The organism is Psychrobacillus sp. NPDC058041 (assembly GCF_042885655.1).
GTDB lineage: Bacteria > Bacillota > Bacilli > Bacillales_A > Planococcaceae > Psychrobacillus.
In genome coordinates, this window is the sequence record NZ_JBHVRO010000001.1 from 1 (window position 1) to 115343 (window position 115343).

Below are 115343 nucleotides of genomic sequence, written 5' to 3' on the forward strand. Positions count from 1 at the left end.
CTCATGCACCTGCCGCTTCGCTTTCGGTGCAGAAAAACATCTGCTATTCCCGCAGGAGTCGAGCACCTGCACTCCAAGCAACAATGAACACTAAACAAGGGGACCTATCAATAATCACCTTTAAAATTAATTACTTTTTTAGGATTTTCTCCTTCAAATTTGCCGTAGCGGAAATCAACAGAATTTCAAAGTTACTCTTCTTAATAGGACCGGGCGTTTTTTGGCCGGTTTTCCTTGTTGGAGAATAAATTGATCTTGGTTTTCTGAATTTGGTTGCGAGTTTGGAGAAATTGGTCTCGGTTTTGTGAAACTTGGTTGTGGCTCGGTCCAAATTGGTCTCGACTTCGAGAATTTGGTATCGAAGTGCCATTAATTGTAACTAGGTTAAAAATAATTGAACAGAAATGCCTAAAAATGAGTTATGTTTTGAGTGTTAAATGGTACAATATTGTTGACATTCATTATTGAATGAATAATGTGAAAAAAGAGGAGTGTTCCAAATGGCAGTTAATGTATATCTAAATTTTAATGGGAATTGTCGCGATGCTGCAGAGTTTTATGCAGAGGTTTTTAAGACCGAAAAACCACAAATTATGACTTTCGGTGAAGCGCCTCCAAGTCCAGATTACGTATTACCAGAGGAAGCAAAAGATTTAGTAATGCACACTCGACTTAACATAGGTGGAAGCAACATAATGTTTTCAGATGTTTTTCCGGGATCTCCTTTTATTGAAGGTAATAATGTTAGCTTAGCATTCGTTAGTGCAGATGAAAATGAAATTAGATCTGTTTTTGAAGCGCTTAAAGTAGGCGGTAAAGTAGGGGCTGAGCTTCAAGAAACGTTTTTTAGTAAATGTTATGGCAATTTAAAAGATAGATTTGGTATTGAATGGCAAGTAAGTGTTGAAACTGATCAGATGTAACAATAAAAAAATGGCTATACAACATTTAACTTTGTTGTATAGCCATTTTTTTGTGCTTATTTTTTTATTATTCTAATAATTCTCATTTACAAGCTAATTCCTGTTATATATGATAAGCGTAAGCAGTATATTATCCATTGAAAGTATAATATTTTTATAGAGGAAGAAGGATGGCTTGAAATGTCTCTAGATTTGAATCCACGTGCTAAAGTGTTAAAGGTACCAGGTATACGTCAGTTTTCTAATCAGTTAGTTCATTTTCCGAATGCGATTAATTTAACAATTGGACAGCCGGATTTTCCGACGCCTCAAGCAGTGAAAAATGCTGGCATACAAGCAGTAGAACAAAACTTAACTGGGTATTCACACAATGCTGGAATTCTTGAACTAAGAGAAGCAGTGAACACCTTTTTTACGAATAAATATGATTTTTCATATGACCCGCAAAATGAAATCGTTATTACAAATGGGGCAAGTGAGGCAATTGATACAGTCTTTCGGACAATATTAGAAGAAGGGGACGAGGTCATATTACCTGCTCCTTGCTATTCAGGATATGAACCAATCATTCATTTTTGCGGTGCAAAGATTGTTTATTTAGATACGACAGAAACAAATTTTCAACCATCTGCTGAAAAATTGGCAGAGCTGATTACTGAAAAAACAAAGGCGGTTTTCTTTAATTATCCTTCTAATCCAACAGGTGTCGTTTTGACGAAAGAAACTGTAGATGAACTCGTAAGCGTTTTAAAAGACAAAGATGTATATATTTTAACGGATGAAATCTATAGTGAAAACACTTTTTCTGGGAATCATGTTTCATTTGCAGCTTATCCAGAATTAAGAAATAAATTATTTTTTATACATGGCTTATCTAAATCACATTCGATGACTGGATGGCGCATTGGATTTTTAATGGGACCTTCAGAAGTCATGGAGCAAGTTGTTAAAGTACATGCATTTAATACCATTTGTGCTTCTGTACCTGGTCAATATGCAGCGATTGAAGCGTTAAGGAATTCAAAAGATACACCAAGCGAGATGAATGTGGAATATATAAAAAGGCGTGACTATGTATTCAAGCGATTAACTACAATGGGACTGCCTGTTGAAAAGCCAAATGGTGCGTTTTATATTTTTCCTTCTATTAAAAGATTCAACATGAATTCCTTTGATTTTGCTACGAAGCTATTACACGAAGGGGGAGTAGCAGTTGTTCCAGGGAGTACATTTACACATTATGGGGAAGGATATATTCGAATATCCTATGCCTACTCCATGGAAGTACTTGAAGAAGGATTAGATCGGTTAGAAAAGTTTATCCAAAGATGACTGGAGAGCGTGATTTGTCTTGTCCTTCATAAGGATGGCTCATTGCCAATGCAAAGAGCTCATATAGGAAGGCTAAGTGGGCCTCGTTCAGAGGAGACGCTCATAACCAAAAATCCTGTTGGCCAAATAGTCTTGATGGTTCGACCATGGAAAGAGAGTGTCTTTCCGTTTTAAAAAAATGACTGTAGGCAAACTCAATTGTTGTCGAGTTTATCTACAGTTTGGGTTCATTGCGAGTGCAAAAAGTCTCCACCTGATTCCAATTCCAAATGCTGCCTTAATTCCGAGGTGATGTTAGCCAACTCCTCTTTATCTACTATATAATACCAAATACCATCGATTCTCTTTCCTTCGCCTTTTTCGAATGCTATCGGTTCGATTTTAGTTATTGTATTTTTATAGCCTCTTTGTATGTCTATCATCTGTTCAAATGTCATATTTGTTCGGATATTTTGCTGGATGGTTGATAAGAAATCTTTGTATTTCCATAAGCTATTAATAGATGCACCTTCCTTTAAAACGGCTTGGAGAACTTGTTTCTGCCTCGCCTGTCTTCCAAAATCTCCAAGTGGATCGTCCTTTCGCATTCGAACATAATCTAATGCCTGCTCCCCGTTTAAATGGATTGTTCCATTAGAAAAAGTATATCCATTAACCTCAAAAGCTTTTGCATTTTCGATTGTAACCCCTCCAACGATATTTACAATCTCCAAGAAACTTTCCATATTTATTTGAAGAATGTAGTCAATAGGAATGTTTAGTAGATTCTCCACAGTATTTAAGGCCATATCAATGCCACCAAATGCATAGGCGTGATTAACTTTATCTAACTTATCTTTACCGATAATTTCTGTATAGGTATCCCTTGGTATACTGACCATTTTCGTTGAATCATTTGATGGGTTAACTGTTAGAACAATAATTGTATCAGATCGTCCCTTATCATTTTCACGTTCGTCGACACCAAGTATAAGAAGAGAAAAAGGTTCTTTTTTTTCTAGTTCAACTTCGGTAGTTCTTAATTCGGAAATCTTACGAATTTCTGGTTCTTGTATTGTTTGGATTGTAGTAGAAACATCATTATATAAAGTAGCTGCAAATACAACTCCACCTATTAAAAAACATGAAATAAGCGTAATCCAAATTACTTTCTTTGACATAAGGAACCTCGTTTCTATTTAGCAATAATGACTATATTTTGTTGTTTTGTTATTAAAAATATGAAAAAAAGGATTAAATTATTAATACGTTTCCACTTTAGTATGCTTTTAATCTAGTGAAATTAAACCTTAAAAACAAAACATGAATATAATTTTGAAGAATTTTGCCGAAGTATATAAGGGTGGTAGATTGTATATGGAGGAATGAGTTTTTTTATGAAAAAGATATTTAGTTTTGTATTATCAATTTTGTTTATTAATTTATTTATTGTTTCTCAAGTGTCAGCGGTAACTAATAGTAAGGGAATAATTGAAAAGATTGGTCCTTCTTTTGTTAGAACTATTGCGATGAGTGGAGCTGCCACGAGTGCCAATGGGGTACCCTATCAATACGTAATTCTTCAAGGTGAGCCTGCAGTTCTAGCTGTATATAAGTTGCCCGAAAAAGAATTAATGGATGAAGTGAAATTACCAAATTCAACTGCTGCTTGGGCTATCACAACGGATAAAAATGGACTGGCCTGGATAGGAGGAACCCCTACAGCTGCTTTATATAGTTATAATCCAACTACTAAGAAACTTACGAATCATGGTACACCAGATAACAGTCATACATCTATATTAGATTTAGAAGTTGTGGGTGATGCTATCTATGGTAGTACAGCACCAAATGGAAAAGTATTTAAATATCAAAATGGGAAATTTACAACACTGGGAACAGTAACTGGTGATCAAAAGAATGCACGAAGTCTAGCCTTTCAAACAGGGAGCAATCGATTATTTGTTGGATCTGGTTCCAAAGCATCTCTAATCGTTTGGGATTTAAAAACAAATAAAAAAGTTGAAATCTTACCTGCTGCTTATAAAAATGAAAGCGATGTATATGATTTAGATTATGTACAGGGCTTAATATTTGCAAAAGTTAGTCCAAGTAAGAAAATATTAGTATTCGATGCTAACACGAATAAGATGATTAAAGAACTTCCTGGAGGATCTCGTGGAGTTTCATCTGCCTCTCCAATGGATGGAAATGTCTACTATTCATATATGCAGAAATCTTCCACTAGTTTGTATCGATTTAATACAAAAACGAGAATTGTAGAAGATATGAAGATTAATTTAGCAGGAACAGAAGCGGTATCATTAGATTTTGTTAAATTACCTTCTGGTGAAACTATGCTAACTGGTTTATTAGGAAATACAGGCACACATCTTTTATATAATATCTCTAATAAGAATGTTGAAATTGAGAAATTAAAATTGCCGGAACAAAGTGTTCCAATTCATACAATTGGTGTTGATAATAATGGAAAAATATTTACAAGTGGCTATGTTTCTGGACAAGTATCTATTTATAATCCAATTGATAAAAAGAAAATACAAATTGCGGGAATTGGACAAGTAGAGGGAATGGTCCCTTACAATGGAGGAATGTATTTTGGTGTTTATCCAACTGCGGAAGTAATGTATTATCATCCTGAAACTAATCCCTACGGTACCTCTATTTTTTCAGTGGCACAAATGGGTCAAAAAAGACCAATTTCCTTAGCTATTGCTCCAAAAGAAAAAATAATTGCGGTAGGATCGCATCCAAGTCAAGGAACTATATCTGGAAGTCTCAGCTATTATAATTTGAGTACAAAAAAAGTATCTCATCGAAAAGTACTTTTCCAAAATCAAAGTGTTGTTTCATTAACATATTTTAATGGCTATTTTTATGGAGGAACTTCTACATTTGCAAATAGTAATGCTGAAGGCATTGGTACAGCGAAATTCTTTAGAATTCCGGCTAAAGATATTAATGCAAAACCAGAAGAGTTACCATCTCCAATTGCAAAACCGAGACTTATCTCTGCAATCGCCAATGGTCCTTCTTCTACTATTTGGGGAATAGCAGATGGGACAGTTTTTATGTACAATCCAAACACAAAAATAACAAAATCTATTCCGGTGGTAAGTCGAACAAGTGGGCAAATTAGAAATGGAACTATAATAGATGGAAAAGATGGTTTCATGTACGGAACGATAGAAAATAAATTATTTCGTATTCACTCAACCTCTTATAAAATTGAAATGCTTAGTGGAAACCAACAAGCAAATGGGGTTGCATTAGGAGGAGACGGTAATATTTATTTTACATCTGGTGGGGATGTATGGAGATATAATATTAAGTTTTAGTTAAAAGTAGGAGACTTGTTATTACTTGACCTGTTAACAAACTAGATGAAAAAGGTCAGTACATTGGATATTATCCTTTGTACTGACCTTCTTTATTCCTCTATTTTAGTTGCATTCAGTTGTAAATAGTATCGGATGATATCTCTAAAGAAAGTGTGAAGCATTTCGTTGAATAAATGAAGTGCATCAAAAGAATATAGTCGGTATGGATCTTCTTGCCCATATCCTCGTATGCTAATGCCTTCTCTTAAATGATGGAGATTACCTAAATGAGTTATCCATAGTCTGTCCAATACTTCCATATAAATGGTTTGAATATTACTCCAGATTTCATCTTCTGTACTAGCGTTACTTGAAATTTCTATAGCTTCTTTATAGACTTTATCCAATGCTTTTTTTAGTTGTTCTTTGCTCTCTTTATCGAGTGAATCATATCTATTTTCATCGTTAGAAGTTAGTAAAGAGATAATTTTAACCTCGTCAATTATTTCATTAAAGCTAGAGGATTGGTTCACATTGTCTAAATTTAACTCGGAAAGTTCCTCTACAAGAGCGCTATGACGTTCATGCATGGCATCAATGATGAGTGCTTGCATATTTTCAAGGTCTAATGCTTTCTCTCGATAATTATACATTACTTTTTGTTGGTCGTTGTTGATATCGTCCAGTTTTAAAAGATGAGAACGGCTAGAGAAGTGCATGCCTTCAATAACATTTTGTACATTGTAAACAAATTTCGTTGGATTAGGAGAAAGGATTAAACCTAACCCATCTGTTTTCACTTTGTCTTTATATTTAGCGAATTCGTCTTCATCATAGTAATAAAAAAGTTCATCTTCTAGTGAAACGATAAATTGTGTGCTACCTGGGTCTCCTTGACGACCACCACGACCGCGGAGCTGCATATCAATACGAGCGCTGCTATGGAGTTCAGTACCAATAATATGTAGCCCGCCTAACTCTGCAACGCTTTCACCTAATATGATGTCCGTTCCTCGTCCTGCCATGTTAGTAGCAAGCATAATTTTATTCAGTTGTCCCGCATTCGAAATTAATTCTGCTTCGTCTTCTACTGTCTTTGCATTTAGTATAGAATGTTCAATTCCAAGTTCTTTTAAGGTTGCAGAATATTTTTCAGATTGCTCAATGGAAGTAGTACCAATCAATACTGGGCGACCAATTTCATGGTATTTTTGTGTTTCTTCCACAATCTTTTTCATTTTATCTTCAGCTGTTAAATAAACAAGAGTTTCCAAGTCCACTCGTTTGTTTGGTTTATTCGTTGGAATCTCAGTTACTCTTAGATTATAAGTCTCCCAAAACTCTTCACGAGAAGGTACGGCACTACCTGTCATGCCGGAGACTTGTTTATAAAGTCTAAAATAATGCTGAATCATCACAGAAGCTTGTGTATTATTTTCTTCTTTAATTGTAACTTTTTCTTTTGCTTCTATTGCTTGGTGTAGTCCATCACTAAATGTGCGACCTTCCATTATACGTCCTGTGTATGGATCAACAATCATAATCATATCTTCTTTTACAATATAATCCACATCTTTACGCATTATGACTTTAGCTCGAAGTGTTTGCATAGCGATATGCATAAACTCACGGTGCTCACTATCATATACGTTGTCAATCCCAAAGGCTGATTCTAGGCGGTCTGCCCCATTATCCAACAATACAATTTGTTTCGTTTCAGGATAATAATTATAGTCTTCGTTATCTTTAAAAGAGTCAATTACAAGATGCATAATTGGAAATAGATTTAAACTTGCATTAGATTTACCTGCAATAATCAAAGGAGTTCTTGCTTCATCTATTAATATACTATCAACCTCATCGATTAAAGCATAAAAAAGAGGACGCTGAACAAGTTCACCTTCACTTTGCACCATGTGATCTCTTAAGTAGTCAAAACCAAATTCAGTTCCAGTTCCATAAGTAATATCGCAATTATATGCTGCTTGTTTTTCATCTCGTTCAATTCCAGAAATATTTAAACCTACAGTTAATCCTAAGTATTCAAAAAGAGGTTTCATCTCATCGAAATCTCTACTAGCCAAATATTCATTCGCTGTAATAATATGCATCCCTTTTCCATACAAAGCCATTACATATGCGGGAAGAGTAGCTACTAATGTTTTTCCTTCGCCTGTTTGCATTTGAGCAATCTGAGATTGTGTTAAGACAGCACCGCCCATTAACTGCGAGTCATAATGACGTTTACCAAGCACACGTTTTGAAGCTTCTCTTACGACTGCAAATGCTTCCACAATTAATTCCTCTGGAGAAACTCCATTATTTAACTGTTCACGGAAACTTTCTGAGTAAGCTTTTAACTCTTCATCTTTTTTATTTGTAAATGAATCTTCTAATGTATTTATTTTAGAAACAATTTTTTTAAGCTGTTTTAGTTCGATTACTTCTCCAGAAATCATTTTCTTAATAGAATGTAGCATGTTCATTCTCCCTACTTTTAAATTCCATATTCTATTATAACATGAAATAATCTAGCAAGCATTTTCAAGTTTTATTTCTAGTATTTCAAATATATTACAAAAAAAGTTTCAAAAGTTACCAATTGATGTTAATATTAGTATAAATAATAAGGGGGTTTTATTTTGAAGAAAATTTATATTCCTATGATTGCTGCAATGTTAGCAACACCCATAGGAAGTACTGCGAATGCAGAAGAAAATTTAAACCTAAATATCGGTAGTGGAAATACGGAAGAAGTGCTAGAGGTTGAAGGTAATGTCGAAGAATGGTTGGAAGATGTTATAGAAGAGGTTCCAACTGAAGAAGTGGAATTAGAAGGTCATGAAAACTTAGGACCAATGGTTTATAAATCTTCTGCTATTTCATCAAAGATTGCTGCTAATAACAAGGGAGAATACTTTATTTATTACATCATGCACGGCTCTCCATCAGCTTTAGTAGTTGTAGATTATCAAACTAAAGAAATTGTACATAGTTTTACATTAGAAGATTCTAAAAGTGCTTGGGGATTAGATGTAGATAAGAACGGAAAGCTCTGGATCGGCGGATCTGTATCAAGCGTACTTTATAGTTACGATCCAAATACCCAGGATTTCGAAAAACATGGGGCGATTTTTTCAAACAAGAGTGATACGTCTATTCAAGATTTAATTGTTGAAGGAAATAAAATTTATGCTGGTTCTGCTTATGGGGGATCACTTGCGACATATGACATACAAACAAAAGAAATTGAAGAGTTTGGTCAAATTCGCAAAAGAAGAGAATTTGTAAAAGCTATAGCAGCCGATGAAAAAACAGATGAAATCTTTGTTTCTATTGGATCTCCAATGGATTTGCTAGTAAAGAAACCTAAATCTAAAAATTTTACTTCTTTCCTGCCAGCGAAGTATATGTCTGAAAAATATGCACAAGATCTAATTCTAACAGATAAGTATATAGTTGCGAGGCTGCATCCATCTAATAAAGCCGTAATTTTCGATAGAAAAACACTTAAAATTGAAGACGAGTTTGACTTAAATTCTAAAACTGTTTCAACATTGTCACCTGATGGAAAGTCTATCTATTATACAAAAGCGCAACAATTAATAAAATATGATTTTGACACAAAAAAGCATACTGAACTTGACTTATTTTTACCAAAAGGAACAGAAGCTGTTAACTTAGACTTTATTATGAGAGATTCAAAGACTGTTGAAGAATCACCAACTCACAATGAAGGGGTTAAAGAAAATATTCCACTTGTTACTCCATATGATAAAAATATTTCATCCAAGAAATCTACAACACCTCAAAAACTAGTTTTTGATGAATCTTACGAAAACTCATCTAAGGAATGGATATTGTCTGGAATGGTAGATAATTTAGGTCAATTGTTTGAGTACAATCCACAAACGGAAGAAATAAATTATCTTCAATTTGATTTGCCGGAGCAACCAGTAGAACTTTATACTTTAGCCTCTAGCTCAGATGGTACAAAAATCTTTGCGAATGGATACATGTCAGGAGGACTTGGCATACTTGATGTTGCAACAGGAAATAAAGAGTTATATCGAAACGTCAGTCAAATTGAAACGATGTTTGACATTAATAACAAACTGTATATTGGAGCGTATCCACTTGCTAGATTGTTAGTTTATGACCGCTCACTACCATGGAACACTGAAAATCCAAAAGAAATTATTAGAATGAGTCAATATGGTCAAGAAAGAACAACTGCTGTCACACCTTTTAACGATGGGAAAGAAATCATTTTTGGAACTTTACCAGATGCTAGTGTTGGTGGTGGAGATTTAGCATTTTATGATACTTTTACAAAAGAAGTCGAAGTATATGAGGATTATATATATAGCCAAAGCATTGTTTCATTAGTAAGCAGAGGATCTGAAGTATTCGGTGGAACATCTATTCATGCGAATCAGCAAGTCAATCCAAGAGGTGCAAGATTATTCTACTTTAATAGAAGAAATCCAGAGGATAAAATCTACATTAATTTACCTTTCGACTCAAGTATGATTACTAGTTTAATAGTAGATAATAATAAAAAAGTATGGGGTATGGCAGATGGAAAGCTATTTGTGTATACAGATAGAGAAACAGAAGTCAAATTCGTTGAGCTATTGCCATTAATCTCAGGTAGATTCCGTAATGCGCAAATTGTAGAGAGTGACGATGGGTATATTTACGGAAGTGTAGAAGGGAAACTCTTCAGAGTAACTAAAGATAACTTAACTGTAGAGTGGTTAAAAAATAAAGGTGTATATGGACTTACCAAAGATATTAATGGAGATCTTTACTATTATGATGGTGGAAGTAATTTATGGAAATACACAATTGAAAAAAATCGTAAGAAACAGCAATAACTGAAGTGTGAATTCAGAAGAATTCATTAAACTACGAAAATCTTACTCTTAGTGCATAAGCAGAGCAATGTTTTTGGGCAATGTTTGATGGGGTAGGAATAGTTGCTTGCGCATTTCTTAAAGAATAAGCAGAAAGCTTATGTCATGAACAGGTTGATGATTTTAGGTGAAGTCGGATGCTTTCAAGGAGGTGAGTATCAAGTCTCTGTTCTCTGTCCAAGGGCTTGACTTACTTGTAAATCCCTTATGAGTCACCGCCTTCCGCTCCGATCAACAATCCAAAAATGAAAGACAATATGCTTCTGCAAAATAATGGACTGGTTCTTTCTTTCGTTTACCAATAAGTGGAAGCTTTATCCAAACCAAAAACAACCTGAATTTCAAATAAATCAAGATGACGACGGACAAACATCTGCCACAAGATTACCGAAAATAATGAATCGTGAAGTGAAGTTATCACTTCACGATTCATAACTCTAACGGTTATTGTAGCAGATGTTTTGTCCAAAACACTCAGGAAATACTAGAAATAAGATGCACTTAAAGGACACTTGCACATTTCTTTTAAAAAAGGAGAATCTTAATTTAATGAAACAAAAACTGCTTTACTTTTTAGTTATTTTTGCAATTGCCACGGGTGCACTATTCCAACCGAATCAAGCGGAGGCACAAACAACTAACGTTTATTGGGACGGTATTTTAATGGTTCCTGGTCAAGTAGGTAAAATAAAAGTATTAAAACCAATTAATTTATGGAAACGTACATCGAACGGATTAGTTTTTGAGAGAGTTTTAAAAGTAGGGGAGCAATACCGAGTATATCGCTATGATAATTTATATGGTGGTCAATACGGACTTGGCGGTAATATGTATATTACTAAAATTACCGGATATGTAGACTACAAAACACCATCCAAAGCGAAATTACAAGAGTTAGCAAAAGCAACAGGAACTACGACTCCGGGAACAAGTAATCCATCTCAATTATTTCCGACTGAAGCTACACCTAACATAACTGGTGGTAAGGTTTTGAGTCAATCTATTACCCAAATAGCGCCGGGAATTCGGAAAAAGTATTTTGATATTGATGGTGAAATTGGAAAACAAAATGTATTTGTTATAGATTATGATAACAAAACTACTAATATTGAACTAAAAACAGAACTTGCTAAAGATCAATTAATTGGACTGGAAACTACATCATCCCAAGCGAACAGTGTGGAACAAAATGATTCTTATCATGTTGTTGCCGGTGTTAATGCAGATTACTTTGATAGTCAGGGACAACCAATTGATTTAATGATGATGAATGGTTCCATTGTGTCCACACCACAAACTGCAATTAATGAATTAGCTGTATTAGGTATCAAGTCAGACGGTAAAGCAATTATTGGCGCTCCTCAAGTGTCGATGAATGTAAGTGTAAATGGTCAACAATTGTATGCTATTAATTCTGTCAATAGAAAAAGATTGGCAAACCAATTAGTGGTTTACACGAGAGATTTTGCCGCAACTACTAATACGAACCAACTCGGTACAGAAGTAAGAATAAAAGTAGATTCTGGTAAATTAAATGGTAAAGAAGTATTGACTGGAACTGTTCTTGAAAATGTCACGGGTGTAGGTAATGCTACTCTAAATAGAGATGAAATTATCTTATCTGGGCATAACTTTGCTAGTCAGTTCTTGCAAACTATTCAAGTTGGAGACAGAATTGAAATTAGTACAACCTTTACTCCTGTTGAATGGAATGATGTACAAGAATCTGTAAGTGGAAGATATCATTTAGTGAAAAACGGAACGCTTCAAACGATCCAAGTTGCAGGTGTTGCTCCACGTACGGCTATAGGTATCCGAAAAGATGGAAGTATTTTTACGGCGGTTATCGATGGGAGATCAAATGATAGTAAAGGTTTGAGTTTGCAAAACACCGCTAAACTCATGAAAGATTTAGGGGCAAATTATGCAATGACATTTGATGGTGGTGGATCTTCTACTGTTGTTACAAGAGAGCTAGGCGATAATAAAGTAACTGTTATAAATAATCCTTCGGACGGATATGAACGATCCGTTTCAAACTCTTTATTATTCATTAGTAAATATAAAACAGGTGCTTTGCATACAATTGCACCAACATCAGACGTTATTGAAGTATTCCAAGGTGCTACTTATGCGGACTTGTCCGTTCCTGTTAAAGGTATCGATCAATATATGAATCCTGTACAATTGTCAGGAAACGGAAAAGTAACTTCACCTGCTTTAACGGCAAGTGGAGGTAAGCAAATTGTTTCAGCAAGTCCGGGTATTTACGGGGGAGTTGTAACATTCGATGGGAAAACAACGAATATTAAAGTAGTAGTAACGAATACTTTAGACAGTATTGTCCCATCGGAAAGCTACTTACAAGTACAAAAAGGACAGGCTATTCAAATTTCCGCAAAAGGAATGAAAAATGGACAAGCTGTTCTTACAGAATCATCGGCATTTAGTTGGTCTTCTACAGTTGGTGCAATTCAAGCGAATGGTAAATTTACTGCGCAAAATAAAGATGGATTAGGATCCATTTCAATAAAATATGGTTCTAAATCTATTACAATCCCGGTTATTGTCGGTGAAGTGGCTCCAACTATATTAGAATCTTTTAATAAAGGTATATTTAATTATGAAGCAACTGGAGATCGAGTAAATTCTGTTTCAGTCCAAGAAGCAAAGAATGATCGTGACGGAACAAAAGCGATAAAACTAGTTTATGATTTTACGAATACATCTGGTACTTCTGGAGCGTATATAAAAGCAAAAACTAACTTAACAATTAGTACTCCACCTAAAAAAATAGGTATGTGGGTAAAAGGTGATGGGAAAGGAAACTGGTTGAGAGCGCAATTAGTAGATGCATCTGGTAAAGTTGTTCAGTTGGATCTAGACAAAAATGTCAATTGGACTGACTGGAGATTTGTAGAGGCAAGTGTTCCAACAGGCTTATCTTATCCACTTAAAATGGATTTACCAATTCGATATATGCAAACTGAAAATAGCAATAAATCGAATGGTGAAATAATTATTGATGATATCCAAGCTATTTATAAAGATTAATAGTAAGTAAAAAGATCTAGTTATTGCGGTAATTTTTGAAGTGTGATAATGTAATTAGTATGGATTTTTTTGCAAACTATGGAGGGAAGTACATGACTTCAAAAGATAAAAGTAACAGGAATATTCATTCATCTAGTTCTTTTGTTGAAGACCAAGCCCCTAAAGTGATTGGTTATTATAAACGCCAAGCTTGGGCACTAAAAGTTTTTGATAAAATTGATCAAGGCAATATAGTTGCAGACGGTACTAATGTAATACTCGCTTCATCAATTATCCAATCCAAAAACGATTTGTATTTTCCTGCTTTCATGCGAATAAATACAAAAGAAAAAGGCGAAGTAGTTGGTGCTTATTTAATCATTGAGGAAGATGAGAGTTTTCAATTATTACCTCTGGAAAGAGCATTAGAAGTATTACAAATGGATGAATTATTACCTTTTAAGTATCGAACACTTGAACAAATTAATGATGACAAGTATCAGGTAAACTGGCCAGACTTCTCATAATAAACGTAATTTCTATAATAGTGAGTAAACAATGTTTTTATTCGCTTTACTTAGTGTTAAAGTTTCAAAAGTAATCTTTATCAAATTAAGTATAGAAAAGACTGTTTTTCGCTAATAATGAAGCGAAAAGTCAGTCTTTTCTTTCTTTATATTAAACTTGGTTACAACTCTATTTTTATAGTATAATCATTAATTGTAGGAAACTTTTAAATTGCTCACTCGTCTATTAATTATGGATCATACTAATTTAACAATTACGTCACGGTTTAATGGCTAGGATTTTTATTTTTATTGTCATAAGCTTTTAAAATAAGTGACATCGTCGAAGACTTTGACTTTCTTCAGCTGTTGACTGGACATCCACTGAATGGTAGATATCGCCGCTAGAAATGGGATACTTCTACTAAGTAAAGTTAAAATTAAATATAAAGACAAGGATGATATTTTTGGATATAAAATTACTTCTTGCTTTTATCATATCACTGGTAACGGCAATAGCTGTTACACCACTAGTTATTAAACTGGCACATAAAATAGGAGCTGTAGATAAACCTTCCGAGCGTAAGGTTCATCAAAATGTGATGCCGAGATTAGGTGGACTAGCAATATTTATTGCAGTTACAGTAGGTTATTTTGTAGCAGGATTATATGAAGCAAAAATTAATGGAATAATTGTTGGTGCATTGATTATCATTGTCTTGGGAATAATAGATGATAAGTATGAAATTTCTGCAAAAGTAAAGTTGGCTGGTCAAATACTTGCTGCTTGTGCAGTAATGGGTAGCGGTTTAACGATTCAAGTATTAAATATTCCCTTTCTAGGTGTGTTTGATCTTGGAATATTTTCGTATGTAGTCACATTACTATGGATTTTAGCAATAACAAATGCGATTAACTTAATTGATGGTTTGGATGGATTATCAGCGGGTATTTCTTCCATTGTATTTGCAAGTATTGCGTTTCTAGCATTTTCTGGAGACAAAATGTTGATTTTAACACTTTCCTTAATATTATTAGGTAGTACACTTGGATTTTTGTTTCATAACTTTCATCCGGCAAAGATTTTCATGGGAGATACAGGTTCCATGTTTCTAGGGTATTCAATTGCCATATTGTCGTTATTAGGTTTGTTTAAAAGTGTGACATTGTTTAGCTTTGTCGTTCCTGTAATGATTTTAGGTGTACCTATATTTGATACTTCGTTTGCGATTATTCGTAGACTTGTAAATAGAAAGCCAATATCTGTGGCTGATAAGTCGCATTTACATCACCGATTACTTGCTCTAGGGTTATCACATCGGGATACAGTATTGGTGATATATGGTTTTGGTTTAATTTTTAGTATCTCTGCGATTACATTTGAAACTCTAACATTAAGATGGGCAATTTTTATTGTGGTTTTCATTTTGATTGCATTTGAGATTGTTGCAGAAAAAATAGGTCTCGTAAATGATGAGTATCGACCAATAATATCTGTTTTTCGTAAGGTTGTTGGGTATAAGCGCAACTAGCTTTTAGGCAGATGAGAAGCGTTTCATTCAGTCTAAAAGAATTCCTAATAGGGAATTTGTGCTTTTCACATATTAATATTAATTAAATAATTCATTGAATGGTTGGTGTAAACGAAATGAAAGTACCAATGTTAGATTTATCCGAACAATATGCAAATTTAAAAAGTGAAGTATTAGAAGCACTAGATAGTGTGATGAGTAGTTCACAATTTATTTTAGGAAATAACGTAAAAAAATTGGAAGCGGATATCGCTAAGTATAGCCATGTTTCTCATGGTATCGGGTGTGGAAATGGTAGTGATGCAATTCATATTGCTCTACAAGCAGCAGGAATTGGTGCTGGAGATGAAGTAATTACAACACCATTTACATTTTTTGCGACAGGTGGAGCAATTGTAAGAGCTGGTGCAACACCAGTTTATGCGGATATTGACCCCGTGTCTTTTAATCTAGATCCTAACGAAATTGAAAAACATATAACAGATAAAACGAAAGCAATTATTCCGGTTCATTTATATGGACAAATGGCGGATATGGTTAGCATCCGTAAAATTGCTGATAAACATAACTTAATTGTTATTGAAGATGCAGCTCAAGCAATTGGTGCTAAGCAAGGAGAGTTTACAGTAGGTGAACTAGGAGATGCAGCAACATATAGTTTCTTCCCAACTAAAAACCTTGGTGCTTATGGCGATGCTGGAATGGTCATTACTAACAATGACGATATTGCGGAAAAGAGTAAAGTAATTCGAGTACACGGAAGTAAACCAAAATACTACCATCATGTACTTGGCTACAACAGTCGTTTAGATGAAATGCAAGCGGCAATATTAAATGTTAAGTTCCCTCATTTAGATAAGTGGGGTGAGCAACGTAGAAAACATGCGGACTTTTACACAAGTTTATTAAATGAAAAAGTGTCTGAGTTTGTTCAACCACCTGTAAAAGTAAAAGGTTTCTATCACGTTTTCCATCAATATACAATATTGACTGATCGTCGAGACGAATTACAAGCTTACTTAAATGAAAATGGTGTCTCTACTATGATTTATTATCCACTACCATTGCATCTTCAACCGGTTTTTGAAAGCTTAGGTTACAAAAAAGGGGATTTCCCTAAAGCTGAAAAAGCTGCAAATGAAGCACTTTCTTTACCAATGTTCCCAGAGTTAAAAGAAGAACAACAAAAATTCGTGGTAGAGAAAATTGCTGAGTTTTTTGCTAAAAAATAATGAAACGGTGAATGGGTAGAGGGAGACGTGTATACGTTTCCCTCTACCTGCCTGTATTGAAGGAGAAGTGTAATGACAGAAAATAAGAGTTATCGATTATATGATTCATTAGAATTTTTTTGGAAGAAAAAGGTTTGGTTTCTTATTATCCCAGTAATTGTGGCTATCCTAGGATTTTTAGGTTCTATGTTAATTCCTAAAGACGGAGACTACGTAGGAAAGAGCACTATCTTCACAGGATCTGTAAAGATAGAGGCATTAACAAATCCTGAACATATAATGACCAAGTATGGAAATCATTTTACAGGAAAAACAGATGTATTTGTCCCAACCAGGAGTTATATTAAAACAGAAACTTATGGGAATAATAAAGAAGAAGTAACAAAAGAGCTTAATCAGTTCAATGATCAATTATTAGGTGCTCTAATGGCGCAAAATAATAAAGTTATTGAAGGTACGGAAAAATATGCTGCTACTCAAGAATTAAGAGCTAAAAATTTGGAAGAAGCGATTGCTAGTTATAAAAAACAACTTGAAAATTCGGTGAACTTAACAGATGCAAATAATTTATCTAGTTTAATACTACAAGCTGAATCGGAATTAACAAATTCATTGGCTACAACGCAGCGTGTACGAAATGATATTATCGCATACGAACAACCTGCACTCGCTAAGGAATCAACTGTTGTAAAAACAAAATCATATGGCTTAGAAGGTACAATTGCTGGATTTATTTTTGGGATTTTATTAACACTGTTTGTGTTATCTTTATGGAAATATATTTTAGAAGCTAGAGGGAGTAAAAGAGCATGATACAATTTGCAATAGTAGGTATGGGTTTCATCGCAGATAAGCATATAGCTGCTATCCGCAATACAGAAGGCGCAAACCTATTTGCCATTTGTGATAACAACCCTGACAGATTAGTATTAGATGATGAAAATGTTTTAAAATATACAGACTTAGAAAAAATGCTTCAGGACAACCCTCAAATTGATGTTGTGAATATTTGTGTGCCATCTGGCCTTCACGCTAATTTGACAAAAATAGTTGCGAAGTATAAAAAACATATAATTACCGAAAAACCTATGGCATTAAATTCTTCAGATGCAAAAGAAATGATGGAAGTAGCAGAAGAAGAAGGCGTAAAACTTGCTATCGTACATCCGAATCGTTACCGTCCAGCAATTATGGAAGTTAGAAAATTGATGGATGCAGGAGAAATGGGTAAATTAAGCCATGCGAATGCAACAGTCCGGTGGAATAGAGGTCAAGAATATTACGACCAAGCTCCATGGAGAGGGACGAAGAAGTTTGATGGTGGCGTTTTGATGAACCAGGCGATACATAATTTAGACTTACTTCTTTGGTTTATGGGTCCGGTGAAATCTGTTCAAGGTATGGTATCGACAAGATTCCGTGATATCGAAACAGAAGATGTTGCAACTGGGCTAATCGAATTTGAAAGTGGTGCGCTTGGTGTTGTAGAAGCTGCAACAACTATCTACCCACAAAACTTAGAAGAATCTCTTTCTATCTTTGGTGAAACTGCTAGTGTGAAAATTAGCGGAAAAAATGCTTTATTCATTGAAACATGGGATGTTGAAGGATATAAAGAAGAGGAAGTAGAAGCTCTGAAAGCAAAAATCCAGAATGATCCTTGGGGTAAGAAGGGGCATGACTGTATTATTGAAGATATGGTAGCTGCGATTAATGAAAATCGAGAGCCAGCAGTGAGTGGTCTAGATGGTTATAACCCGGTTCGTTTAATCGAAGCAATTATCGAATCATCTGAAACAGGCAGACGTATTACTTTTTCGTAATTAGAAAGTGCAACACTTCTGGACAATTAATAAGATATACAATCTGATTGACAATAAAAGGAGAGACAATAATGTCTACATATTATGAAGAACTATTAGCAAAAATCGAAAATCATACTGCCGTAATTGGTGTAGTTGGACTAGGTTATGTAGGTTTACCACTTTCAGTAGAAAAAGCAAAAGCTGGTTACACTGTTATAGGTTTTGACGTACAAGAATCTAAAGTAGAACAAGTAAACAAAGGAATTAACTATATTGGTGATGTAGTCGATAACGATTTGAAAGATATGGTAGAGTCTGGTCATTTAAGAGCTTCATCGGATTATGGTTCTATAAGCGCAGTGGATGCAGTAGCAATCTGTGTTCCAACTCCATTAGATATCTATCAACAACCAGATACTTCTTATGTAGAAAGTTCTGTTCATGAAATTGCTAAATATGCAAAAAAAGGAACTTTAGTTGTTCTGGAGTCAACAACTTACCCAGGTACTACAGAAGAAATTATTCGAAAAGCTTTAGAAGATAAAGGATTTATTGTTGGAGAAGACATTTTTATCGCATATTCTCCTGAAAGAATAGATCCAGGTAATAAGAGCTTTAATACAAAAAATACTCCAAAAGTAGTTGGGGGTATTACAGAAAAATGTACGAATGTGGCAGCTGCGCTATACAGCAGTGTGCTAGATGGTGACGTGCATAAAGTTTCAAGCCCAGCGATTGCTGAAATGGAAAAGATTTTTGAAAACACGTTCCGTCATATTAATATTGCACTTGCAAACGAAATGGCAGTCCTTTGTGAAAAAATGGGAATTGACGTTTGGGAAGTAATTGATGCAGCAAAAACAAAACCATACGGCTTTATGGCGTTCTATCCAGGACCAGGTCTTGGAGGGCACTGTATTCCAATCGATCCATTCTATTTAACATGGAAAGCAAGAGAGTATAACTACCATACAAAATTAATCGAATTAGCTGGTGAAATTAATAACTCGATGCCGGATTATGTTATTACTCGTTCAATGCAAATATTAAATGATGAAGGAAAAGCTCTTCGTAATGCAAAAGTTCTTTTACTTGGTGTAGCTTACAAAAAAGACATCGACGATATGCGTGAATCTCCATCATTAAAATTAATTGAATTACTTATTCAACAAGGGGCTGATTTCAAATCAATCGATCCACATGTTGATAAATTCAGAGTAAATGGTGAGGTTCTAGAGACAACTACATTAACAGATGAGTTATTAGAAGAAGCTGATATTGTTATCTTAGCAACAGATCATAGTTCATTTGACTATGCAAATATCGCGAAAAAATCAAAAGTAATTTTTGATACGCGTAATGCATTCAAAGGAATCGAAACTCCAAATCGTTATATCAAACTTTAAGGGGGCTGTGAACATGAACTTTATACATGAAACTGCTAAACTTGGCGAAAATACAACTGTTGGTTATTTCTCAGTCATTGAAGAAGGCGCGGAAATTGGTAACAATGTTCGTGTAGGTAATCGTGTAACGATTCATGCCGGCTCAATTATCGGTGATGGTACAACAATAGATGATGGAGCAGTTGTTGGAAAACAACCTAAACCTGCTAAAACAAGTACGATGCAAATTACAAAAGAAATTCCTCCGCTTAAACTTGGAAGAGAATGTACGGTTGGAGCGAATACGATTATATATAGAGGAGCAATTATTGGTGAAAGTACATTAATCGCTGATTTGGCAACTGTACGAGAAGACGTGGAAGTTGGATCATTTGTTATTATTGGCCGTAATGTTACAGTAGAAAACTTTGTAACTATTGGCGATAGAACAAAAATTCAATCGAACTCTTATATTACAGCCCACTCTACATTAGAAGATCGAGTATTTATCGCACCATGTGTGACAACAACAAACGATAACTTTATGGGTAGAACAGAAGCACGTTTCGATAAAATTAAGGGTGCAATTGTAAAAAGAGGAGCTCGAGTTGGTGGTGCTTCTATTATTCTTCCTGGTATTACAATTGCGGAAGAAACCTTTGTAGCAGCCGGAGCAATCGTTACTAAAGATACGGAAGAGAAAACAGTCATTAAAGGGTTCCCAGCTAAATTCTTAAAAAATGTACCTGAGGAGGAACTACTCTAAGTGTTTTCTCAGCTAAAACGTTTAGGAGCGGATTCGCTCCTTTACGCATTTATGAATGTAGGAACGAAACTGATCGCTTTTGTTTTGTTTCCATTCTATACTTATTATCTATCTGGTCTTGCTGAATACGGTATGTTAGATTATATTGATCGACTTGTTTCTATGCTGACTTTTTTAGTTATCTTTGGGACTGATTCGGCATTAGCATACTATTATTTTGAGTATAAGGATAAAGAAACAAGAGAAAAATATGTTCGATCCGTTATGACATTCCGTTTAATGATTGTGGTTATTTTGTTTCTAGTCTTTTTTCTTGGTGGAGATTGGTTATCGAAGTTACTTTTAGACTCAGAGGGTTATAGTAATTTATTTTATATCGCTTTTGCCACTTTATTTTTAGATACAATTATTACTTTAGTTTTAACAATACTTCGTTATGAATTTAAAACAAAGAAAGTCGTTATTACTACAGTAACAAAAATGCTATTATTTGCAGTTTTATCAATTGTTTTCCTGATATATATTTGGACATCAGTGGAAGGTGTATTAATCGCCCGTCTAATAAGTGTTGGATTGATTATTTTAGTATTGATAAAACCTTCAATGCCATATTTGCGTCCTATATTTGATTGGACAATTTTAAAGAAAATATTAATATATGCAACTCCTCTTGTACCAGCGTCACTTGCATTTTGGTTAATTATCAACTCAAATGTTTTTTTCCTAAAAGAGTTCACTTCTTTTGAAGAATCAGGAATATATGGCACTGCTGTAAAATTTGCAACTTTTATTACTTTGTTAACTAGCGGTGTCCAGTTAGCATGGCGCCCGTTCTCTATGTCTTTAAAGGATAAAGAATCCAGTCCACAATTATTTGCGACTTTATATGCTGCTATTTTAATAATAGGAAGTTTTGGGGTATTGCTACTCGCTACGATTATGCCTTTAATTATTTTAATATTGGCGGAACCGTATCAGATTGCTTATCCATACGTAGCACCAATAGCTATTGCAACATTTATAAACTTCTTTTATATGATTGTTTCAACAGGAATCTTTTATTCCAAACAAACGAAGCATGTTTCCATTGCTTTTGGTATAGCTGCGATAGTTTGCGTTATCTTAAGCATACTGTTTATACCAATGTATGGAATATGGGGAGCTGTAATTTCATACGTCACTTCTTACTGTGTTGCATTGTTTTTAGTGTTCCGTAAAAGTCAAAAGCTTTATTATGTTCCGTTTTCAGGGTTTAAAATGGCTTGGACAATCTTATGCTTAATTGTAGCAACTGCAAGTATTGTATATATTCAAGTAAAAGACTTAAATAGTTGGTTAATTGCAGGGGTATGGATAGGATTTATCATCCTAATTCTTGTGATACGAATGGATAAATATTTTGTGAAAAGAAAGTAATGGTGATAAGACATGGCGAAGAAATGTATAACTAACCTTAGGCATAAAGATTTTTATCCTATTAAAGGTGAGGGCTATGAAGGTTTTTTTAGAGGTTATTTTTACTATGAAAATCAATATGTCACCCATGAAAACTTAGCAAGTCTATTTGATGGTGAAGTGCTTTCTTTCATGAATTTTGCAAGTTGGAATGGCGAGTTTGCGCTCATATTGCAAACTAACAACGAGATAATATTAGTTACAGACAAAAAAAGGTCTATTCCATTGTTTTACAAGTTAGACGAATCAGATGCTTGGATTGTACAGGATCATCTTGAACCTAATTCTACTATGACGATTCGAAAAGATGCAGAAGAAGAGCTTTTATTGACAGGCTTTGTAGTTGGTGAGAAAACATTATTTCAAGATTGGTCTCAACTTGAAGTGGCTTCTATAGTTCGATTAACAGAACAAGCATCGAAGCATCAATATTATTCCTATGTAGTAGAAAAAGAACCTGACTCAATTGATAGTTTTGCTGAGGAGCTTTCTCATATTTTAAATACAGTATTCGATGACTTGGTAGTAAGATTGGCTGACAGAAAAATTGTCCTTCCCCTCAGTGGAGGATATGATTCACGAATCATTGCCTTATTATTAAAAGATAGAGGACTCACTGATTCTATTATTACTTTTACGTACGGTAGACCAGGTAATGGGGAAGCTACTATAAGTAAAGAAATTGCCGGTCGTTTAGGATTGAAATGGAAGTATTTCGCATATGACAAAGCTATGTGGGAAAAACTTTATAAATCAAAACTGTGGAAAGATTATGTTTTATTTGCAAGTAATGGAACATCTGCAGCGCATCTACAAGACTTCCCGAGTACTAAATTATTGGTGGAAGAAGAATCTTTACAGAATGCTGTTTTTATCCCCGGACATTCACTAGACTTCTTAGGGGGAAGTCATTTACCATATGAAGCTATTATTGATAAAGAATTTACTGAAAAGGATATAGTAGATTTTATTGTTCCAAAGCATTTCAGATTATGGCAAAAACAAGGTGGAATAGATCATATAAGTAGTAATATAGGTAAAACTCTTACTAAAGATGTGTCCGATTATAAAAATTATACTAATGAGCTGGTTACTTCGATTATTGATGAATGGAACTGGAAAGAAAGACAAGCAAAATTTATTATTAATTCCGTTCGAGTCTATGAATTTTTTGATCAGGATTGGTCTATGCCATTATGGGATGACCGTTTGATTTATTTCTTCAGCAAAGTTCCGGCGGATTTAAAATATAAAAAGTATTTATATGACTATACTTTGCATAAAATGTATCCTGAATTTTTCCCATTACCTCAAAAGCCAGGCCCAGAAAATTCATTGAAAAATAAATATGGATTACTCTATCCTTTATTGCGCAAAATATATCGTAAGAAAAATCTTTACAGAAAATATTTTGATGAACCAATGGAATGGTTTGGTATTTATCCAACGTACAAGCAATATGTAAAATCGCTAACGTTTAAAAAAGACGGGCAAAAATATGAGCACCCATATAATATCAATTCATTTATCACAAAAGATATGATTCAACTGATGAAGGAGATAACAAAATGAAAGTTCTTACCATATTAGGTGCAAGACCACAATTTATTAAAGCAGCACCTGTTTCACGCGTTTTACGCCAAGAGATAACTGAGTTAATCATCCATACAGGACAACATTATGATGCAAATATGTCTGATATCTTTTTCGATGAGCTAAACATTCCTAAGCCTGATTATAACTTAGGAATTGGTTCAGGAAACCACGGTAAACAAACTGGTGAAATGCTTGCTAAAATCGAAGAGATTATTTTAAAAGAGTCTCCGAATTTTGTTCTTGTTTACGGAGATACTAATTCTACACTTGCAGGTGCACTTGCTGCAGCAAAACTTCATGTTCCAATTGTACATATTGAAGCTGGTCTTAGAAGTTTTAATAAGAGAATGCCAGAAGAGGTAAACCGCATTTTAACAGATAATGTGTCAAGTTTACTTCTTTGTCCAACGGAAACAGCTATTCAAAACTTAACGAACGAAAATATTAAGGATGGCGTTTATAATATTGGGGATGTTATGTATGATGCTGTTTTGTACAATAAAACACTTGCTGAATCTACATCTACTATATTAGAACGGGAAGAATTACAATCAAAAGATTATTTATTAATCACAATACATCGTGCAGAAAATACGGATGATGTTGATCGGATGAAGTCAATTTTAGATGCATTTAGTCAAATTGCTGACAAAAAAGTATGGCCAATTCACCCACGTACGAAGAAAAAATTAGAGGACTATGGATTCCAATTGGATCAAATCCCTAATTTACAAGTAATCGAACCTGTTGGCTATTTAGATATGCTTTCATTAGAAATGAATGCCAAAAAAATTGTTACAGATTCTGGTGGGGTTCAAAAAGAAGCTTACTTTGCAGAAGTTCCTTGTGTAACTGTTCGCGATCAAACTGAGTGGGTAGAAACATTAATAGAGGATGCAAATATCTTAACAGGAACGGATACAACTAAAATTGTTGAAGCAGTACAAAAGCAAGTTTCACCTTCGTATACTCCAGTATTTGGAGATGGAAAAACCGCTGAAAAAGTATTAGCTTTACTGAAAGAATACGAAAATTAATTCAGTAAATGTTTTTGCAACAAGTTAGCGCAGGAGCAGGGGGGGCTACCCCTTACTGAATTAAGTTAGCCTTTGGGCGCATATAGTCCGAGACGTAATTGATGAAAATAAAGTAGGTGTGAGCATTGTTAATTTTTAGCATATGGCTCTTTACTGTGGTGGCTTCCACATACCTTTTTAAAAAGGTTTCTGGAAGCCTTTCTCTTGTAAGGCCAAATATGATTTCTATAATATATTATTATTCATTCCTTATCTCCAGTTATATTGGCGGATTATTGATTGCTTTAGGAATAGATGATTATTATATGATCAAAAGAATGGACCATGAGGAATATCGAATCATTGGATTTGTTTTATTGACGATATTAATGATTTTATTCCCACTTACGCAACTAGTTGTAGGAAGACTCTTTGGTTTTAATGCGCAATTAGAATTTGAACGATACCTACATGAACCTGTTCGTACAAGTGTAGATAAGAATAAGACCGTTTTTAAGCTAGCATTTCTTGCTCTTGCGGGTATTTCAGTTTTGGCTGTTGCCTACACTTTGCTGAAGACCGCTAACCTTCCAATTTTGGAACTGTTAAAAGGGAATACATCAGAACTAGCGAAAATGCGGATAGATGCATCGAGAGGAATTAGCGGAATTGCTGTTTATATTCGAAATATTTTTGGACTTGCTTTAACCCCAATATTATCGATTATTGCGTATATTTATGCTGCCAAAACGAAAGAGTTGTTTTGGAAGGCTCTATTCTTTGTATTATTTATATCGTCTGTTTTAATTTCTACATATGATTTGGCGAAATCTCCCATTTTCTTTTATTTCATCATGTTAATACTAGCTAGTGTTTACTCAAATACCTTAAAGCTTAATTGGAAGAAAATAAGTGGTTATCTAGTATGTGGTATTGGCCTTTTAGTCATCATGTATATTGCTATTCAAGGTGTGACTCAAGTCGAAAGCTTTTTAGCATATAATACAGGTCCAATAGGAAGAATATTATTAGCACAAATTGCACCTTTTTTCTTGCACTTAGATACTTTCTCACATTCAATTCCATTACTTGGGGCTAAGGGATTACCTTCATTTATCATTGGTTTTTTTGACATCGAACAAGTACGATCTGCTCGAATGGTGATGGAAAATGTTTTCCCAGGGAATGTGGATAAAGGTACTGGTGGGGTATTAAATACGATTTTCTTAGGTGAAGCTTTTGCCTCGTTTGGATATATGGGGGTTATGGCAGCAATCGTTTACATTGCCACTATAATTCAGTTCCTTTATATGCTTCTGATCCGTCTACGAAAAACACCAGTAGTTATTGCGCTATTTGTGTATTTCACGATTAATATTCCGAGAACGCTTGTCGGTGGAGTTGCTGATTTCTACTTTAATCCTATTTGGGTTATGATGACCGTTGTGTTAGCTGGTTTATTTATATTAGAACAGTACTATATGGTAATTTGGAACTTTCTTATGAGTAAAGTGAAGAAGAAAAGAGTGAAGGCATGAAGAATATAATTATTTATTATCCTTTTACAATAGCTTCCAATCCAAAAAGTGGGTCTGCTATACGGCCAGTAGAGATGCTAAAGGCGTTTAAAGTATATGCTAAAAAACATGGACTCGAGGTAATTGTCATTTCGGGAACTAGTAAGGAAAGACGAATCCTTTGGAACAAAGTAGTGGAAAAGAAAAAGTACAAGCATACATTATTTTGTTACTCAGAAAATCAGACAATTCCTCTATGGCTCACTGACCCAGGACATATACCGAAAGATTGGAAAATAGATAAAGACTTTTTTCAAACTTTAAAGAAACATCATGTGCCGGTAGGGGTATTTTACCGAGATGTATATTGGAAGTTTGATGAGTTGTATTCATTAAAAGGATTGAAAAAGTTTGTCATGCAAACTATTTATAAAATGGAAGAAAAGTTTTACGGAAAATATATGCATACCGTATTTTTACCAAGCGATGCAATGGGGAAATATGTAAATATAAACACAGCTAAAATGGCACTTCCTCCAGGAGGACGTTTTGCGGAGATATTTACGAATAGTAATGATATTCAACAACCTTTCAAAGGTATCTATGTTGGTGGTATTAATAACGATGACTACGGGCTTCCAACATTAGTAGACGCATATGAGTTGTTAAACAAAGACAATGTATTAGGAGAATTAGTCATTGTATGCCGAGAAGATGAATATACACAGTTGAGCAATATGGATAAGGAAAAACTAAATAAATCGTATATTAGTTTAAAGCATGTTAGTGGAGCAGAACTTCAACAAGTGTATGAAGAAGTAGATTTTGCATTTATTCCAAGAAAAAGGTCGGTATATAATGATTTCGCTGTTCCGATTAAGTTAGTCGAATACTTAACAGCTGGACTTCCTATTATTGCAACAGACTGTTCTGCTCAAGAAGATTTTATAAAATCAGGACCATATGGTGTTATAACAGGTGATGATGCTGTAAGTCTAGTTCAAGGAATGCAGTCGATTCAGCCGCACTTTGCAGAATTTAAAAGCAATATTCAACAATCTTTTTTACAGAAGCATGCATGGAATGAACGTGCCGAACAAGCGGCGCATGCGCTAATAGGAGGCAAAAAATGAAAATCGCATTATTAGCTCCAAGTAAATCGATACACACACATAAATGGGCATTGTTTTATCAATCCCAAGGTATTGATGTTAAAGTGTATACATTTAAAGATCATTATTCTGAGGTCAATGCAAATCAAATACCAACGGAAATTTTACCTAAAATATTGCCAGGTAAGGCTTCCTATTTAGCAGCTGCTCCAGCTTTAAAGAAGATGTTAAAAGAATGGAACCCAGATGTTTTACATTCTCATTTTGTATCTAGTTATGGCCTATTAGGAGCCATGGTGAATTATAAAAAGTATTTCGTTTCGGTATGGGGAAAAGATATTTTTGTTTTTCCTAAAAAGAGCAGACTTAACAAAAAGTTAATCGAATTTACTTTAAACAAAGCAACTGCTATTTGTTCTACCAGTCATGTTATGGCAAAAGAAACGAATCTATATACAAATCGTCCAATAGAAGTAACTCCTTTTGGTGTAGATATCGAAAAGTTTTATCCATCACCTAATATTGCAGAGGCAGATGAAAAAATTATTGTTGGAACCGTAAAAGCTTTAGAGGATAAATACGGTATTGCCGATTTAGTGAGAGGATTTGCTTTGTTTCATAAAGAGTTTCCAAATTCAGAGCTTCTCATTACGGGAGAAGGACCACAAAGGGCAGAATACGAAGAACTTGCAAAAAATATGGGGATTGAAGAGGTTACAACGTTTACAGGAAAAGTACCGAATACGGAAGTACCAGCTGTAATTCGTAAAATGTCCATTTTTGCTGTACCATCTACTGAAGATAGTGAAAGCTTTGGGGTTGCAGCAGTAGAAGCAATGGCCTGTGGTGTTCCTGTGGTAGTATCAAATGTAGGAGGCTTGCCAGAGGTAGTCGTGCAAGATGTAACTGGAATTGTAACTGACAAAAATAGTCCAGAGCAACTAGCTGCTGCTTTTAAAAAGTTAGCTAGAAATAGTGACTTAAGAGCTTCAATGGGTAAAGCTGGAGTTGCTCATGTGAAAGAGCATTATAGCTGGATAGATAATGCCCATTATATGCTTTCATTGTATAAAAAATATTAATCAGATTATATACAGCGCTGCTGAAAAAAAGTTGCTAGACAGTCTGATAAATGAAAAGGTGATTGGACATGATAAAAAAAGCGGTAATTCCTGCAGCAGGGTTTGGGACACGTTTTCTTCCTGCAACCAAAGCTTTGCCAAAAGAAATGTTACCAATTGTAGATAAGCCAAACTTACAATACATTATCGAAGAGGCAATAGCTTCCGGAATTGAAGATATTATTATTGTGACAGGACGCAATAAAAAATCAATGGAAGATCATTTTGATAAATCAATTGAATTAGAACTACTTTTGAAAAAAACAGGTAAACTAGAACTACTAGAAACCGTTGAAAATATTTCTAATCTGGTGGACATTCATTATATGCGTCAAAAAGAACCACTTGGTTTAGGACATGCTATTCTATGTACGAAAAAGTTTATTGGCAATGAACCATTTGCAGTCCTTCTTCCAGATGACATTATTGATGCAGAAGTTCCTGCATTGAAACAAATGATTGAAAAATATGAAGAAGTTCAAAGTAGCATTTTAGGAGTCAATGAAGTTCCGAACGAAGATGTTCATAAATATGGAATTGTAGACTATAGCGAAGCGGAAAACAACTTGTTTTCAGTGAAAAAATTAGTAGAAAAACCTTCTATCCAAAATGCTCCTTCTAACCAGGCAATTGTCGGCCGCTATATTTTAACACCAGGTATTTTTGATGAATTAGAAAAAGTTCAACCAGATTCAAAAGGTGAGATACAGTTAACGGATGCAATAGATTCTTTATTAATGAAAGAATCGATTTACTCCTACATATTCGAAGGAAAACGATATGACGTTGGAGATAAATTTGGATTTTTACAAGCCACTTTTGATTTTGCATTAAAGCGGGATGATTTAAAAGAACCGTTACTTGCTTATTTGAAGAATAAATTGAGAGAATAAAGCGGTGATAGCTATGCGTATTGTATATTTATGTCAACATTTCCCACCAGAAACTGGAGCGCCACAAATTCGTGTATATGAGGTTAGTAAAGAACTATTAGCCCAAGGACATGATATTCAAGTTGTGACTGCGTTTCCACATCATCCACATGGTATTATTCCGGATGAATATAAAGGGAAAAAATATGAATTTGAAAAATGGGATGGAATTCCAGTCCATCGAACATGGATTTACCCTTCGAAAAAGGGAACTTTTTGGAAGCGTCTAGTTTCTTATTTTTCTTTTACATTTAGTTCTTTTTACGGTTTGATGAAAGCTGGAAAAGTGGATGTTATTATTGTAAATTCGCCTCCTATCTTTTTGGGTTTAACTGGCTTATTAAGTGCCAAGCTAAAAGGAGCGAAGTTTGTTTTTAACGTAGCGGATGTCTGGCCAGAATCAGCAGTAAAACTTGGACTTGTAAAAAATAAGTTTTTTATTAAGCTTGCGGAGATTTTGGAGTCTTTCCTATATAAACATTCATGGAAAATAGCAACTGCAACTGAGGGAATAAAATCCTATATTATCAATCATTCTCAACCAGAGGATAAAGTTTTTGTATTGCCAAATGGGGTAAATACGACCTTTTTCCAACCGGCTGAGAAAAACGAAGAATACGTAGAAAAATTCGGTTTACAAGATAAATTTGTTTTTTCTTATGGTGGAAACCTAGGGTATGCACAAGGCTTAGAGTTTATTTTATATGCAGCAAAAAAAATGCAAGAAATTGCGCCTCAAGCTCATTTCTTAATAGCAGGAGCTGGCCCAGAAGAAGAAAAGCTTCATGAATTGGCGGAAGAGCTTGGACTTATGAATATATCGTTTTTAGGTCATCTTCCTTTAAAAGAAATGCCGAAATTGTTTTCTGTCACTGATGTCAGCATAGTACCTTTACGCGATTTAAAATTATTTGAAGGAGCAAGACCATCGAAGATTTTTCCAGCAGCATCTTCTGGTGTACCTGTCCTTTATTGTGGAAAAGGCGAAAGTGCTGAAATTATTTCAAAAAATGGAATTGGTTTAGTTGCGGTACCTGAAGACATTGACTCCATTGCACATACAATGTATGAATTCGTCGAGATGACGGAAGAAGTACGAAAGGAAATGCAAGCGAACGGAAGGAATTTAGCGATTAATGAATTTAGTTGGTCTTCCATTGTGAAAGATTTATTGCATAACCTTACGAAATAGTAATAGTCTTTTCGATATACATGTGGGTGAAATTTATGTATAATTGGTGAGATTATATTTTATAAGTAAAGTAGGTAATTAAAATGGCTACTTCGCGTCGTACAAAACGCAAATCCAAGACGAAAAGAAAAATTTTATATACAGTACTCATTGTTCTAATGGTCATGCTTTCAGGTGTTATTGTTTTTGCCACTAATTTGTCTTTACAAACGAAAAATGCAATGACAAAAATGTATGAACCACTGGAACGTGAAAAAGATAATAATTCTACTAAAAAGTTTAATAGTGCAAAAGCCGAAGACTCTGCTTTTACTATGTTGATAGCAGGAATAGACAATCAAGAAAAGGCAAAGTATGGTCGCTCAGATGTTTTAATCGTAGCTACTGTTAATCCAAAAACAGAAAAAATATCGATGGTAAGTATACCGCGTGACACCAGAGTGTATATACCCGATTTAAGATACGAGGATAAAATCAATCATGCTTATGCATTCGGTGGAATAAACTACACGATTAATACCATTGAAAAGCTTTTAGATATTCCGATTGATTATTATGTTTCAACTGATTTCCAAGGCTTTGAAGATATTGTCAACACTGTTGGAGGGATAGACGTAGATGTTCCATTTACGTTTAAAGCACAGCTTACTGGTAGTCTAAAGTGGATGACGTATACAAAAGGACCAATGTTCTTAAATGGTAATGAAGCACTTGCTTATGTTCGTATGCGTAAAAAAGATCCTCAAGGAGATTTAGGACGTAACGAACGACAAAGAAAGGTCATCCAAGAAATTATTAATAAGGGAACAAGCTTAAGTAATATTACAAAAATCGATGATATGATTAAAGACGTCGGAAACAACGTGAAAACAAACATTCCTTCATCTGAATACTTTAGCTTGATCAAAATGTATCAAAAAATAAAATCATCCCCAATCGAACAATTACAACTCGAAGGGCATGATGATATGCGCAAAGGTATCTATTACTATATTCCAAAAGATGAATCATTAGAAGAAGTTAAACGTCAACTAAAACTTAATCTAGATGATTTCGGGCAAAACGCACAAAGTGAAATCAACACAACTAATTCAGTAAATGATTTATCAATCGGAGAGTAAAACGAAAAGGTCGCAAAGACCTTTCGTTTTACTCTTTTTTTTTGAAAGATTAGAAACTATATGGAATATCGTCCTGCGAAACCGGTGTTCTACTTTAAAGAATTAGATAATTCCGCGGATTTCCGTTTCAGGTGGATGCGTTCCGCGGGGGCACCACTACGCGTTCGTTGTGATGGCACATCTGTCTCCCAGAGGAACAAAGGCTAAGAGCACCACATCGTGTGGCAACGCCTTCGTGACCAACATCCTGTTGGCCTCCGACTGGAGTCGCCACCTTTCACTACAATCCATTAAGTAAGTAGTAACTAACAAGAAAATTTAGCACTGCTTAGGGGTCCAGCGAAAATTTAGGGTCAGATAGTACCGAGATATGGGCAGATAGGCAAAGATAATGGGCACATAGCGACTGTTTAGGGGTCCAGCGAAAATTTTAGGGGCAGATAACACCGAGATATGGGCAGATGGGCAAAGTTAATGGGCACATAGCGACTGTTTAGGGGTCCCTCGAATTTAGGGGCATATAACACCGAGATATGGGCAGATAGACAAAGTTAATGGGCACATACCGACTGCTTAGGGGTCCCTCGAAAATTTAGGGGCAATTTGGTCTCGAATTGTCCCAAACTGGTCTCGTCACCGATCAATTTGGTCTCGACTTATCCCGAATTGGTCTCGCTTTTTCAAAGTTAGTCTCGAAGTGCCATAAAAGCCCAATTTATGACAAAACAACTGGTCTCGACTTGCTTCCGATCAACTGTGCCTCGAAGTGCTAAAAAAGTTCAAATTATTACATTAGCAATTACAGACAATTTGATTTTTTCATACTTTTTATTATTTAATTAGTCCAAAACAACCACTATTTGGTTATATTTTATTACCAATATTTATATTACATTCTTGTAACATTGGATATAATTACATTCGTTGGATTGTTTTATCTAATTTTGTCTATTAAAATGGAAGAAATACACGTTTCAAGGAGGAACAAATGAAAAAAGTAATTGCATCTTCTGTTTTAGCAACATCTGTCCTTTTGCCAACCAATGTTCTCGGGAGTACTCAAATGTCGACTTTTGCGGCCACTATTCAAACGGTTGCAGTAGATCAACTTGTCGGAAAAAAAGCTTTACTTACAGCCGATAATGTCAATGTGAGAAAAGGAGCTGGAACCGAGTTTAATAGTATTACTAAAGTACATACAGGTCAAATCGTCTCCGTTCTTGCTAGTGAAAAAAATAGTAAAGGCGAGGTTTGGTACAAAGTTTCCTATAATTCTACAGAAGGTTGGATTATTGGGGACTTTTTGAAAGCAGCCACTGCCGCTGTTAAAGATAGTGCTACAACTTCTGGCACTTCCTATGTTGGGACAACTCAAAAAATAGGGAAAAATGCTGCAAATATGAGAAGTGGTGCAACGACTTCTTATAAAGTAGTAGCTACACTGCCAGCTGGAACATCGTTAAAAGTTTTAAGTGCATTTACAAATGCTCAAAAAGAAGTTTGGTTTAATGTAGAATTTAATGGGAAAAAGGGTTGGGTTATTTCTGACTTATTCGTATTGAACGCTACGGCTGGTGAGACCGCAACTTCGATGAAAGTGATCAATCAAGCAACTATTCATAAAGGTGCTACGAAAAGTTATGATATTGTTGCTACTGCCAAACCTGGTACAACCCTATTAGTCCATCAAGAGTTTGTAAATGCTTCTAAGGAAAGATGGGTTCAGGTAACTTATGCAACAGGAAAAAAAGGATGGATGCTTGCGTCAGCATTTGAGGAAGCATCGATTGCAAGCAAAGTGGTGATTAAACAATCCTCCGTATACTCTGGTGCTACAAAAAGTTATAAAACGGTTGCAACCATTGCTGAAGGTACAAAGCTTTTAATTCACCAAGAATTTACAAACGCTACAAAAGAAAAATGGTACCAAGTAACTTATTCTGTTGGAAAAAAAGGATGGATACCAGCAGATGCATTTGAAAGTGTATCTTCGACTCCTGACCCGTCAGAAAAACCACCGGTAGATGACAACGCTCATGTTGTAATAGATACAAATATTAAAGTTTCAGTGCCAGTTGCAAATATGCGTTCAGGCCCAGGTATTGATTTTAATGTCGTTACACAATCAAAACAAAATGACGTATTCTTATCAACTGAGTATGCCATAGATGTAAATCAAGAAAAATGGTTTAAAGTAATTACTAGTGTAGGTGAAGCTTGGTTACATCAATCTGTCATTTCCATCATCGATAATACAGTTGAGACTCCAGACTATGATGAAACAGGGGTAATTAAACGATTCAATGCATTAATGTATACGGATAGTTCCTTTAATTCTAAAGTAATTCTAGGGTTACCAAAAAACACTTCATTTACAATGATTAATCAAGTAATCTCTGACGGAACTGCTTGGATAAATATTCGTACTTCTCAAGGTACTGAAGGTTGGATTCCAGATTTTGAGATAAACGATGACATTCCAACGAAGTTTGGTACGAAAACTTCTACTGTATATAGCGCAGCAAGTGAAACATCTAAAAAAGTGGATACAATTAATTTGAACACTCCGGTAAGAGTATTACGTACATTAAATAGTTGGGTAAATATTGAAACACAAAATGAAAAAAGAGGATGGATTCAAGCATCTGAATTATCTAATGGATCTCCAATCCAATTAATAAATGGTAGAACAGAAGTAAGAAATGGACAAAACTATCTAGTATGGTCTAAACCATCTAAATTTAAGTTAACCTATACGATGCCATCTTCGAATGTATTAAGAATTTATGGTAATCTATCACAAATTAACGAGATTAAATCAAAAATCACTGGTGTCGACAGTATGAAAGTTGAACAAGTAACAGGAGGTACATCTGTTTTATTAATCACTTTCAATGCTAATTATACGTACACAATCAGAGATGCTGATAAGGAATTAACGATTAAAATAGTTCCAAAAGGTTTAGTAGGAAAGAAAATAATTGTAGATGCAGGTCACGGTGCGAAGGATCCGGGTGCAGTAGGTCCAAATAAGACAAAAGAAAAAGATGTAACTCTTGCGACAGCTAAGGCACTAAAAGCAGAATTAGAGGCTGCAGGAGCAACTGTTCTCCTAACAAGAAGTACGGACGTATTTTTGGAATTAAATGAGCGTACAGATATTGCCAATAAATCAGATTACGATGCATTTATTAGTATTCATGCAGATTCATTTAATGCAACTTCAAAAGGAACTACCACTTATTATAATGCGACCGTGAATTTTAATGGTCCGAAAAGCTTAGCACTTGCTAATAGTATTCAATCGGATTTAGTAAAAACAATCGGTACTTATAATAAAGGGGTTAAAGAACAGGTCTTTTATGTAAACCGAATGAATGAACTTCCTTCTGTATTAATAGAGCTAGCGTATATATCAAATCCGACGGAAGAAGCACAATTAGCTTCAGTGGCTTTCCAAAAGAATGCAGCTTCAGGAATTCGTAAAGGTTTAGAAAAATATTTTAATCAATAAAGTGAGGAAGGTATTAGATGAAGAAAAAATTTCTAGGTGTATTGGCTACTATTTTCGGTCTTAGTTTAATAGTTTCAATGTTTATTCCTACTTCTACTAAAGCGGACTCCAATTTACTTTTGGCTTCTGTTGAGTGGGTACAAGCTCAATTAAACCCATTACAAACTAAAGTTACTGCTTTAGAAAAACAACTTGCAGATCAAGATGCAATGATTAAACAACTACAAAAAGCAGTAGCTGAAGGTGGAAATGTGATAGTAACACCACCAACTACAACAAATCCGCCTACTGATTTACCAAAAGTAGTTTACACTTCTGCTAGTAGTGTAACAGTGCATAGTGGTGCAACACGTGATTATAAAGTTTTAGCAACATTAGGGGCTGACAAGGCGCTAACTGTCATTGATCAATTTAAATCAGCTACCGGATTGTGGTACCGTGTTGAAGTTTCTTCTACTGTAAAAGGTTGGGTATTCTCGGGTGATATTACAACAACTAAGCCTACTACTTCTATACCCACAAATGTAATAGCTAAACAAGCAGTTAACGTAAGAAAAGGTGCAACAACAAACTATGACTCAATTGAATTGGTAGCAAAAGGAGCCAGCTTAATATACTTAGGGTCATTTAAAAATGCCAGTGGCGAAACATGGTACAATGTGCAAACCGCAAAAGGAAATAAAGGTTGGGTGCTGAGTACGCTAACTGAGGTGAAATAAGATGTTCAAAATAGGACTAACCATTTTATCAGTAGCGATACTTAGTTTCTTGTCAGCAAATACTGCATTTGCCTATACACAAGAAAGCTATCCAAAACAAGTATCGGTAGAAGTACATTCTGCTTCTTCCACATCGCTCAATTTAAATGGCGTATACAAATTAGAAAACTTAACAACAAAAGAAATGTTCTTTGCACTTCCCAATACGCCAATTACCTTCTCCCAAGTAAATGGAGAAGTTTCCATCTATCAAATTGGTGCTGCTATGTATTCAACAAATGGTTTTGCCTTACATGCATTGACTGGCAATGAAAAAATGGTTGTATTTACAAAAGACACAGATGGAAGAAAAGGTGCGACCACAGATTATCAAGTGGTAAAATCGTATAACGCATTTCAAGGTGCTTACTTTGTAAATGAATTTACGAATGTAAACGGGGAAATTTGGTACTCCATTACAGATGAACAAGGCATTTCTTCTTGGGTACCCGCTTCAAGTGCTACCGTTGGATCAGTTGTAAATCAACCACTTGGGAAAACACCGACTGGAACACAGTACCGTGGTAGTTTTAATGTCGTAAAATCCGGTGCAAATGTACAAATTGCCAACAGACTAGATTTAGAAAACTATTTAAAAGGTGTTATTCCAAATGAATCACCCGCTTCTTGGCATATTGAAGCATTAAAATCGCAGGCAGTGGCTGCGCGAAGCTATACATTAAGTAAATCTGGAATATTAAGTAGTACAACAAAAGATCAAATGTATAAAGGTTATACTTCTGAACAAAAAAGTACAAATACAGCAGTGGATGAAACAACTGGTTTAGTAGTTAAATCAGCCGGAAAGTTAGTACAAGCATATTATTACTCTACTAGTGGTGGCAGAACTGCAAATATCGGTGATGTTTGGGATACTGCTCAAGTACCACATTTTGTATCTGTTGATGATTCAATCGAAAAATCTCCTTATAGTAATTGGTCCATTAACATTCCAGCCTCAAATATTTTGACAAAGTTTGGCTTTAATCCGTCTACTGATCAATTACTAGATGTGAAGATTACAAAAGGTGGATCCAACGGCGAAGTTACATCCGTTTCGATCGTTACTTCAGCTGGTGAAAAAACAATTAAAGGTAATGAAACAGTTATGCGTGGTGTATTTTTAGATGCGAACAATGCATCTTTAAAATCAAACTGGTTTGATATCAATTTCACCAAACCAACTGGAACTACAAATCTTGCAGTGCAAAAGGCAACTGGCTCAACGGCAGTTAATTCTTTAACAAATATGCAAGTCCAAACAGCAACCGGAATTCAAACGATACCAAGTGGAGCGGTCTCCATTCAAACAAATGAAGGAATTGTCTCTTCAACAGCATCAACTCCTGGTATCCAATCCATTACCGTAAACGGTAAAGGCTATGGTCATCGAATCGGCATGAGTCAATACGGTGCCAAAGCCCGAGCAGATGCCGGCTGGACATACGACCGCATACTAAAACACTATTACCAAGGTGTAACAATAGAGAAATACTAACAAAAAGGGTGACCAACTTTACTTGGTCACCCTTTTTGATTATGGACGAAGGTAGATGGTTCGGCTACGAGAGTAATCCAGCCCCGGAAAAGAGCGAACAACCCACGAACAGAGCAACACCACTATATAAATAACTCCAACAGGAAAAATCATTCCATAAACGATACAAAAAACCGTCTCCTAATATAAGTACAACTTAAGAGACGGCTTACAAAATCAAGGCTTTATAAAGTTTTCAGTATAGTAGGGAATTGAACCATATGTCCATTTGGCAAAATGGACACCGACACCAAGTTGGGTATAGTTTGTGCTAATAATATTTTTACGGTGTCCTAGAGAGTTCATTAAAGCTTCATGCGCGAAGTATGGATTAGTATAGCCCATGGCGATATTTTCTCCTGCATTCCGGAATAGTATTCCTCCATTTTGGAGACGGTCAAAAGGTGATTCACCGCGCTGATTTTCGTGATTGAAATATTCGTTTTCGCCCATGTCGACACTATGTTTTCGAGCAACATTGGAGATGTTAGTCGAATATTGTAAGATGGAAACTCCTTGCGCTTTTCTTTCGGCGTTTGTTAATTCAAATAAAATTGATTCGTAACTTGATTCTAAGGCGTTTGATTTTACTGGGTATAGATTTGGATTTCTTTTAATCAACTGGTGATCTAATAATAGTATGGCAGATATTTTATTGTCATTATGGACATCGATAAAAAAGTTAACTTCATAGGTTGGTAAATCGTACGTAATAATTTCTATCGGATATGTATTTCCTGTTGTTACATAATTGTGTCCTAATTTGCTTTCTATTTGGCTGACTGTATTTGTTATTGAAATGCCATTAAATTGGTAGTTTTTATCTTTTGTATAAAGTGAAGCAATCTTATTGTTTAAATAACTAATTGCGTAAAAGTTACTGTAGTTTTGATGATATATTGATGTTGATGCATTAAATTCGTTCGTGACGGTTTTGTTGGCTGTTCCTAATTCTGATAAAACAGAAGAGCTTGAGTCACCAATTGTAAAGAAAGTTTTAGAATTTCTAACACAATTGAGTAGGCTCAGTTTTCCTTTGGAAGGTGTTTGGTATAGAACAGACGAATCATTTTTTATTACTAACCCTCCGCCTAGATGAAAATAAGCTCCTTTATTGACATATACTCGAAAATTTTCTCCAGTCTTTGCTTTTCGAGAAACTTCTAAAATTCCATTTTCATTTTTATAAATAGTTGTAGGTTTTTGTATTACTACTCGTCCAATTTGACCTGACTTTAATTCGACTCCATCCCAAAAGACGATACTTGGACAATCTCCTGCTGCGGTAGAAATAGATGGACCTATACTAATACTTACAAGGAAGATTATTATTACGAAAAGTTTTTTCATGTATTTACCACCCCTTGTAAAAAGTATAAATCAATTTACTTCAAATTCCAAAAACTCTTTTTCGACAATTTGTAGTTTCGCTTGTCCATTTGTTATTTCAGTTATCCAGGTTACAAAATTTGACTCATTTTCTGCTTGTATATAAATGAAAACTTCGACAGAATCTGCATATACTATTTCTTTGAGAAGATATTCAGAACTTCGAACTTCATTCTCAACTTTTCCTAACCAAGTGTAGTCAATCGATACTTTCATCAAGTGATGTAGCTTACGTTCTACAACTTTTGCAGCATCAATTCCTTCTGTGGTCGCCTTTCCGTAAGCTCGAATCAGGCCACCTCCACCAAGTTTTATACCACCAAAATATCGAGTTACCACGACAACGGTATCTTTTAATCCTTGTTTTTTGAGGACTTCTAACATTGGAAAACCGGCAGTACCACTAGGTTCACCGTCATCATTCGCCTTTTGGATGTTATCATGTTCCCCTATTATGTAGGCAGAACAGTTATGATTAGCATCTCGATGCTTTTGTTTGATAAGATTAATAAAATGAATTGCTTCTTCCTCGGTTTCGGCTCGTTCCACGTAGGTTAAGAAGCGAGATTTTTGAATAATAATCTCACTTTCTCCAAATCCTTTGACAGTTAGATAATTGTTTCTCATTTTAAATTGCCTCCTCGATTTATTTGAAACATAGTTGTAAACTAATTTTAATTTATTTTTAGTATATAAGTGCTATAATAGGGATTGTTAGTAAGAATGAATTTAGACTCATTTGCTCAACAAAGGAGAAGAACATATGACGAAAAAGATGATAGAAGCACAATCGTTAGATGTTATTTTCGAACGAATGGTTGAAGTAATGGATCATTCGAAAAAGGATATCTTCATTATAAGCGAACAAAGCCGAGAAAACTTCGAAGAAATGAAACTTGAACTAGAAATAATTCGTGGAGAAATTGAAGCAGTCATTATTGAAGGGGATTTGTTAGAAGCAAAATCGAGATTAGCTCGAAATCGTTTAGCTGAAGTATCCAAAAACTTTGAAACGTACGATGAACCACAAATTAGGAATGCATATGAAACTGCGAATGATATTCAAATCAATCTACTCATCAAAAGAACGGAAGAAAGACAACTTAGGCAGCGAAGAGATGAGTTAGAGCGCAGATTACAAGGTCTTCTCGAAATGATAGAGCGAGCAGATCAACTAGTCAATCAAGTAAATATTGTGATTAATTATTTAACTTCCGATTTAAAAGAAGTTGGCGAAGCCCTTGAAAATGCAAAAATCAAACAAGATTTTACCTTGAAAATTATTGAAGCCCAAGAAGAAGAACGCAAGAGACTTTCGCGTGAAATTCATGACGGTCCAGCTCAAATGCTTGCGAATGTGTTACTTAGAACAGATTTAATCAACCTTACATATGAGCAGCGTGGGGGAGACGAAGCAATGAAAGAAATTATCGAACTTAAAGATATGGTTCGAAATGCACTTTCAGAAGTTCGTCGAATTATTTATGATCTTCGCCCAATGGCACTCGATGATTTGGGACTTGTTCCTACGCTTAGAAAGTATTTATCGACAATAGAAGAATACAATCCTACAAGTATAATACATTTTCAATCTTATGGAGAAGAACAAAGATTGCATACTAATTTTGAAGTTGCCATCTTCCGATTAATACAGGAATCTTTAACAAACGGATTAAAACACGGGAAGTTTAAAGAGGCATGGGTAAAAGTTGAATGGTTGAAACAAAAAATAAACATTATCGTCAAAGATAATGGGGTAGGTTTTGATCCAAATGTTGCGAAAGATAAATCATTTGGTTTAATCGGTATGCGCGAACGAGTAGATTTATTGGAAGGATCGATGAAAATTATTTCATCTCCAGGTAATGGTACAACTCTTTTGTTTAGTATCCCAATAAATGAGGAATAATAAATACAGTAGTTTTTCTAGGAGGAAATGAAAATGACAAAAATAATCATTATAGATGACCACCAACTTTTTAGAGAAGGCGTTAAACGGATTTTAGATTTTGAAGATTCATTTGACGTAATTGCAGAAGGAGACGACGGCAATGATGTACTTCGTCTATATGAGCAATACATGCCTGACGTAGTCCTAATGGACATAAATATGCCAACGAAAAATGGCGTAGATGCAACAGCTGACCTAATCGAAAAATACCCGGAAGCAAAAGTAATCATGCTTTCAATCCATGACGATGAGTCTTACGTAACTCACGCATTAAAAACAGGCGCTCTAGGTTACATGCTAAAAGAAATGGATGCAAATGCTATCGTTTCAGCGATTAAAGTAGTAGCAAAAGGTGGTTCTTACCTACATCCAAAAGTAACACGCAACTTAGTTTCAGAATTCCGCCGACTAAGCGAACGTGAAAATAAAGGAAACTTCCATCAAACCGAAATTCGCCGCCCGTTCCATTTACTAACTAAGCGCGAATGCGAAGTACTCCAACTCTTAACAGATGGACAAAGTAACCGTACAATCGGCGAAACCCTATTCATCTCTGAAAAAACAGTAAAAAACCATGTATCCAGCATTCTCCAAAAAATGAACGTAAACGACCGTACCCAAGCCGTAGTAACCGGCATCAAAAACGGTTGGGTCGAAGTACGATAATAGTGAAAACCTCTTGCATGCATTTGCAAGAGGTTTTTTTATTGGCTTAAGAAAGTGCATCATGCGCTTTCTTAAGCCAAAGTATTGAAAATAACCAATAAATGTTGCGATTAACCGATATATTGCGCATAATGGTTAAAACATTGCGATTAACCAAGTAAATGTTGCAAGTAATACCATCTATATTGCGAGAAATCCCCCCGATGTTGCGAATAACCGAAACATTGCGCAAAAGCAACAAAACATTGCGAGTAAGCAAGTAAATGTTGCGAGTAATGCCATCTATATTGCGAGAAATCCCTCCGATGTTGCGAATAACCGAAACATTGCGAAAAGCAACAAAACATTGCAAGTAAGCAAGTAATTGTTGCGAGTAATACCATCTATATTGCGAGAAAGCCCTCCGATGCTGCGAATAACCGGAACATTGCGCAAAAGCACCAAAACATTGCGAGTAAGCAAGTAAATGTTGCGAGTAATACCATCTATATTGCGAGAAATCCCCTCGATGTTGCGAATAACCGAAACATTGCGCCAAAGCATCAAAACATTGCAAATAACCAAGTAAATGTTGCGAGTAACGCCATCTATATTGCGAGAAATTCCCTCGATGTTGCGAGTAACCGAAACATTGCGCAAAATCACCAAAACATTGCGAGTAAGCAAGTAAATGTTGCGAGTAATGCCATCTATATTGCGAGAAATCCCTCCGATGTTGCGAATAACCGAAACATTGCGAATAACCAAGTAAATGTTGCGATTAACGCCATCTATATTGCGAGAAATTCCCTCGATGTTGCGAATAACCGAAACATTGCGAATAACCAAGTAAGTGTTGCGAGTAACGCCATCTATATTGCGAGAAAGCCCCCCGATGTTGCGAATAACCGAAACATTGCGTAAAAGCATTAAAACATTGCAAATAACCAAGTAAATGTTGCGAGTAACGCCATCTATATTGCGAGAAATCCCCCCGATGCTGCGAGTAACCGAAACATTGCGCAAAACAACAAGACATTGCGAATAACCAAGTAAATGTTGCGAGTAATAAAAATCTTTCAATTATCCTTACGTTGTGCAAAATATCTTGCTGGACCTGATCCATATGATTCTAAATTCATACTATTCAGCATGCGAGATGCAGAGTAAATAGATTCAAGCCCACAAAATTTACGAAACTCTTTATTTGTGATCTCCATTTTTATTAATGAAAAGTAGTCATTTACAGCTGATATGTGCGCATAGCGATCATTTTTCTTACAAGCTAAGCATGTCCATGTAGTAGTAAAGCGCTTCATCCCCAACACTCCACAATGCGGGCATTCAACTCCAGGAATTAAAACTTTTGGTGAGATATGATAATGTTCACATAATGGGGGATAAGTGAACGGGGTTTGCTCCGTTTGAATTATTTGCTCAATCGTCTGCAATTGCTCAGTAGATAGCTGAAGGGAATTGGAATGGTTATACATATGAATCACTTTTTCATTCACACTTTCTAATTTATAAAATGGATAGTGGGGAGGTTTCCTCCGAATTCTACCCGATTTGGCAGTCATTAAAACTGCTCCTGTCACTTTCAAGTTAGGAACGTCTTTTCCGAAATAATCTTTAATAAAACGAATATGCTTCATAAGCTGAAAATAAGGGTTTGGTAACGAAATCTCTATTCCCTCCTCCGTAATTTTATAAAATTCTTCGGTTTCTAAATCTACATACAAATCTCCGCTATAATTTTTAGATTCCAACACAATAAAACAGCGATCCGTAACAATGAGACAATCGATTTGTACTTTCCACTCTCCAATAGCTAGACTCACATTGGGAAAAATCTTCACTGGTCCTGCTAACCGTAACTCAGCAAGCTTCTGAACAAGTCGATTCTCACCTCGCTCACCGGCCACTATTTTTCTAATCTCATCTTGTATAAATTCAACGGTTTGCACATCAGATAATCTCTTCAATAATGCATGATGCTCTTTTCTCAAAAATTCACCTCCAATCTACCTACATAATACATCCATTTAATAGAAAATTCTACCTATTTAAAATGGAACCAAATATTTGAGTTTTCGTCTTAGTTATGACAAAATAACCTCAGCAGGAGGAGAACTAGATGAAACTTATACACATATTAATACTTACAGCAACTGTATTCGCACTTGCTGCTTGCAATAGCAACGAAGAAAAAGTAACAAACTCAGGATCCGCTAATGACATTGCGCCTTCCGATGCCCAATCGGTGACAGATCACGGAGCAAAAGATAAATCAGAAGTCGGCTTCGAAATGGCTGGAGGTAATATTGAAGAAGCCACTAATGTCCCGAAAAAAGAAAAAGCAGCCATCATGGGAGCATTCAACGAATACATGGATGCTTTCAATGAAGAAAATATCGACCGCTACATGAAAACTATTTCCAAAAAACCAGAAGGCTTCAACTATGAAACCGAAAAAACGGACGTCCAAGCAGCGTTCAAAGAATATGACATTACTCGTACAGCAGAAAATACGACCATCATTAAATACGATGAAAATAATGCACAAGTATTTGCAAATCTAAAAACCAATCTCGTACAACCATCGACTGGTGCAAAACTCGAACGCAATGGACGCCAAATCACAGTATTCGTAAAAGAAGACGGAAAGTGGCTCGTTACAAGTGTTTACTTTATGATGGAAACATCCAAATAATTTCTCAAATACCCTCGACAATCATGTCGGGGGCTTTTTTACCATTTCAATTCATCGCAACATTCAGTAAACTTATCGTAAACCAATCAGTTAGGAGAATGCCCGTGAACAAACAATTACAACAATTTCTAACAGGTCGCATATGGCTTCGCGAACATACCCCATTCCCGCACGAAGTCATCGACGCTCACATCGAAAGCGGCCACATCCACCTCAAACCCGGTATTGACACAGCCATAAACAATTCTTTGTTTTGGCAATTAAAGAAGAACGTCTGTAACCGATGCCACAACACAAACCAAACTTTATTTCACACATTTCACTGTGCACGATGTAACAAAAAATGCATCTATTGCCGCCATTGCATTCGGATGGGTCGGGTGAGTAGTTGTTCAGAGCTCCTACTTTGGGACAAGCGTCCTGCTCGCGGCGCGAACGTTCATATCTTTGACTGGAGCGGACAACTAACGCCTCTTCAGCAAAAAGCAAGTGAAGAGCTTCTCACAAGCGTCCAACAAAACAAATCCCATTTATTGCACGCAGTTTGCGGAGCAGGAAAAACCGAGCTACTTTTTCCTTCCATTTTTGCCTCCCTCCAAGAAGGAAAAAGAGTTTGCGTAGCAGCTCCTAGAACCGATGTCATCCTAGAACTATTCCCACGCTTTCAAAAAGTATTCCCAAAAACAATCATTCACGCATTATACGGTGGTGCGCCTGACCAAGAAGGCTTTGCAGATTTAGTGCTGGCAACAACACATCAGCTCTACCGTTTTGAAAATGCATTCGATGTCGTATTTGTCGACGAAGCAGATGCATTCCCGTATTACGCTGACGAAACGTTGCAACGAGCTGTAAAAAAAGCTGCAAAAAAAGATGCTGCCATCCATTATGTAACAGCCACTCCTACCAAATCATTGAAAACAACTAACCAATCTATCCTTTCACGTAGATATCACGGCTATGACTTACCAGTCCCAAGATATTGCGCATTATGGGGATACACTAGACAATTGAAAAAGGGGAAAGTTCCAATTAAACTCCAGCAATGGATTATAGAAAAAACAAAAAGTAACATCCCGTTTCTCGTTTTCTTACCTACTATTGAAATGCTTGAAAACTTCCCGGGAGATTTACCAAGAGTTCACGCAGAACATCCGGAACGAAAAGAAATTGTTATGCAGCTTCGTGAAAAGAAAGTACCAGGTCTACTCACAACAACCATCTTAGAACGAGGCATAACGATTGAGAATGTCCACGTAGCGGTCGTTGGAGCAGAACAAAAAATCTTCACATCAAGCGCACTCATCCAAATTAGTGGACGAGTAGGACGCTCATTCAAATACCCGAGCGGTGATATCGTATTCTTCCACCACGGCATTACTCACGAAATGGACAAAGCAAAAGCCGCAATCGAAGGGTGGAATAAAGAATGAATTGTCTAATTTGTGGAAGCATTTTTCAATCGCCACCAACTTGGAGAAAGTTATTTATATATGAAATAGAACCTACCGCCTGCAACCGATGTCTAAGTAAATTTGAAAATTCCAACCCTGAAATTGATTTCACGGATTTCAAAGGAACTCACTACGAAGGAGCGGTAGAATCAGTCAAAACACTCTATTCCTACAACGAAGCAATGAAAAGTTATTTACATCAATATAAGTTTTTGCAAGATGTGGCACTCGCTCAAGTATTCGCAGAAGAGGTTCGTCATGCATTTGAAGCAGGTGAAGGAACAGTCGTACCAATTCCAATGCATCCAGAAAGGCTACTTCAAAGAACATTTGGTCAAGTCGACGAACTGCTAAATTATGCAGGAATCTCTTTCAAACAACTACTCGCTAAAACTGCAACAAGTGAACAAGGGAAAAAGACGAAAAAAGAGCGGTTACAAGCTAGTCCTTTATTTGAAGTGAAAGAGAAAATAGAGGCACAAAACTATATTTTATTCGATGATATTTACACAACAGGTACTACCATTCACCATGCCGCAAAAGTATTAAAGGAAGCCGGAGCTAAAAGAGTTGATGCGATCACTTTAATTAAAGGATAGATTGCCGATATAAAAGTAAAGCTACTTGAACTTGGAGGGATCCACCATGGGAGAATTGAAAAATTGCCCGACCTGCGGCGAATTTTTTAACTATACGGGAATAAGAGAAGTATGCAACAAATGCTCGATGAATGAAGAAAAACTATACGAGATCGTCTACCGCTTCTTACGTAAACGTGAAAATCGGGCTGCAACTGTCGAACGAATCGTCGAAGTAACAGGTGTAGAAGAATCCCTTCTACATAAATGGGTTCGAAAAGGCAGATTACAACCAGCCATGTTCCCAAACCTTGGCTACCCATGTGATAACTGTGGAAAACTAACAACGCAAGGAAAGTTATGCAAAGACTGTACGGAAGATATAAAATCTGGACTTCGTCAATTAGACGCAGCATTAGAATTCAGAGAAAAAGTTAATACCCACGAAAATACCTATCATAAACAAAAATAAATCCTATCGATCGTAGCATTTTCAGACAGTAGACAAACTCGATAAAAATCGAGCTTGTCTACTGTCTCTTTTATTATTTTCCCGCTCCTGCGTCCATGTGTAAAACTGTATAACAGAAAATACGACCGGATAGTAATATTTATGACTGTATAACAGAAAATACGACCGGATAGAAATATTTATGACCGTATAACAGAAAATACAACCGGATAGAAATATTTATGACCACATAACAGAAAATGTGACCGGACAAAAATATCCTAGGTATAGAAAGTCAGTTCTTCCTCAAATTCTCACATTTTATCCTCTAACTATTAATCAAGGAGTGTAGTTTTATGGTGTCACAGCATCTACAGAATGGCTCCAGTGTCACTGTGACAGGGATGAAGATTACCGCATTCCATATATTTCATCTAAATTAATCTAAACACTTCAAATTTCTAACCGAAATAAGTTATAGACACTAAAAGGAGAAGGGAGGACATAGAAACATGAAAATTTCAAATATAGCATTAAACCAAGTAAATCCATATAAACGCAACCAACTACAAACGGAAAAAGCACAAAACACAACAAGACCAACAGCCGATCAACTAGAAATCTCATCAGCTGCAAAGAGCATGCAAACAAAATCTCCAATTGAGGTAGAACAAGCAGAACGAGTTGCTGCTATCAAAGCAGATATTGATGCAGGAACATACAAAGTAGATGCAAAACAATTAGCATCGAATATTCTCACTTATTACCGTATGTAGAAGGAGCTCAAAACCATGTCCATTGAAAAGATTTTGCAAGCTCTAACAAAACTTGAAATGCTTCACAAAAGTTTACTAGAAATTGCATACAAAAAAACAGAAGCCATCAAAACTGGAGACATGGACAGTCTAAACCAACTGCTCAAGGACGAGCAGGCACACGTAGCAGGCATTTCTCAGCTTGAACAACAGCGTCAATTAGAGGTAACGGATTACCTTCGAGCAAAAGGAATTGCTCCTACTGACAACCCAACTGTTGCGCTTGTTATAGATGCCGCTGAAACATTAGAGGACAAAGAATTATTAAAAGAAGCACGAAATAAGCTACTTTTAACGTTGGAAACATTAAAGCATCAGAACGATCTGAACCAAAAGCTAACATTTCAATCTCTTCAATTTGTCAACATGACACTAGATATGTTACGACCAAAACCAGACCAAATAAACTACTCGAAAACCGAAGTAAAAGGTCCCTCAAAAGACAAAACCTACTTCGATTCACAAGCTTAAGGAGGCGAACCCATGGGCTCTACATTTATGGGATTAGAAACAAGCAAACGAGGACTCTTCACGCAACAATCAGCTCTATATACAACAGGGCATAATATCTCAAACGCCAACACACTTGGATTCTCACGTCAACGTGTAAATATGGAAGCAACTCTAGGCTATCCAGGCACAGGCTTAAATGCTCCTAAAATAGCGGGTCATCTAGGAACAGGAGTACAAGCCCAATCTGTTCAACGTATTCGCGACGAATTTATAGACCGTCAATATCGCCAAGAAACAACAAAACTTGGGTATTGGGAATCGAGAGCAAATGCGATTAGCCAAATAGAGGATATAGTAACAGAGCCTTCTGACTATGGTTTGAATGCTGCTCTCGATCAATTTTGGAGCTCTTTACATGACTTAAGTGCGAGTCCTGAGAATGCTGCAACACGTAAAGTTGTAATACAACGTGCACTTCATCTAGCAGATTCGTTTAACTACACACATAAACAATTATCTGATATTCAAGGGAATGTCGGGAATGAAATTAAAGTATCCACAGATGATATAAATTCCATATTAAAACAAATTGCATCTATTAATGAACAAATTCAAGCCATTGAACCTAATGGATATATGCCAAATGATTTGTATGATGCACGTGATGTGCTAATAGATGAGTTATCGCAATACTTCCCGATAGAAACAGAACGTGTTAAGTCTGGTGGAAATGCCCTTGCAATTGCAGAAGGTAGTCTGAATGTAAGCATTAAGCTAGCTGACGGTTCTAAAATAGACTTAGTAAAAGGGAAAGACTTTGCCCAACTTGATATTATGGACACATCTAATAACAAATTGGATGGAACAGATCTGACTGCGGGATTCAATGAAATTAAAATTACCGGCTTAGGAGGAGGATCAATCAGTTACAATCAACTAGCTCCGTCTAAAGGAAAACTAGTATCATTAATAGATTCATTCGGTCATGGAAACCCTCCAACTGGATATTTCACAGATACATTAGCAAAATTAGATACAATGGCTAATGCATTCATTAAGGAATTCAATGATCTCCATAAAATGGGCTTTACACTAGCGGACGGAACGACTGCAAGTACAGCTGGCCAAGATTTTTTTGAGGGGACAGGAGCCTCTGGAATAAAGGTACTTGATGATATTATTAAGAATCCAAATCTAATCGCTGTTTCTGACGTTCAAGGAGAAGCAGGTAACGGAAAAAATGCAATCAAACTTGCAAACATGAAATTTAATAAGTTAACTGATTTAAATGGTGCAACGATTCAGTCTTTCTATCAAGGAATTATCGGACAACTTGGCGTTGATGGGGAGCAGGCGAATCGTCTTCAAACAAATTCAGGAACGATTCTACTTACTGTAGCAAATAATCGTGCATCAGTAAGCTCTGTTTCTTTAGACGAAGAAATGACAAATATGATTACATTCCAACAAGCATACAATGCAAATGCACGTATGATTACAGTTATAGATGAAACTTTAGATAAAATAATTAACGGCATGGGTCGAGTTGGCTTATAGGAAGGGGATAAATAAATGCGTGTAACACAATCAATGCTTTCCAGCAATATGCTTCGTAACCTATCAAATAGCTACTCCAAAATGGGAAAGCTACAAAACCAAATAAACTCGGGTTCGAAAATTACTCGTCCTTCAGATGACCCAGTTGTCGCTGTAAAAGGGATTGGCTATCGTACAAATTTAAATAAAGTAGAACAATACAAACGGAATATGGGAGAAGTGGAAAACTGGCTAGATACTTCGGATGATACACTTGATCATGTAGGGATAGCACTTCGCCGTGTGCAAGAATTGGTTACAAATGCAGCGAGCGATACGAATACGGATGAAGATCGTGAGAAAATGAAAAAAGAAATAGATCAAATTAAATTACAAATCCGTGATTTAGCAAATACTAAAGTTGGAGAAAAGTATTTGTTTAGTGGGACTAATACGTTGAGTCCGGTATTTTCAAATGATGGTACAAACGATACTTTTGCTGGGGTAATTATAGATCCTACACTTGGAATAGGAGGTTCCATAGCAGCTACTCCTCCTTCAAGCGGATATACAAATTCAGTTGAGGTAGAAGTATATGATGGTGTTAATTTAAATATAAACACAGACGCGGTTAAAATGTTTGCTCAAATTGACGATATGCTTACTAACATCCAAAAGGATTTGTCTACTGGAGCAGATGGAACAACAATTGGAAATCGTTTGAGTGAGATTAGCTCTGCTCAAAACACGGTATTAGAGAATAGAGCAGATATTGGGGCTCGACAAAATCGTGTAGAAATGATGATTAATCGACTTGCAACGCAAGAAGTAGTTGTAACGAAGCAATTATCTGACAATGAGGATATTGATTATGAGCGTGTTATAACTGAAATGATCACACAAGAGTCTATTCACCAAGCTGCCCTTTCGGTAGGTGCTAAAATAATCCAATCAACATTAGTAGACTTTATTCGATAATAAAAAGGCGTTTGGACAATTTGTTCAAACGCTTTATTTAGAGGTGAGATTAAATGGATTTTCCACAAATACAAATTCGAACAACCGATGCTAAATTAGGTCTGAACATTGAAGACGCTAAACAGATAATTCGTCAGCCAAAAGCAACTCAACATATTGAACAACCTGCTGCAATTATTGACATTGAAACTAAGCAAGGATTTATGAGAATTGATTCTTCCCAAGCCCGTAGAGATGTAGGGATGATTGGCCCTTTAGAATCTTCTGCAAAATATGCACAAGCAGGACGGCAAAAAGTAATGGAAGGAATTGCAAGACGTGCGAGCGAAGGTAACCAAATGATGGACATTGCGCATAATAAGAATGCAATTCCTGCGATTGCGAAGAAAAATTCATTCCCTGTGCCAGCGAAACTAGGAATAGATTTTATTCCTTCTGTAGATTCTGTTAAACTGGACTACACTCCTGCAAAATTAGATATTAATGTCCAAACCCAAAAAGCGAAAATTAGTGCCCAAGTAAATAAACCAATTCACGTGTACACACCAGGTATAGTGTCAGGTTATATGTTACAAAACCCATCGATAGAAATAGACGTAATTGTCTAAAAGGAGCAAATTATGAATATCGAAACAAAATTTTTAGGAGAAGTTATAATAGAGGAAAAAGAAATCATCCAATTTCCCAACGGACTTCCAGGATTCGAACAAATAAAAGAATTTATCATACTACCATTAGAAAAAGACTCAGCATTTGCTGTATTACAGTCAATAAAAGAGCAAGAAATAGGCTTCGTAATTGCTCTGCCATTTATCTTTAAAAAAGACTATGCATTTGATTTAGCTGAGGAAGACAAAGAAGAACTTCAAATTAAAGCGTCAGAGGATTTAATCACATACTCAATAGTAACTTTAAAAGAACCTTTTAATAGTTCAACTTTAAACTTGCAAGCACCAGTTATCATTAACCACAAACAAAAGATTGCGAAACAACTTGTCTTACAAGACGCAAACACATATCCATTAAGATTCCCTATCGAAGGGAGTTACGCCTAATGCTCGTACTCTCTCGAAAAAAAGACGAATCTATCATGATTGGCGATCAAATTGAATTGAAGATACTTAGCGTGGAGGGTGACCAAGTAAAACTAGGAATTATTGCTCCGAAAAACGTAAAAGTCTATCGTTCTGAAGTATACGAAAGTATCCAACAACAAAATAAAGAAGCTTTAAATGTTTCTAAATCGTTAATTGAAAAACTTTCGAAAAAAAATATTTAAAAACTATTAAACATTTAAAGATTAGTACGATACTATTTATGTAAGGCAAAAATGGGGCGGCCGACCTTGTAATGCCAAACAAATTCCACAAGGACGTGGACCTAAATAAACCAAAATTCAAGGAGGAATCTCACAATGAGAATTCAACACAATATTTCAGCTTTAAACACACACAGAAACTTAACAGCTAATCAAGGTTCATCTGCTAAAAACTTAGAAAAACTTTCTTCAGGATTCAAAATCAACCGCGCTGGAGACGATGCAGCTGGTCTTGCTATTTCTGAAAAAATGCGTGGACAAATCCGCGGTTTAGATATGGCTACTAAAAACGCTCAAGATGGTATTTCTTTAATCCAAACAGCTGAGGGAGCTCTTAACGAAACTCATGCAATTTTACAACGTATGCGTGAATTATCAGTACAATCTGCAAATGATACAAATACTGATGATGACCGTAAAGAACTTCAAAAAGAAATTTCAGCATTGACTACTGAAATCACACGTATCTCTACTGACACTGAGTTCAACACTCAATCATTATTAGATGGAACATTCACAGGTAAACTAATTCATATCGGTGCTAACACAGGACAAACTTTATCAGTTTCAGTTGCTACAATGGGCGCTAAAGCATTAGGTATCGACGCTGTTAGTGTTGCAACACAATCAGGTGCAAACAGTGCAATTGCTTTACTTGATTCTGCAATCAAAACTGTTTCATCTCAACGTTCTGATCTTGGTGCTATCCAAAATCGTTTGGAACATACAATCAATAACCTTGGTGCAACTTCTGAAAACTTAACTGCTGCTGAATCACGTATTCGTGACGTTGATATGGCTAAAGAAATGATGGAGTTCACTAAGAACAATATCTTGACTCAAGCTGCACAATCTATGTTAGCTCAAGCTAACCAACAACCACAAGGCGTACTTCAATTACTACAATAATAATTAGTAATTAAAAAAAGCTGAAGCTTATAGCTTCAGCTTTTTTTATAAAGTATATTACATAGAAGAACTAAACTAGCTGCTATATTAAAAAAATATTAGGTGAATTTTATTTTCCTTAGAAGAACGAATGAGGGATTGTATGTATAAAGTTACAAAAGAACTAAATAAAAGAGAAATTGAAGTAATAAAAATATTTGATAATGAAACGAACAAAATCATACCACTAAATTCAGAAATATCTCCACTAAAAGAGATTGAACGTTTTTGCCAACCAATCAATAATAATATGTTCTATTTTATTATTGGAAGTGGAAATGGGACAATTTTAGAATATCTATTAAATAAAAAATATAAATCAAAGTTTTATATTTTAGAAGTTTTTGATGAAATTAATTACTCTGATGAGTACATAGAAACTTTAAAGGAACAGAATATTAATCTCTTTTATAATTCCAAATTAAATTATTTAGAGTTAAGTGGTGCAATAAGAAACTCTATGGGAATGGATTGTGAAGTATTAATACATCCAAACTATGATAGGGTAAATGCAGGGCTACTTTCCCCAATAGTTGAAAAAATAAAAATGGGTATAGTAACTGCTACAATTAATAAAAATACAGAAAACTATTTTAAATTTGAGTGGATAACCGAGCCTATATTAAATCTTTCCATAACTAAAGAAGCAAGATCTATTTTGGAAATTAGGGATAATTTTATCGATAAAGATGTAATTCTTGTTTCCTCGGGCCCTTCCATGTCGGATCATATTGATTTTATGAAGAAGAATATTGATTCAGCTTATATCATTGCTTCAGGTTCAGCGGTAAATGGTTTAATCAACAATAATATTATGCCCGACTTTGTTACAATTATGGATGGCTCCTTAATTAACTATACAGCACATTTTGAGAAAACACAGTATACTGGCCCTATTATTACTACAGGAACTACAAATCACTCAATCTTAAAGAATCACAAAGGAGAAATTTTTGTTACAAATTTTGCTCAAGACTCCATAACGGCTACCGAACGTAAGGATCTACTAAATGTTCCAAATGTGCCGTCTGTAGCATTATACTCATTATTATTATCTCATTTTCTTGGTGCCAAGAATGTATATATGGTCGGACAGGATTTAGCTTTGGCAAATGGACAGTACTATGCATCAGGTGTTAGTGAACATGCTAATATGAAAAAACTTGGAGAAACGATTGAAGTAGAGTCAAATAATGGTAGTGTGACTCATACTACATTTGGTTTAGCCTCAACTTTAGAGAGTTTTAATAATGTTGTTTCTATTATCACTAAAACTAATTCAAAGCTTCAGATTTATAATTTAGCAAAAGATGGGGCAAAAATTAAAGATGTACCTTATATTAATTCAGAAGATATCGAATTGGGTAATAAGATTGAAAAAAGTTGGATTAATCGATCTGAAGATAAAGTTAATCTAAATTACACCTATTCAGCAGATTTTTTGAGCAAAATTGAAGCGTGTAAGAAGGATGTTGATTATGCTGTTCGCAAAATAAATCAAATGAATTTGTCTGCAGTATCATTAAAAGACTTAAAAAAAGTATTGCTTTTAATAAAATCTTTGAGAGAAAATGAGGTATTAGAAACTCATATTTTAAATATGCTTTATTCTACTACTAAATCTATCAATAATATGTTTGAATATGGTTTTGAGGATAACTTTGAAACAAACCAAGAGCGTGTCGAAATGATAAAAAAGTTTAAGATTTACATTGAATATATTCAAAAGTATCTTTTGGGATTATTAGAATCTCCGGTATGGATACAACTTGATAAGGAGAGATTATGATGGAACTAGACATTGAAAAAGAATTAAAAGAATTAATTGAAAGCTTAAATCAATACATATCTAAAATTCCACAAGGATGTATTAAAATAGCAGAATATTTAAGGCTTAACAAACGGGATGAAGCTTACTGTTCTATTGGAGATTTTGTGGAAGGAATGGAATGGATAAATGATTCTATAAATGTTCTCGAAAGAAATGATTACTTAATTTTATTGAATAGCCAAAAAATGAAAGAACTATTAAAGGAAATTAATATTGTTTTAGAGCAACAAGATGAGAATTTATTAGCAGATTTATTTGAATATGAAGCGGCAAGTTTTTTTGAAGAGGCTATTCAATTAGGAATTGTAGCTTTTAAGACGGAAAAATAAGAAATGAAGAAGGGTGAAATGATGAAAATTCTTGTAACTGGTGCTGACGGCTTCATTGGTTCTCATTTAACAGAAGCTCTTGTTACACAAGGCTATGATGTACGAGCATTTGTATATTATAATTCTTTCAATTCGTGGGGATGGCTTGATAAATCTCCATCGAAAATAAAAAACAATTTAGATGTTTTTGCTGGGGATATTCGGGACCCCTATGGAGTAAAGGAAGCAATGAGAGGCTGTACACACGTTTTACACTTAGCTTCACTCATTGCGATACCTTACTCTTATCACTCGCCAGATACCTATGTAGATACAAATATTAAGGGTACGCTTAATATTGTTCAAGCAGCAAGAGAACTAGAAATAGAGAAAGTAGTGCACACTTCTACTAGTGAAGTTTATGGAACAGCTTTATATGTTCCAATTGATGAGAAGCATCCACTTCAAGGACAATCACCGTATTCTGCATCTAAAATTGGTGCGGATCAAATGGCGTTGTCTTTTTATCGTTCTTTTAATACTCCTATAACTATAATTCGTCCATTTAATACATATGGCCCTAGACAATCAGCAAGAGCAGTAATTCCTACTATTATTGGACAGCTTGCTTCAGGAAAATCAACAATAAAATTAGGAGCTATCAGCCCTACTCGTGATTTTAATTATGTCAAAGATACAGTAAGTGGTTTTATTTCGGTAATGAATAGTGAGAAATCTATTGGTGAAGTGATTAATATTGGCTCAAATTATGAGGTTACTATAGGTGAGACAGCTGAAATGATTGCTAATATTATGAATGTGAATTTGAAAATTGAAACAGATGATGAACGTTTAAGACCAGAAAAAAGTGAAGTTGAGCGTTTATGGGCAGAAAATAAAAAAGCAAAAGAATTACTTGGTTGGGAGCCCTCTTTTGGAGGAAAAGAAGGTTTTAGAAGAGGGTTGGAAGAGACGATTGAATGGTTTACCAAGTCTGAAAATCTAGCATCATATAAAACGGATGTGTATAACATATGAGAAACGAATGGTTAACCTTTACTTCTGAAGTAAAAAAGATGTATGAAAAAGATTTTGTAGCACTTCACGAACCTACTTTTACAGATGTAGAAGTAGATTATGTGACAGATTGTGTCAAATCAGGTTGGGTATCATCAGTTGGTAAATATGTAGAGCGTTTTGAAAAAGAATTAGCAGAATTTACTGGTGTTAAACGAGCTATTGCAGTCGTTAACGGTACTGCAGCTCTTCATGTATCATTAAAAGTAGCGGGTGTAAAGGCAGGCGATGAAGTGTTTATGCCTGCATTAACTTTTGTTGCTACTGCTAATGCAGCTTCTTACTTAGGCGCAGTTCCACATTTTGTAGATGTTTCTGAAAATACGTTAGGGATTGATCCTGGAAAGTTAGAAGACCATATTTTACAGATTGGTGACTATAAAGGAGATCATCTTATTAATAAGGAAACTGGTAGAATAATTCGTGCAGTTGTACCAATGCATACCTTTGGGCATCCAGTGGAGTTAGATGAGCTACAGGCAATTTGTAAAAAATATAATTTGATACTAGTGGAAGATGCAGCAGAATCCCTTGGATCGTATTATAAAGGGAAACATACAGGAAGTTTCGGAAAAGTGAGTGCTCTTAGCTTCAATGGTAATAAAATTATTACAACCGGTGGTGGAGGAGCAATCTTGACGAATGATGAGGACATTGCTGATTATGCAAAACACATAACTACAACAGCAAAAATTCCCCATCGGTGGGTATATAACCATGATGAAGTAGGTTACAACTATCGTTTACCAAATATTAATGCTGCATTAGGATGTGCACAACTTGAAAAAATGCAATTATTTATTGAGCAAAAAAGAAAGATTACATTTGTCTATGAAAAACTTGTTGATGATCTTACAGGAGTTCGATTATTTAAGGAACCTGAACATACTAAAAGCAATTATTGGTTGCAAACATTAATACTAGACCATACCTATAATAGAGATGAAGTTCTAGATTTTTTAAATGATCAAGGTGTAATGAGTCGACCTATTTGGACACCACTACATGAGCTGAAACCATATTCATATATGCCTAAAGCAGACTTATCAACAACGGATAATTTAAAGAACTTAATAATAAATATTCCAAGCACACCAGTAAGTGAGGGATAAGGAATGAAGCGTAAAATTTGTGTAGTAACAGGTACACGAGCTGAATATGGTTTATTATATTCATTGATGAATAAAATTAAGAAAGACGATGAACTAGAATTACAACTAATTGTGACAGGCATGCATTTATCACCTGAATTCGGATTAACCTTTCGTCAAATAGAGAACGATGGTTTTGTAATTGATAAAAAAATTGACATGTTATTATCAGGGGATACACCAGCTGCGATCACAAAATCAATTGGTTTAGGTGTAATAGGATTTGCTGATGCCTATCAAGCGTTAAGACCAGATATTATTGTTGTATTAGGCGATCGTTTTGAAATATTAGCAGCTACTCAAGCGGCGATGGTATCAAGAATTCCTATCTCTCATATACACGGCGGGGAGTTAACAGAAGGGTTAATTGATGATCCTATTCGCCATTCAATTACGAAAATGTCTCATATTCATTTTGCAGCTTCAGAAGAATATCGAAAAAGAATAATACAAATGGGTGAGCAGCCCGATACGGTATTTAATGTAGGAACTTTAGGGATAGAGGGAATAAAAAATACCTCATTATTAACAAAAGATGCTTTAAATGCATCTCTCCAATTTAAAACAGATAAATTTTTCTTGGTGACATTACATCCTACAACCCTTGAAGATAGTACTGCTGAGAATCAGATAAAGATACTTCTTTCTGTATTAGATGAATTTCAAGATTATAAAGTGATCTTTACTAAAACCAATGCGGATACCGATGGACGTATAATAAATGCACATATTGAGAGTTATGTCCAACAAAACAAAGAACGCAGTATTGTCTTTGACTCTTTGGGGCAGCTTCGATATTTAAGTGCGATAAAGCATTGTAAAGCTGTAATTGGTAATTCTTCAAGTGGATTAGTGGAAGTACCTATATTTTTGAAACCAACAATCAATATAGGGGATCGTCAAAGGGGAAGACTTAAAGCAGATTCTGTAATTGATTGTAATTTCGAAAAGAATGAGATTCTCCGTGCAATAAAAAAAGGAATTAGCGATGATTTTTTAATTAAAATTCAAACAATGAATCAAGTTTATGGCTCAGGTAGCACATCTGAAGAAATGATTCATGTCTTAAAACAATTCACTTTGGATACAATTCTGAAGAAGAAGTTTTATGATATCGTGTAGAGGTGAATTATGAAAATTATATTCATTGGCTGTGTTCAATCAAGCGAGTATTTCCTAAAAGCTGTTTATAGAAATACAGAGGCAAAAATAGCAGGTATAGTAACGAAAACGCAATCTAATTTTAATGCAGATCATGTTTCTTTAGAAAAATTCGCAATTAAACATGGTATCGATTGGTTAGATTATAAAGATAATAATACTCTTTTAAGTTGGATACACGAAAAGAGTCCAGATGTGATCTATTGCTTTGGATGGTCACACCTTTTACCAAGAGAGGTATATAGCATAGCTAAAAAAGGTGCAGTTGGATACCATCCAGCACTATTACCACAAAATCGCGGGAGACATCCTATTATTTGGGCTTTAGCGTTAGGATTAAAAGAAACAGGTTCTACTTTTTTTTATTTATCAGATCGAGCAGATTCAGGGGATATATTAAACCAAAAAGTGGTTTCGATTAGTGAAAGTGATGATGCAGGAAAACTTTATCAAAAGTTATTAAAAATTGGAGAAAAACAAGTAATTCAATTGACAGATGATCTGATAAATAATCGAATTATACCTATCCCGCAAGTCGAGCGTAAAGCAAATTATTGGAGAAAGCGTTCGAAGAAAGATGGAGAAATTGATTGGAGAATGGGTAGTCAAAACATTTTACAGTTGGTTAAAGCATTGACAAAGCCATATGTAGGTGCACATTTTGTTTATCAAGATCACGAGTATAAAGTATGGTCAGCAAAAGAGGTACTGCTGGATGATTGGAATTATAAAAATATCGAACCCGGTAAAATACTGGCAGTAAGTTCGGATTCATTCATAGTAAAAACTGGTGATGGATTAATAGAAATTACGGAGTGTGAATTAAAAGATATTCCTAAAATAGGAGATTATATATGAACAAAAAAATAATTGTAGTTACACCTCATCCAGACGATGAGACATTAGGATGTGGGGGTACTTTATTAAAATATAAGAAACAGAATCAGCAACTTTATTGGCTTATCGTGACAAGAATGGGGAACACTTTTTCAGATGAAAGAAAACAACAGCGTCAAAAAGAGATTTGCGACGTAGCGAGTTGTTATCAATTTGATGAAGTATTTCAATTAGAATTTCCAACATCAGAGCTTGATAGAATACCAATGGGTGATTTAGTCAAAAACATTAGTAACGTATTTACAAAGGTTCAACCACATATTGTTTTTGTACCATATCCAGGGGATATACATAGTGACCACAAGGCTGTTTTTGACGCAACTATGGCTTGTTCGAAATGGTTCCGATATCCATCTGTAGAAAAAGTTCTAGTCTATGAAACCTTATCGGAAACTGATTTTTCAATTGATCCAGATACAAATGGTTTTAAACCAAATATATATGTAAATATTAGTGGTCTTTTGGAGAAAAAGGTAGAGATTATGAGTATTTTCACTTCTGAAATAAACGATTTTCCTTTTCCGAGAAGTGAAAAAGCAATTCGTTCTCTAGCTTATTTAAGAGGGGCAGCAAGCGGATTTGAAGAAGCGGAGGCATTTATGTTGCTTAAGGAGCGGATGGAGTGAATACATATATTATTGCTGAAGCAGGTGTAAATCATAACGGTTCTTTTGAAATTGCAAAGGAATTAGTAAAAAAAGCAAAAGAATCTGGTGCAGATGCTGTTAAATTTCAAACGTTTAAAGCGGAGAATCTAGTTACAAGAGACGCAAAGCAAGCAGCATATCAAGTTGAAAATCTAGGGAGAGCAACTACTCAATACGATATGTTGAAGTCTCTTGAACTTTCATTTGAAGAATTTAAAAGTTTAAAAGAATACTGCGACACATTAGATATCGAATTTTTATCGACACCTTTTGATGTAGAAAGTGTCGATTTTTTACTAGACGATCTGCTAATGAAGATAGTTAAAGTTCCTTCAGGTGAATTAACAAATACACCATTTTTACATTATATTGCTACAAAACAAAAGAAGATGATAATCTCTACTGGGATGGCAACAATGGATGAGATACATGAGGCTCTTTCATTTATAGCTTTTGGATTATCAAAACCAAATGAAGAAGTAAAGGTCGACAAAGTACACGCTTTCTATAAAACTAAGAAAGCAAAGGAGATATTACAGCAATTTGTAACTGTTCTTCACTGTACAACAGAGTACCCTGCACCATTTAATACAATTAACCTAAACGCAATGAAACAATTAGAAAATGAACTTCAATTACCGATTGGTTTTTCAGATCACTCCGAAGGGATTGCAGTTCCTATTGCAGCAGTTGGAGCAGGTGCAAAGTTAATAGAAAAGCATTTTACTCTAGACAGACAATTACCAGGACCAGACCATTTAGCTTCATTGGAGCCAAATGAATTACTTGAGATGGTAACAAGTATTCGAAATGTCGAGATTGCTTTAGGTAGTGGAGTAAAGGCTCCAACAAGTATTGAATTAAGTAATCGAAATGCTGCAAGAAAAAGCGTAGTTGCAAGTAAAGATATAAATGAAGATGATTTTATTACAAATGAAAATATCATGGTAAAGAGACCAGGGACAGGTTTAGCTCCTTCCTTTTATTGGTCACTTTTAGGAACTAAAGCGAAGAAGAGCTATAAAAAGGATGATTTCATTGTTAAATAAACCTATTATTTTAATAGGAAATGGTGGCCATGCTTCTGTACTAACAGAAATTTTGTTAACCCAAAACCGGACTATATTAGGTTATACAGCACCTTCGCAAGAGAGCAATACTTTTGGATTACAATATATTGGTCCAGATATGGCAATTCAAAATTATAATCCAAATGAAATAGAACTAATCTTAGGAATAGGTACAGTAAACGTCTCAAATATTCGAAAGTCCTTGTTTGAAAGAATGAAACAACTAGGTTTTCAATTTGCAAAAGTAATTCATGGGCAGACCATTCTTTCCCCATCGGTAACTCTAGGCGAAGGTGTTCAAATAATGGCAGGGGCTATTATTCAAACAAATGTCAAAGTTGGAAATAATACAATTATTAATACTGGCGCTTGTATAGATCATGATAGCAATATTGGTGAGCATGTACATATCGCACCTCGTGTAACGATATCTGGTGGAGTTAAAATTAAAAATGGATGTCATGTTGGAACCGGTGCTACCCTTATTCAAGGAATAACTCTCGGAAATGATAGCTTAATAGGTGCAGGTGCTGTTGTTATACATAATATAGCTGCAGGAAAAAAAGCTATTGGAGTTCCCGCAAAGGAAGTGTAATAGGTGAAACAATGGAAAGACATTCTAGTAAGAGAATCTACTTCTCTTTTTAATACGATGAAAATAATTGATGATTCCTCTCTCCAATTCGCTCTGGTTGTTGATGAAAATCAGCGACTACTCGGTACAGTAACGGATGGGGATATTCGAAGAGGGATTTTACGTGGTGAAGGATTAGAGGTTGAAATTCAACATGTAATGAATAAAACTCCTTTAACAGCTTCTTCTGGAAGGACACGTTCAAATTATTTAAAAATATTAAAGAAAAACAAGGTGAAGCAGTTACCAATAATTGATGAATTAGGCAAAATTGTTGATATTATTTTTACTGATCAGTCTGTAAGCGAAAAAGAGTCAAACAATACTGTTATTCTAATGGTAGGTGGACTGGGGTCTCGATTACGCCCATTGACCAATAATATACCAAAACCTATGCTTCATGTAGGAAATAAACCAATTTTAGAAACTATTATTGAAGGCTTTAAACAGAATGGATTTACAAATTTCATTTTATCCGTTAATTATAAAAAAGAAATAATCCAGGATTATTTTCAAGATGGAGATGCTTTTGGAGTATCAATTTCCTACATAGAAGAAGAAAAAAGAATGGGTACAGCTGGCGCGCTATCTTTATTAAAAGAAAAACCGTCAAATCCAGTTTTTGTGATGAATGGAGATTTATTAACACAAGTAAATTTTGAGCAACTTTTACAGTTTCATAAAGAATCTAAAGCAGTTGCAACAATGTGTGTTAGAGAATATGAATATCAAATACCTTATGGTGTAATTGAAACAGAGGGTCAACTTTTAAAAAACATTACTGAAAAACCAATACATCGTAGTTTTGTAAATGCGGGGATATATGTACTAAGCCCTGAGGCTTTTAATCTTATTCCGGAAAGCAAGTTTTATGATATGCCAGATTTATTTAATCAATTAATGGAAAATAATATGTTAGTATCAGCTTTTCCGATTCGTGAATATTGGCTAGATATAGGTCGAGTAGATGATTTTGAACGGGCTAATTATGAGTATAGGGAGCGATCTCAATGAAGCCAAATTTTTTAGCGGTTATACCCGCACGAGGGGGCTCTAAAGGTGTCCCAAGAAAAAATGTTAGGGATTTAAACGGTAAACCTTTAATTGCATGGACTATTGAAGAAGCGAAAAAATCTCAATACATTTCCAAAATAATATTGTCATCTGAGGATTCGGAAATAATAAAAGAAGCTAAAAAGTATGGATGCGAAGTACCATTTATTCGACCGATGAAACTAGCACAAGACGATACTCCTGGAATCGATCCAGTCTTACATGCAATCAATCAATGTCCGGGTTATGATTATGTAGTGTTATTACAACCTACCTCACCACTTAGAAAAGCGGAAGATATAGATGGTGCTATACAGATGCTCCTAGATAAAGGAGTGGACTATTGTGTTAGTGTAACAGTACCAGATAAATCTCCATATTGGATGTATAAAGTTGACGAAAATGGGAACATGGAGCAAATTATTGAGCAAGATAATTATGCAGTTAGACGTCAGGATTTACCGAAAGTGTATTCTTTAAATGGTGCTGTATACGTAGCACGAATAGAAAGCTTAACACATACAAAGTCTTTTTTGAACGAGGAGACAGTGGCGTTTGAAATGCCCAGAAGTAGATCCTTGGATATTGATACGGAAGAAGACTTTTTATGGTGTGAATGGTTAATTTCAAAAAGCTTTTAGGTTATAAATATATCTAATATAACTAAGCAGACTATATTAATTGCATTCTGTTACTTAAGTATTAAAAAATTTAATAGAAAAATAGTTATTTTTATTTTTTTTTTACTCATGCTAAATCACTGAATGTCATTGGAAATTTTATGAAGTTAAAAAACACCGGATTACAAAGCTAATGCTAGTAATCTGGTGTTTTGTTTATCTAAATAATTTTAATACATTACTAACATTTTGGTTTGTTTGTTTAATTAGTAACTCATCACCTTTTTGACGGATGCCTTGTTTAACAAACTCCATCATTTCAAAAGCCATATCTGGGTCACGAATAAGAGATTCCGTTTTTTGTAAACTTAATTCCATATTAGAAACATTATCTTTATGGTGAGAAAGAGCTTCATAATCTGAACCTGTGTTAGCTAAGTGATTAGATATCGTTGATAATGCATTATCAACTTTTGCAATTAAATCTTTTGCCTGATCTCTAGTAGAAAGTTTAGCAATTTCTAACCCTAATGAAGCAGTACTAACGTTCACGGTATCAATACGCAATGTTTGACCAGCATTTGCACCAACATGTATGTATAGCGGCCGTACATCTCCAAGAATATTTTGTGTGTTAAATTCCATTTTCTCAGAGGTGTCATCAATAGAGCTAAGCAATTGGTCTAATTCCTTTTGTGCTGCTGCACGATCATCATCTGTTACAGTATCAGTAGAAGTTTGAACAGCAAGTTCTCGTATTCTTTGCAGCACACTACTTACGTGCTGAAGTCCTGCGTCAGTGGACTCTAAAACAGAAATGCCATCCTGCATATTCTGCTGTGCCTTACCTAGACCTCGAATTTGTCCACGTAATGTTTCAGAGATAGATAATCCGGAAGCATTATTAGCAGCACGAGTTAATTTATCCCCGCCGGAAAGTTTTTCAAGTGTTCTTGTTATTGCATTATCGTTTTTTTGATATCTGTTGGTGGAGAAGGCTATCCATGCCTGGTTTTGTATTTGCAATTCATTCACCTCCATGTGAATTTATTTTATTTACATACTTATTATCGACAGATTATATGAAAATTTTGCTAGAAAGTGAAAATTTCTAAAAAAATGCCGATAGTGTAAATAAGAACATTGTAAGCATAGGGGGAGAGCCTAGAATGCGTATATCAGCACAGGCACAAACAAAGGATGTTGCAGTTGTTACACAGCCTAGACAAGAGACTGTAGTGGAAACAACAAAAACAATTGTGGTGGAAGATTCTCTGAAACAAATCATGCAAGAAGAACAAAAAGCAAACGAAAAAGAAAGTATTCCGAAAGATAAAGTGCAAAAGGCAGTGGATGCATTAAATGAATTTATGACAATTCAAAATCACAATTCCAAATTTGTACTGCATGACGGCTTAGACCGTTATTATGTAGAAGTTGTGGATGCAGATACGGACGAGGTTATTCGAGAAGTACCTCCTCGTAAATTATTAGATGCATTTTACTCGATGCAAAAATTTGTAGGTATGATTGTAGACGAGAAGATATAATATTAGGAGGTTTTATAAATGGCAGGTCCAATGAGAATAGGCGGATTAGCATCAGGAATGGATATCGATCAAATCGTTAAGGATTTGATGAAAGCAGAGCGTATTCCGCTCGATAAATTATTTCAAAAGAAGACAACATTCGAATGGCAGCGCGATACTTATCGTTCAATTAATACAAAATTAAAAACGTTTGATACGTATTTGTTTGATAACTTTTCGTTATCTAGTAATTTTAATAAAAAAACAGTAACAAGCTCTAATTCAAATTTAGTGAGTGCAAAAGCCTCCTCTTCAGCAACTGGCGCGTTATCACTCGAAGGTGTATCCCAATTAGCAACTGCAGCAAGACAGGTTGGTAATATAATTTCTACTACAACAGGAGGAACCGTAACTGGCAGTACAAAGATGAGTGAACTTGCTGGTTTTAGTGGGGATACAACTATTTCATTAAAAGCTATTCAAGCAGATGGTACTTTAGCAAAAGAAGCTACAAATATTGAAATTAAGGGATCTGACACTGTTAGTCAGGTTATATCGAAAATAAATAATAGTAATGCAGGTGTTTCCGCATTATTTGAAAATGGTAAACTATCTATTACTGCTAAAAACACTGGGGATATAAAAGGAGGAGCGGAAGTACAAGTTACAGCAGGAAATAATGTTTTTTCTGCGTTAGGAATGACGGACTCCACAAATTTGGCTACTGGTGGTACGAATGCAATTTTTAAAGTAAATGGTATTACATCGGAGCGTTCGTCAAACACTTTTACTATTTCAGGATACACTGTAACGTTAAATTCTACCTTTAACGTTAAAAATACGTTAGAAGAACAAGTTGCCCGATTAGCAACGGCTAAGACACAGGCTGAAAATGATGTCACTGCTGCAGAAACAGCAATGAATAATGCTATTACGAATCAAAATACAAAGCAAGATGCATACAATAATGCTTTGGAATATGACTTAACAGATGATCAGCGCAATATTTATACAAATGAGGTTAGTAGTAATAATTCACTTAAAAACGCTTTGGCTAATTTAAGTGAAAGTGACATGGCAGATTTTCGAGCACTTGAAACAATGGAAAACGCTGATATAGATTCATTAGATATATCTAGTGAATCCAAAGCGTTGTTAAAAGGCTTAAAGGTAGAAGACCGTGCAACTCTGCAAAGTATGGATGAAGCTGATTTTAGTGCGCTAAATTCTATAGCTAAAAAACATGTCGAGCTTGACATTGCAAACACAAATGTTACGAGAACCACAAACGATTTAGCTGCAAAACAAGCTAGAAGTATTCAACTTTCCAATGAATACGATGCAACAGTTATTCAAAACGATAATATGCCCCAGGATGCAGCAACTGCACCAGTTCAGTTAAAAGCAGATACAGATATTGATTTTATGGTCGACAAAGTAAAAGAATTTGTTACTAAATACAACGAACTAATTGCAGGTATGAACGACCAGTTAAAAGAAAAAGTATACCGCGATTTTCCACCTTTGACAGATGAGCAACGTAAAGATATGTCAGAAAGCGAGCAAAAGCTTTGGGATGAAAAAGCAAAAAGTGGTCTTTTACGAAGCGATTCAATCGTAAGCAATGGTTTAAATAGTATGCGTGATGCTATTTATGGTCGAGTGGGGAGCGAACCTGGTATAATCAATACACTTGCTCAAATGGGAATTACTACTTCTAGTAATTATTCAGATGGTGGTAAACTAGTAATAGATGAAGATAAATTACGAAAAGCTTTAACAGACAACCCAGATCAAGTTGTAAAAACGATATCTCAATCAGGAGAAAAAACCTCTACTGAAGACTCTCGTGGTATTGTTCAACGATTACGCGATTCCATGAAAGAATTTACAAGAAAAATTGAAATAAAAGCTGGTAAAGTATCTTCTACGGATCAGCAGTACGCAATGGGTAAAAGCCTGATTGATATGAATAGTCGAATTACAAGCTTTCAAAATCGTTTAAAAGATGTAGAAGCTCGTTACTGGAAACAATTTACCGCGATGGAGAAAGCAATTAGCAAAGCTAACAACCAATCTTCATACCTTTCCCAATTTGGTAATAATCAATAAGTGATTAGTTTTTGAGTTACATTAAAGGAGTTGTATCTTATTGGCAGCACAATCGGTTCACCAAGCTTATAAAAATAATAGTGTGAGCACTGCATCACCTGGAGAATTAACGTTGATGCTTTATAATGGATGCTTAAAGTTTTTAGGTAAAGCGAAGATTGCAATTACTGAAAAAAATGTCCAGGAAAAAAACATTAACTTGCAAAAGGCTCAAAAAATTATACAAGAGCTCATGGTGACCCTGAACATGAATATTGAAGTTTCAAAGTCTATGATGCAAATGTATGAATATATAAACCATCGTCTAATTGAAGCGAATATAAAAAATGATGTGAACATTATTGAAGAAGTAGAAGGGTATGTACTCGAGTTTCGAGATACATGGAAACAAGTAATTCAGATAAATCGACAAAAGCAATTTACTGGAGACCAGGCATAATGGGTGAGGTAGAACAGTTTCTAGTTGCATCTGAAAAGCTTTTTTCTCACTTAACAAATATTCCTTCTGAAGATGAACGAACAGCTTATATTGAGCAAATTAATCATTTACTTGACGTACGTGAGCATTCGATTCAAGTTTTAGGAAACACCGACCTTTCCACCCATTCTTTATACGATCATTTACTAGAATTGGATCGTGGTATTAACAAGAGCTTGAAAAAAGTGATGGATATGGTAAAAGGAGATCTAAAAGATCTCCAACAAAAGAAACGTCATGAAAGTTCTTACTCGAACCCTTACGCAGCTACACAAGCTATTGATGGCATGTATTTTGACAATAAAAAATGAAAAAACACCGACTTTGTACTTGAAAGTCGGTGTTTTTGTTAATGTTAGGAAAGTAGCTGAAATGTTTCTCATTAGACCAGTACTTAAGCTTATTTGACAGAAGACTTCATTTTCCAACAAATTTTTACAAATAGATTTACTATTCTAATAATTATATGATATATTTATAGTAATATTTTCCTCAAAAAGAAAGGAGGAATTTCGTATGATAAATACTTTACTAAACTCAATAGATGATAGCGGGAATAAAAATGATAAGAATATTCTTCATCAACTTTTGGATATGAGTCATTCGTACAATCTGTCTCAAAAAGATGCTTTGGTGGAAATTTGCCGCAAATCGTTGAGTCTTCTAGATGTAGATCAAGTTTTTATTTGGTCTCTTTCGAGTGATAACTCTACTCTTAGTAATATTGCATCTTCTATTCAGAGTGAAGATGGGGTTTTAGAAGTACATCAAAAAGATCATCCACACTACTTCGATTTGATGAAAGAAAAGCAATTTTGGACAGAGAAGCAAATGGAAGAGAGTATTCTTCAGATGTCTCCATTCCCTTATCGATTAGAGTTTCGGTTTGGTAATGGGAATGACTCTAAAGGAATACTAAGTATTCGTAGTTCAACCAAGAGAGAATGGTCGAAAAATGAATTATTAGTATTACCATCGATTGTTCATTCGATTATGCTTCTAATTGAAAGAGAATCATATAAAAAGCTTGCTACTATAGATACTTTGACAGGGCTTAGTAAACTGACTTCCTTTTTAGAAGAAACAACAGAAAGAATGACAAAAGTTGATGAAACGATGGATACATACTTTATCTACCTTAAAATCGATCTTTTTCAAGATATTCAAGACGTATTAGGAATTGATGGGGCAGATGAGGTCTTAAAAGAAGTGGGATTACGAATTCAAATGTTATTTCCTGAGCCTTATTTAACAGCAAGGATTGGGTTTGATCATTTTGCAATTTATTTTGATACTGCGAATAAGCCACAAATGGGTGAGCGATATTATGAGAGAGTTGACGATGCACTTGCCAAGAAAATTATGGTAAGTGGTCAAGAAGTTTATTTAACCTACTCGATTGGTTTCAGCCAATTTCCGCAGCATGGAGAAAATGCAAAAGCTTGTTTAAATGCAGCGCAAATTGCTTTAAATAACGGAAGAAAGAAATTTTCAAGAAATGCACAAACCTTTTATACACCGGAAATGTACACTTCAAAGTCGAAGGATTTACTTACGGAAATGAATCTTCGAAAAGGGATAGAAGCCAATGAGTTCGAATTATACTATCAGCCAAAAGTGAATTGCAATGACGGATCGGTTACTGGTTTTGAAGCACTCATCAGGTGGAATCATCCAGAACTTGGTATTAGGGGTCCTATGGAATTTATCCCAATTGCTGAATCGACTGGTTTAATAATTCCGCTCGGTGAGTGGGTGATTACAGAAGCAGTGAAGCAATTATCTCTCTGGAATGAAGGACATCGCATTAATTATACAATTTCTATTAATATTTCCTCTCGGCATTTTTTGCATAGTGACTTTCCAAAATACTTGTTGAAGCAACTAAACTATTATAAAGTTTCTCCAGCACGGTTAGTTATTGAGGTTACGGAAAGTGTGGCTATGATAGAATACGATACTGTTAAGGAACGAATTGATTATTTAAATGATTTAGGTTTCTCAGTTAGTATTGACGACTTTGGTACTGGTTTTTCTGCGTTTGTATATTTGCAGCATTTTCCTGTAAAAGAAATAAAAATAGATCGTCAGTTTATTCAAAGAATCGATTGTGATGAAAAAAGTTTAGGAATTACAAAAACCATTATCGACCTAGCAAAACAACTATCACTAAAAGTAGTTAGCGAGGGAGTAGAAACTAAGGAACAATGGGAAAAGCTAAAGAGTTTAGGTTGTGATGAAATTCAAGGATTCTATTTTTCAAAGCCATTGAATATCGAAAGGATTGAAGAATTATATTAACTCTTTTTGAATCTACTTTGGTTATTGAAGGCACTGAATAATCTAAACTAAAGCAGCTAGTCACTGAAACCTCACTAGTATTTAGTATTAAGAGCACACCCACAGAAAGCGAATTTCAAAACCGAGGAGCAATTTCTTGTTCGACGTGTAAGTAAATTTAACTACTACTTATTAGGGAGTTTATTGAGACTTACAATTTTTGGTGCCATCCTAGTGAATAGTCTCGAAAGCCATAAAAAGAGATATTTCCTTTGCAATATCTTTACAAAATTAATAGTGAGATATTAATAGTTTAATGTTATGATTAACATACTAGTAAAAAAGAAGGATGATAAATATGGTGAAAAAAGTGCTATTAGTAACGGTATTATTATTTTCATTTTCAGCGACAGCAAATGCTAGTTCTAGTCCTTTGTATGAAGTGAAAAAAGGAGATTCCTTAACGAAGATTGCTAAGGCTTATAAGGTATCAGTGAATGACCTAATAATTTGGAACAAACTGACGAAAGATAGTATTTTTGTAAAGCAAAAGCTAATCGTTCAAAAGCCGACCGTTGCAAACTCAAAAACTAAACCGTCACCAACAGTTGCAGCAACTAAACCATCACAAACTGTAGCAACAACTAAACCTACAGTTCCTGTTAAAACGGAACCGATTGTGCAACCGGTTCAAGTGAAGGCTGAAGAACTTATTACGAGTCCTACTCCTCTAAATGATGAAGCAAAACAACTTTCTTCGAATGGACAAGCAATTTATAGTTTAGCAGTAAATTTTGCAAGCAGGTTGGAAGGTATTCCGTATTTGTATGGTGGGAATACGATGGCTGGTTTCGATTGTAGTGGATTTATTTATTTTGTTTATTCGCAAGCAGGATTGAAGATTAGTCGTCAAAGTAGCGAAAGTTATTTTGCTGGTAGTGCAAGTGTTACGAATCCGGTTGTTGGAGACGTAGTGTTTTTTGAAAATACATATGGCATCGGCATTTCTCATATGGGAATTTACATAGGTAATAATGAATTTATTCATGCAGGTACTAAAGGTGTTGAGAAGGCGAAATTAGATTCTACTTATTGGAAAGAACATTTTGTAGGGTTTAAACGGTTTAACTCGGTTATTGAAAATTAAAGAATGGGGGGCTATATATGAAATGGTCAATAGGTAAAAAAATGTGGATGGGGTTTTCCTCTATTTTAATTATAATGATTATCATGGTATTTTTAGCCCTTTCATCAATGTCAGATAGTAGTGATAAGTATAATTTTTTATTGGATGATCGAGTAGTGAAATTAAACCAATTGAAGGAAATTGAGATCTCTCAAAAAGAGATGACTCAAAATTCACTGGAGTATTTATTGTTTACTACAGATGCTTCGAAAAAAGCGATAAAAGAGAATTTGCAAATTACGGAGAATCTTGCAAAAGAACTGAGAGGAAAACTTTTCTCGCCAGAAACAATAGATTTGATGAATAGTTTCGATAAAAAATTAGCTTCTTTTGCAGCTATTAATCAAGAAATTATTTTAGCAAAAGAGAAGAATGACACAGCAGGTATTATTAAACTGTCTTCAGAAGCGAAAACTATTAGTAATGAAGAGTTGCAAATTTTAGGAGAAATAGAGCAATTTCTTAACGATGATATAGTTCAAACTAGAGAAGAAATTAATAGTTATGCGAAAGCTGCAACCATTTTTTTTATTGGTGTAACTTTATTCGCTATTCTATTAGGAATTGTTTTAGCATATTTCATTAATAAAAGTATTTCTCGTCCAGTCAAGAGAGTTACCGCAGGATTGTCAGAAATTGCGAATGGGAATTTGTTAGTTGAACAAATTATCATTAAAAATAAAGATGAAGTTGGTGAAATGGCAACTGCGTTCAATAGGATGTCCAATGATCTTCGAGAGATTGTGGTAAGTGTAAGAGATTCATCCATGCAGCTTGCATCGAATGCAGAGGAACTGTCTGCTAGTTCAGAGGAAAGTTTAGCTTCTTCACAAATGGTAGCGAAATCTGCTGAGGAGCAAATGGTAACAAGTGAACAACAAGTTCGTCATATGGATTCTTCTGTTCAAGCTATGACTGAACTGACTCAAGGAGTTGGACAAATTTCTTTAAGCAATGAAGAAATGTTACATGCCGCAGATGATGTCCAAAAGTTAGTGAAAAAAGGTTCAGGAGTAGTGCTAGAAGTGGCAACTCAAATGAATACAATTCATAAAACATTTGTAGATACGACAATTATCATGAATAATATGGCAAAGCATTCAGATGAAATTCAAAGTATTACTTCGCTCATTACAGATATATCTGAGCAAACGAACTTGCTTGCTTTAAATGCAGCTATCGAAGCAGCTCGAGCAGGTGAATACGGTAAAGGTTTTGCTGTTGTGGCTGAAGAAGTGCGTAAACTTGCTGAGCAATCGAAAAACTCTGCAACGGAAATCGCTTCTATGGTACAAGTCATTCAGTCAGCTTCTAGTGATGCAACAAAAGCTATCACAGAAGGCGAAGTGATAGTAGATGAGGGACTTTCCAAAACAAATGAATCAATGAACGTATTTAAAGAAATTGAAACGGCTGTTGGAGAGGTCGGAATCAAAGTGGAATCCGTTTCCGCAGCGATTGAACAAATTCAAGCAATGTCAGAGTCTGTTTCTGAAGGTTCACTTGAAGTTCAGCGTCTTGCGGCAATTGCTGCAGACGGGGCAAATGATACAAGTGCTGCTACCGAAGAACAACTGGCTGCTAATGAAGAAATAACTGCAAACGCGCAATCGCTAACAGATTTAGCAGAAATTCTTCAAAACAATGTTAGTCATTTTAAAATATAAACTATTAATAAGAAACAACCCCAATGCGTATTGGGGTTGTTTTTATGTAAAATTAATTACTGCACATTCGTGAGTATATATTGAGAGTTTGAACAATAATATTGCGAATAAAAGTTGGAATGTTGGGAGTAACCACTCCAATGTTGCGCATACTCATCCAAATGTTGCGAGTAAAAGATTTTATCCGAATCAAACATTTTTCTATTCGACACATTCTGTGCCAATTTTATAACGTATAATATATTTAGGTGATAAATCTATGTATAAATTTATATTATTCATTCATATTATAAGTGCAATTCTATCTATTGGTCCTTTTATTGTATTATTTCCCGTATTAAATAGAATGATAGGGAAAAGTGGAGATGTACTTGATTCTCTAATAGAAATTTTTCAAGCAACGATTCGAATTGTGAAGCATGCGGGACATGTTTTAGTTGTCTCAGGTATCCTACTTATGTGGCAAGGAAACTGGCCCTGGTTAACATCTTGGGTAATTATGACAATTGTTGTCATGTTCAGCTCGATAGTATTTCTTGCAAAAGCATTTAAACCGAAGATCCGTCAGTTCTATGCAGGAACAATAAATTCGACTGTTCTCATTCAAAAGTTGCGTTTTTCTGTATGGCAGTATATTTTCATTTTATTAATTATGCTCTGGTTTATGGTTGCAAAACCAAATATTTGGTAACGGACTCTTTCTCGAATCTGAGAAAGGGTCTTTTTTATATTTTTGTCAGATAGATAGTTGAATTTGTGATTGTCAAAAAGATTTTGCGAATAGCAAGATAGAGAATCACTTCTCAACTTCTCCTCAATATTTCTTCTCCATATGCTTCATCTCGTCTATTTATTCGCATTTATTTTAACAAAATGTTCACAAAATTTTTTCGACATACAAAATGCGATATATCGCAGATGTAAGCGGTTGCATGATTTATGAATATTCAAAACTAACTGATAATTTTAAAAAAGAGTATTGACTAGGTATTTTAAAGGCGATATGATAGCAACAATATATAAAAGATTGTGAAAAAAATCACAATATAAAAAATTACAATACGAAAAGTAAATTAAGAAGTATGTATAGGGGCGATTGAAATTGAGAAGTGACATGATTAAAAAAGGTGTTGATCGAGCTCCTCATCGTAGTTTACTTTATGCTACTGGAGTGAAGACGAAAGATTTAGATAAACCATTTATTGGTGTTTGTAACTCCTATATTGATATTATTCCTGGTCATATGCATTTAAATAAATTTGCAGAGGTAGTAAAAGAGGCAATACGTGAAGCTGGTGGAATTCCATTTGAGTTCAACACAATTGGTGTAGATGATGGGATTGCAATGGGACATATCGGAATGAGGTACTCTCTACCGAGTCGTGAATTGATTGCTGATTCTGCGGAAACGGTTATTAACGCACATTGGTTTGATGGGGTGTTTTATATTCCAAACTGTGACAAAATCACACCTGGAATGTTAATGGCAGCGGTGAGAACGAATGTCCCTTCTGTTTTTGTTTCGGGTGGACCGATGGAAGCTGGTACATCAGCTGATGGAAAACAACTTTCCTTAACATCTGTTTTCGAAGGTGTCGGTTCTTATAAATCAGGAGCTATGTCAGCGGAACAACTTCTCGATATTGAACAAAATGCATGTCCTACATGTGGATCGTGTTCAGGGATGTTCACAGCGAACTCGATGAACTCATTAATGGAAATGCTCGGGGTGACTTTGCCGGGTAACGGTACAATCGTTGCAACTTCGGATGAACGCCATAAACTTATAAAAGTGGCAGCTAAGCATCTTGTTCGAATGATTAAAGAAGATGTGAAGCCAAGAGATTTGATTACAAAAGAAACGATTGATGATGCATTTGCACTTGATATGGCAATGGGTGGTTCAACTAATACAGTTCTACATACACTGGCAATTGCGCATGAAGCAGAAATTAAATACGACGTGAAAGAAATAAATGAAGTAGCAAAGCGTATTCCTTATTTATCCAAAATAATGCCGGCTTCTGATTACTCCATGCACGATGTACATCTTGCGGGAGGAGTTAGTGCCATTATTAAAGAACTTTGTGAGATTCCAGGAGCAGTTCATCCTGATCGTATGACGATTACTGGTAAAACACTCTATGAAAATGTGAAAGAATCAGAGATTACAAATGAACAAGTCATACGCCGAAAAGAAAATCCATTTAGTCCTGTAGGCGGCTTGTCCGTCCTTTTCGGAAATATTGCTCCTGAAGGTGGAGTCATTAAAGTGGGGGCAGTAGATCCTTCTATCAAAGAATTTACAGGCAAAGCAATTGTGTTTGACTCACAAGAAGCTTCCCAGGAAGCCATTGATAACGGAACTGTGCAAGAAGGTCATGTAGTAGTCATTCGCTATGAAGGTCCAAAAGGTGGTCCAGGGATGCCAGAAATGCTTGCTCCAACTTCTGCGATACAAGGTCGGGGATTAGGAACGAAAGTGGCACTCATTACAGACGGTCGTTTCTCAGGAGCATCTAGAGGAATTTCTATCGGACATATTTCACCAGAAGCTGCAGATGGTGGACCGATAGCTTTAGTTGAGAACGGTGATATTATCGCTATTGATTTAACAAATAGAACAATTGAATTGCAAGTTAGCGAAGAAGAATTAGCTGCAAGAAGAGAAAACTTACAACCATTTGAACCAAAAATTAAAAAAGGCTATTTAGCAAGATATTCAAAACTAGTAACATCTGCAAGCACAGGTGGAGTAATGAAAATCTAGACGCAAATACGCCAAGGCGAATTTGATTAACAAACCAATTTAAATTTTATAATCCAAATCATTGATGAGGCAAAAGCTAGAGGAAACTTGTATTTACAGAGAGCTGGTATAGCTGGGAACCGGCAGTACAACCTTTAGCGACATCCCCTCGGAGTGAAGTGTTGAACGGGAAACCTTTTAGATACTTCCGGGTGTAGTAAATAGCTACTCTCGTTATAAATGGATGGCTGGCATTTGTTGGTTGTCTGCGAGGTAGCGGTTGCGCTGCGAACTAGGGTGGTACCATGAAAAGAATTTCATCCCTATACAAAAGAACGATGGTTTCTTTGTGTGGGGAGAAATTCTTTTCTTTGTTTCTATATTCAATAAGGAAGTAGGAAGTAATACTATTCTATTCAGTTACTGTCTAGACTCCAGCGCCTTGCCCCTCGGGGTCAAATGTGAAAAAGCTGTGGTGGCTGGGGAGCTGCCTCCTCGCTTTTCCCCATTTGCCTGTCGGGGCAGACATAGGCGCTTACGCTTTTCTTTAAAACTGGACGATTTGAATAAAAGGAGGAAATGATGATGAAGTTAACCGTTGAAGAAACATTTGAAATGTATGAAGAGCCTGAAGCGGCGGAAGCTCCTAAACAATTGAATGGGGCAGATGTTTTTATTGAAACATTGAAACAGCATCAAGTTGAGGTAGTTTTTGGGTATCCAGGTGGTGCAGTGTTACCGATTTACGATGCACTCCATAAAAATCCGATTCGACATATCTTAGCCCGTCATGAACAGGGAGCAATCCACGCGGCAGAAGGGTATGCACGTGTTTCTGGAAAGGTAGGGGTCGTTATTGCAACGTCTGGTCCAGGAGCTACGAATGTCGTAACTGGAATTGCGGATGCGATGATGGATTCGATTCCACTTGTTGTGTTCACTGGGCAAGTTGCAACTACCGTTATAGGAACAGATGCTTTTCAGGAAGCGGATATTATCGGAATTACGCAACCAATAACAAAACATAATTATCAAGTAAAAGATGTAGCTGATTTTCCTAGAATTATTAACGAAGCTTTTCATATTGCTTCCACAGGTCGTCCAGGACCAGTCGTTGTAGATATTCCAAAAAACATGGCAACAAGCATTTTTGTTCCAAGTGAAGAGGAAACGAATGAAGTGAATCTTCCTGGTTATCAACCTACGACAACACCGAACTTTTTACAAATACAAAAAGCAGCGAAAGCTATTTCAAAAGCGAACCAACCGCTTATTCTTGCTGGTGCAGGAGTATTGTTTGCGAAAGCATCCGATCAACTAGCGGAATTTGCAGAGAAATATCAAATTCCTATAACAAATACGCTTTTAGGACTTGGAAGTATTGAAGGAGATCATCCATTATTCTTAGGGATGGCAGGGATGCATGGAACATATACAGCAAATATGGCGATTCAAACTTGTGATTTACTGATAAATGTCGGAGCAAGGTTTGATGACCGTTTAACTGGTAACTTAGCTCACTTTGCACCGAATGCAAAAGTAATTCACATTGATATAGATCCTGCTGAAATTGGCAAGAACGTTCATACTGAAATACCGATTGTAGCAGATGCGAAAGAAGCATTAACTGCACTACTTGAACAGGATGCACCAAATGGGAATACAGCTGCATGGTTAGAAAGTTTGCATGTCAATCAAGGACAGTTTCCTTTATTCTATGAAGCTAGTGAAGAAAGAGGTTTACTTCCGCAGCAAGTATTGGAACTGGTGCTTGAATATACACATGGAAATGCAGTTGTTACGACTGATGTGGGGCAGCATCAAATGTGGACGGCACAATATTATAAATTCAACCAGCCACATAACTGGGTAACTTCTGGTGGGCTAGGCACTATGGGATTTGGTTTCCCAGCAGCTATTGGTGCACAAATTGCAAAACCAAATGCAAAAGTAGTGTCAATTGTTGGGGATGCAGGTTTTCAGATGACACTACAGGAATTGTCTTTGCTTCAGGAAATGCGCATTCCAGTAAAAGTAATTATTTTAAACAATCAAGCACTTGGAATGGTTCGTCAGTGGCAAGAAACCTTCCATGAAGAGCGTTTCTCGCAATCACTCATGCCGATTCAACCAGATTTTGTGAAACTTGCTGCAGCTTATGATGTTAAAGGTTACAAAATCGAAACATATGAAGATGCAAAAGTACAAATAAAAGAAGCACTTGAATCAGATGAGCCGGTATTAATTGATTGTAGAGTCGTGCAAAAAGAAAAAGTCTTTCCGATGGTTGCCCCAGGTAAAGGACTACATGAAATGATTGGAGTGAAGCCAGAATGAAACGGATTATAACAGTAACCGTGTTAAACCAAAGCGGAGTATTAAACCGAGTAACTGGCCTACTCATGAAGCGTCAGTTCAATATTGAAAGTATAACAGTAGGACATACGGAACAACCGCAAATTTCAAAAATGACGTTTGTCGTAAATGTGCAAGATGAACAAAAACTTGAACAGTTATTAAAACAGCTTCAGAAACAAGTAGATGTGTTGAAAGTAAATGACATTTCAGAGAAATCGATTGTTGTAAGGGAGTTGGCACTCGTGAAAGTCGTGTCGCCACCAGCTGTGAGAGCGGAGATCAATAGTATTGTAGAACCGTTCCGCGCTGCTACCATCGACACCGGAAAAAATGTCGTGACATTCCAGGTGACAGGTCACCCTGAAAAGATAGATGCATTTATTGATTTGCTCAAGCCTTATGGCATTAAAGAGCTAACTAGAACTGGCGTTACCGCATTTGTTCGCGAAACGCAGAAAGTTAACACGCCACAGTTATCTATTTTGCAATAAGATAAAAACCCAAATTTGAGGAGGAAATTACAATGGCTAAAATGTATTACAACGGAGATATCAACGAAGGACTTTTAAAGGATAAAACAATCGCAATCATCGGTTACGGATCACAAGGTCATGCACATGCACAAAACTTGAAGGATTCAGGATTTAATGTAGTAGTTGGTATTCGTGCTGGGAAATCATTTGATCAAGCGAAAGAGGATGGATTGGAAGTTTATTCTGTAAAAGAAGCTGCAGAAAAAGCAGAGGTTATTATGATTTTATTACCGGATGAAAGACAAAAAGCAGTATATGAAGCAGAAATTGAACCCGCTTTAACTGCAGGGAAATCTTTAGTATTTGCACATGGTTTCAACGTACATTTTGGTCAAATTGTACCTCCAACAGATGTGGATGTATTCTTAGTAGCACCAAAAGGTCCTGGACATTTAGTACGTAGAACATTTGAGGCGGGTGCAGGGGTACCAGGTTTATTCGCGGTATATCAAGATGCTTCTGGCCAAGCAAAAAACGTAGCTTTAGCATACGCAAAAGGTATTGGAGCTGCTCGTGCAGGAGTTCTTGAAACAACATTCAAAGAAGAAACAGAAACAGATCTTTTCGGAGAACAAGCGGTACTTTGTGGTAGTACGACTGCAATCGTCAAAGCTGGTTTCGAAACGTTAGTAGAAGCTGGATACCAACCAGAGCTTGCATACTTCGAAACGCTACACGAATTAAAACTAATCGTAGACCTAATGTACGAGGGAGGAATGGCTACAATGCGTTCTTCTATCTCAGATACTGCTGAGTGGGGAGATTTTGTATCAGGTCCACGTATCATCGATTCTTCCGTTAAAGATCGTATGAAAGACGTATTAACAGACATACAAGATGGAACATTTGCAAGAGAATGGATTAAAGAAAACGAAACAGATCGTCCAAAATATAATGCGATCAAAAAAGCTGAATCTGAACATCAAATCGAGGTTGTTGGTGCAAAGCTTCGTGAAATGATGCCATTTATCAATGAAGGGAAAAAACAAGTCAAGAAAGAAGTGGTGACGAGTGCAAAAAATTGATATTTTCGACACAACGCTACGTGATGGGGAACAATCAGCGGGTATAAACCTAAACACCCAAGAAAAATTAGAAATTGCTCGTCAGCTTGAAAAGTATGGAGTTTCCATAATAGAGGCAGGATTTCCTGCTTCTTCTCCTGGAGACTTTGATGCTGTTAAGCAAATTGCTGGGACAGTGAAAAACTCCATTGTTACAGGATTGGCTCGTTCGATTAAAAGTGATATAGAAACTTCTTGGGAAGCTTTAAGAGGTGGAGTGCAGCCGCACCTTCACACATTTATAGCGACTTCCCCAATCCATATGCAATATAAGCTGAACAAAACACCGGAACAAGTCATTGAAATTGCAGTGGAATCGGTTAAATTAGCAAGAAAGTATTTTCCACTTGTCCAGTGGTCAGCAGAAGATGCAACACGTTCCGATCGTGATTTTCTAGTACGTATTATGAATGAAGTAATCAAGGCCGGAGCTACGACGATTAATATTCCAGATACAGTTGGTTATGCATCTCCAATTGAATATGGTGCTTTATTCAGATACTTAAGTGAAAATGTAACGGGTATTGAAAAAGTGAAGCTATCTGCGCACTGTCATGATGATTTAGGTTTAGCAACAGCTAATACACTTGCAGCAATTGAAAATGGTGCAACACAAATAGAAGGAACGATTAATGGAATTGGTGAACGTGCTGGAAACGTAGCATTAGAAGAAATTGCAGTTGCATTACATATTCGAAAAGATTATTACCAAGCAGAATCAGGCATTGTGTTAAAAGAAACTAAACGCACAAGTCAGCTTGTGAGCAAGTTAACGGGAGTTGTCATTCAACCAAACAAAGCAGTTGTTGGGAAAAATGCATTCGCACATGAATCTGGTATTCACCAAGATGGTATGTTGAAAAACCCTGAAACGTATGAAATTATTACACCTGATTTAATAGGTGATGTAACAACAGAACTAGTTCTTGGAAAACATTCTGGTCGCCATGCATTCTTTGATCGTGCGGAACAAATGGGCTTTCATTTAAGTGATGAAAAGTTAAATGCTGCATTTGTAGCTTTTAAAAAGCTAGCAGATCGTAAGAAAGAGATTACCGAGGAAGATTTATTTGTTTTATTAACAGATCAACAAGTAAAAACTTCTGAGGTGGAAGTGTATGAATTAGAAAGCGTACAAGTTCAATATGGAACTTCAAATATTCCTACTGCTACAGTCCAAGCTAAAACACCAACAGGGGAAGTGGAAGTCGTATCTTCTACAGGCGCGGGTTCAGTAGAAGCCATTTTCAATACACTTGAAAAGCTAGTGAACGGGAAAGTTCATATTATTGATTATCGTGTATCTTCCGTATCAAAAGGAAGAGACGCACTAGGAGAAGCGGTTATTAATTTAAGTTTTAATGATGTTATTTCCACGGGTCGCAATGCTTCACAAGACGTACTAGAAGCATCTGCTAAAGCGTATTTGAACGCGATTAATCGTCAATTGGTCAAGGAGCATTATCAACAAAAAGTAGCAGTAACACAATAATATGGAAAAGCGGAAGGCGTCCGATTAGCCGCGACAAGCAAATGGGGAAAGAGGTAGGTCTGCAAAATGCGCCACATCCTGTGGCAAAGCAGACATGACCCACTTCGTGTGGGCCCAGGAGGCAGCTCTTAAGCCACCGCAGTAATTTCACATTTGACCTCGAGCGGCTAGCGCCTGGAGACTAGACAAAATAAAGGGAGTGAGTGGGATGGAAAAAACGATAGCGGTATTACCGGGAGATGGAATCGGCCCAGAAGTAACGGAAGCAGCAGTCAAGGTACTTCAAGCAATTGAAAAACACTATAACCACACGTTTCATCTGCACTATGCACTGATCGGTGGGGCAGCAATTGATGACTGTGAAGATCCACTTCCAGCAGAAACAATTAGCAAATGTAGTCAAAGTGATGCCATCCTTTTAGGTGCAGTCGGTGGGCCAAAATGGGATCAAAATCCATCTCATTTACGCCCGGAAAAAGGATTATTGGCAATTCGTAAACATTTTGGGCTCTATGCGAATATTCGTCCAGTCAAAGCTATACCTGCATTACTAGATGCTTCTCCTCTAAAAAGGGAAGTAGCGGAAAATGTTGATTTGGTTATTGTTCGTGAACTTACCGGAGGTTTATACTTCAGCGAACCACGTAAGAAAACAAAGGATAGTGCGTTAGACACACTTGTTTACACGAGAAAAGAAATTGAGCGAATTGTGGATACTGCTTTCCAAATTGCAAGAAATCGTAGAGGAAAACTTGCTTCTGTTGATAAAGCAAATGTTTTAGATACGAGTAAATTATGGCGAGAAATTGTAGAAGAGAAAAAACAAGGTTATCCAGATGTTGAAGTGGAACATATGCTAGTTGATTCCACTGCGATGAAATTAATTACAAAACCAGCTGATTTTGATGTCATCGTAACGGAAAATATGTTTGGTGATATTTTAAGTGATGAAGCATCTGTTATTACTGGTTCTCTAGGAATGCTGCCATCTGCAAGTACACGGGAAGATGGCTTTGGTTTATATGAACCAGTCCATGGTTCTGCTCCGGATATTGCAGGACAGAACAAAGCGAATCCAGCGGCAACTATTCTTTCTGTAGCTATGATGCTTCGTGAAGCTTTCCAAATGGAGACGGAAGCTTCTGCAGTGGAAGAAGCTGTATTTAATGTATTAAATGACGGCTATTTGACAGGTGATTTACAAGTTAAAGGAAAACGTGCACTTTCCACAACAGAATGGACGGCAAAAGTATTAGAAGAGTTAGACTCAGAATTTGTATCAGATAGCATTATGTTTTCTTATGTCTAACCAAAGGGAGAGGAACTAAATGGCAAAAACGATTATTGAGAAAATTTGGGATGAACATATTGTATACGAGGAAGAAGGAAAACCAGACCTTCTCTATATCGATTTACACTTACTCCATGAAGTAACATCTCCGCAGGCTTTTGAAGGGTTACGACTAAACAATCGAAAGGTTCGTCGTCCAGATCTTTGTTTTGCAACAATGGATCACAATGTACCGACTCGAAATAGAGAACAGATTAAAGATGTAATTGCCCGTAAACAAATCAGTACACTTCAGGAAAGCTGTGAAGAATTTGGTGTTCCTCTTGCGAATATGGATCATCCCGATCAAGGGATTGTCCATATTATAGGACCAGAGTTAGGGCTTACACAACCTGGAAAAACGATTGTTTGTGGCGATAGTCACACATCTACTCATGGTGCGTTTGGAGCAATCGCTTTTGGTATAGGAACAAGCGAAGTGGAACATGTGCTTTCTACTCAAACTTTATGGCAATCTAAACCTAAAACAATGGAAATCAAAGTAACAGGTGAGCTTGGTTATGGAGTAGCAGCAAAAGATATCATTTTAGCTATTATAGCGAAATTTGGCATTGATATGGGTACTGGTTATATCGTGGAATATACTGGTGAAGCAATTCGTCATTTAACAATGGAAGAACGCATGACTATTTGTAATATGTCAATCGAGGCAGGAGCTCGCGCTGGTTTGATTAGCCCGGACGGGACGACGATTGAATTCCTAAGAGGACGTGAGCATGTTCCAACTGGGGAAGCGTTTGAGAAAGAGGCAGCTCGTTGGTTAGCTTTAGCTACCGATGAAGGAGCAACTTACGATAAAATAGTCGAGATTTCCGCTGATGAAATCGAGCCATTTGTTACTTGGGGTACTAACCCTTCGATGGGATCTGGCGTTTCAAATCATATTCCATATACAAACGACTTTTCAAAAACAAGCGATAAACAAGCGCATGAAAAAGCACTTGCTTATATGGGGCTTCAAGAAGGAATGCCTTTAACAGATATCCAGATTAGTAATGTATTTATTGGTTCATGTACAAATGCCCGTTTAAGTGACTTACGTGCCGCGGCAAAAGTAGTGGAAGGTCGCAAAGTTAACCCAAATGTAACAGCGATTGTTGTACCAGGTTCACAAACCGTTAAAAAACAAGCAGAACAAGAAGGCATCGACAAAGTATTCCTTAATGCAGGATTTGAATGGCGTGAATCTGGATGCAGTATGTGCCTAGCGATGAATGATGATATTGTTCCAGCTGGTGAACATTGCGCATCTACATCAAACCGTAACTTTGAAGGACGTCAAGGTGCTGGATCTAGAACACATCTGATGAGCCCGGCAATGGCTGCAGCTGCAGCAATTGAAGGTCATATTGTTGACGTTCGCAAATTTCAACTTTATTCCGCAGGGGTTTAAGTCATGTTCGATTAGAGAAACTCTGGCTAAGATCGCCGCGTTCTGCGGTAACCTGAGTGTACAACATTCTGTTGGCCTGTAGCTCCGATGGATTGCACAGATTTTAAATTGAAATTGAATTAGCGAATGCGTAGGGAGGAATTTCAGTGGAGTCTATTAATGAAATAAAAAGTGTCATTACACCTTTGAATCAAAAAAATGTTGATACCGATCAAATTATCTCAAAAGAATTTCTAAAGAGAATTGAACGCACAGGATTCGGTAAATACTTATTTTATCACTGGCGGTTCGATGCTGAAGGAAATCCAAATAAAGATTTTGTATTAAATGATGAACGCTATAAAGATTCTACTATATTAGTAGCACATGATAATTTCGGATGTGGATCGTCACGTGAACATGCCCCATGGTCAATTTTAGACTATGGATTTCGAGTAGTAATTGCTCCAAGTTTCGCAGATATTTTCTATAATAACTGTATGAAAAACGGAATTCTACCTATTAAATTGTCGGTTGAAGAAGTAGAAGTAATTTTGAATAAAGAAGAGTATGTCATGAAAGTCAATTTAGAGGAACAAAAAGTAACTGGAGAAGACGGTGTTGTTTATACATTTGACATCGACCCATACCAAAAGAAAATGCTTCTAAATGGATGGGATGAAATTTCATTGACCTTCCAATACGAAGAACAAATTAAAGCATATGAATTAAGAAATGCATAAGGTGCTTGGAATCTAGGCATAAAAGTTAATCTTATCTATTGAAATGCTATGTAATATGTAATTGTTGATTTTAAAATCAATTATTTAATTGTAGTGGAAGGTGGTGACTCCAGCGGGAAAAGCGAGTTCAGGTGAGACACCGCAGGAGTGAACATAGGAACGAAGGCTAAAGACGCTCACGGACCGACCGTGGAAAGCGTCCGACTGTAACGGAAATAACAGTATAGGTTAACATAGATGATTGAAAAAAAGAATTAGGAGATGGTTTTGTTGGGAATTCATATGACACTGTAGGTTTATATCGAGCATCTGAAAAAGTAGCGGAGTTCATTCATCGTACACCGTTTAAAAAGTCATCTACATTGAATGAAATCACTGGAATGCAAGTATTTCTGAAAATGGAAAACTTACAAAAGACGGGTTCATTTAAAATTAGAGGTGCAATGAATAAAGTATCACAGCTAACCGATGGAGAATGTATGCGAGGCTTAATCGCCGCTTCCGCAGGCAATCACGCACAAGGAGTTGCTTATGCTGGAAGAGTGCGCAATGTACCAGTCACTATTTTCATGCCAATCGGAACACCAGTTACGAAAGTAAATGCAACAAAAGGCTATGGCGCAACCGTAAAACTTGTGGGTCAAAACTTTGATGAAACATATGTAGCAGCAAGAGAAGAACAACTCCGAACAGGTGCGAACTTTATTCATCCTTTTGATGACCTAGATGTAATTGAAGGTCAGGCGACTGTTGCATTAGAAATGCTTCAGCAACGTCCAGAGATTGATACGATTATTGTACCAGCTGGTGGAGGTGGCTTACTCGCAGGTACACTACTTGCAGTAAAATCCATTCGACCTGATATCCAAGTAATTGGAGTTCAGTCGATAAACGCTTCCGCCATTGCAATTGCCTGTAAGGGAATTGCCGATGGATTAATTCCATTTCAAGGTAAAACAATTGCCGAAGGAATAAACGTGAAAATCCCTGGTAAGCTGACCATGAGCATTATTCAATCCCACGTGGACGACATGATAACAGTGACCGAGCAAGAAATCGCAACAGCCATTCTCTTTATGCTCGAACGAGAAAAAACACTTATCGAAGGTGCAGGTGCCGCAGCAGTAGCAGCAGTGTTGAATCACCACATTCCATCTACCGCCAAAAACGTAGGAATCATCGTAAGCGGAGGAAACTTCGACATCAGCAAACTAGCTGATTGCCAGCAAATGTCCATCCAAGTACCATTAGCAAAATAAACGTTGTTGAAACCACTAGTTCAAAGGTGACTGGTGGTTTTTTCACGTGAATTGAGAGAGAAGTTTAACTCATATGTAATAAATGTTGCGAGTAGAGGAGAAAATATTGTGAATAAAAGAGGAGATGTTGCGAGTAGCGTACGAAACATTGCGAATCCAGCGTATAAAGTTGCGACTATCCTTTTTCTTGCGATTCTGAGAATAGACCTTGCGATTCGCAGCACGCATTTGCGATTTCACTGTTGGATCTTGCGATTCACAAAAAATAAGACAAATTAGAGCTTATAAATGTTTCGAAAACGTGGAGAATAATGTATGAAAGTCTGAATTTGCGATAATATCTAATCTCACATCCTTGACTTTATTAGGTAACTAAAATATAATAACTTACTATAAGTAACTAATAATAAATGGAGGTATCATAAATGAAATATCAAAATAAGCCATATACGTTCGTAGAATTAGTTGAACTAAAAGTAACGGATTTAGAACGATCACTTAAGTATTACCAAGAAATAATTGGATTTAAAGTGCTAAAAAAAATGGACAATAAAGTTTTGTTAACTGCGGATGGAAAAACTGCACTTTTATCTATCGAGCAACCAGCAAATATTATGCCAAAATCACAACAAACTACAGGCTTATACCACTTTGCATTGTTGTTGCCAAGTCGAGCAGATTTAGGAGCAATATTAAAGCATTTCATAGAAATTAATGAGCGAATTGGAGCGGGAGACCATTTAGTAAGCGAAGCGTTATATTTAAATGATCCCGATGGAAATGGTATTGAAATTTATAGTGACCGACCTGACTCGGAGTGGACATGGAATGGGGAGTACGTTGAAATGGCTACTCTACAAATCGATGCCCAAAGTATTTTAACAGAAGGTGCGAATACAAAATGGGCTGGATTACCTGAAGGAACTGTAATGGGCCATATTCATCTACAAGTTGCGGATTTATCAAAATCGGAGACATTTTATAAATTATTAGGATTTGAAGTTGTGACGCCAAATTATCCAGGTGCTTTGTTCATGGCAACCGGTAAATATCATCACCACATTGGCTTAAATACTTGGGCTGGTGTTGGAGCACCACCAGCTGCAGAAAACGTTATAGGTCTTGAGGCATTTACATTAGTATTTCCAAGTTATGAATTATTAAATACTGCGGTAGAAAACTTGCAGGCAAACGGAACAACTGTCAATGAAGAAAGCGGAGTTTACATCACCAAAGATCCATCACAAAATAAAATTAAACTAATTGTAAAATAACCAAAAGAGAGCGACCTCAGATTCATGAAGTCGCTCTCTTCTAATGCCGATAGAAACCCAGTAAATGGCACAACGAGACTAATTCACTTGAAGCCGAGACCAAACTTCTCCAGTGCGAGACCAATTCATCTGTACTCGAGACCAACTTACACAAAGCCGAGACCAATTCAATCCAAAAAGACCCAAAACATAAAGTTTCGGGTCTTCTCCCTCTATAGAGCCTTTAACATGCCGCCATCTACGACTAAGTTTTGTCCTGTCATATATGTATTTGCTTCTGAGCATAAAAATACAATTATATTTGCGAATTCTTCGGGAGCGCCATATCTTCCGGCTGGTATTACTCGTTTAAATCCTTCTCTAACTTCATCAAGTGTTATGTTATTCTTTTCAGCCGCAATTTGGTCGAGCTCGGTGACACGATCTGTCTGTATTCGACCTGGTCCGACTGTGTTAATTAGTATATTTTGACCTGCGTACTCACGCGCGATACTTTTTGATAGTCCAACCATTCCTAGCCGGAAGGTATTCGACAAAATGAGACCGTCTAACACTTCTTTTGTTGAGGAAGAGGAAATGTTGACGATTCGGCCGAAGTTTTGTTTTTTCATGAATGGAAGGGCTAATCGAATCGTGCGAATGTAGCTGAGTAAATTTTTTTCGAATGCCGCATTCCAATCTTCGTCCGTCACTTGTTCGAAGCCGCCAGGAGTAGGGCCACCAGCGTTATTTACTAAAATGTCGACGCCGCCAAGTTTCTTGGTTGCTGTCTCAAAAAGTAGTTTAATGTCGTTTTCCTTTGTCACATCACATACTGCATAATATACTTCTTGATTGTTACTAACTATCTTTAATTCATCGGCAGTTTTTTTCAATTCTTCTTCGTTTCGACTCGAAATGAGTATTTTCGCACCTTCTTTTGCAAATTGTAATGCCGTTGCTTTTCCCAGTCCTTTACTCGATGCTAGAACGATGACACGTTTGTTCGTAATTCCTAAATTCATAGTCGATCTTCCTCTCTTAATGGTTTATTTTTATCCTACATTGAATTTTCAGATTTGTCTTTTATTAATATACTGTAAATTTATTGTTAAGACTTTGAAAATTCGCTTTCCGAGAATAATAAACATGCTATATTTCGACTAAGGAGGTCTTAATATCTATGAAAAAATGGTCTAGTATTCCACTTCGAAAGAAATATTCAATTACCATTTTCAGTTCTTTTTTCTTATTTGGAATGATGGGAGCTTTGTTAGTTATTCAAGTTATTCATAATCAAAAATTATCAGATGAACTAGAAATTTCTTTTCGAAATGTCGAAAAAATGGATGTTATGCGTTCGGAAGTAGCAAGTTTGTATATTGCCATTTCACATTATGCTGGGGATCCATTGCCGGAATTTGAAAAAGATTATGAAGTGAAAAAAGCGAATCTTAAAGAGTTAATAGAAACTTCTAGTGAAAGAATTGATAATTTAGATTGGGATGCCTTCACACAATCGTTAAATGGCATGTATGTGACATTTGAAAAAAATTTAAAAGAATCTGTAGAAAAGAAGGAAAACGTAGCAAAGCGAAGACAATTACAAGCAATTAATAAAAAGCAAATTCAACTTACACAAATACTCGATAAAACAAGACAAGAAGAATCGAACAATCGAGAATTAATCATACAAAAAATGAATAAAAGTCAGCAAGATACAATCTTAGTAGTCATTACATCCTTCATCTTTGCTGGCCTAATATCACTAGCCTTATTGTTCTTAACGAATAGACAAATAAAAAATCAGCTAAGAGAAGTGGCATCTTCCGCGAAGGAAATTGCAACAGGTAATTTACTGATCGAACCACTTCATATTTGGACAAAAGACGAAATTGGTGAAGTTACTAGTGCGATGAATGAAATGCAAGAAAACTTAACTACAATGGTTTATACAATTAAACAAACCGCTGAAAAATTGAGTAAGGATAGCAGCACATTAAAAGGTCATTCGAAAGAAACAGTTGAAAGTTCGGATGTAGTTCAAGTTGCGATAAACGAAATCAGTCATAATATGCTTGAGCAGAAAGAATCATCGATTGGAATCAGAGCATTTTTAGAAGAATTTTCTCGTACTTTTCAAGAAGTTACAGAGAAAGCAGTGCGATTAAATAATCAGGCTACAATTGCTGTACAAATCGCTGATGAAAGTGCGGTTGCAATGAAGACAGCTGCTAGCGAAACGAAGAGACTGCGCACATTATTTAAAGAGGCGGATAAGGAACGTCAATTATTACAAGAAAGAACAGAAGAAATTGCTCGAATGACAGCAATAGTCCAAGCTATATCTAAACAAACCAATTTACTTGCTTTAAATGCTGGCATCGAAGCAGCACGTTCAGGTATTCATGGAAAAGGGTTTGCAGTCGTTGCAGAAGAAGTGAAAAAGCTTGCAGATGAAGTATCTACTACTGCAGAAACGATTTATGGAGTTTCTAATTCTATTACATTACAAGGAAATGTAATGGAAAAAGTGTTTGCAGAAGGGTTATCTACGTCGAAAAAAAGCGCAACAACTTTTCAATTATTACATGAAAAAATGGATGATATTATAAGTTTTATTCATGATTCTAAAAATCAAAATGATCATATTACTAATTCAATTATTACAATTGAACAAGAAAAGAATACCTCTGAAAAGCTTATATTTGCCTTAACAGAATCTATAGAAGTAAATACCGTTCAAATGGAAGAAACCGTGCAGTTACTGTTATCGAACGTTCAAACGATTGAATCTCTTTCATATCTTATAAACGGAGTAAGCGAGCAAGCGGATATTTTAGAAGCATCCACATCACGATTTAAAATGTGACAAAAGCCCCGGAAGTCATTTGTTTGACTTTTTGGGGCTTATTTTTTTGTTAAACTTAGATTACATAAGGGTTTATACTCTTTTGGAACATATTATCTATGAAATAGTTAATGAATTTTGTAACACAATTGTTACACAACTGTAAAATTAAAATGGAATATTCCGTGGTAAGATGATTTTAGTTAATATTTCAGAAAACTTTAGTCCTTCGGAGGAAAACCATGAGCCTAAGACTTACGTCACGAAAAATCATAACTATATTATTATTTACTATTATTTTAGTCACAGCTCCTTTCGGAGAAAATACTGAAGCTTCCACTTTAGTAAATTCGAATGATTTAGTAGCTACAGCTAAAAATTTAATAGGTACCAAATATCGTAGTGGTGGAACAACGAAAGCTGGTTTTGATTGTTCTGGGTTTGTGAACTACGTGTTTGATGATGTAGGTATTGATCTTCCAAGAACTTCAGCAGGCATGCACGGTACAGGTACTAAAGTAGAAAGAGATAACTTATCAACTGGAGATTTAGTTTTCTTTAATACTACTGGTAGTGGAATATCTCATGTAGGTATATACATAGGAGATGGAAAGTTTATTCATTCTTCTTCTTCCCAAGGAGTTAAAATTGATAAATTAAGTGATCCATATTATTGGGCTAAACACTATGTTGGAGCTAAAAGAGTAGCAGATGTCTCTGTAGCTTCGATTAAATAAATCATATAGATAACTGCTCTATCGTATAATTAGCGATAGAGCTTTTTATTTTTTGAGTCATTTGAATCGTACAAAGATATTGAAAGTTTTGTTACCCTTCGTCATAATGGAGGAAAGTCAGACTGTAAATTTGTTCGTTCTGAAAGGATGGATAGAAATGCTCTATAAGCGAAACGAATACTTTAGATATACATTCGATGACCCGTGTGAAGCAACTTTTCGACTAATAAAAGATGCAAGCGAATCCTCTCCAGTAGAAATCTCAAAAAAGGGTAAGTGTACAATAATCGACATAAGTCCACATGGAATGAAAATGTATTCAGAGCTATTTATTTCAATTGAGAAATTGAATCATGTGGAATTGCAATTTAAATTAGATGAAACACTTATTTCATTAATCGGTGAATTTGTATGGTCACATCGTAAAATTTCAGGTTATGAGTATGGTGTAAGGTTTATGGATGATGAAAAAGGGGAAAGCTTAATTATCAGTGAACTTAAAAATAGACGCAAAAAAGAAATCGAAAGGAAGAAGTGATTTATACTACAAAGTTCGACAAAAAATAAAAATATTCTTTTAAGAAAGAAGGATATTTTAAAGAGGATGTAGAAATATACTATTAGAGTTATATTAAAGGAGGAGTTTTCATGTTAAACTTTAACATTCGTGGAGAAAATATTGAGGTGACTCCTGCAATTCGAGATCACGTTGAGGGGAAGATAGAAAAAGTTGCCCGTTATTTCAACGAAGAAATCCAAGCTACAGCCAATGTAAATCTAAAAGTGTATAATGACAAACAGACAAAAGTAGAAGTTACAATTCCTATGAAAAATTTAACTTTACGTGCAGAAGAACGAAATGCCGATATGTATGCAGCCGTTGACTTAATCGTTGATAAGTTAGAACGTCAAATACGTAAGTATAAAACAAAAGTAAATCGTAAGTTCCGTGAGCGTGAAGGTGTTAGTGCTTACTTTGCTACAATTGAGGCTCCTGATGCGCCGGTAGTTCAATCAGATGAAGATGAATATAATATTGTTCGAACAAAACAATTTGACTTAAAACCAATGGATCAAGAAGAAGCAGTACTACAAATGAATATGTTAGGCCATAACTTCTATATCTTTACAGATGCAGATTCAAACGGCACTCACATTGTATACAAACGAAAAGATGGGAAATACGGTTTAATCGAAACAAATTAATTTGACTGTAGACAATAGTTCTCCGTCAAGCTATATCTAAAAGTCCCACTCTCCTCCATGCAAGAGGAGAGTTTTTTATTATTAAAAAGTCAAGAAAGTATATAAAGTTTTAGACCATGAACAGAAGCCATGTGCGAAAAGCGTCCGCCATAGAGGAAATCTACTTTGCCAGTTTTTCTTAGAATGGTGCAAAAATTTAATATCGGTTAAATATTTATTTTATTTTGTTACAAACTCTTTACAAACAACATGCTAGTAAACTGACATGTTGTTTGCACGGCTTGGTATCCAATGTTAAAATGGAGAGTAAGACTAAATGGGAAGTGAAAATAGATGCTTGGTGTATTAAATAAAGTATTCGATTTAAATAAACGTGACTTAAAGCGATTAGAAAAAGTTGCTGATAAAGTGGATTCATTTGCGAGTGAAATGAATTCCAAAACAGATGAAGAATTACGTGCCAAAACAGATGAGTTTCGTACCCGATACGCAAATGGAGAGACATTAGATCAATTATTGCCGGAAGCATTTGCAGTTGTTCGTGAAGGTGCAAAGCGAGTGTTAGGTATGTACCCTTTCCACGTCCAAGTGATGGGTTCTGTAGCACTACATGAAGGAAATATTGCGGAAATGAAAACAGGGGAAGGTAAAACTCTTACCTCTACTATGTCCGTGTATTTAAATGCAATTCCTGGTCTAGGTTCACACGTTGTAACAGTAAATGAATATTTATCAAGCCGTGATGCAACTGAAATGGGACAACTATATGAATTTTTAGGGATGACAGTTGGCTTAAACTTGAATTCCTTATCTAAAGAAGAAAAACGTGAAGCTTATGCTGCAGATATTACGTATTCTACGAATAACGAATTAGGTTTTGATTATCTTCGAGATAATATGGTGTTGTACAAGGAAGATAAAGTACAACGTCCTCTTCACTATGCTGTTATTGATGAAGTTGACTCCATTTTAATCGATGAAGCAAGAACTCCATTAATTATTTCAGGGCAAGCGAATAAAGCGGCACTTCTTTATAAACAAGCGAATGCATTTGTTCGCACATTATCAAAAGATGATGATTATACGTATGAAGAATCAACAAAAGGAGTTACGTTAACCGATACTGGAGTTGAAAAAGTAGAAAAAGCCTTTGGAATTGAAAACCTATTTGATTTAACACATGTTCGTCTGAATCATGCAGTCAATCAATCCTTAAAAGCGCATGTGTCTATGCATTTAGATGTGGATTATGTTGTTCAAGATGGAGAAGTTGTAATCGTTGACTCGTTCACTGGACGTTTGATGAAAGGCCGACGTTATAGCGATGGTCTACATCAAGCTATCGAGGCAAAAGAAGCGTTAGAAATTCAAAATGAATCGATGACGATGGCTACAATTACATTCCAAAACTTTTTCCGCATGTATGATAAGTTATCAGGTATGACAGGTACTGCGAAAACAGAAGAAGAGGAATTCCGTAATATTTATAACATGAACGTTATTGCGATTCCAACTAATCGTCCTATTACAAGGGATGACCGTGCAGATTTAATTTATGCTTCGATGAATGGAAAGTTTGAAGCGGTTGCTGCGGATATTGCTGAAAGACATAAAAATGGTCAGCCTGTTTTGATTGGAACGGTTGCTATTGAAACTTCTGAAATTATTTCTAATTTGTTAACCAAACATGGTATTAAGCATAATGTATTAAACGCGAAAAATCATGAACATGAGGCAGAAATTATTGCTACAGCTGGTCATATGGGATCTGTTACTATTGCGACTAATATGGCTGGACGTGGTACGGATATTAAGCTTGGTGACGGGGTAATTGAAGTTGGCGGACTTGCTGTAATTGGTACAGAACGTCATGAGTCTAGACGTATCGATAATCAATTACGTGGACGCTCTGGTCGTCAAGGCGATCCTGGTATCACGCAGTTTTATCTTTCTATGGAAGATGAATTAATGCGTCGTTTTGGTTCTGATAATATGCGAAATATGATGACGAAACTTGGCATGGATGATTCCCAACCAATTCAATCGAAAATGGTTTCCCGTGCAGTCGAATCAGCACAAAAACGAGTTGAAGGAAATAACTTTGACTCTCGTAAACGTTTGCTACAGTATGATGATGTGTTACGTCAACAACGTGAAATTATTTACAAAGAACGAAACGAAGTGTTAGAAACCGAAAATATGCGTGCCCTAGTGGAATCAATGATTTTCGGTGCAATCGAACGTTTAGTAGCATCCCATACAAGCTCTGACAATAAAGCAGAGTGGGGTTTAAAAGGTATCGAAGATAATATTCATGCAAATTTATTGCCTGAAGGAATTATTACGCAAGAAATTTTAGAAGACTTATCTTCTGAAGAAATCGAAGCAAAAATTAAAGAAGAAGTAATTCGTTTTTATGACGCTAAAGAAGAAGATTTAACATCTGAACGTATGCGTGAATTCGAAAAAGTAGTATTACTTCGCTCTATTGATTCTAAGTGGATTGATCATATCGATGCGATGGATCAGCTTCGCCAAGGGATTCATTTACGTGCATATGGACAAAATGATCCGCTTCGTGAGTATCAAAGTGAAGGTTTTGCAATGTTTGAAGCAATGGTAGAATCCATTCAAGAGGATGTAGCAAAATATGCAATGAAAGCGGAAATTCGTAACAACCTAGAACGTGAAGAAGTCGCAAAAGGCCAAGCAGTAAATCCAAAAGAAGATGGAGAAGCTGTAAAGAAAAAACCGGTGCGAAATGACGCCCCAATAGGAAGAAATGACTTATGTCCTTGCGGAAGTGGAAAAAAATATAAAAACTGTCACGGTGTAGTGCAATAAACGAGAAAGTCGGAGGAACAAATAATATGGTTGAAATAGCAGTAGTACGAAATGAATTGGATCGAACAGCAGGAAAATTAAAAGACTTCAGGGGGTCTCTTTGACTTAGAAAACAAAGAAGTCCGTATACAAGAGCTAGAAGAACTGATGACTTTCCCAGACTTTTGGGATGATTCACAAGGCGCTCAAAAAGTAATTAATGAGTTAAATGGGTTAAAGGGAATAGTAGAACAATACAATGATCTTGTTTCCACACAAGAAAATTTAGAAATGACTCTTGAACTCATTAAAGAAGAGCCAGACGAGGAATTACAAGAAGAGCTTGGGAACGAATTAAAAGAATTCAGTAGCAAACTATCCGACTTTGAATTGCAATTACTTTTAAGTGAAGAATATGATAAGCATAATGCTATCTTAGAATTGCATCCGGGTGCAGGTGGTACAGAATCACAGGATTGGGGTTCTATATTACTTCGTATGTATCAACGTTGGGCAGATAAACATGGCTTTAAGGTGGAGACAATCGACTATCTACCTGGTGATGAAGCAGGTATCAAATCGGTGACACTGTTGATAAAAGGGCATAATGCTTATGGTTACTTAAAAGCGGAGAAAGGTGTACATCGCCTTGTACGTATTTCGCCATTTGACTCTTCTGGACGTCGACATACTTCGTTCGTTTCTTGTGAAGTTATGCCAGAATTCACAGACGAAATTGAAATCGAAATCCGAACAGAAGATTTAAAAATAGACACATACCGAGCAACTGGAGCAGGTGGTCAGCATATTAATACAACCGATTCAGCAGTTCGTATTACGCATTTACCAACCAATTCAGTTGTTACTTGTCAAACCGAACGTTCACAGATTAAAAACCGTGAGCAAGCTATGAAACTATTAAAATCTAAATTGTATCAATTGAAAATAGAAGAACAAGAAGCGCAACTTGCAGAAATCCGTGGAGAACAGAAAGAAATTGGATGGGGAAGTCAAATTCGTTCTTACGTTTTCCACCCATATTCTATGGTAAAAGATCATCGTACAAGTGAAGAAAGCGGAAATGTTCATGCAGTTGTCGACGGTGAGTTAGACCAATTTATACACGCATATTTACGTTCAAGAATAAATTAATAGAAGAATGGTACCCTAATGTTAATAGTAAATAACATTAGGGTATTTTTTTTTAAAAGTTAACAAACGAGATGCCAAGAAAGACGAGGCATCTCGTTTTATTTAAAAGATAGGAATATATATCAATTGATGCCAGGAACAGATTGATTTCCGCTGCAGACGGACGCTTGCAAGTCTGGCAAGCATCAAGCCGCTTCCTTCGCTCCTGCGCAAAGCTAGTGGGATTTCCGTTTCAGGTGGACGTATTCTACGGGGTGAGTAATGAGCTATCGCCGCCGCTACGCGTTCGTTGTGATGGCTCATCTGTCTCACTCATCTAGCTGGAGTCGTCACCTTTCACTACAATCCATTAAGTAAGTATTGTCTAAAAAGGCCGGTCGTCTTTTTGCCCGGTTTTTCTAAAAGATATGAAAGAATATGGATTATCGTCCTGCGAAACCAGTGTTCCTGTACTTTAAAGAATTAAATAATACTGCGGATTTCCGTTTCAGGTGGACGCGTTCCGCGGGGTGAGCGATGAGCCCTCACCGCCGCTACGCGTTCGTTGTGATGGCTAATCTGACTCACAGAGGAACAAAGGCTAAGAGCGTCACATCGTGTGGCAAAGCCTTCGTGACCAACATCCTGTTGGCCTCCGGCTGGAGTCGCCACCTTTCACTACAATCCATTAAGTAAGTAGTGTCTAAAAGGCCGGTCGTCTTTTTGCCCGGTTTTTATTATAAAAGAAAGAATCGGTCGAATACTTATTATAATCGATCGAATATATACAACAATCGGTCGAAAAAATTTGAATCTACGGTTCTTTATTCCTTCAATACTCCGCTTTACTGAAGTTCACAAACTCCCATTCTGTTGTTATACTAGTTCGGGTATCAAATAGAATTAATAAAAGAAAGAGGAAAAAATATGACTACCAATCAAAGAGTACACAAAGAACTTCCCCCATTGTTGGAGCAAGGAAGAGACTATATATATATCATTTTGGGAGCTGCAATTATTGCAATTGGTTTTAATGTATTTTTATTACCAAATCAAGTTGCTTCAGGTGGGGTAAGTGGAATTAGTACAATATTAAATGGTGTTCTTGGATGGAAACCAGGGATTGTTCAATATGCCTTTAATATCCCTTTATTTATAGCGGGTTTATTTTTTTTAGGTGCGAAGTTTGGTATAAAATCATTTGTAGGTACCCTTACATTACCAGCTGTTGTTTTGTTTACTTCAAGTTGGGAGCCTTGGACAACAAATCCACTACTTGGTGCTTTGTTTGGTGGTATTACGATAGGACTTGGTTTAGGTATCGTTTTCCGCGGTGGAGCCTCAACTGGGGGAACGGATTTAGCAGCACAAATTATAGCGAAATATACAGGTTTTTCTCTAGGTAAGAGCGTTTTACTAATTGATGGATTAATTGTACTCAGTGCAGCTATCGTTTTTGATATTGAAAAAGCACTTTATGCTTTGATTGCTTTATTTGTAACGACAAAAACAATTGACATCATCCAACTTGGATTTAGTCAATCAAAGATGATCTATATTATTACGAATAAACAAGAAGAAATAAGGAATGCTATATATAAAGAAATAGATAGAGGGGTGACGAAATTACCAGCAATAGGTGGATATACGGATCAAGAACGACCAATATTAATGGTTGTAGCATATCAAACCGAATTCACAAAGTTGAAACAATTAGTCAAAACGCTTGATCCCTCTGCATTTGTAATAGTTTCAGATGCATATGAAGTTCTTGGGGAAGGTTTTAAAAAGTACTAATATTGGTATAATAAGAATGCAAAGCAATTATTGTTAAGGGAGGATTAACATGAACAAGAAACTATTAGCAGTAATTTTTGGAACAGTATTAATGTTAGCTGCATGCGGTGGAGCAAAAACAGAAAAAACAACAACAAACACTACGACAACAGGTACTACAACAACTGAAACTGCCGCGGTAGATCCCGAAAAAATTGTAAAAGCAAAATGTACTACTTGTCACGGAGGAAACTTACAAGGTCAAGGAAACTTCCCAAATCTTATGAATGTAGGTTCTCGACTATCTAAAGATGAAATCTTAAAAGTACTTGAAAATGGTAGAGGCGGTATGCCAGCTGGACTAGTTACAGGAGCAGATGCAGATGCTGTAGCTCAGTGGTTATCAGAGAAAAAATAACCTTTTTAGACCGTTGAAAACAAATAGCACACATTTTCATTCAAACCACTTGTAGTGCAGACGGAGTGCATTCGACAAAAATGGCAAAGGTATTTTTTAGTTTAAACGATTTAATTAATTTTATGTTTATTAAACAAAAACAGTTGCTTAATCCAAGCAACTGTTTTTTTTGTTACTAAAGAAGGAATATAGAGGATTTATGTAGAATATAAGAGCAATTAGGTAGTTTGTATGTAATAAAATACTCCTAATTATTCAAAGTATCTTGGGTGAGTCACCTAATATTACCTACAAATTGAAATGTAATTGTAATAATAGAAGAGAGTTCTAATGTTATAATAGGCATGTCGAAATTTATTACGCGAGATAAATAGGTGGTTTAAAAATGATAGAGATGGTAAATGTTTACAAAAAGTATCCGAATGGAATTGTTGCTGCCAATGGAATTGACGTAGAAATTAAACAAGGTGAATTCGTATATGTAGTTGGACCAAGTGGTGCAGGAAAATCGACATTCATTAAAATGATGTATAGAGAAGAGAAACCTACTTCAGGTGATATTTTTATTAATGGTGTCAATTTGGCAACTTTGAAACCCTCAAAGGTTCCGTATTTAAGAAGACAAATCGGAGTAGTTTTTCAAGACTTCAAATTGCTTCCTCGTTTGAATGTGTACGAAAACATTGCCTTTGCATTAGAAGTAATAGAAGAAACTCCAAAAGTCATTCGCAAACGCGTAATGGATGTTTTAGAGCTTGTAGGTCTCAAACATAAAGCTAGAATGTTTCCAACAGAACTTTCTGGTGGGGAACAGCAGCGTGTATCAATTGCTCGTTCTATTGTGAACACTCCGAAATTAGTTATTGCAGATGAGCCAACAGGGAATTTAGATCCAGATACGTCATGGGAAATTATGAATATTTTCGAAGAAATTAATTCACGTGGAACTACTATTATAATGGCAACTCATAATAAAGAAATTGTCAATACAATAAGACACCGTGTTATCGCAGTAGAGGGTGGATTAATCACTCGGGATGAATACGGAGGGGAATACGGTTATGAAAACTAGAACAGCAGGAAGACATTTTAGAGATAGTCTTAAGAGCATTAGTCGCAATGGTTGGATGACTTTTGCTTCGGTAAGTGCAGTGACGGTTACATTATTACTTGTAGGTGTATTCGTCATGATTATGATGAACTTAAATAAAGTAGCAGATAATCTTGAAAAAGATGTAGAAATAAAAGTTATTGTAGAATTAACAGCAGATGAGGATTCTATTACAAAATTAGCAGATGAAATTAAGAAGACACCAGGAGTTGCTGAAGTTCAATATTCGACAAAAGAAGATGAATTAAATAAATTAGTATTAGATTTCGGTGAAGACTTACGTTTATTTGAACAACAAAACCCATTACATAATGTGTTTGTTGTAAAAGCTAAAAATCCACAAGATACAGAAGTAGTTGCGAAAAAAATTGATCGCTTAGATAATACCTTCGAAGTTAAATACGGAGAAGGAAAAATTGAGAGATTATTCTCGTTCTTAAATACAAGTAGAAATGTAGGTTTAGTACTAATACTAGCTCTATTGTTCACTGCTATGTTTTTAATTTCAAATACTATTCGTATTACTATCGTTGCGAGAAGAAGAGATATTGAAATTATGAAGCTCGTTGGTGCAACTAATTGGTTTATAAGAATTCCATTTATTTTAGAAGGAATGTGGCTTGGGATTTTAGGTTCTATTCTTCCAATCACATTAGTTTCCGTACTCTACTACAATATTTATAAAATGCTAGAGCCGAAACTAGCACAAGGAAAATTATTTGAACTCCTCGACTTTTCTCCTTTTATTTATCAAGTTGATGCTTTGATATTACTAATGGGTGTACTAATTGGAGTATGGGGAAGTTTTATGTCGGTACGCAAATTTTTGCGTGTTTAAAAAGATGAGGGGAGCAATACGTTTTGAGAAAACAGTCTAAATGGAAGCTGCGCTTTTTAGTCGTAGCAACTTCAACAGCACTTTTATTCACAGGACCGAGTGCGCTAGCGAATTCTTTAAGTGATTTAAAAAATGAAAAGAAACAATTGGAACAAAAGAAAGATTCGATTCACTCGAATATTAAAGAAACAGAAAGTAAAATAGATCAAAATGGGTCGAAAATTGACCAAATCAATGCACAAATTCAAGCGTTAGATACAGAGATATTAAAAACGGAAGACAATATTTCTAAAGTTTTGAATGAAATAAAATTAACAACGGACCAAATTGAAAAATTACATGTTTCCATTGCCGAATTAGAACGTAAAATTGAAGAGCGCGATGAACTTTTAAAAGAACGTATTCGTGCCGTCCAAGTAAGCGGAGGTTCTGTTAGTTACTTAGATGTTTTGCTTGGAGCAAATAGTTTTATCGATTTTATAGACCGTTTTTCAGCAGTTAGTACTTTAATGGAAGCTGATAGAACTATTTTAAAAGAACAAGCTGATGATAAAAAACAGTTAGAAGAACAAAAATTGAGTTTAGAGAAAAAGCTAAATGATCAAGAAGAAAGAAAAAGTAAGTTGGGGAACTTGAAGGCATCTTTAGATAAACAAAAAAAATCAAAAGGAACCCTTATCGATCAATTAGAGGCTGAGCAAGCCAAGTTACATACTCAGAAGCAAGAGTTGGAAACAGAATATGACGATATTTTAGAATTAAGTGAAGATGTTCAAAATAAAATTATTGCGGAACAAAAACGTATTGCGGAAATTGCTAGAAAAGCAGCCGAAGAGAAAAAGCGTAAAGCAGAAGAAGAGAGAAAACGCCAGCAAGCTGCTAGTGGCTCTTCCGTAGCTGTTCCAGATGTATCTCCAGGTGCATGGACGAAACCTGCAAATGGTCGTTTGACTTCTGGATATGGTGGAAGAGTGCATCCGATTTATGGATCAGAAAAATTCCATTATGGTGTTGATTTTGCGAATAGTATCGGTACACCAGTTATCTCAGCTGCCGATGGAGTAGTTTCATATGCGTCGCCTTTAAGTACTTACGGAAATGTTATTATGGTGACTCATTCAATCGATGGTCAGATTTTCACTTCTTTATATGCACATTTAAGTAGTATCAAAGTTAGTGTTGGACAAGTTGTTTCGAAAGGACAAATTATTGGAGCAATCGGAACAACTGGTAACTCAACCGGTCCTCACTTACATTTTGAAATTCATATCGGCACATGGGAAGGTATGGCGAAAAACTCTGTTAATCCACTGAGATATATATCTTTATAAAATAAACGCGGCAAATTCCGCCTTTCATTCGGTAGGCAAACTCAATAAAAATGAGTTTGCCTACCGTTATTTTTACAGGGAAATATTTAATACCGCGGTTTTCCGTTTTAGGTAGACGCGTTCGTTGTGATGGCTCATCTGTCTCACAGAGGAACAAAGGCTAAGAGCGCCACATCGTGTGGCAACGCCTTCGTGACCAACATCCTGTTGGCCTCCGACTGGAGTCGCCTCCTTTTTACAATCCATTAAGTATGTAGTAGCTAACAGATTTAGCCTAGCTATCGCTAAGAGGATAGAATTAGTTTAGGCGTCTTTTTGTCCGTTTTTTCTTATTAAGGCAACAAGTTAGTATTCTCCTACCGTTTATGCATATAATAGGAGCGGTAGATTATTATTATTAATGACTCTTGAAATATAAAGTACATAATTTTAGGGGGAAAATGTGTGAAGAAAAAAATAATTGGTTTAGGAATTATTGCTTGTTTAGTTGCAATTGCGACCATTTCGTTTGTAAAAAATAATGTTGATAAAACAGATGCAATGTCCAATATTGAATTGGGAACAGATTTAGCTACAAATCCAGCTAGTGAAGGTATTACAAAAGGTGATAATGCTCCAAACTTTACACTCACAACACTGGATGGAAAAGAAGTATCATTAGCAGATTATAAAGGAAAAAAAGTAGTCTTAAACTTTTGGGCAACATGGTGTCCTCCTTGTAAAGCGGAAATGCCGGATATGCAGAACTATTACGAAGACGTGGCAGAGAAAGAAAATGTAGAAATTTTAGCGGTTAATTTGGATTCGGGAATTGATAAAGTGAAAGGTTTTCAAGAAGATTATGCATTAAGTTTTCCAATTCTATTAGATGAAGAAGGAACAGTAGGAAAAACATATCAAGCGATTACTATTCCGACTACATATATGATTAACACAGATGGAACGATTCAAAATAAGATAGTTGGTCCAATGGATGAACAAATGCTTAGCGATTTAGTTAAGAGTCTTAATTAATTTCCGATTTTTGTGCGAGTATTAAACTCTCCTTCTTTCACATATATTAGTGGAAAAATAGGAGGTATAGCTTGCGCAAAAGTCGGATTTTTTTATATGTATCTTTGTTTATTATTTTGCTCGGTGTGATGTACTTATGGTTCGGAAAATCATCACCTAAACAACAAACAACGGCTATAAGTAATAATCAAGTAATTGATGAGGCATTTCAATTAATTAAAAAGGAAGCGGTATTTTCAAAAAATGATAAACAAATCGTGGAAGGTGCAATACGGGGAATGGCACAGGCATTAGAAGATCCGCATAGCACGTATTTAACAAAAGAGGAAGCGACTGCACATGATGCATCTCTTGCAGAAGAACGAGTAGGAATCGGTGCAGAAATTATGATTTCAGGTGGGAAATTTATTGTAGTAGCACCTCTTAAAGACTCTCCCGCTTTTAAAGCAGGATTAAAACCTCAAGATGAAATTGTGAGAGTAAATGGAGAAAGACTCGATGGAAAATCATTGTCCGAGCTTGTCAAAATGCTCAGTGGTGAAAAAGGAACGAGTCTTAAAATGACAGTTTATCGTTCAAGCGAGGGACGCCATATTGAGTTACATATGAAACGGGAAACGATTGCTCTGCATTCAGTTTCAAGTGAAGTATATGAAGTAAATGGATATTCGATTGGACTTGTTACCATTTCTATATTTGGAGAAAATACAGGTGAGGAATGGAAAAAACAAACAAAATCATTAGTGGACAGAGGAATTGATGGCCTACTTATTGATGTGAGAGGTAATCCTGGTGGCTACTTATTTAGTGTCGCCTCCATTGTTAGTACTTTACTTGAAAATGGAAAAACTTTCGCTTACATGCAAGATCCAGATGGGGTTCTTGAGATGTTAAACACTGAAAGTAAGGAAAAACCTTATTTAAATAAAATTCCTACAGTGTTATTACAAAATGGTGGCAGTGCTTCTGCGAGTGAAGTATTAGCCGGTGCATTAAAAGATAACAACCGTGCGATGATAGTTGGTGAAACAAGTTTTGGAAAAGGAACTGTTCAAGAAACGCATCCACTTTCTAATGGGGGCAAGCTGAAAATCTCTACTCATAAATGGCTAACACCAAAACAAGAATGGATTCACCATAAAGGCATTGAAGCAGATCTAAAAGTTGAGCCAGAGGAATTGTTCACAATGGATGTTAAATATCCTCACGGTGAATTTAGAGTAGGGGATTATGGAGAAGAAATAAAATACGCTCAAAATATATTAGCAGCATTAGATTACAATATTGTGCGAAAAGATGGTTATTTTGATGAAGATACAATGAAAGCAGTAGAAAAATACCGTCAAGATAGTAAACTTGAGGCTAATAATGAAATAGATGATCTCCTTTTCCAATCACTTTCTAAGACACTTACGGACTATAAAGCTAGAAAAGAGAACGATAAGCAATTACAAATGGGGATAAGTTATTTAATTCACAATTTGAAAAAATAAGATTATCCTAAAAATCTATACGCAAAGCCCTCCTCGTTTGTTACAATAATAGGACGGATAGTTGTAAGAGAGGGGTTTGCGTATAATGGAAGATATTTTTATCGAATTGGCTAAAGGAATTGGACTTTTTTTCCTAAATCCTGTAGTGTATATTACGCTTCTTTTCTCCATATTAATTGGTTATTTTCGTGTGAAGAGAGAAAGAAAGCATTTCCGCACTAGAATTTTATGGGGTTGGACAGAGATAAAGCATTTATTGGATGGGTATGTTTGGGCAATTGTTCTTTCGGTCATCAGTGTCTTAGTAGGACTGGTCGTTCCATCTTCCTGGTTATTTATCTATAGTGCATGGATGATTGTATTTATATTGTTTTTTGTTTACCAACTTGGTTCTGCTATTTATGCAATGGCATTAGGCGCACTTACGCTGTATTTTATGAATATGTATGATTGGTCTTTTCATATTTTTTCTCGGAATATTGCTGGCTTTAATATAATGCAGGAAGCAATTGTTCCAATAGTTATTTTAGCTGGTTTGTTATTATTTGTTGAAGGAATTCTTATTCAAAAACACGGGGCAGCAAATGCTTCTCCAAGACTAGTAAAAACAGCTAGAGGTAGTGAAGCAATTGAATATGTAACGAAACGCTTGTGGTTATTACCCGTTTTAATGGTTATACCCGGAGATGTGATTTCTACCTATCTACCTTATTGGCCGCAATTTACACTTGGAGACTCAACATTTTCTCTAATATTATTTCCATTTGTCATTGGATTCCAACAAAAAAGTAGAAAGCAACTTGCATTGGAGTTTTTCCCTAACTTAGGGAAACAAGTTTGGCAATTAGGAATTGTAATTGTGATCATTGCCTCAATAGGTTTTGTAATGCCAATTATAAGTGTAATTGCATTGATTATTGGAATAATTGCTAGATTAGCTATTTCATATATTGCTTATAAAAAAGAAATGGCTGGAACATTCGCAGTATCTCCTCAGTCGAATGGTGTTATGATAGCCGCGGTATTAGAAGATTCACCAGCAGAGAAAATGGGACTTCTCATCGGTGAATCTATTGTGAAAGTAAATGGTCGAAAAGTGACAAATGAGAGCGAACTATATGAAGCCGTTCAAATTAATGCCGCTCACTGCCGTTTGGAAGTATTAGATGCGGGGGGAGAGCTCCGTCTACGGCAGCATATATTGTTCAAACACGATCATTATCGTTTAGGCTTAATATTAGTTAGGTAGGAGGAATTATGGAAACACTATCTTTATCAACACAAATAATATTAGCCATTTTTGTTCCGGCACTGCTAGTTATATTATTTACTCGTATAACATTTAATCATTATGTATCTTTAGTATTAACGGTTGCCCTATTTGCCGCCTCGGTGTATGCTGGCTACACGCATAGATGGTGGATTTATATTATAGATGCCGCCTCTTTAACAAGTGGATTTTGGTATGCGACACATATGAAAAATCGAGACAAAAATAAAACATCCTCCACTTAAAAAAAGTGGAGGATGTTTTTTTAAAGGTTGATTTCCGCTGCAGGCGAACGCTTTCCTGGGGGCAAGCATCAAGCCGCTTCCTTCGCTGCGCTTCGTCCAGGGTCTTGATTTGCTTGCTAATCCCCTAGGAGTCGCCGCCTTCCGCTTCAATCAATCCGCAAATAAGAAAGAAAATATGCTTCGTCGAAATATTGAACTGGTACTTTCCTTTGTTATCAATAGGGCAAGTGGAAGTAGCATCCACGAAAAATGAAGCGGAGATCAAACATCGGAAATTATTTCCTTTTTAACAGTTGTTTTATCTCTTCTGACCAATCTATCCACCTCCATTAGTGACAAGTTGATTGAAGCGGAGGCGGCGACTTCTGCGGGAATAGCATGAGCGGAAGGCCCCGCAGGAACGCAGTGACGAGGAGACTGAAGCCATGCCCGCGAAAAGCGTCCGCCATAGCGGAAATCACCGATTTCTAAGTTTCACTTCTTAAAAGGACTGGGCACTCTTGCCCAGTTTTTCTTAGTTGTAAATTTTGAGCGATGAACAAGTTCCTGTAGGCAACGTTTTCAGTGGGCAAGCATAAAGCCGTTTCCTCCGAATCGTAAAATTATTTACTTAAGCCTTATTTCACGCCTTTTCTTATTCCGCTTCTTTTCGGACTAAGGAAGCTTCGAATTCTTTGCGGATTTTATGCAGTAATTCTGCATCTGTTAAAAGGCGATAGCCAGTTGTTGCGAGTGCTTTTGCTCCTTTAATAAGCGCTTCGTTTCCTGTTTCTGATTTGGCTGCTTCTCTAAATTCAATCGTGTGTGCAATCAAGTCGTCGGGTCCAATTTTTATATGTGGATGCGCGGTAGGTACTGCGTAACTAATGTTTCCAGCATCAGTTGATCCTTTTCCTTTTCGTTTTTCAAGATGAACGAATTCTCCGATGGCCTCTAGTTCAGTATGAATTACTTCATCTAATACGGAATTTAATACGAAGTCTTGTACCTCATTTTGAAAACGTTCGATTTTTACAGAAGCTCCCGTTGCTAGGGCTGCTCCGTTTGCGATCGCACGAACCTTTTCTGCGACCTCCTCTGTTTTTTTCCAAGTTTCAGCACGAATGTAGAAGCGAGCAGACGCATAGTCAGGGATAATGTTTGGGGCATCGCCACCATGAGTGATGATACCGTGAATACGAACGTCCGATGGTAATTGTTGACGTAGTGCATTTATTCCATTGAATAGCTGAATGACCGCATCTAATGCGTTTATGCCTTGTTCAGGTGAACCGGATGCATGCGCAGCTTTTCCATAAAAATGAAAATCTAATGGATCTACCGCAAGCGTTTCACTAGTTAAAGAAGTTTTTCCAGCAGGATGAATCATTAAAGCAACATCGATATCTTTCAAATAACCATGCTTCACAAAGCTTCCTTTTGCACTTCCATTAGGTCCACCTTCTTCTGCAGGGGTACCAAGAACGATGACACGTCCACCAGTTTCAGATAGTGTTTCTGCTAATGCAATCGCTGCAGCTACGCTCGTTGTTCCAATAATATTATGACCGCAAGCGTGACCAATACCAGGAAGGGCATCGTATTCGGCTAAATAAGCGATAGAAGGACCTTCCTTGTCACTATCTTTTACCGCAAAGAAAGATGTTTCATGTCCTGCAACTGCGGTAGTTACTTCAAAACCTGCATTTTTAAGTATCTCTACATGTTTTGCACTTGCATAAAATTCTTTGTTTCCAATTTCGGGATTTGCATGGATTTCTTGACTGGTTTGAATGTACAGTTCCCGATTTTGCTCAATTGAATTAGTGATTATATCTCTTTTTTCTATTGCGATACTCATGTTATTTTCCTCCTTTATTTTAATAGTTTTTCAAATGTTTTATTTAATTCTTCTTGCGAAAGAACCACTAGTAAGGAACCGCCTTTTGTATCTTCTGTAACGGCATTTTTAATATCATCTTCTTGATATAATTCCAGAATGCGTTTAAATGCTTTATTATCTTTATCTTTCGCTCGTGCTGCGATTATGTTTACATATGGATACGTGGATTCGTTATCTCCTGATTCTTTAAAGATTGGATCTTCCCCCGGTGAAAAGCCAGCTTGACCTGCAACACCGTTATTAATAATTGCCGCAGTTACATCTGGTAGTACTCGAGGTGTCTGCTGCGCAACCATTGGAATAATATCTAGATTTAATGGATTTTCTGCAATTTTTGAAGGATCTCCGAATAGACCAAAATCATCTGTTAATGTAATAAGTTTAGCTGCTTCTAATAAACGAAGTGCACGTGCTTGGTTAGATGGATCGTCTGGAATTGCAATTTTATCACCTTTTTTAATATCAGAGATATCTTTAATTTTTTCGGAATAAACGCCAAGTGGTGCGAACATAGTAGAACCAATTGGGACGATATCATTACCGCTTTCGTTTACATACTGCGCTAAGAAAGCCATATGTTGAAATGCGTTTAAATCTATATCTCCATTGGCAAGCGCATTGTTTGGTAAAGTGTAATCGGCAAATTCAACTAACTCAATCTCAATGCCCTCTTTAGCTGCTTTTTCTTTCAGAATCGGCCACTGTACGCCATCTGAACCATTTACACCAATTTTCACTTTTACTTTTTCTTTTGTATTTGAATCTCCGCTTTTTTCATTTCCACAAGCCGCAAGTAAAATTGCAGCAATAATTGCTAATAAAAATAAACTAAACTTTTTCATATCAAAACTCCTCTTTCTATCGTCTCATAAATTTTTTAGATAAAGTATTTCCTAGCCATTGTGCGAGTTGCACTAGAACAATTAAAATAATGACAGTTACGAGCATGACACTACCATCAAAGCGTTGGTATCCGTAAGTCATGGCAAGATGTCCTAAACCGCCACCACCAACTGTACCTGCTACGGCAGAAAAATCGATTAAACTAACGCTAATAAATGTAAGTCCTAAAATCAGTGGTCCAAGCGCTTCGGGAATCAATACGGTAAATATGATTCGAATAGGGCTAGCACCCATTGCTTGAGCAGCTTCAATTACCCCTGGTTCAATACTGACTAAATTATTTTCCACGACACGGGCTATCGAAAAACAAGCAACGATTGTCATTGGGAAGATGGCAGCTGCCGTTCCGATTGTTGTACCAATTACTAATCTCGTTAATTGTGAAATGGCAACTAAGAAAATAATAAATGGAATAGGTCGAATAATATTAATTAGAATATTTAACACTTGAAATATGACCTTATTTTCCAAAATATTTTTCTCTCGTGTAACAAAAAGTAATAAACCAATGGCGATTCCAAGAATAGAGCCGAATATCAATGTAGTGATGACCATGACGATAGTTTCCCCGGTTGATTCTAAAATTCGTGGCCAAAATGTTGTCCAATCAACTTTCATGGTGCGCAACCTCCTCAATGTCAACGATTGTTTCTAGGTCACGTAGTGTTTTTTGAATCGCTTCGGAATTACCTTCAAAAGAGATTAGTAAATTCCCAAAAAGCTTTTCTTGTAGTTCTCGAACGGAGCCATAGACGATATTAAAGTGAACTTGATGCTTTTGAGTTACTTGCGACAGTACTGCATCATTTGTAATATCCCCTTTAAAAATAACGCGATATAATTTCTTACCGCCTCTAGAACGCCACTCTTTTAAAATGGTTTCAGAAGGTAAATCTTGTTGAACAGATTGGATAAACCGTTGCGTCGTTAAATGTTGCGGATTGGTGAATACATCAAATACATCTCCAGATTCTATTACTTCGCCATTTTCCATTACTGCTACACGATGGCAAATAGATTGAATGACGTGCATTTCATGTGTAATTAGTAAAACTGTTATGCCAAGATCTTGATTTACCTTTTTTAATAAACGTAATATTTCCGCTGTTGTTTCTGGATCTAATGCTGAAGTAGCTTCATCACATATGAGCACATCTGGAGAGGTGGCCAATGCCCGAGCAATTCCTACCCGTTGCTTTTGTCCTCCAGATAATTGGTCCGGATAATCCTTCGATTTATCGGATAAACCGACAAATTGTAATAGTTCTTCTACTCGCTGATTAATTTCTTGTTTTGATAAACCTCCAAGTTTAAGTGGGTATGCAATATTTCCTGCAACCGTGCGAGAGTTAAATAAATTAAAGTTTTGAAAAATCATTCCGATATTGCGACGTCTTTCTCGTAGCTCTTTGGGAGATAGTGCGTTGACATCAATATTCTGAATCATAACGGTTCCAGTGGATGGACGCTCTAGCATATTGACAAGTCTCAATAAAGTGCTTTTGCCAGCACCACTAAAGCCGATAATGCCAAATATTTCACCTTCGTTCACGGTTAATGAAACATTTCTTACTGCATGCACCTCCCTTTTGCCAAGAAGAAATGTCTTGGAAACATTTTTAAATTCAATCATTTAATAACCTCCTGAAAAGTTAGTTGATTCTTTACAAACAATAAATTACAGCTATCTAACTTTCTGACAGGGGAACGAAAAAGAGCTTCCTTTCTCTTATCTGTTAGCAGATAAGAAAAAGAAAGCTCTTCGAAAAATTGAAAAACAATCTCGTTCTCATCTTCCGAGCATTAACTGCTCGTAGGAATTGGCACAGTGTTCAAAAGTGAATCTGCTGCCGAAACGTCATAGGGCCTGTCCCTCGGTTTCTCTTGATAAGAAAGTGATGTGCTATGTAATTGTTGTAAGAATTGATACCAACATTAAACAATAAAAACAAAAACGTCAAGCATACTTTTAAAATAAAATAATTCCGAATTATTAAAATACTAAACTATATATTGCCAAAACACTGATAGTTCCTAATACTACGACCATGACATTCGCAGAGATAATAGCAAGGGTAAATGCGACAACTGCTCCAATAATTCCGAATACTATATTCCCTTGTTGTACATATAAAATTGCTGGAAAAATTAATGCTCCTAGCACTGCAAATGGAATATTACTTAATACACCCGAGATAACAGGAGGTAATTTTCTTCCTTCTAAAAAAGTCAGTGGAAAAACCCTCGGAATATATGTGACAATAGCCATTCCAAGTAGTGTCCACCAATACCAAGTACCCATTCGTTTAAGCTCCTTCCGGCAAATTAATAATACGTCTTGCATAAATAATTTCAACCAATATAGAAGATGCAAGTGTAGCTACTAAAATAGCCCAACCTGTTGATAATAATTCTGTCCAATAAAAGAATCCATTAATAATGGCAGCGATTAAAGCTAGCATTACTACTTTTCGATTCCCACGCATAGATGGTACTAATAACCCGACAAACATAGCATATAAGGCTATAGACATAGCTGCTTGCAAAAAAGTAGGTAGATTTGCGCCTATGACATGTCCGATAGCTGTGAATAAAACCCAACTACTATAACCAATCAGGGCTACCCCAAATGCAAAAGAAGTACGTACTTTATCCTCTTTTTGAGTAGCTAGCACAGAAAAGGATTCATCAGTTATACCAAAAGCATATATTCCTTTAATCCATCTTTTTTCACTTTGCATCTTTTCATTCAACGCAGCCGTCATTAAGAAGTGACGAATATTAACGACAAACGTATTTAATACAATTAAAATAGGATCAACTCCATTTGAAAAAAGCGTTAATGACATATATTGGGACGCACCAGCGAAAACAAATATACTCATTGCTGTTGCTTCCATAATGGAGAGACCAGTAGTTTTTGCCAATAAACCAAACGTTAATGCTACTGGGAAATAGCCAATTGCAATACTAATTCCTGCTTTTAATCCTTTTAGAAATGAATTATTATTCATAATAAGCTTTAACCCCCTTTTAAAAATAGAATGAACAAATTATACTATATATCAAAAGTTTTATACATACGAAAATTGGGAATATTATAAATATACATAGTTAGTAACCCAATTTCTGTTTCTCCTAGTGGAGGTACTTATTTATTTCGTAGAGGAGAGTAATCATGCCTAGCTGGTTTTCATTTGAAACATTGACTAATTTAACACACGATTACCGAGCACTAGGACCATTGATAGGAATTTTCCTGCCTTTCTTAGAAGCTTTTCTACCATTTTTACCTTTAGTTGTATTTATTGTAGCGAATGTCAATGCATACGGAATGTTATTCGGATTTTTATTATCTTGGGTGGGTTCTGCTGCAGGGGCTTACACAGTTTTTTTAGTCATCCGAAAGTATGGACGTGCTAGAGTTTTAGGCTTTATAACCAGACATGAAAAAATCCAAAAGTTAATATTATGGGTTGAGAGAAATGGTTTTGGACCATTATTTTTACTCATTTGTTTTCCTTTTACTCCATCTGCACTTGTGAATATAGTTGCGGGTTTGTCTAACATAAAAAAGAAAACGTACTTATGGACGGTCACATTAGGTAAAATGATCATGATATTAGTAGTAAGCTTCATTGGATCTGATATAAAAGCACTTGTAACGCAGCCTGTAAGAACAATAATAGTAGTTCTAATTGTTGTTATGTTATGGTTTGTTGGAAAAAGTGTGGAAAAAAGAATAAATAATAACTTGGAAGCGGACTATAAATTAATACGAAATGAGCGACGAAATACAAAGGTGAAAAAATTTGAGTAACTGATAATGTTTCGAATAATTTCCCTCTCTACTGTATGTTTTGTACAATAGAGAGAGGAAATTATTCGTTTTTTTTATAAGCTAATTATATGGAATATCGTCAGGCAAAACTTTTGCTCCTATTGCTTGAAAGAATTAAATAATTCCGCGGATTTCCGTTTCAGGTGGACGCGTTCCGCGGGGGCGCCGCTTACTCGTTCGTTGTAATGTTTCATCTGTCCATACTCATCCCGCTGGAGTCGCCACTTTTTACTCCAATCAATTAAGTAAGCAGTACCTAAGTAAGAGATGCTATTTCATTAAATAAAATTTTGTGTATCGGTTAGAATACTTTACTAATGTTCATAGGATATAAATGACGTTTATCTTACGAAGCAATTAGAAATCGTCCTATACACACGAGTTGATTGAAGCGGAAGGCGGCGACTCCTAGGGGATTAGCAAGTAAATCAAGACACTGGGCGGAGCGTTCAATTGTTCAAAGGCTAAGAGCGCCACATCGTGTGGCAACGGCTTTGTGACCAACGTCGTGTTGGCCCGAATCGGCTTGATGCTTGCCCCCTGAAAAGCGTCCGCTTGCAGCGGAAATCAGGCGGTTTTTCTACTGTTACCCATCTAAAAGGACAGGGCGTCTTTTTGTCCGGTTTTTCTTATCATCTAAAATCAAGGAAGTAGGTGCAAAATTGTCATTAAGAATAGTAAGTGGGCGGTCAGGTTCAGGTAAAACAAAGTTTATGCAACAAGAAATAATCGATACATTACAGGAAACTCCTATTGGAGATCCTATATTTTATATTGTACCCGACCAAATGTCGTTCACTAGTGAGTATACCCTTGCGGCAGATTCTGGACTTGCTGGTTTAATACGAGCACAAGTAACGACATTTAAACGGTTAGCTTGGAGGATACTACAAGAAACAGGGGGCATAGCGAAAGAGGAAATTAGTGGATTCGGTTATCGAATGCTTATCCGAAGTTTGCTTGAAGATAATAAAGATCAATTTAAATTATTTAAACGAGCAGCAACTAAGCGAGGATTTACAGATCAAATCGAAGTACTTTTGAAGGAATTCAATCGCTACTGTTTGGATCATGAAGCTATGTCACATGTGCTAAATGATTTAGAACATGTGCAGGCACCGAAAACATTAATTGATAAATCATCTGATTTAGTTATGATGCTCGATTTGATGGAGCAAAAATTAGGGACGAGTTATATAGACGGAGAAGGGTATTTAACATTACTTGCACAGAAAATTAAAGATTCTTCATTACTTGCAAAAGCAGAGATTTATATAGATGGATTCACTTCATTTACGACAAGAGAGTTGGAAATAATCCAGGAGCTAATGAAGAAAGTAAAACGTTTGACGATTGCTCTACCTATGGAATCCATTGAGAATGCATTTGATGAGCAGTCTTTATTTTATCAACCTGCGTCCACATGTAATAGATTGCTAGAAATTGCAAGCAATGAAAAAGTGGATGTGGAATCGACTGTGCATCAAACAAAGCAGAAGCGTTATGTGTCTAAGGAATTAGCTCATATTGAAGCAAACTTCGATCAGCTTCCTCCTCAAGAAATCCCAACTGAAGGCAATCTTCATATATTAGAAGCTTCAAATAGACGAGCGGAAGTGCATTCAGTAGCAAGGAATGTTCGGGAGTTAATGCAACAAAAAGATGTTCGATTTAAAGAAATGGCTATTTTACATCGAGAAGCTGAAGCATACGAAGGTTTAATCGAAACTATTTTTGCGCAATATGATATTCCTGTGTTTATTAGCCAGAAAAAAACAATGCTTCATCATCCATTAATTGAGTTAAGTCGTTCTGTTTTGGAGATTATCCGGATGGATTGGAAATATGAGCCGGTGTTTCGTGCCATTAAAACGGATTTGTTTTTCCCTGTGAATGCTGCAAAGGGAGATTGGAGAGAACGTGCGGATCGATTAGAAAATTTCGTACTGTCGTTTGGTATTTATGGAGATAGATGGTTTGATGATAGACGTTGGATATATAAAAAGTATCGTGGCCTTGAATTTTATTCGAAAGTTCAAACAGACGAGGAGTTAAGTATTCAAGCGGATATTCATGCAGTTAGAGATTTAGTTGTAAATCCTTTAAAAACATTGGCTGAACAACTAGAAGCGAGTAAGACGGGACTAGAAATTGCGACAGCAATATTTACATTTATCGATAATTTACAAGTTTACGATAAACTACAATTATTAAAGCAATCGGAAGAGGAAGAAGGACAATTATTACTTGCGACCGAACATGAACAAGCATGGAATGAATGGATCAATGTTTTAGACCAATTCGTTTTAATGTTTGGAGAGAAAGAAATGACATTGGAGGAAGCTTCGAAAATTTTAGATGAAGGATATGACCAACTAGAATTTTCTCGCATACCACCGACAGTCGACCAAGTAGTTGTAGCAAATGTAGATATCGCAAGAATTACGAATATAAAAGCTATTTTTGTTTTAGGTGTAAATGATGGTGTTTTTCCAAAAAGAATGGATCATGAGGGATTATTGTCGGACACAGAACGTGAATGGTTCACCCAAATTGGATTTGAGCTTGCTCCGACATCTAAAATGCGATTACTCGATGAAAACTATTTGGTCTATAAAGCATTTACTGCTTCATCGGATTATTTATTTGTGTCGTACCCTATTGCAGATAGTGAGGGGAAAGCATTGCTTCCTTCCATGTATATAAAAAAGCTTCAGCAAATGGTAGGGAACATACAAGTTGAACTAGCAATGATGGATCCAAGTGATTTCACAGAAGGTACGTTTGATTTATCAGCGATTAGTCATCCTCGAACCACATTGCCTTATGTCGTTATGCAATTGAGGAAAGCACTGGAGACTGGAGAACTATCTGAAGTTTGGCAGTCCGTTTATCACTACTATATGGAGGATCCGTATTGGTCAAAGCTGTTAAAAAGAGTGATAAAACCACTTATACATGGCAATCAAACCGAAAGACTTACACAAGACATGACATCTGCTCTTTATGGGGAAACGATAATTTCTAGTGTTTCTAGAGTAGAAAAATATTATAGTTGTCCTTTTGCTCATTTTGCAGCTTATGGATTAAAGTTAGAGGAACGTGCAGAATACCGTTTGGAAGCACCAGCAATGGGCGATTTATTCCATGCTGCTTTAAAATGGATTTCAGATGAAACAAATCGTTTGAATCTAATATGGGGTGAACTTTCGAAGGCACAGTGTGTTCAGCTTGCAAAACAAGCAGTCGATCATATTGTACCGATATTTGTCCATCAGCTGTTATTAAGTACAAATCGTTATCGTTATATTCAGAGAAAATTAGAACAAATTGTAGCATCCACATTAATAGCTTTAAGTAAGCATTCTAACGTTTCTAGTTTTGTTCCGATTGCGATTGAAGCGGGATTTGGTCCTGGGGAAGCTCTACCTTCTTTAGAAATTCCACTTAAGCATCAAAGAAAAATGCAATTGCGCGGGAGAATTGACCGAGTAGACGCAGCAAATGTGAACGGCAATATGTTTGTACGAATTGTGGATTATAAATCTTCTAAAAAAGGCATTGATTTGAATGAAGTGTATTATGGTTTATCGCTTCAAATGCTGACCTATTTAGATGTAGCGATAGAGAATGCTTCGATTTGGTTGCATGAGGATGCAGATCCCGCAGGGGTTTTGTATGTCCATCTTCATAATCCTTTTATTCAATCAAAAAAAGAAATGGCAGATGCAGAGCTAGAAGATGC

The 115343-nt window shown here is 36.0% G+C and carries 100 protein-coding genes and 1 riboswitch (1 of these 101 running past the window's edge); of the genes, 85 read left to right on the forward strand and 15 right to left on the reverse strand.

The features are described 5' to 3' along the window. From ACFVR1_RS00005 to ACFVR1_RS00015, 3 genes are all read left to right on the forward strand, one after another. Positions 1–248 (forward strand): hypothetical protein (locus ACFVR1_RS00005; protein ID WP_387578759.1); only part of this gene is annotated, 248 nt, incomplete at its 5' end. A 252-nt stretch (positions 249–500) separates the two neighbouring features. Continuing rightward, positions 501–923 (forward strand): VOC family protein, encoded by a 423-nt coding sequence (locus ACFVR1_RS00010; protein ID WP_387578762.1) that lies wholly within the window; start codon positions 501–503, stop codon positions 921–923. Between the two features lie 180 nt (positions 924–1103). Then, the gene (locus ACFVR1_RS00015) at positions 1104–2255 is read left to right on the forward strand and encodes an aminotransferase class I/II-fold pyridoxal phosphate-dependent enzyme (RefSeq protein ID WP_387578764.1); all 1152 of its coding nucleotides are present in this window, start codon (positions 1104–1106) and stop codon (positions 2253–2255) included. Positions 2256–2482: 227 nt separating this feature from the next. On the opposite strand, the gene ACFVR1_RS00020 is transcribed toward ACFVR1_RS00015, so the two are convergent. Beyond that, entirely contained in the window at positions 2483–3415 is a 933-nt protein-coding gene (locus ACFVR1_RS00020) for an LCP family glycopolymer transferase (protein WP_387578766.1), read from the reverse strand. A gap of 216 nt (positions 3416–3631) precedes the next feature. On the opposite strand from ACFVR1_RS00020, the gene ACFVR1_RS00025 reads away from it, so the two are divergent. Beyond that, positions 3632–5593, forward strand: a complete 1962-nt coding sequence (locus tag ACFVR1_RS00025) for a DUF5074 domain-containing protein (protein ID WP_387578768.1) — start codon at positions 3632–3634, stop codon at positions 5591–5593. A 92-nt stretch (positions 5594–5685) separates the two neighbouring features. On the opposite strand, the gene secA (ACFVR1_RS00030) is transcribed toward ACFVR1_RS00025, so the two are convergent. Beyond that, positions 5686–8055: a preprotein translocase subunit SecA gene (gene secA, locus ACFVR1_RS00030; RefSeq protein WP_387578770.1), complete on the reverse strand. Its 2370-nt coding sequence runs from the start codon at positions 8053–8055 to the stop codon at positions 5686–5688. 162 nt (positions 8056–8217) lie between these two features. Here secA (ACFVR1_RS00030) and ACFVR1_RS00035 point away from each other — a divergent pair, with 162 nt between their 5' ends. The 21 genes from ACFVR1_RS00035 to ACFVR1_RS00135 all read left to right on the forward strand — a co-directional run bounded on the left by ACFVR1_RS00035 (position 8218) and on the right by ACFVR1_RS00135 (position 37585). Beyond that, the gene (locus ACFVR1_RS00035) at positions 8218–10455 is read left to right on the forward strand and encodes a ligand-binding sensor domain-containing protein (RefSeq protein WP_387578772.1); all 2238 of its coding nucleotides are present in this window, start codon (positions 8218–8220) and stop codon (positions 10453–10455) included. Positions 10456–11043: 588 nt separating this feature from the next. After that, positions 11044–13548 carry a phosphodiester glycosidase family protein gene (locus ACFVR1_RS00040; protein WP_387578774.1) on the forward strand — a complete coding sequence of 835 codons (2505 nt, stop codon included), beginning with the start codon at positions 11044–11046 and terminating at the stop codon, positions 13546–13548. Positions 13549–13640: 92 nt separating this feature from the next. After that, positions 13641–14054 (forward strand): hypothetical protein, encoded by a 414-nt coding sequence (locus ACFVR1_RS00045; RefSeq protein ID WP_387578776.1) that lies wholly within the window; start codon positions 13641–13643, stop codon positions 14052–14054. Between the two features lie 446 nt (positions 14055–14500). Continuing rightward, a complete protein-coding gene (locus ACFVR1_RS00050; RefSeq protein WP_387578778.1) occupies positions 14501–15565 on the forward strand; it encodes a glycosyltransferase family 4 protein in 1065 nt (354 codons plus the stop codon). Positions 15566–15681: 116 nt separating this feature from the next. Continuing rightward, the gene (locus ACFVR1_RS00055; protein ID WP_387578780.1) at positions 15682–16797 is read left to right on the forward strand and encodes a DegT/DnrJ/EryC1/StrS family aminotransferase; all 1116 of its coding nucleotides are present in this window, start codon (positions 15682–15684) and stop codon (positions 16795–16797) included. 72 nt (positions 16798–16869) lie between these two features. Beyond that, positions 16870–17610, forward strand: a complete 741-nt coding sequence (locus ACFVR1_RS00060; RefSeq protein WP_387578782.1) for a hypothetical protein — start codon at positions 16870–16872, stop codon at positions 17608–17610. Continuing rightward, the gene (locus tag ACFVR1_RS00065; RefSeq protein ID WP_387578784.1) at positions 17607–18620 is read left to right on the forward strand and encodes a Gfo/Idh/MocA family protein; all 1014 of its coding nucleotides are present in this window, start codon (positions 17607–17609) and stop codon (positions 18618–18620) included. Before ACFVR1_RS00060 ends, ACFVR1_RS00065 begins: the two co-directional genes overlap by 4 nt. A gap of 71 nt (positions 18621–18691) precedes the next feature. Continuing rightward, positions 18692–20008 (forward strand): nucleotide sugar dehydrogenase, encoded by a 1317-nt coding sequence (locus ACFVR1_RS00070; RefSeq protein WP_387578786.1) that lies wholly within the window; start codon positions 18692–18694, stop codon positions 20006–20008. A gap of 13 nt (positions 20009–20021) precedes the next feature. Beyond that, positions 20022–20753, forward strand: a complete 732-nt coding sequence (locus ACFVR1_RS00075; protein ID WP_387578788.1) for an acyltransferase — start codon at positions 20022–20024, stop codon at positions 20751–20753. Continuing rightward, positions 20754–22169 carry a lipopolysaccharide biosynthesis protein gene (locus ACFVR1_RS00080; protein ID WP_387578790.1) on the forward strand — a complete coding sequence of 472 codons (1416 nt, stop codon included), beginning with the start codon at positions 20754–20756 and terminating at the stop codon, positions 22167–22169. 12 nt (positions 22170–22181) lie between these two features. Further along, positions 22182–23780 (forward strand): 7-cyano-7-deazaguanine synthase, encoded by a 1599-nt coding sequence (locus ACFVR1_RS00085; protein ID WP_387578792.1) that lies wholly within the window; start codon positions 22182–22184, stop codon positions 23778–23780. Further along, a complete protein-coding gene (gene wecB / locus ACFVR1_RS00090) occupies positions 23777–24841 on the forward strand; it encodes a non-hydrolyzing UDP-N-acetylglucosamine 2-epimerase (protein WP_387578794.1) in 1065 nt (354 codons plus the stop codon). The genes ACFVR1_RS00085 and wecB overlap by 4 nt, the downstream gene beginning before the upstream one ends. Before the next feature lie 218 nt (positions 24842–25059). After that, positions 25060–26358, forward strand: a complete 1299-nt coding sequence (locus ACFVR1_RS00095; RefSeq protein ID WP_387578796.1) for an O-antigen polymerase — start codon at positions 25060–25062, stop codon at positions 26356–26358. Next, a complete protein-coding gene (locus ACFVR1_RS00100) occupies positions 26355–27470 on the forward strand; it encodes a glycosyltransferase (protein WP_387578798.1) in 1116 nt (371 codons plus the stop codon). The genes ACFVR1_RS00095 and ACFVR1_RS00100 overlap by 4 nt, the downstream gene beginning before the upstream one ends. Then, positions 27467–28531, forward strand: coding sequence for a glycosyltransferase (locus ACFVR1_RS00105; protein WP_387578800.1), 1065 nt, complete (start codon positions 27467–27469; stop codon positions 28529–28531). The genes ACFVR1_RS00100 and ACFVR1_RS00105 overlap by 4 nt, the downstream gene beginning before the upstream one ends. 68 nt (positions 28532–28599) lie before the next feature. After that, a complete protein-coding gene (galU, locus tag ACFVR1_RS00110) occupies positions 28600–29463 on the forward strand; it encodes a UTP--glucose-1-phosphate uridylyltransferase GalU (RefSeq protein WP_387578802.1) in 864 nt (287 codons plus the stop codon). A gap of 13 nt (positions 29464–29476) precedes the next feature. Next, positions 29477–30694: a glycosyltransferase family 4 protein gene (locus ACFVR1_RS00115; RefSeq protein ID WP_387578804.1), complete on the forward strand. Its 1218-nt coding sequence runs from the start codon at positions 29477–29479 to the stop codon at positions 30692–30694. Between the two features lie 83 nt (positions 30695–30777). Then, complete coding sequence (locus tag ACFVR1_RS00120; protein ID WP_387578806.1) at positions 30778–31815, forward strand: LCP family protein; 1038 nt, start codon at positions 30778–30780, stop codon at positions 31813–31815. A gap of 988 nt (positions 31816–32803) precedes the next feature. Further along, complete coding sequence (locus ACFVR1_RS00125) at positions 32804–35329, forward strand: N-acetylmuramoyl-L-alanine amidase family protein (protein ID WP_387578808.1); 2526 nt, start codon at positions 32804–32806, stop codon at positions 35327–35329. Positions 35330–35346: 17 nt separating this feature from the next. Then, positions 35347–36048 carry an SH3 domain-containing protein gene (locus tag ACFVR1_RS00130; RefSeq protein ID WP_387578810.1) on the forward strand — a complete coding sequence of 234 codons (702 nt, stop codon included), beginning with the start codon at positions 35347–35349 and terminating at the stop codon, positions 36046–36048. Position 36049: 1 nt separating this feature from the next. Further along, entirely contained in the window at positions 36050–37585 is a 1536-nt protein-coding gene (locus tag ACFVR1_RS00135; RefSeq protein WP_387578812.1) for a SpoIID/LytB domain-containing protein, read from the forward strand. Positions 37586–37801: 216 nt separating this feature from the next. Here ACFVR1_RS00135 and ACFVR1_RS00140 read toward each other — a convergent pair whose 3' ends face one another. Next, positions 37802–38974 (reverse strand): CAP domain-containing protein, encoded by a 1173-nt coding sequence (locus tag ACFVR1_RS00140; RefSeq protein ID WP_387578814.1) that lies wholly within the window; start codon positions 38972–38974, stop codon positions 37802–37804. A 30-nt stretch (positions 38975–39004) separates the two neighbouring features. After that, positions 39005–39640: a YigZ family protein gene (locus tag ACFVR1_RS00145; RefSeq protein ID WP_387578816.1), complete on the reverse strand. Its 636-nt coding sequence runs from the start codon at positions 39638–39640 to the stop codon at positions 39005–39007. Between the two features lie 136 nt (positions 39641–39776). Between ACFVR1_RS00145 and ACFVR1_RS00150 the strand changes: the two genes are divergently transcribed. Both ACFVR1_RS00150 and ACFVR1_RS00155 read left to right on the forward strand, forming a co-directional pair. Beyond that, a complete protein-coding gene (locus ACFVR1_RS00150; RefSeq protein WP_387578818.1) occupies positions 39777–40922 on the forward strand; it encodes a sensor histidine kinase in 1146 nt (381 codons plus the stop codon). A 33-nt stretch (positions 40923–40955) separates the two neighbouring features. After that, positions 40956–41630, forward strand: coding sequence for a response regulator (locus ACFVR1_RS00155; protein WP_387578820.1), 675 nt, complete (start codon positions 40956–40958; stop codon positions 41628–41630). A gap of 282 nt (positions 41631–41912) precedes the next feature. Here the strand turns inward: ACFVR1_RS00155 and ACFVR1_RS00160 are convergent, their stop codons facing one another. Together ACFVR1_RS00160 and ACFVR1_RS00165 are read right to left on the reverse strand one after the other, a co-directional pair. Then, the gene (locus ACFVR1_RS00160; protein ID WP_387578822.1) at positions 41913–42692 is read right to left on the reverse strand and encodes a hypothetical protein; all 780 of its coding nucleotides are present in this window, start codon (positions 42690–42692) and stop codon (positions 41913–41915) included. Beyond that, positions 42689–43618, reverse strand: a complete 930-nt coding sequence (locus ACFVR1_RS00165; protein ID WP_387578825.1) for a nuclease-related domain-containing protein — start codon at positions 43616–43618, stop codon at positions 42689–42691. Before ACFVR1_RS00165 ends, ACFVR1_RS00160 begins: the two co-directional genes overlap by 4 nt. A gap of 128 nt (positions 43619–43746) precedes the next feature. Between ACFVR1_RS00165 and ACFVR1_RS00170 the strand changes: the two genes are divergently transcribed. The 23 genes from ACFVR1_RS00170 (at position 43747) to ACFVR1_RS00280 (ending at position 63323) form a co-directional block, all read left to right on the forward strand. Then, positions 43747–44322, forward strand: a complete 576-nt coding sequence (locus ACFVR1_RS00170; protein ID WP_387578827.1) for a nuclear transport factor 2 family protein — start codon at positions 43747–43749, stop codon at positions 44320–44322. Between the two features lie 380 nt (positions 44323–44702). Next, positions 44703–45755, forward strand: a complete 1053-nt coding sequence (locus ACFVR1_RS00175) for a DEAD/DEAH box helicase family protein (RefSeq protein ID WP_387578829.1) — start codon at positions 44703–44705, stop codon at positions 45753–45755. Beyond that, a complete protein-coding gene (locus tag ACFVR1_RS00180; RefSeq protein WP_387578830.1) occupies positions 45752–46375 on the forward strand; it encodes a ComF family protein in 624 nt (207 codons plus the stop codon). The genes ACFVR1_RS00175 and ACFVR1_RS00180 overlap by 4 nt, the downstream gene beginning before the upstream one ends. A gap of 46 nt (positions 46376–46421) precedes the next feature. Continuing rightward, positions 46422–46826, forward strand: a complete 405-nt coding sequence (locus tag ACFVR1_RS00185) for a TIGR03826 family flagellar region protein (RefSeq protein WP_387578832.1) — start codon at positions 46422–46424, stop codon at positions 46824–46826. Positions 46827–47317: 491 nt separating this feature from the next. Beyond that, positions 47318–47581 (forward strand): flagellar biosynthesis anti-sigma factor FlgM, encoded by a 264-nt coding sequence (flgM, locus tag ACFVR1_RS00190; protein WP_387578834.1) that lies wholly within the window; start codon positions 47318–47320, stop codon positions 47579–47581. Positions 47582–47596: 15 nt separating this feature from the next. Beyond that, positions 47597–48091 (forward strand): flagellar protein FlgN, encoded by a 495-nt coding sequence (locus ACFVR1_RS00195; RefSeq protein ID WP_387578836.1) that lies wholly within the window; start codon positions 47597–47599, stop codon positions 48089–48091. A 12-nt stretch (positions 48092–48103) separates the two neighbouring features. After that, entirely contained in the window at positions 48104–49630 is a 1527-nt protein-coding gene (gene flgK, locus ACFVR1_RS00200) for a flagellar hook-associated protein FlgK (protein WP_387578838.1), read from the forward strand. Between the two features lie 15 nt (positions 49631–49645). Next, a complete protein-coding gene (flgL, locus tag ACFVR1_RS00205; RefSeq protein WP_387578840.1) occupies positions 49646–50587 on the forward strand; it encodes a flagellar hook-associated protein FlgL in 942 nt (313 codons plus the stop codon). Between the two features lie 53 nt (positions 50588–50640). Beyond that, positions 50641–51195, forward strand: a complete 555-nt coding sequence (locus tag ACFVR1_RS00210) for a DUF6470 family protein (RefSeq protein WP_387578841.1) — start codon at positions 50641–50643, stop codon at positions 51193–51195. A 12-nt stretch (positions 51196–51207) separates the two neighbouring features. After that, positions 51208–51642, forward strand: coding sequence for a flagellar assembly protein FliW (fliW, locus tag ACFVR1_RS00215; protein WP_387578843.1), 435 nt, complete (start codon positions 51208–51210; stop codon positions 51640–51642). After that, positions 51642–51866: a carbon storage regulator CsrA gene (gene csrA / locus ACFVR1_RS00220; RefSeq protein ID WP_387578845.1), complete on the forward strand. Its 225-nt coding sequence runs from the start codon at positions 51642–51644 to the stop codon at positions 51864–51866. The genes fliW and csrA overlap by 1 nt, the downstream gene beginning before the upstream one ends. A 135-nt stretch (positions 51867–52001) precedes the next feature. Then, positions 52002–52814, forward strand: coding sequence for a flagellin N-terminal helical domain-containing protein (locus tag ACFVR1_RS00225; protein WP_387578847.1), 813 nt, complete (start codon positions 52002–52004; stop codon positions 52812–52814). Positions 52815–52956: 142 nt separating this feature from the next. After that, a complete protein-coding gene (locus ACFVR1_RS00230) occupies positions 52957–54642 on the forward strand; it encodes a motility associated factor glycosyltransferase family protein (RefSeq protein WP_387578849.1) in 1686 nt (561 codons plus the stop codon). Further along, positions 54642–55013: a hypothetical protein gene (locus ACFVR1_RS00235; RefSeq protein ID WP_387578851.1), complete on the forward strand. Its 372-nt coding sequence runs from the start codon at positions 54642–54644 to the stop codon at positions 55011–55013. The genes ACFVR1_RS00230 and ACFVR1_RS00235 overlap by 1 nt, the downstream gene beginning before the upstream one ends. Positions 55014–55034: 21 nt before the next feature. Further along, complete coding sequence (locus tag ACFVR1_RS00240) at positions 55035–56030, forward strand: NAD-dependent 4,6-dehydratase LegB (RefSeq protein WP_387579922.1); 996 nt, start codon at positions 55035–55037, stop codon at positions 56028–56030. Continuing rightward, positions 56027–57181, forward strand: coding sequence for a LegC family aminotransferase (locus ACFVR1_RS00245; RefSeq protein ID WP_387578853.1), 1155 nt, complete (start codon positions 56027–56029; stop codon positions 57179–57181). The genes ACFVR1_RS00240 and ACFVR1_RS00245 overlap by 4 nt, the downstream gene beginning before the upstream one ends. A gap of 3 nt (positions 57182–57184) precedes the next feature. Next, positions 57185–58342, forward strand: a complete 1158-nt coding sequence (neuC, locus tag ACFVR1_RS00250) for a UDP-N-acetylglucosamine 2-epimerase (RefSeq protein ID WP_387578855.1) — start codon at positions 57185–57187, stop codon at positions 58340–58342. 9 nt (positions 58343–58351) lie between these two features. Further along, a complete protein-coding gene (locus ACFVR1_RS00255) occupies positions 58352–59239 on the forward strand; it encodes a methionyl-tRNA formyltransferase (protein WP_387578857.1) in 888 nt (295 codons plus the stop codon). After that, on the forward strand, positions 59236–59904 hold the full coding sequence (locus ACFVR1_RS00260; protein ID WP_387578859.1) for a PIG-L deacetylase family protein: 669 nt from the start codon (positions 59236–59238) through the stop codon (positions 59902–59904). Before ACFVR1_RS00255 ends, ACFVR1_RS00260 begins: the two co-directional genes overlap by 4 nt. Then, a complete protein-coding gene (neuB, locus tag ACFVR1_RS00265) occupies positions 59901–60974 on the forward strand; it encodes an N-acetylneuraminate synthase (protein WP_387578861.1) in 1074 nt (357 codons plus the stop codon). The genes ACFVR1_RS00260 and neuB overlap by 4 nt, the downstream gene beginning before the upstream one ends. After that, positions 60964–61590 (forward strand): acetyltransferase, encoded by a 627-nt coding sequence (locus ACFVR1_RS00270; RefSeq protein WP_387578863.1) that lies wholly within the window; start codon positions 60964–60966, stop codon positions 61588–61590. The genes neuB and ACFVR1_RS00270 overlap by 11 nt, the downstream gene beginning before the upstream one ends. A gap of 3 nt (positions 61591–61593) precedes the next feature. Further along, entirely contained in the window at positions 61594–62643 is a 1050-nt protein-coding gene (locus ACFVR1_RS00275) for a nucleotidyltransferase family protein (RefSeq protein WP_387578866.1), read from the forward strand. Then, the gene (locus ACFVR1_RS00280; protein WP_387578868.1) at positions 62640–63323 is read left to right on the forward strand and encodes an acylneuraminate cytidylyltransferase family protein; all 684 of its coding nucleotides are present in this window, start codon (positions 62640–62642) and stop codon (positions 63321–63323) included. The genes ACFVR1_RS00275 and ACFVR1_RS00280 overlap by 4 nt, the downstream gene beginning before the upstream one ends. Before the next feature lie 195 nt (positions 63324–63518). Here ACFVR1_RS00280 and ACFVR1_RS00285 read toward each other — a convergent pair whose 3' ends face one another. Further along, positions 63519–64328: a flagellin N-terminal helical domain-containing protein gene (locus tag ACFVR1_RS00285; RefSeq protein WP_387578871.1), complete on the reverse strand. Its 810-nt coding sequence runs from the start codon at positions 64326–64328 to the stop codon at positions 63519–63521. A gap of 143 nt (positions 64329–64471) precedes the next feature. On the opposite strand from ACFVR1_RS00285, the gene ACFVR1_RS00290 reads away from it, so the two are divergent. From ACFVR1_RS00290 to leuD, 16 genes are all read left to right on the forward strand, one after another. Continuing rightward, positions 64472–64852, forward strand: coding sequence for a flagellar protein FlaG (locus tag ACFVR1_RS00290; protein WP_387578874.1), 381 nt, complete (start codon positions 64472–64474; stop codon positions 64850–64852). 18 nt (positions 64853–64870) lie between these two features. Continuing rightward, positions 64871–66943, forward strand: a complete 2073-nt coding sequence (gene fliD, locus ACFVR1_RS00295) for a flagellar filament capping protein FliD (RefSeq protein ID WP_387578876.1) — start codon at positions 64871–64873, stop codon at positions 66941–66943. A 40-nt stretch (positions 66944–66983) separates the two neighbouring features. After that, entirely contained in the window at positions 66984–67382 is a 399-nt protein-coding gene (fliS, locus tag ACFVR1_RS00300) for a flagellar export chaperone FliS (protein WP_387578879.1), read from the forward strand. Continuing rightward, entirely contained in the window at positions 67382–67732 is a 351-nt protein-coding gene (fliT, locus tag ACFVR1_RS00305; RefSeq protein WP_387578882.1) for a flagellar protein FliT, read from the forward strand. The genes fliS and fliT overlap by 1 nt, the downstream gene beginning before the upstream one ends. A 205-nt stretch (positions 67733–67937) precedes the next feature. After that, entirely contained in the window at positions 67938–69722 is a 1785-nt protein-coding gene (locus tag ACFVR1_RS00310) for a putative bifunctional diguanylate cyclase/phosphodiesterase (RefSeq protein WP_387578884.1), read from the forward strand. A 337-nt stretch (positions 69723–70059) separates the two neighbouring features. After that, entirely contained in the window at positions 70060–70848 is a 789-nt protein-coding gene (locus tag ACFVR1_RS00315) for a C40 family peptidase (protein WP_387578886.1), read from the forward strand. A gap of 17 nt (positions 70849–70865) precedes the next feature. Continuing rightward, positions 70866–72554: a methyl-accepting chemotaxis protein gene (locus ACFVR1_RS00320; RefSeq protein ID WP_387578888.1), complete on the forward strand. Its 1689-nt coding sequence runs from the start codon at positions 70866–70868 to the stop codon at positions 72552–72554. Between the two features lie 259 nt (positions 72555–72813). Beyond that, a complete protein-coding gene (locus tag ACFVR1_RS00325) occupies positions 72814–73245 on the forward strand; it encodes a hypothetical protein (protein WP_387578890.1) in 432 nt (143 codons plus the stop codon). Positions 73246–73656: 411 nt separating this feature from the next. Beyond that, entirely contained in the window at positions 73657–75324 is a 1668-nt protein-coding gene (gene ilvD, locus ACFVR1_RS00330) for a dihydroxy-acid dehydratase (protein ID WP_387578892.1), read from the forward strand. Positions 75325–75918: 594 nt separating this feature from the next. Then, on the forward strand, positions 75919–77640 hold the full coding sequence (ilvB, locus tag ACFVR1_RS00335; protein ID WP_387579924.1) for an acetolactate synthase large subunit: 1722 nt from the start codon (positions 75919–75921) through the stop codon (positions 77638–77640). Beyond that, entirely contained in the window at positions 77637–78152 is a 516-nt protein-coding gene (gene ilvN, locus ACFVR1_RS00340; protein WP_387578894.1) for an acetolactate synthase small subunit, read from the forward strand. The genes ilvB and ilvN overlap by 4 nt, the downstream gene beginning before the upstream one ends. A 32-nt stretch (positions 78153–78184) precedes the next feature. Further along, positions 78185–79219 (forward strand): ketol-acid reductoisomerase, encoded by a 1035-nt coding sequence (gene ilvC / locus ACFVR1_RS00345; protein WP_387578897.1) that lies wholly within the window; start codon positions 78185–78187, stop codon positions 79217–79219. Next, complete coding sequence (locus ACFVR1_RS00350) at positions 79206–80750, forward strand: 2-isopropylmalate synthase (protein WP_387578899.1); 1545 nt, start codon at positions 79206–79208, stop codon at positions 80748–80750. The genes ilvC and ACFVR1_RS00350 overlap by 14 nt, the downstream gene beginning before the upstream one ends. 208 nt (positions 80751–80958) lie before the next feature. Beyond that, positions 80959–82059 carry a 3-isopropylmalate dehydrogenase gene (gene leuB / locus ACFVR1_RS00355; RefSeq protein ID WP_387578902.1) on the forward strand — a complete coding sequence of 367 codons (1101 nt, stop codon included), beginning with the start codon at positions 80959–80961 and terminating at the stop codon, positions 82057–82059. Between the two features lie 19 nt (positions 82060–82078). Further along, the gene (gene leuC, locus ACFVR1_RS00360; protein ID WP_387578904.1) at positions 82079–83494 is read left to right on the forward strand and encodes a 3-isopropylmalate dehydratase large subunit; all 1416 of its coding nucleotides are present in this window, start codon (positions 82079–82081) and stop codon (positions 83492–83494) included. 146 nt (positions 83495–83640) lie between these two features. Then, entirely contained in the window at positions 83641–84216 is a 576-nt protein-coding gene (leuD, locus tag ACFVR1_RS00365) for a 3-isopropylmalate dehydratase small subunit (RefSeq protein ID WP_387578906.1), read from the forward strand. A 166-nt stretch (positions 84217–84382) separates the two neighbouring features. On the opposite strand, the gene ACFVR1_RS00370 is transcribed toward leuD, so the two are convergent. Next, positions 84383–84547, reverse strand: a complete 165-nt coding sequence (locus ACFVR1_RS00370) for a hypothetical protein (protein ID WP_387578909.1) — start codon at positions 84545–84547, stop codon at positions 84383–84385. Positions 84548–84596: 49 nt separating this feature from the next. Between ACFVR1_RS00370 and ACFVR1_RS00375 the strand changes: the two genes are divergently transcribed. Both ACFVR1_RS00375 and ACFVR1_RS00380 read left to right on the forward strand, forming a co-directional pair. Next, positions 84597–85475 carry a threonine ammonia-lyase gene (locus ACFVR1_RS00375; RefSeq protein WP_387579926.1) on the forward strand — a complete coding sequence of 293 codons (879 nt, stop codon included), beginning with the start codon at positions 84597–84599 and terminating at the stop codon, positions 85473–85475. 425 nt (positions 85476–85900) lie between these two features. After that, positions 85901–86749 carry a VOC family protein gene (locus ACFVR1_RS00380; RefSeq protein WP_387578912.1) on the forward strand — a complete coding sequence of 283 codons (849 nt, stop codon included), beginning with the start codon at positions 85901–85903 and terminating at the stop codon, positions 86747–86749. A 212-nt stretch (positions 86750–86961) separates the two neighbouring features. Here ACFVR1_RS00380 and ACFVR1_RS00385 read toward each other — a convergent pair whose 3' ends face one another. After that, a complete protein-coding gene (locus tag ACFVR1_RS00385; protein ID WP_387578914.1) occupies positions 86962–87753 on the reverse strand; it encodes an SDR family oxidoreductase in 792 nt (263 codons plus the stop codon). Positions 87754–87911: 158 nt separating this feature from the next. Here ACFVR1_RS00385 and ACFVR1_RS00390 point away from each other — a divergent pair, with 158 nt between their 5' ends. From ACFVR1_RS00390 to ACFVR1_RS00460, 15 genes are all read left to right on the forward strand, one after another. Next, complete coding sequence (locus ACFVR1_RS00390) at positions 87912–89600, forward strand: methyl-accepting chemotaxis protein (RefSeq protein WP_387578917.1); 1689 nt, start codon at positions 87912–87914, stop codon at positions 89598–89600. Between the two features lie 221 nt (positions 89601–89821). Next, on the forward strand, positions 89822–90316 hold the full coding sequence (locus tag ACFVR1_RS00395) for a C40 family peptidase (RefSeq protein WP_387578920.1): 495 nt from the start codon (positions 89822–89824) through the stop codon (positions 90314–90316). 157 nt (positions 90317–90473) lie between these two features. Further along, positions 90474–90854: a PilZ domain-containing protein gene (locus ACFVR1_RS00400; protein ID WP_387578923.1), complete on the forward strand. Its 381-nt coding sequence runs from the start codon at positions 90474–90476 to the stop codon at positions 90852–90854. 110 nt (positions 90855–90964) lie between these two features. Further along, positions 90965–91522: a ribosome hibernation-promoting factor, HPF/YfiA family gene (hpf, locus tag ACFVR1_RS00405; RefSeq protein WP_387578925.1), complete on the forward strand. Its 558-nt coding sequence runs from the start codon at positions 90965–90967 to the stop codon at positions 91520–91522. A gap of 333 nt (positions 91523–91855) precedes the next feature. Beyond that, entirely contained in the window at positions 91856–94366 is a 2511-nt protein-coding gene (gene secA, locus ACFVR1_RS00410; RefSeq protein WP_387578928.1) for a preprotein translocase subunit SecA, read from the forward strand. A 26-nt stretch (positions 94367–94392) separates the two neighbouring features. Beyond that, a protein-coding gene (gene prfB, locus ACFVR1_RS00415) for a peptide chain release factor 2 (protein WP_387578931.1) occupies positions 94393–95497 on the forward strand; the annotation gives its coding sequence in 2 pieces (ribosomal slippage) (positions 94393–94467 and positions 94469–95497; 1104 coding nt in all). Positions 95498–96403: 906 nt separating this feature from the next. After that, positions 96404–97273 carry a YitT family protein gene (locus ACFVR1_RS00420; RefSeq protein WP_387578934.1) on the forward strand — a complete coding sequence of 290 codons (870 nt, stop codon included), beginning with the start codon at positions 96404–96406 and terminating at the stop codon, positions 97271–97273. A 49-nt stretch (positions 97274–97322) separates the two neighbouring features. Then, positions 97323–97670 (forward strand): cytochrome c551, encoded by a 348-nt coding sequence (gene cccB, locus ACFVR1_RS00425; protein ID WP_387578936.1) that lies wholly within the window; start codon positions 97323–97325, stop codon positions 97668–97670. 385 nt (positions 97671–98055) lie between these two features. Continuing rightward, positions 98056–98742 carry a cell division ATP-binding protein FtsE gene (ftsE, locus tag ACFVR1_RS00430; RefSeq protein WP_387578939.1) on the forward strand — a complete coding sequence of 229 codons (687 nt, stop codon included), beginning with the start codon at positions 98056–98058 and terminating at the stop codon, positions 98740–98742. Continuing rightward, a complete protein-coding gene (gene ftsX, locus ACFVR1_RS00435) occupies positions 98732–99619 on the forward strand; it encodes a permease-like cell division protein FtsX (RefSeq protein ID WP_387578942.1) in 888 nt (295 codons plus the stop codon). Before ftsE ends, ftsX begins: the two co-directional genes overlap by 11 nt. A gap of 23 nt (positions 99620–99642) precedes the next feature. Next, complete coding sequence (locus ACFVR1_RS00440) at positions 99643–100950, forward strand: murein hydrolase activator EnvC family protein (protein WP_387578944.1); 1308 nt, start codon at positions 99643–99645, stop codon at positions 100948–100950. 444 nt (positions 100951–101394) lie between these two features. After that, entirely contained in the window at positions 101395–101964 is a 570-nt protein-coding gene (locus ACFVR1_RS00445) for a peroxiredoxin family protein (protein WP_387578946.1), read from the forward strand. Positions 101965–102035: 71 nt separating this feature from the next. Next, on the forward strand, positions 102036–103457 hold the full coding sequence (locus ACFVR1_RS00450) for a S41 family peptidase (protein ID WP_387578949.1): 1422 nt from the start codon (positions 102036–102038) through the stop codon (positions 103455–103457). An 85-nt stretch (positions 103458–103542) separates the two neighbouring features. After that, positions 103543–104706, forward strand: coding sequence for a PDZ domain-containing protein (locus tag ACFVR1_RS00455; protein WP_387578952.1), 1164 nt, complete (start codon positions 103543–103545; stop codon positions 104704–104706). 8 nt (positions 104707–104714) lie between these two features. After that, on the forward strand, positions 104715–104972 hold the full coding sequence (locus ACFVR1_RS00460; RefSeq protein WP_387578955.1) for a CsbA family protein: 258 nt from the start codon (positions 104715–104717) through the stop codon (positions 104970–104972). Positions 104973–105606: 634 nt separating this feature from the next. On the opposite strand, the gene ACFVR1_RS00465 is transcribed toward ACFVR1_RS00460, so the two are convergent. From ACFVR1_RS00465 to ACFVR1_RS00490, 6 genes are all read right to left on the reverse strand, one after another. Next, positions 105607–106812: a M20 family metallopeptidase gene (locus ACFVR1_RS00465; RefSeq protein WP_387578957.1), complete on the reverse strand. Its 1206-nt coding sequence runs from the start codon at positions 106810–106812 to the stop codon at positions 105607–105609. Positions 106813–106826: 14 nt separating this feature from the next. Continuing rightward, complete coding sequence (locus ACFVR1_RS00470) at positions 106827–107696, reverse strand: MetQ/NlpA family ABC transporter substrate-binding protein (RefSeq protein WP_387578959.1); 870 nt, start codon at positions 107694–107696, stop codon at positions 106827–106829. A gap of 16 nt (positions 107697–107712) precedes the next feature. After that, complete coding sequence (locus tag ACFVR1_RS00475) at positions 107713–108375, reverse strand: methionine ABC transporter permease (protein ID WP_387578961.1); 663 nt, start codon at positions 108373–108375, stop codon at positions 107713–107715. Beyond that, positions 108365–109390, reverse strand: a complete 1026-nt coding sequence (locus ACFVR1_RS00480; protein WP_387578964.1) for a methionine ABC transporter ATP-binding protein — start codon at positions 109388–109390, stop codon at positions 108365–108367. The genes ACFVR1_RS00475 and ACFVR1_RS00480 overlap by 11 nt, the downstream gene beginning before the upstream one ends. 153 nt (positions 109391–109543) lie before the next feature. Beyond that, positions 109544–109651, reverse strand: a riboswitch (SAM riboswitch). A gap of 99 nt (positions 109652–109750) precedes the next feature. Beyond that, on the reverse strand, positions 109751–110059 hold the full coding sequence (locus tag ACFVR1_RS00485; protein WP_387578966.1) for an AzlD domain-containing protein: 309 nt from the start codon (positions 110057–110059) through the stop codon (positions 109751–109753). Between the two features lie 4 nt (positions 110060–110063). Continuing rightward, positions 110064–110771 carry an AzlC family ABC transporter permease gene (locus ACFVR1_RS00490; protein ID WP_387578968.1) on the reverse strand — a complete coding sequence of 236 codons (708 nt, stop codon included), beginning with the start codon at positions 110769–110771 and terminating at the stop codon, positions 110064–110066. Between the two features lie 164 nt (positions 110772–110935). On the opposite strand from ACFVR1_RS00490, the gene ACFVR1_RS00495 reads away from it, so the two are divergent. Together ACFVR1_RS00495 and addB are read left to right on the forward strand one after the other, a co-directional pair. Beyond that, entirely contained in the window at positions 110936–111577 is a 642-nt protein-coding gene (locus ACFVR1_RS00495) for a TVP38/TMEM64 family protein (protein WP_387578971.1), read from the forward strand. 683 nt (positions 111578–112260) lie between these two features. Then, positions 112261–115343, forward strand: partial view of a helicase-exonuclease AddAB subunit AddB gene (addB, locus tag ACFVR1_RS00500; protein WP_387578974.1) — the 5' portion only. The gene runs 412 nt beyond the window's last position; 3083 of the gene's 3495 nt are visible here — the first part of the coding sequence; it begins with the start codon at positions 112261–112263; the stop codon falls past the right edge of the window.

Bases quoted from the DNA above. Each gene is read 5' to 3' on its own strand.
- ACFVR1_RS00010 (WP_387578762.1), top strand. From the start codon at position 501: ATGGCAGTTAATGTATATCTAAATTTTAATGGGAATTGTCGCGATGCT.
- ACFVR1_RS00015 (WP_387578764.1), top strand. From the start codon at position 1,104: ATGTCTCTAGATTTGAATCCACGTGCTAAAGTGTTAAAGGTACCAGGT.
- ACFVR1_RS00020 (WP_387578766.1), bottom strand. From the start codon at position 3,415: ATGTCAAAGAAAGTAATTTGGATTACGCTTATTTCATGTTTTTTAATA.
- ACFVR1_RS00025 (WP_387578768.1), top strand. From the start codon at position 3,632: ATGAAAAAGATATTTAGTTTTGTATTATCAATTTTGTTTATTAATTTA.
- secA (WP_387578770.1), bottom strand. From the start codon at position 8,055: ATGCTACATTCTATTAAGAAAATGATTTCTGGAGAAGTAATCGAACTA.
- ACFVR1_RS00040 (WP_387578774.1), top strand. From the start codon at position 11,044: ATGAAACAAAAACTGCTTTACTTTTTAGTTATTTTTGCAATTGCCACG.
- ACFVR1_RS00045 (WP_387578776.1), top strand. From the start codon at position 13,641: ATGACTTCAAAAGATAAAAGTAACAGGAATATTCATTCATCTAGTTCT.
- ACFVR1_RS00055 (WP_387578780.1), top strand. From the start codon at position 15,682: ATGAAAGTACCAATGTTAGATTTATCCGAACAATATGCAAATTTAAAA.
- ACFVR1_RS00060 (WP_387578782.1), top strand. From the start codon at position 16,870: ATGACAGAAAATAAGAGTTATCGATTATATGATTCATTAGAATTTTTT.
- ACFVR1_RS00065 (WP_387578784.1), top strand. From the start codon at position 17,607: ATGATACAATTTGCAATAGTAGGTATGGGTTTCATCGCAGATAAGCAT.
- ACFVR1_RS00070 (WP_387578786.1), top strand. From the start codon at position 18,692: ATGTCTACATATTATGAAGAACTATTAGCAAAAATCGAAAATCATACT.
- ACFVR1_RS00075 (WP_387578788.1), top strand. From the start codon at position 20,022: ATGAACTTTATACATGAAACTGCTAAACTTGGCGAAAATACAACTGTT.
- ACFVR1_RS00085 (WP_387578792.1), top strand. From the start codon at position 22,182: ATGGCGAAGAAATGTATAACTAACCTTAGGCATAAAGATTTTTATCCT.
- wecB (WP_387578794.1), top strand. From the start codon at position 23,777: ATGAAAGTTCTTACCATATTAGGTGCAAGACCACAATTTATTAAAGCA.
- ACFVR1_RS00095 (WP_387578796.1), top strand. From the start codon at position 25,060: ATGATTTCTATAATATATTATTATTCATTCCTTATCTCCAGTTATATT.
- ACFVR1_RS00100 (WP_387578798.1), top strand. From the start codon at position 26,355: ATGAAGAATATAATTATTTATTATCCTTTTACAATAGCTTCCAATCCA.
- ACFVR1_RS00105 (WP_387578800.1), top strand. From the start codon at position 27,467: ATGAAAATCGCATTATTAGCTCCAAGTAAATCGATACACACACATAAA.
- galU (WP_387578802.1), top strand. From the start codon at position 28,600: ATGATAAAAAAAGCGGTAATTCCTGCAGCAGGGTTTGGGACACGTTTT.
- ACFVR1_RS00115 (WP_387578804.1), top strand. From the start codon at position 29,477: ATGCGTATTGTATATTTATGTCAACATTTCCCACCAGAAACTGGAGCG.
- ACFVR1_RS00120 (WP_387578806.1), top strand. From the start codon at position 30,778: ATGGCTACTTCGCGTCGTACAAAACGCAAATCCAAGACGAAAAGAAAA.
- ACFVR1_RS00125 (WP_387578808.1), top strand. From the start codon at position 32,804: ATGAAAAAAGTAATTGCATCTTCTGTTTTAGCAACATCTGTCCTTTTG.
- ACFVR1_RS00130 (WP_387578810.1), top strand. From the start codon at position 35,347: ATGAAGAAAAAATTTCTAGGTGTATTGGCTACTATTTTCGGTCTTAGT.
- ACFVR1_RS00135 (WP_387578812.1), top strand. From the start codon at position 36,050: ATGTTCAAAATAGGACTAACCATTTTATCAGTAGCGATACTTAGTTTC.
- ACFVR1_RS00140 (WP_387578814.1), bottom strand. From the start codon at position 38,974: ATGAAAAAACTTTTCGTAATAATAATCTTCCTTGTAAGTATTAGTATA.
- ACFVR1_RS00145 (WP_387578816.1), bottom strand. From the start codon at position 39,640: ATGAGAAACAATTATCTAACTGTCAAAGGATTTGGAGAAAGTGAGATT.
- ACFVR1_RS00150 (WP_387578818.1), top strand. From the start codon at position 39,777: ATGACGAAAAAGATGATAGAAGCACAATCGTTAGATGTTATTTTCGAA.
- ACFVR1_RS00155 (WP_387578820.1), top strand. From the start codon at position 40,956: ATGACAAAAATAATCATTATAGATGACCACCAACTTTTTAGAGAAGGC.
- ACFVR1_RS00170 (WP_387578827.1), top strand. From the start codon at position 43,747: ATGAAACTTATACACATATTAATACTTACAGCAACTGTATTCGCACTT.
- ACFVR1_RS00180 (WP_387578830.1), top strand. From the start codon at position 45,752: ATGAATTGTCTAATTTGTGGAAGCATTTTTCAATCGCCACCAACTTGG.
- ACFVR1_RS00185 (WP_387578832.1), top strand. From the start codon at position 46,422: ATGGGAGAATTGAAAAATTGCCCGACCTGCGGCGAATTTTTTAACTAT.
- flgM (WP_387578834.1), top strand. From the start codon at position 47,318: ATGAAAATTTCAAATATAGCATTAAACCAAGTAAATCCATATAAACGC.
- ACFVR1_RS00195 (WP_387578836.1), top strand. From the start codon at position 47,597: ATGTCCATTGAAAAGATTTTGCAAGCTCTAACAAAACTTGAAATGCTT.
- flgK (WP_387578838.1), top strand. From the start codon at position 48,104: ATGGGCTCTACATTTATGGGATTAGAAACAAGCAAACGAGGACTCTTC.
- flgL (WP_387578840.1), top strand. From the start codon at position 49,646: ATGCGTGTAACACAATCAATGCTTTCCAGCAATATGCTTCGTAACCTA.
- ACFVR1_RS00210 (WP_387578841.1), top strand. From the start codon at position 50,641: ATGGATTTTCCACAAATACAAATTCGAACAACCGATGCTAAATTAGGT.
- fliW (WP_387578843.1), top strand. From the start codon at position 51,208: ATGAATATCGAAACAAAATTTTTAGGAGAAGTTATAATAGAGGAAAAA.
- csrA (WP_387578845.1), top strand. From the start codon at position 51,642: ATGCTCGTACTCTCTCGAAAAAAAGACGAATCTATCATGATTGGCGAT.
- ACFVR1_RS00225 (WP_387578847.1), top strand. From the start codon at position 52,002: ATGAGAATTCAACACAATATTTCAGCTTTAAACACACACAGAAACTTA.
- ACFVR1_RS00230 (WP_387578849.1), top strand. From the start codon at position 52,957: ATGTATAAAGTTACAAAAGAACTAAATAAAAGAGAAATTGAAGTAATA.
- ACFVR1_RS00235 (WP_387578851.1), top strand. From the start codon at position 54,642: ATGGAACTAGACATTGAAAAAGAATTAAAAGAATTAATTGAAAGCTTA.
- ACFVR1_RS00240 (WP_387579922.1), top strand. From the start codon at position 55,035: ATGAAAATTCTTGTAACTGGTGCTGACGGCTTCATTGGTTCTCATTTA.
- ACFVR1_RS00245 (WP_387578853.1), top strand. From the start codon at position 56,027: ATGAGAAACGAATGGTTAACCTTTACTTCTGAAGTAAAAAAGATGTAT.
- neuC (WP_387578855.1), top strand. From the start codon at position 57,185: ATGAAGCGTAAAATTTGTGTAGTAACAGGTACACGAGCTGAATATGGT.
- ACFVR1_RS00255 (WP_387578857.1), top strand. From the start codon at position 58,352: ATGAAAATTATATTCATTGGCTGTGTTCAATCAAGCGAGTATTTCCTA.
- ACFVR1_RS00260 (WP_387578859.1), top strand. From the start codon at position 59,236: ATGAACAAAAAAATAATTGTAGTTACACCTCATCCAGACGATGAGACA.
- ACFVR1_RS00280 (WP_387578868.1), top strand. From the start codon at position 62,640: ATGAAGCCAAATTTTTTAGCGGTTATACCCGCACGAGGGGGCTCTAAA.
- ACFVR1_RS00290 (WP_387578874.1), top strand. From the start codon at position 64,472: ATGCGTATATCAGCACAGGCACAAACAAAGGATGTTGCAGTTGTTACA.
- fliD (WP_387578876.1), top strand. From the start codon at position 64,871: ATGGCAGGTCCAATGAGAATAGGCGGATTAGCATCAGGAATGGATATC.
- fliT (WP_387578882.1), top strand. From the start codon at position 67,382: ATGGGTGAGGTAGAACAGTTTCTAGTTGCATCTGAAAAGCTTTTTTCT.
- ACFVR1_RS00310 (WP_387578884.1), top strand. From the start codon at position 67,938: ATGATAAATACTTTACTAAACTCAATAGATGATAGCGGGAATAAAAAT.
- ACFVR1_RS00315 (WP_387578886.1), top strand. From the start codon at position 70,060: ATGGTGAAAAAAGTGCTATTAGTAACGGTATTATTATTTTCATTTTCA.
- ACFVR1_RS00320 (WP_387578888.1), top strand. From the start codon at position 70,866: ATGAAATGGTCAATAGGTAAAAAAATGTGGATGGGGTTTTCCTCTATT.
- ACFVR1_RS00325 (WP_387578890.1), top strand. From the start codon at position 72,814: ATGTATAAATTTATATTATTCATTCATATTATAAGTGCAATTCTATCT.
- ilvB (WP_387579924.1), top strand. From the start codon at position 75,919: ATGTATGAAGAGCCTGAAGCGGCGGAAGCTCCTAAACAATTGAATGGG.
- ilvN (WP_387578894.1), top strand. From the start codon at position 77,637: ATGAAACGGATTATAACAGTAACCGTGTTAAACCAAAGCGGAGTATTA.
- ilvC (WP_387578897.1), top strand. From the start codon at position 78,185: ATGGCTAAAATGTATTACAACGGAGATATCAACGAAGGACTTTTAAAG.
- leuB (WP_387578902.1), top strand. From the start codon at position 80,959: ATGGAAAAAACGATAGCGGTATTACCGGGAGATGGAATCGGCCCAGAA.
- leuC (WP_387578904.1), top strand. From the start codon at position 82,079: ATGGCAAAAACGATTATTGAGAAAATTTGGGATGAACATATTGTATAC.
- ACFVR1_RS00370 (WP_387578909.1), bottom strand. From the start codon at position 84,547: ATGAACTCCGCTACTTTTTCAGATGCTCGATATAAACCTACAGTGTCA.
- ACFVR1_RS00375 (WP_387579926.1), top strand. From the start codon at position 84,597: ATGCAAGTATTTCTGAAAATGGAAAACTTACAAAAGACGGGTTCATTT.
- ACFVR1_RS00380 (WP_387578912.1), top strand. From the start codon at position 85,901: ATGAAATATCAAAATAAGCCATATACGTTCGTAGAATTAGTTGAACTA.
- ACFVR1_RS00385 (WP_387578914.1), bottom strand. From the start codon at position 87,753: ATGAATTTAGGAATTACGAACAAACGTGTCATCGTTCTAGCATCGAGT.
- ACFVR1_RS00390 (WP_387578917.1), top strand. From the start codon at position 87,912: ATGAAAAAATGGTCTAGTATTCCACTTCGAAAGAAATATTCAATTACC.
- ACFVR1_RS00395 (WP_387578920.1), top strand. From the start codon at position 89,822: ATGAGCCTAAGACTTACGTCACGAAAAATCATAACTATATTATTATTT.
- ACFVR1_RS00400 (WP_387578923.1), top strand. From the start codon at position 90,474: ATGCTCTATAAGCGAAACGAATACTTTAGATATACATTCGATGACCCG.
- hpf (WP_387578925.1), top strand. From the start codon at position 90,965: ATGTTAAACTTTAACATTCGTGGAGAAAATATTGAGGTGACTCCTGCA.
- secA (WP_387578928.1), top strand. From the start codon at position 91,856: ATGCTTGGTGTATTAAATAAAGTATTCGATTTAAATAAACGTGACTTA.
- ACFVR1_RS00420 (WP_387578934.1), top strand. From the start codon at position 96,404: ATGACTACCAATCAAAGAGTACACAAAGAACTTCCCCCATTGTTGGAG.
- cccB (WP_387578936.1), top strand. From the start codon at position 97,323: ATGAACAAGAAACTATTAGCAGTAATTTTTGGAACAGTATTAATGTTA.
- ftsE (WP_387578939.1), top strand. From the start codon at position 98,056: ATGATAGAGATGGTAAATGTTTACAAAAAGTATCCGAATGGAATTGTT.
- ftsX (WP_387578942.1), top strand. From the start codon at position 98,732: ATGAAAACTAGAACAGCAGGAAGACATTTTAGAGATAGTCTTAAGAGC.
- ACFVR1_RS00455 (WP_387578952.1), top strand. From the start codon at position 103,543: ATGGAAGATATTTTTATCGAATTGGCTAAAGGAATTGGACTTTTTTTC.
- ACFVR1_RS00460 (WP_387578955.1), top strand. From the start codon at position 104,715: ATGGAAACACTATCTTTATCAACACAAATAATATTAGCCATTTTTGTT.
- ACFVR1_RS00465 (WP_387578957.1), bottom strand. From the start codon at position 106,812: ATGAGTATCGCAATAGAAAAAAGAGATATAATCACTAATTCAATTGAG.
- ACFVR1_RS00470 (WP_387578959.1), bottom strand. From the start codon at position 107,696: ATGAAAAAGTTTAGTTTATTTTTATTAGCAATTATTGCTGCAATTTTA.
- ACFVR1_RS00475 (WP_387578961.1), bottom strand. From the start codon at position 108,375: ATGAAAGTTGATTGGACAACATTTTGGCCACGAATTTTAGAATCAACC.
- ACFVR1_RS00480 (WP_387578964.1), bottom strand. From the start codon at position 109,390: ATGATTGAATTTAAAAATGTTTCCAAGACATTTCTTCTTGGCAAAAGG.
- ACFVR1_RS00485 (WP_387578966.1), bottom strand. From the start codon at position 110,059: ATGGGTACTTGGTATTGGTGGACACTACTTGGAATGGCTATTGTCACA.
- ACFVR1_RS00490 (WP_387578968.1), bottom strand. From the start codon at position 110,771: ATGAATAATAATTCATTTCTAAAAGGATTAAAAGCAGGAATTAGTATT.
- ACFVR1_RS00495 (WP_387578971.1), top strand. From the start codon at position 110,936: ATGCCTAGCTGGTTTTCATTTGAAACATTGACTAATTTAACACACGAT.